Source organism: Colwellia sp. MEBiC06753, assembly GCF_053470325.1.
Genome location: NZ_JBQMTM010000012.1, coordinates 1 through 115343, shown reverse-complemented (window position 1 = coordinate 115343; position 115343 = coordinate 1). Strand labels below are relative to the sequence as shown.

87 protein-coding genes, 2 tRNA genes and 3 pseudogenes are annotated in these 115343 nt (G+C 40.7%); 64 read left to right on the top strand and 28 right to left on the bottom strand.

Annotated elements, in window-relative coordinates; translation table 11 throughout:
* Positions 1–46: 46 nt before the first annotated feature.
* The 4 genes from ACOB82_RS10920 to ACOB82_RS10905 all read left to right on the top strand — a co-directional run bounded on the left by ACOB82_RS10920 (position 47) and on the right by ACOB82_RS10905 (position 2648).
* Positions 47–223 (top strand): lipopolysaccharide assembly protein LapA domain-containing protein, encoded by a 177-nt coding sequence (locus tag ACOB82_RS10920; RefSeq protein ID WP_448213019.1) that lies wholly within the window; start codon positions 47–49, stop codon positions 221–223.
* 7 nt (positions 224–230) lie between these two features.
* Complete coding sequence (gene lapB, locus ACOB82_RS10915; protein ID WP_448213018.1) at positions 231–1400, top strand: lipopolysaccharide assembly protein LapB; 1170 nt, start codon at positions 231–233, stop codon at positions 1398–1400.
* Positions 1401–1524: 124 nt separating this feature from the next.
* The gene (gene pyrF / locus ACOB82_RS10910; protein ID WP_448213017.1) at positions 1525–2220 is read left to right on the top strand and encodes an orotidine-5'-phosphate decarboxylase; all 696 of its coding nucleotides are present in this window, start codon (positions 1525–1527) and stop codon (positions 2218–2220) included.
* A gap of 101 nt (positions 2221–2321) precedes the next feature.
* Positions 2322–2648 (top strand): ComEA family DNA-binding protein, encoded by a 327-nt coding sequence (locus ACOB82_RS10905; protein WP_448213016.1) that lies wholly within the window; start codon positions 2322–2324, stop codon positions 2646–2648.
* Between the two features lie 102 nt (positions 2649–2750).
* Here the strand turns inward: ACOB82_RS10905 and rne are convergent, their stop codons facing one another.
* Positions 2751–5885, bottom strand: a complete 3135-nt coding sequence (rne, locus tag ACOB82_RS10900; RefSeq protein ID WP_448213015.1) for a ribonuclease E — start codon at positions 5883–5885, stop codon at positions 2751–2753.
* A 572-nt stretch (positions 5886–6457) separates the two neighbouring features.
* Between rne and rluC the strand changes: the two genes are divergently transcribed.
* Positions 6458–7432, top strand: a complete 975-nt coding sequence (rluC, locus tag ACOB82_RS10895; protein WP_448213014.1) for a 23S rRNA pseudouridine(955/2504/2580) synthase RluC — start codon at positions 6458–6460, stop codon at positions 7430–7432.
* Positions 7425–8087 carry an HAD-IA family hydrolase gene (locus ACOB82_RS10890; RefSeq protein ID WP_448213013.1) on the top strand — a complete coding sequence of 221 codons (663 nt, stop codon included), beginning with the start codon at positions 7425–7427 and terminating at the stop codon, positions 8085–8087. Before rluC ends, ACOB82_RS10890 begins: the two co-directional genes overlap by 8 nt.
* A 26-nt stretch (positions 8088–8113) precedes the next feature.
* Here ACOB82_RS10890 and ACOB82_RS10885 read toward each other — a convergent pair whose 3' ends face one another.
* Entirely contained in the window at positions 8114–8707 is a 594-nt protein-coding gene (locus tag ACOB82_RS10885) for a Maf family protein (RefSeq protein WP_448213012.1), read from the bottom strand.
* 121 nt (positions 8708–8828) lie between these two features.
* Between ACOB82_RS10885 and yceD the strand changes: the two genes are divergently transcribed.
* The 35 genes and pseudogenes from yceD (at position 8829) to pyrD (ending at position 51802) form a co-directional block, all read left to right on the top strand.
* Positions 8829–9341 carry a 23S rRNA accumulation protein YceD gene (gene yceD, locus ACOB82_RS10880; RefSeq protein WP_448213011.1) on the top strand — a complete coding sequence of 171 codons (513 nt, stop codon included), beginning with the start codon at positions 8829–8831 and terminating at the stop codon, positions 9339–9341.
* A 38-nt stretch (positions 9342–9379) separates the two neighbouring features.
* Entirely contained in the window at positions 9380–9550 is a 171-nt protein-coding gene (rpmF, locus tag ACOB82_RS10875; protein ID WP_169074728.1) for a 50S ribosomal protein L32, read from the top strand.
* Between the two features lie 54 nt (positions 9551–9604).
* Positions 9605–10603: a phosphate acyltransferase PlsX gene (gene plsX, locus ACOB82_RS10870; protein WP_448213041.1), complete on the top strand. Its 999-nt coding sequence runs from the start codon at positions 9605–9607 to the stop codon at positions 10601–10603.
* Positions 10604–10610: 7 nt separating this feature from the next.
* On the top strand, positions 10611–11570 hold the full coding sequence (locus tag ACOB82_RS10865; RefSeq protein WP_448213010.1) for a beta-ketoacyl-ACP synthase III: 960 nt from the start codon (positions 10611–10613) through the stop codon (positions 11568–11570).
* 43 nt (positions 11571–11613) lie between these two features.
* Positions 11614–12549 carry an ACP S-malonyltransferase gene (fabD, locus tag ACOB82_RS10860; protein WP_448213009.1) on the top strand — a complete coding sequence of 312 codons (936 nt, stop codon included), beginning with the start codon at positions 11614–11616 and terminating at the stop codon, positions 12547–12549.
* Positions 12550–12609: 60 nt separating this feature from the next.
* Entirely contained in the window at positions 12610–13344 is a 735-nt protein-coding gene (gene fabG / locus ACOB82_RS10855) for a 3-oxoacyl-ACP reductase FabG (protein WP_448213008.1), read from the top strand.
* 166 nt (positions 13345–13510) lie between these two features.
* A complete protein-coding gene (gene acpP / locus ACOB82_RS10850) occupies positions 13511–13744 on the top strand; it encodes an acyl carrier protein (RefSeq protein WP_448213007.1) in 234 nt (77 codons plus the stop codon).
* Between the two features lie 133 nt (positions 13745–13877).
* Positions 13878–15110 carry a beta-ketoacyl-ACP synthase II gene (gene fabF, locus ACOB82_RS10845; RefSeq protein WP_448213006.1) on the top strand — a complete coding sequence of 411 codons (1233 nt, stop codon included), beginning with the start codon at positions 13878–13880 and terminating at the stop codon, positions 15108–15110.
* A gap of 146 nt (positions 15111–15256) precedes the next feature.
* Complete coding sequence (pabC, locus tag ACOB82_RS10840; RefSeq protein ID WP_448213005.1) at positions 15257–16087, top strand: aminodeoxychorismate lyase; 831 nt, start codon at positions 15257–15259, stop codon at positions 16085–16087.
* Positions 16084–17094: an endolytic transglycosylase MltG gene (gene mltG, locus ACOB82_RS10835; RefSeq protein WP_448213004.1), complete on the top strand. Its 1011-nt coding sequence runs from the start codon at positions 16084–16086 to the stop codon at positions 17092–17094. Before pabC ends, mltG begins: the two co-directional genes overlap by 4 nt.
* Positions 17094–17729 (top strand): dTMP kinase, encoded by a 636-nt coding sequence (gene tmk / locus ACOB82_RS10830; RefSeq protein WP_448213003.1) that lies wholly within the window; start codon positions 17094–17096, stop codon positions 17727–17729. Before mltG ends, tmk begins: the two co-directional genes overlap by 1 nt.
* Before the next feature lie 21 nt (positions 17730–17750).
* Positions 17751–18755, top strand: coding sequence for an AAA family ATPase (locus tag ACOB82_RS10825; RefSeq protein WP_448213002.1), 1005 nt, complete (start codon positions 17751–17753; stop codon positions 18753–18755).
* Entirely contained in the window at positions 18748–19074 is a 327-nt protein-coding gene (locus tag ACOB82_RS10820; RefSeq protein WP_448213001.1) for a PilZ domain-containing protein, read from the top strand. Before ACOB82_RS10825 ends, ACOB82_RS10820 begins: the two co-directional genes overlap by 8 nt.
* Positions 19075–19131: 57 nt before the next feature.
* A complete protein-coding gene (locus ACOB82_RS10815; RefSeq protein ID WP_448213000.1) occupies positions 19132–19899 on the top strand; it encodes a TatD family hydrolase in 768 nt (255 codons plus the stop codon).
* 359 nt (positions 19900–20258) lie between these two features.
* Entirely contained in the window at positions 20259–21488 is a 1230-nt protein-coding gene (locus ACOB82_RS10810; protein WP_448212999.1) for a nucleoside recognition domain-containing protein, read from the top strand.
* Between the two features lie 171 nt (positions 21489–21659).
* A pseudogene (locus tag ACOB82_RS10805) lies at positions 21660–21872 on the top strand (GntR family transcriptional regulator); the annotation flags it as partial.
* Between the two features lie 12 nt (positions 21873–21884).
* Positions 21885–22289: pseudogene (locus ACOB82_RS10800) on the top strand (GntR family transcriptional regulator); the annotation flags it as partial.
* A 78-nt stretch (positions 22290–22367) separates the two neighbouring features.
* Positions 22368–23276 carry a methylisocitrate lyase gene (prpB, locus tag ACOB82_RS10795; protein WP_448212998.1) on the top strand — a complete coding sequence of 303 codons (909 nt, stop codon included), beginning with the start codon at positions 22368–22370 and terminating at the stop codon, positions 23274–23276.
* 209 nt (positions 23277–23485) lie between these two features.
* The gene (gene prpC / locus ACOB82_RS10790; RefSeq protein ID WP_448212997.1) at positions 23486–24610 is read left to right on the top strand and encodes a bifunctional 2-methylcitrate synthase/citrate synthase; all 1125 of its coding nucleotides are present in this window, start codon (positions 23486–23488) and stop codon (positions 24608–24610) included.
* Between the two features lie 159 nt (positions 24611–24769).
* Positions 24770–27373 (top strand): Fe/S-dependent 2-methylisocitrate dehydratase AcnD, encoded by a 2604-nt coding sequence (gene acnD / locus ACOB82_RS10785; RefSeq protein ID WP_448212996.1) that lies wholly within the window; start codon positions 24770–24772, stop codon positions 27371–27373.
* A 353-nt stretch (positions 27374–27726) separates the two neighbouring features.
* Positions 27727–28905, top strand: coding sequence for a 2-methylaconitate cis-trans isomerase PrpF (gene prpF / locus ACOB82_RS10780; protein WP_448212995.1), 1179 nt, complete (start codon positions 27727–27729; stop codon positions 28903–28905).
* Positions 28906–29183: 278 nt separating this feature from the next.
* Positions 29184–29951 carry an SIMPL domain-containing protein gene (locus ACOB82_RS10775; protein ID WP_448212994.1) on the top strand — a complete coding sequence of 256 codons (768 nt, stop codon included), beginning with the start codon at positions 29184–29186 and terminating at the stop codon, positions 29949–29951.
* A gap of 172 nt (positions 29952–30123) precedes the next feature.
* Positions 30124–30585 carry a GAF domain-containing protein gene (locus ACOB82_RS10770; RefSeq protein WP_448213040.1) on the top strand — a complete coding sequence of 154 codons (462 nt, stop codon included), beginning with the start codon at positions 30124–30126 and terminating at the stop codon, positions 30583–30585.
* On the top strand, positions 30585–30863 hold the full coding sequence (locus ACOB82_RS10765; RefSeq protein WP_448212993.1) for a hypothetical protein: 279 nt from the start codon (positions 30585–30587) through the stop codon (positions 30861–30863). The genes ACOB82_RS10770 and ACOB82_RS10765 overlap by 1 nt, the downstream gene beginning before the upstream one ends.
* A gap of 23 nt (positions 30864–30886) precedes the next feature.
* Entirely contained in the window at positions 30887–31531 is a 645-nt protein-coding gene (gene proQ / locus ACOB82_RS10760) for an RNA chaperone ProQ (RefSeq protein WP_448212992.1), read from the top strand.
* Between the two features lie 14 nt (positions 31532–31545).
* Positions 31546–33573, top strand: a complete 2028-nt coding sequence (gene prc, locus ACOB82_RS10755) for a carboxy terminal-processing peptidase (RefSeq protein WP_448212991.1) — start codon at positions 31546–31548, stop codon at positions 33571–33573.
* A 277-nt stretch (positions 33574–33850) separates the two neighbouring features.
* Complete coding sequence (nhaC, locus tag ACOB82_RS10750) at positions 33851–35341, top strand: Na+/H+ antiporter NhaC (RefSeq protein ID WP_448212990.1); 1491 nt, start codon at positions 33851–33853, stop codon at positions 35339–35341.
* Positions 35342–35446: 105 nt separating this feature from the next.
* A complete protein-coding gene (gene pepN, locus ACOB82_RS10745) occupies positions 35447–38035 on the top strand; it encodes an aminopeptidase N (protein WP_448212989.1) in 2589 nt (862 codons plus the stop codon).
* Between the two features lie 58 nt (positions 38036–38093).
* Positions 38094–38306 carry a DUF2835 domain-containing protein gene (locus ACOB82_RS10740; protein WP_448212988.1) on the top strand — a complete coding sequence of 71 codons (213 nt, stop codon included), beginning with the start codon at positions 38094–38096 and terminating at the stop codon, positions 38304–38306.
* Between the two features lie 321 nt (positions 38307–38627).
* A complete protein-coding gene (locus ACOB82_RS10735; protein WP_448212987.1) occupies positions 38628–40679 on the top strand; it encodes a DUF1302 domain-containing protein in 2052 nt (683 codons plus the stop codon).
* An 11-nt stretch (positions 40680–40690) separates the two neighbouring features.
* Positions 40691–42055, top strand: coding sequence for a DUF1329 domain-containing protein (locus ACOB82_RS10730; protein ID WP_448212986.1), 1365 nt, complete (start codon positions 40691–40693; stop codon positions 42053–42055).
* Positions 42056–42140: 85 nt separating this feature from the next.
* Entirely contained in the window at positions 42141–43151 is a 1011-nt protein-coding gene (locus tag ACOB82_RS10725) for a WD40/YVTN/BNR-like repeat-containing protein (RefSeq protein ID WP_448212985.1), read from the top strand.
* A 4-nt stretch (positions 43152–43155) separates the two neighbouring features.
* Positions 43156–45492: an efflux RND transporter permease subunit gene (locus ACOB82_RS10720; protein WP_448212984.1), complete on the top strand. Its 2337-nt coding sequence runs from the start codon at positions 43156–43158 to the stop codon at positions 45490–45492.
* A 375-nt stretch (positions 45493–45867) separates the two neighbouring features.
* Positions 45868–50706 (top strand): NAD-glutamate dehydrogenase, encoded by a 4839-nt coding sequence (locus ACOB82_RS10715; RefSeq protein ID WP_448212983.1) that lies wholly within the window; start codon positions 45868–45870, stop codon positions 50704–50706.
* Positions 50707–50791: 85 nt separating this feature from the next.
* Positions 50792–51802: a quinone-dependent dihydroorotate dehydrogenase gene (gene pyrD, locus ACOB82_RS10710; RefSeq protein ID WP_448212982.1), complete on the top strand. Its 1011-nt coding sequence runs from the start codon at positions 50792–50794 to the stop codon at positions 51800–51802.
* 223 nt (positions 51803–52025) lie between these two features.
* On the opposite strand, the gene ACOB82_RS10705 is transcribed toward pyrD, so the two are convergent.
* Positions 52026–52634, bottom strand: coding sequence for a MarC family protein (locus ACOB82_RS10705; RefSeq protein ID WP_448212981.1), 609 nt, complete (start codon positions 52632–52634; stop codon positions 52026–52028).
* An 85-nt stretch (positions 52635–52719) separates the two neighbouring features.
* On the opposite strand from ACOB82_RS10705, the gene ACOB82_RS10700 reads away from it, so the two are divergent.
* A complete protein-coding gene (locus tag ACOB82_RS10700) occupies positions 52720–52938 on the top strand; it encodes a hypothetical protein (protein WP_448212980.1) in 219 nt (72 codons plus the stop codon).
* A 590-nt stretch (positions 52939–53528) separates the two neighbouring features.
* A pseudogene (locus ACOB82_RS10695) lies at positions 53529–54499 on the top strand (integron integrase).
* A 204-nt stretch (positions 54500–54703) separates the two neighbouring features.
* On the opposite strand, the gene ACOB82_RS10690 reads toward ACOB82_RS10695, so the two are convergent.
* The 5 genes from ACOB82_RS10690 to ACOB82_RS10670 form a co-directional block, all read right to left on the bottom strand.
* The gene (locus tag ACOB82_RS10690) at positions 54704–55477 is read right to left on the bottom strand and encodes a hypothetical protein (RefSeq protein WP_448212979.1); all 774 of its coding nucleotides are present in this window, start codon (positions 55475–55477) and stop codon (positions 54704–54706) included.
* Positions 55478–55662: 185 nt separating this feature from the next.
* Positions 55663–57327: an asparagine synthase B gene (gene asnB, locus ACOB82_RS10685; protein WP_448212978.1), complete on the bottom strand. Its 1665-nt coding sequence runs from the start codon at positions 57325–57327 to the stop codon at positions 55663–55665.
* A 246-nt stretch (positions 57328–57573) separates the two neighbouring features.
* Positions 57574–59043, bottom strand: coding sequence for an alanine/glycine:cation symporter family protein (locus ACOB82_RS10680; RefSeq protein WP_448212977.1), 1470 nt, complete (start codon positions 59041–59043; stop codon positions 57574–57576).
* Between the two features lie 378 nt (positions 59044–59421).
* A tRNA-Asn gene (locus ACOB82_RS10675) sits at positions 59422–59498 on the bottom strand.
* A gap of 235 nt (positions 59499–59733) precedes the next feature.
* Positions 59734–59810, bottom strand: a tRNA-Asn gene (locus ACOB82_RS10670).
* Positions 59811–60425: 615 nt separating this feature from the next.
* On the opposite strand from ACOB82_RS10670, the gene ACOB82_RS10665 reads away from it, so the two are divergent.
* Both ACOB82_RS10665 and uvrB read left to right on the top strand, forming a co-directional pair.
* The gene (locus ACOB82_RS10665; protein WP_448212976.1) at positions 60426–61802 is read left to right on the top strand and encodes an MATE family efflux transporter; all 1377 of its coding nucleotides are present in this window, start codon (positions 60426–60428) and stop codon (positions 61800–61802) included.
* Positions 61799–63799, top strand: a complete 2001-nt coding sequence (uvrB, locus tag ACOB82_RS10660; RefSeq protein ID WP_448212975.1) for an excinuclease ABC subunit UvrB — start codon at positions 61799–61801, stop codon at positions 63797–63799. The genes ACOB82_RS10665 and uvrB overlap by 4 nt, the downstream gene beginning before the upstream one ends.
* Here the strand turns inward: uvrB and ACOB82_RS10655 are convergent, their stop codons facing one another.
* A complete protein-coding gene (locus ACOB82_RS10655) occupies positions 63800–64012 on the bottom strand; it encodes a hypothetical protein (RefSeq protein ID WP_448212974.1) in 213 nt (70 codons plus the stop codon).
* Positions 64013–64272: 260 nt separating this feature from the next.
* On the opposite strand from ACOB82_RS10655, the gene ACOB82_RS10650 reads away from it, so the two are divergent.
* The 5 genes from ACOB82_RS10650 to ACOB82_RS10630 all read left to right on the top strand — a co-directional run bounded on the left by ACOB82_RS10650 (position 64273) and on the right by ACOB82_RS10630 (position 69430).
* Positions 64273–64869 (top strand): GTP cyclohydrolase II, encoded by a 597-nt coding sequence (locus ACOB82_RS10650; protein WP_448212973.1) that lies wholly within the window; start codon positions 64273–64275, stop codon positions 64867–64869.
* A 42-nt stretch (positions 64870–64911) separates the two neighbouring features.
* On the top strand, positions 64912–66717 hold the full coding sequence (locus ACOB82_RS10645; protein WP_448212972.1) for an ABCB family ABC transporter ATP-binding protein/permease: 1806 nt from the start codon (positions 64912–64914) through the stop codon (positions 66715–66717).
* A 39-nt stretch (positions 66718–66756) separates the two neighbouring features.
* The gene (locus ACOB82_RS10640) at positions 66757–67302 is read left to right on the top strand and encodes a DUF1415 domain-containing protein (RefSeq protein WP_448212971.1); all 546 of its coding nucleotides are present in this window, start codon (positions 66757–66759) and stop codon (positions 67300–67302) included.
* Positions 67303–67757: 455 nt separating this feature from the next.
* Positions 67758–68549 (top strand): hypothetical protein, encoded by a 792-nt coding sequence (locus tag ACOB82_RS10635; RefSeq protein ID WP_448212970.1) that lies wholly within the window; start codon positions 67758–67760, stop codon positions 68547–68549.
* Positions 68550–68662: 113 nt separating this feature from the next.
* A complete protein-coding gene (locus ACOB82_RS10630) occupies positions 68663–69430 on the top strand; it encodes a glucosaminidase domain-containing protein (protein ID WP_448212969.1) in 768 nt (255 codons plus the stop codon).
* Positions 69431–69642: 212 nt separating this feature from the next.
* Here ACOB82_RS10630 and ACOB82_RS10625 read toward each other — a convergent pair whose 3' ends face one another.
* Together ACOB82_RS10625 and ACOB82_RS10620 are read right to left on the bottom strand one after the other, a co-directional pair.
* Entirely contained in the window at positions 69643–72333 is a 2691-nt protein-coding gene (locus tag ACOB82_RS10625; RefSeq protein WP_448212968.1) for a TonB-dependent receptor, read from the bottom strand.
* 77 nt (positions 72334–72410) lie between these two features.
* The gene (locus ACOB82_RS10620; protein WP_448212967.1) at positions 72411–73865 is read right to left on the bottom strand and encodes a glycoside hydrolase family 28 protein; all 1455 of its coding nucleotides are present in this window, start codon (positions 73863–73865) and stop codon (positions 72411–72413) included.
* A 544-nt stretch (positions 73866–74409) separates the two neighbouring features.
* On the opposite strand from ACOB82_RS10620, the gene ACOB82_RS10615 reads away from it, so the two are divergent.
* On the top strand, positions 74410–77382 hold the full coding sequence (locus tag ACOB82_RS10615) for a TonB-dependent receptor (protein ID WP_448212966.1): 2973 nt from the start codon (positions 74410–74412) through the stop codon (positions 77380–77382).
* Positions 77383–77480: 98 nt separating this feature from the next.
* Positions 77481–82808 (top strand): pectate lyase family protein, encoded by a 5328-nt coding sequence (locus ACOB82_RS10610; protein ID WP_448212965.1) that lies wholly within the window; start codon positions 77481–77483, stop codon positions 82806–82808.
* Positions 82809–82974: 166 nt separating this feature from the next.
* On the opposite strand, the gene ACOB82_RS10605 is transcribed toward ACOB82_RS10610, so the two are convergent.
* The gene (locus ACOB82_RS10605) at positions 82975–84354 is read right to left on the bottom strand and encodes an APC family permease (protein ID WP_448212964.1); all 1380 of its coding nucleotides are present in this window, start codon (positions 84352–84354) and stop codon (positions 82975–82977) included.
* Between the two features lie 377 nt (positions 84355–84731).
* Between ACOB82_RS10605 and ACOB82_RS10600 the strand changes: the two genes are divergently transcribed.
* Both ACOB82_RS10600 and ACOB82_RS10595 read left to right on the top strand, forming a co-directional pair.
* Positions 84732–85187 (top strand): YybH family protein, encoded by a 456-nt coding sequence (locus tag ACOB82_RS10600; protein ID WP_448212963.1) that lies wholly within the window; start codon positions 84732–84734, stop codon positions 85185–85187.
* Between the two features lie 405 nt (positions 85188–85592).
* Entirely contained in the window at positions 85593–86363 is a 771-nt protein-coding gene (locus ACOB82_RS10595) for a DUF6090 family protein (protein WP_448212962.1), read from the top strand.
* Between the two features lie 78 nt (positions 86364–86441).
* On the opposite strand, the gene ACOB82_RS10590 is transcribed toward ACOB82_RS10595, so the two are convergent.
* From ACOB82_RS10590 to ACOB82_RS10570, 5 genes are all read right to left on the bottom strand, one after another.
* Positions 86442–86756: a hypothetical protein gene (locus ACOB82_RS10590; protein ID WP_448212961.1), complete on the bottom strand. Its 315-nt coding sequence runs from the start codon at positions 86754–86756 to the stop codon at positions 86442–86444.
* 137 nt (positions 86757–86893) lie between these two features.
* Positions 86894–87331 (bottom strand): hypothetical protein, encoded by a 438-nt coding sequence (locus ACOB82_RS10585; protein WP_448212960.1) that lies wholly within the window; start codon positions 87329–87331, stop codon positions 86894–86896.
* A 438-nt stretch (positions 87332–87769) separates the two neighbouring features.
* The gene (locus ACOB82_RS10580) at positions 87770–88438 is read right to left on the bottom strand and encodes a hypothetical protein (RefSeq protein WP_448212959.1); all 669 of its coding nucleotides are present in this window, start codon (positions 88436–88438) and stop codon (positions 87770–87772) included.
* Between the two features lie 29 nt (positions 88439–88467).
* Positions 88468–89040 (bottom strand): hypothetical protein, encoded by a 573-nt coding sequence (locus ACOB82_RS10575; protein ID WP_448212958.1) that lies wholly within the window; start codon positions 89038–89040, stop codon positions 88468–88470.
* Positions 89041–89273: 233 nt separating this feature from the next.
* A complete protein-coding gene (locus ACOB82_RS10570; protein WP_448212957.1) occupies positions 89274–90653 on the bottom strand; it encodes a pectate lyase family protein in 1380 nt (459 codons plus the stop codon).
* A 221-nt stretch (positions 90654–90874) separates the two neighbouring features.
* Here ACOB82_RS10570 and ACOB82_RS10565 point away from each other — a divergent pair, with 221 nt between their 5' ends.
* Genes ACOB82_RS10565 through ACOB82_RS10555 form a run of 3 tightly spaced genes read left to right on the top strand, consistent with a single transcriptional unit; the run spans position 90875 to position 96381 of the window.
* Positions 90875–92338, top strand: coding sequence for a glycosyl hydrolase family 28 protein (locus tag ACOB82_RS10565; RefSeq protein ID WP_448212956.1), 1464 nt, complete (start codon positions 90875–90877; stop codon positions 92336–92338).
* Positions 92339–92385: 47 nt separating this feature from the next.
* On the top strand, positions 92386–93831 hold the full coding sequence (uxaC, locus tag ACOB82_RS10560; protein ID WP_448212955.1) for a glucuronate isomerase: 1446 nt from the start codon (positions 92386–92388) through the stop codon (positions 93829–93831).
* A gap of 21 nt (positions 93832–93852) precedes the next feature.
* Positions 93853–96381, top strand: coding sequence for a glycoside hydrolase family 88 protein (locus ACOB82_RS10555; protein ID WP_448212954.1), 2529 nt, complete (start codon positions 93853–93855; stop codon positions 96379–96381).
* Between the two features lie 94 nt (positions 96382–96475).
* Here ACOB82_RS10555 and ACOB82_RS10550 read toward each other — a convergent pair whose 3' ends face one another.
* The 9 genes from ACOB82_RS10550 to ACOB82_RS10510 form a co-directional block, all read right to left on the bottom strand.
* Complete coding sequence (locus ACOB82_RS10550) at positions 96476–97108, bottom strand: RpiB/LacA/LacB family sugar-phosphate isomerase (RefSeq protein ID WP_448212953.1); 633 nt, start codon at positions 97106–97108, stop codon at positions 96476–96478.
* Between the two features lie 215 nt (positions 97109–97323).
* The gene (locus ACOB82_RS10545; protein WP_448212952.1) at positions 97324–98319 is read right to left on the bottom strand and encodes a family 43 glycosylhydrolase; all 996 of its coding nucleotides are present in this window, start codon (positions 98317–98319) and stop codon (positions 97324–97326) included.
* A gap of 52 nt (positions 98320–98371) precedes the next feature.
* Positions 98372–99148: a rhamnogalacturonan acetylesterase gene (locus ACOB82_RS10540; protein ID WP_448212951.1), complete on the bottom strand. Its 777-nt coding sequence runs from the start codon at positions 99146–99148 to the stop codon at positions 98372–98374.
* 137 nt (positions 99149–99285) lie between these two features.
* The gene (locus ACOB82_RS10535) at positions 99286–100317 is read right to left on the bottom strand and encodes a LacI family DNA-binding transcriptional regulator (protein WP_448212950.1); all 1032 of its coding nucleotides are present in this window, start codon (positions 100315–100317) and stop codon (positions 99286–99288) included.
* A 57-nt stretch (positions 100318–100374) separates the two neighbouring features.
* Entirely contained in the window at positions 100375–101673 is a 1299-nt protein-coding gene (locus ACOB82_RS10530; RefSeq protein WP_448212949.1) for a TRAP transporter large permease, read from the bottom strand.
* The gene (locus ACOB82_RS10525; RefSeq protein WP_448212948.1) at positions 101673–102179 is read right to left on the bottom strand and encodes a TRAP transporter small permease; all 507 of its coding nucleotides are present in this window, start codon (positions 102177–102179) and stop codon (positions 101673–101675) included. The genes ACOB82_RS10530 and ACOB82_RS10525 overlap by 1 nt, the downstream gene beginning before the upstream one ends.
* A 9-nt stretch (positions 102180–102188) precedes the next feature.
* Positions 102189–103157, bottom strand: a complete 969-nt coding sequence (locus tag ACOB82_RS10520; RefSeq protein ID WP_448212947.1) for a TRAP transporter substrate-binding protein — start codon at positions 103155–103157, stop codon at positions 102189–102191.
* Between the two features lie 75 nt (positions 103158–103232).
* On the bottom strand, positions 103233–104078 hold the full coding sequence (kduI, locus tag ACOB82_RS10515) for a 5-dehydro-4-deoxy-D-glucuronate isomerase (RefSeq protein WP_448212946.1): 846 nt from the start codon (positions 104076–104078) through the stop codon (positions 103233–103235).
* A 25-nt stretch (positions 104079–104103) separates the two neighbouring features.
* A complete protein-coding gene (locus tag ACOB82_RS10510) occupies positions 104104–104862 on the bottom strand; it encodes an SDR family oxidoreductase (RefSeq protein ID WP_448213039.1) in 759 nt (252 codons plus the stop codon).
* A 283-nt stretch (positions 104863–105145) separates the two neighbouring features.
* Between ACOB82_RS10510 and ACOB82_RS10505 the strand changes: the two genes are divergently transcribed.
* Genes ACOB82_RS10505 through eda form a run of 5 tightly spaced genes read left to right on the top strand, consistent with a single transcriptional unit; the run spans position 105146 to position 110781 of the window.
* On the top strand, positions 105146–106606 hold the full coding sequence (locus ACOB82_RS10505; protein ID WP_448212945.1) for a tagaturonate reductase: 1461 nt from the start codon (positions 105146–105148) through the stop codon (positions 106604–106606).
* On the top strand, positions 106606–108096 hold the full coding sequence (locus tag ACOB82_RS10500) for a UxaA family hydrolase (protein ID WP_448212944.1): 1491 nt from the start codon (positions 106606–106608) through the stop codon (positions 108094–108096). The genes ACOB82_RS10505 and ACOB82_RS10500 overlap by 1 nt, the downstream gene beginning before the upstream one ends.
* The gene (locus tag ACOB82_RS10495; protein ID WP_448212943.1) at positions 108096–109076 is read left to right on the top strand and encodes a sugar kinase; all 981 of its coding nucleotides are present in this window, start codon (positions 108096–108098) and stop codon (positions 109074–109076) included. Before ACOB82_RS10500 ends, ACOB82_RS10495 begins: the two co-directional genes overlap by 1 nt.
* Before the next feature lie 5 nt (positions 109077–109081).
* Entirely contained in the window at positions 109082–110143 is a 1062-nt protein-coding gene (locus ACOB82_RS10490) for a pectinesterase family protein (protein ID WP_448212942.1), read from the top strand.
* Positions 110144–110166: 23 nt separating this feature from the next.
* The gene (gene eda, locus ACOB82_RS10485; RefSeq protein ID WP_448212941.1) at positions 110167–110781 is read left to right on the top strand and encodes a bifunctional 4-hydroxy-2-oxoglutarate aldolase/2-dehydro-3-deoxy-phosphogluconate aldolase; all 615 of its coding nucleotides are present in this window, start codon (positions 110167–110169) and stop codon (positions 110779–110781) included.
* Positions 110782–110987: 206 nt separating this feature from the next.
* Here eda and ACOB82_RS10480 read toward each other — a convergent pair whose 3' ends face one another.
* Positions 110988–111752 carry a substrate-binding periplasmic protein gene (locus tag ACOB82_RS10480; RefSeq protein ID WP_448212940.1) on the bottom strand — a complete coding sequence of 255 codons (765 nt, stop codon included), beginning with the start codon at positions 111750–111752 and terminating at the stop codon, positions 110988–110990.
* A gap of 424 nt (positions 111753–112176) precedes the next feature.
* Here ACOB82_RS10480 and ACOB82_RS10475 point away from each other — a divergent pair, with 424 nt between their 5' ends.
* Positions 112177–112605, top strand: a complete 429-nt coding sequence (locus ACOB82_RS10475) for a hypothetical protein (protein WP_448212939.1) — start codon at positions 112177–112179, stop codon at positions 112603–112605.
* A 100-nt stretch (positions 112606–112705) separates the two neighbouring features.
* Here the strand turns inward: ACOB82_RS10475 and ACOB82_RS10470 are convergent, their stop codons facing one another.
* Complete coding sequence (locus ACOB82_RS10470) at positions 112706–113821, bottom strand: acyltransferase family protein (protein ID WP_448212938.1); 1116 nt, start codon at positions 113819–113821, stop codon at positions 112706–112708.
* Positions 113822–114016: 195 nt separating this feature from the next.
* Here ACOB82_RS10470 and fbaA point away from each other — a divergent pair, with 195 nt between their 5' ends.
* Positions 114017–115099 (top strand): class II fructose-bisphosphate aldolase, encoded by a 1083-nt coding sequence (fbaA, locus tag ACOB82_RS10465; RefSeq protein ID WP_448212937.1) that lies wholly within the window; start codon positions 114017–114019, stop codon positions 115097–115099.
* The last annotated feature ends 244 nt before the right edge of the window (positions 115100–115343 follow it).

Here is a 115343-nt window from a genome sequence, read left to right as displayed (position 1 = left end):
ATATTTTCTATTTTTTGTCATGTTGATTTTGTTATTGGTAGCCTTTGTGTTTGGTAGTCAAAATGAACAAATGATCACACTTAACTATTTAATTGCTAAAAAAGATCTACCGGTTGCCACTGCCGTTAGCATATTTACTATGCTGGGCTTTGTCATTGGTATTCTATTTATGTTGGTCATAAGGTTACTTAAACCGTTAAAGCGTAAAAGTGACAAAGGTTAAATAACCCATGTTAGAGCTGTTGTTTCTATTATTGCCGGTAGCGATGGGATATGGCTGGTTTATGGGGCGTAATAGCATAAAGCAAAAGCGCCAATCAGCGGCACAAGATTTATCGATTAAATATTCTACAGGCTTAAATTACCTGTTGTCGAATCAACAAGATAAAGCGATCGATTATCTACTCGAAGCCTTAAAAGTTGAAGACGACACCGTAGAAGCACACTTTGCCATGGCAAATTTGTTTCGCAAGCGTGGTGAACTCGATAGAGCGTTAAAAGTACATGAACACTTAGTACGCCACGGTAACCTGCCAACGAAAGCACAACAACAAGCCGTATTTGAGTTAGCTAAAGATTTTCTTACTGCAGGGCTTTATGATCGTGCAGAACATATGTTCCATAAGTTATTAAAATCTAAAGTATATCAGCAAAAATCACTTACTTATTTAATGCAAATATACCAATCGACCAAGGATTGGCAGCAAGGTATTGCGTTAAGAAAAGTTATTGTAAAATTAAATGACAAACAACTATTACATAGTTTAGCGAATTTTTATTGTGAAAAAGCCTTGATTGCTCAGCAGCAAGGAAAATTTATTGATGTCGTAGAACTATTAGATCAAGCGCTAGTATGCGACCCGAAATCATGTCGAGCGAATTGGCATTTAGCTGGCATTTATGAAGAACATGAACAATACGAGCAAGCTGCAAAATGCTATCAAGCAATTTACAAGCAAGACAAAGAGTTTTTCCCTGATGTGATTGAACAAATGCATCAATGTTACAAAAAACTTGGTGAAGAAGCTGAGTTCTACCGCTTCATTAAACAAGTGTATGATGAAACTGGCAGCACCAGCACATTAATCAAGTATTTAGAATTTATGACGGAAAAGTATGGTGAACAAAAAGCCGTTGAGTTTTTATTAGCAGGGTTAAAGCGTCGTCCAACCATTAAAGGCTTTAAGCACTTCGTTAAGTTGCAGTTATCAGATACCTTACCTGATAATCAAAAAATTAGTTTAGATGCAATAAAAGAGCTCATTACAGCCTATATCGATATGCGCCCTAGATATAGTTGTCGTACTTGTGGTTTTAATAGTAGTACCCATTACTGGTCTTGTCCGTCTTGCCATGATTGGGAACAACTTAAGCCTGTAAGAGGGCTTGAAGGAGAGTAGCAAATACTTGCTAAACTCAATAATTAGTTTCAAAAAGCGGTATTGATAAATTTACTTGGTAATAAAGTCGAATTTTTCATTGAGCAAGGTAAAATAGCCGACAAATTTTTTTAAAAGGTTTTCTATGAACAATTCAAAAGTGGTTGTTGCGTTAGATTTTGATAATCAGACAGAAGCATTAACATTTGTTGATAAAATTGATCCAAATGAATGTCGCCTTAAAATAGGCAAAGAAATGTTCACCTATTTTGGCCCAGGTTTTGTTCGCGAATTAGTGAACAAAGGGTTTGATGTATTTCTTGATTTAAAATTTCATGATATTCCAAATACTGTGGCTAAAGCAGTAACTGCAGCGGCAGAACTTGGTGTTTGGATGGTTAATGTTCATGCTTCTGGTGGCACCAAAATGATGGAAAAAGCTAAAGAAGCTTTGATCCCATTTGGTGATAAAGCGCCATTACTGATAGGGGTTACTGTTTTAACCAGCATGGGTGAAGAAGACTTAGCAGGAATAGGTATTAATAAAAAGCCAGCTGAACATGTCAATAGTTTGGCAACGTTAGCACAAAATGCAGGTTTAGACGGCGTAGTGTGCTCGGCTTGGGAAGCTGAATCTTTAAAAGATACTTTTGGCGATGACTTTCTATTAGTAACGCCAGGCATTCGCCCAGCAGGAGCAACCAGTGACGATCAAAAACGAATTATGACCCCTGAGCAAGCGGTTGCAGCAGGTGTTGATTATTTAGTGATTGGTCGACCAATTACTCAATCTGAAGACCCACACCTAACTTTACAACAGATCAATCACTCGATTAGCTAACTCTGCATTTTTGACAAGTTAGAAAAAACCGACTAATTATTAAAGCAGTCATAGTATATGACTGCTTTTTTTATGGAATGTAAATTTAAAAGGACTGAAAAATGAAACTAACCACACTTGCCATGTCTGGCGTATTAGCTATTGCGTCACTTTCTACCTCAACATCAGTAGTACTCGCTAAAGATATCGCGGATAAAATCGTTGATATTGCGCCTCAAACCTCTATGCAAATAGATTCCCCGATTAATATTAATCAAGCCAGTGTTGAACAGCTGGTTAGATTAAAAGGGATTGGTTTAAAAAAAGCGCAAGCTATTGTTGAGTTCAGAGAAGCAAATGGTGCATTTAATAGTGTTGATGATTTAACTAATGTTAAGGGAATTGGTGAAAAAATAGTGATTGAAAACAGGGAAATGTTATCGATCTAATATTGACTAACTTAAGCCAAATCAACGCTATAAAAAAGCCAGTGAAATTCACTGGCTTTTTTAATATTTTTTTAGCTATGTTTGACTTAGCATTGCTATGCCCTAAAGTTCAGGCTTAAATGGCCCTGATTGGCTGGCATTACTTGCAGCTGTTCGCAACGCTTGCTTCTCAGATTTAGCGTGCGATGTGCGAGCTTCTGGTGCCATAAAATCCGTAGGAATTGCGCCATTGGCATTAAATGCTTTCGGCTTAGTCATAGGTGCACTAGCGTTGCCTTTATGAATGGCAGGTGCAACTTTCACTTTAGCCTTTTTAGTGCTGACAGCTTTTGGTGCATTAGCTACTTCGATGCTAGGCTCTACTATTGAACCTTCCGTAGTTTCTGAAGTTACTACTTGAGGCTCTTCAGCTTTCTTATCACTAACTACAGCGCTTCCATTTAGAGCTGATTTTGCTACGTCTGCAACTTCTCCCGCAGGACTTTTTACATCAGGACTTTCTGCATCATTATTTTCTGAATCTGTATTTTCTACAGTCAAGCTTTCTTCAACTTTCGCTGCTTCAACATTTTCTGTAACTTCAGTTGTATTATCTACTTGCTTAGTTACTTCATTAGCAGTTGCTGTTTCAACATTCGCTTTCGCCTCTGCTGCTGCTTGAGGTTGCTCTTGCTCAATATCAGCTGCAATAGGCTCAGCTTTAGTCTGAACTCCGGTCTGAGCTTTAGGTGATTCTTGATTACTATCAACAGTAGCATCTTCAGTGCTGACTTTGCTTTCAGCCTCTGTAGCTTCAGCATTACCTGCAGCCACTTGAGCGATTGCTGCATCTTGTTGAGCCTGGTTTACTACAGTGTCTGATTCAGTAGTCTCAGGGTAGCGAGCTTCAATCGGATCTTCAGTAATTTCACTTTGGCTGTTAGCTACAACCGTTTCTGCAACAGTTTGTTCATTTGACTCATCTGACTCTGCAGAGCGTCGACGGCGTTGACCGTGAGATCTTAAATGTCTAGGTGAACGTCTACTTCTTGAGCGTTCAGATTTAGGCGCTTCGCCGTCACTAGATTCATTTGCCTCTTGAACTGCATCCTCAGAAGTCGTTTGAGGAGCTTGTTCAGCTACTTTATCTTCATCTTTTACTGCTTTACTCCGAACTGGTTTAGCAGGCGCTTTAGTTACCGCTTCAGATGCCGCTTCAATTGTTGCTTCAGTCGAAACCTCTTGGTTCGTTACTGCATTCTCATCAGTTAATCGAACTTTTTTACGGTTATTACGGCGTTGACGACGCTCAGCTACTTTTTCTTCTTTAGGCTTAGCTGGTTTTTCTTGCTCTTGCTTACGAGGCTTTTTCGCTTTTTGTTGTGGTTTAGCGTCTTTATCGTCCTTGACTACTTTAGTTTCATCTTTGGGGTTATTACGATTGTTGCGGCGCAGATTGTTGTTACGTGGTTTGCGATTTCGGTTTTGCTCTCGACGTTGATTTGGCTTTTTAGCCTGCGTTGCAGGTGCTTCATCTTCCGAACTAAATAATTTACCTAACCACGAAAACAATGAGGCAATAATGCCTTTCTCTGATGGGGTTTCACTTTTCTTAGCTACCTTAGCCGCTTTGGCTGGTGCTTGGCTTGGAGTACGCTTTGGAGCAGTCATACCTTGAATAAGCGGTTCGTCTTTTTTTACCACATCTTTATTGAATTTTGGCATTACCGCTTCTTCAACATCAGCAGGCTTAACTTTTACGTCATAGCTTGCTTCGTCAACGGTTTCATCTTGACGAACTCTTAACACTTCATAGTGTGGTGTATGCATATTAGCATTAGGAATAATTAATACTTTTACACTATGGTGTTTCTCGATATGCATGACTGAGCGACGTTTTTCATTAAGTAAATACGTCGCTACAGGCACAGGAACTTGCGCTTGAACATGGGCGGTATTTTCTTTAATCGCTTCTTCTTCCATTAAACGTAAAATTGATAACGCTAATGACTCAATACCACGAATTTGACCTGTACCATTACAGCGAGGGCAAACATTTTGACTAGTTTCGCCAATTGACGGACGTAAACGCTGACGAGACATTTCCATTAGGCCAAAGCGAGAAATACGGCCTAGCTGAATACGGGCACGATCTTGCTGAACGGCTTCACGTAAGCGATTTTCCACTTCGCGTTGATGGCGTACTGGCGTCATATCGATAAAGTCGATAACCACTAAACCACCGGCATCACGTAAACGTAGTTGACGTGCGATCTCTTCTGCTGCTTCTAGATTCGTATTAAATGCCGTTTCTTCGATATCGCCGCCTTTCGTAGCGCGGGCAGAGTTGATATCAATAGAGATCATCGCTTCGGTAGGGTCAATTACAATCGAACCACCAGAAGGTAAGCGCACCTCACGTTGGAACGCCGATTCAATTTGCGTTTCAATTTGGTAATGGGTGAATAAAGGAACGTCGTTGTTATACAACTTAACTTTGCTAGCAAAATCAGGTCTTACTAACTCGATATGCTGTTTAACGTTTTCATAAACTTTAGGACGATCAACAATAACTTCACCAATATCGCGGCGTAAATAATCACGAATTGCGCGTAAAATTAGGTTACTTTCTTGATGTATTAAGAATGGCGCAGGGCGGCTAGCAGCGGCTTCTTCAATCGCTTTCCAGTGATGAAGTAATACATTTAAATCCCACGCTAATTCTTCATAGTCTTTACCAACACCAGCAGTACGTACAATTAGGCCCATACCTTTTGGCAAGTTTAACTTGCTTAACGCAGCTTTTAATTCGGTACGCTCATCACCTTCGATACGACGAGAAATGCCGCCTGCACGCGGGTTGTTTGGCATAAGTACTAAGTAGCTACCAGCAAGGCTGATAAAAGTAGTTAACGCTGCACCTTTTTGGCCACGCTCTTCTTTATCAACTTGTACTATTACTTCTTGGCCTTCAGTTAACACATCTTTAATGTTAGGGCGGCCTTGGAATTTATAGCCTTCAGGGAAGTATTCTCTGGCGATTTCCTTCATTGGCAAGAAGCCATGACGCTCGGCACCATAGTCGACAAATGCCGCTTCTAATGAAGGTTCAATACGGGTAATTTTGGCTTTGTAGATATTTGCCTTTTTTTGCTCATGGCCAGGGCTTTCGATATCTAGATCATAAAGGCGTTGCCCATCGACCAAGGCTACACGCAATTCTTCTGATTGTGTAGCGTTGATTAACATACGTTTCATAGTTTTTGTGACTCTATAATATTAAAGCCACAGCACACTATTTGCTTAGAACACAAAGCAATCTGTCGCAATGTAAACAGCAGTTTGTCAGCCTCACGGATGTCATTCTTACTAGGCCATATTACCTAGCAAGCTGTTAATCTTTCTGATTGTCGTATCACGAGATACTTATTATCTCGTTTTATTAATTCTTTATGTGCTCAGCTAGCGCGCTGTGCTTAAATTATCTGGCAGTTTTATATTGCTTTTATCGCTTCAATGTTCATTTATTGAAAAAACTGCCAGCTTTATTTGTAAATTGCACTTTATTCGCTGGACAAAATGTTTATGTATATAAGTGGCAGGGTACTCGCGCCAATGTTTACAACGGGCCTGTCAGTTAATGTGTCTATTTATGCACAATAAAGTAGCCTCATTTTGCCTCTTACCATCTCAGTAAGTGCATCCATTTTTGTTATAAACAACTAGGGTTGGATATAACCGAGCTATTATCCCACTATATTGTTGCTTAACGCAATCAATTAGCTGTTTATTTTAGCTAAAAATAAAAATATTTATGGTAGACTGCGCGCATGAACCAAGATACTAAACCAGAAAACAAGCCTAAAGTCCGTTTTTATACGGTAGAGGCCGATGATAGCGGTCAGCGCATCGATAATTATTTACTTAAAACTCTTAAAGGCGTGCCGAAAAGTATGATTTATCGGCTGTTGCGTAAGGGCGAAATTCGTGTAAATAAAAAACGCATTAAACCAGAATATAAAATTCAAGATGGTGATGAAATTCGAGTAGCGCCTATTCGTATTTCTGAAAAGCCTAATACGGTGTCAACCCAGCTAAATATTGTCGCAAACCTTGAGTCTCAAATTTTATATGAAGATGAAGTACTGTTGGTAATCAATAAACCAGCGGGCATGGCTGTGCACGGTGGTAGTGGATTAACTTTTGGTGTAATTGAAGCGCTAAGGGCGCTTAGGCCACAAACAAAAATGCTGGAGTTAGTGCATCGTTTAGATAGAGATACATCTGGCTGTTTAGTGGTTGCTAAAAAGCGCTCAGCGCTGCGCAACTTACATGAACAATTACGCCATAAAAATGTGCAAAAATACTATCATGCGTTAGTCAAAGGCCGTTGGTCTCCAAAGCTGACTAAAGTCACTGAAGCATTAAAGAAGAACGACCTTAAATCCGGTGAGCGTGTAGTTATTGTTGATAATATCAATGGTAAAGAGTCAGAAACGCGCTATAAAGTGATTCAGCATTATGATGGTTGTACATTAGTACGCGCTTTTCCAGTGACAGGACGTACGCACCAAATTCGCGTGCATTGTCAAACTAAAGGCCATCCGATTGCCTGTGACCCCAAATATGGTAATGAGGAGTTTGATCGCAGTATGAACGACAAAGGCCTTAAACGTTTATTTTTACATGCTGCCAGTATCGAGTTTACTCATCCGCGAACTGAAAAACGCCTTAAAGTTGAAGCGCCGTTAGATCAAGCATTAGCTAATGCGTTAAAGCAGTTGACTGTGTCAAAACATGGATAACTACAAACTTTATATTTTTGATTGGGATGGTACCTTGATGGACTCTATTGGCCGCATCGTATCATCACTTCAATTTGCTGCGGTTGAAATAGGTTTAGCTCCGCCAACAGAGCAGGCGGCTAAAAGTATTATTGGCTTAAGTTTATCAGTTGCTATAGAGCAGCTTTATCCAACGCTTTCCGAACAGCAACAACTGGCCTTCATTGCTGCCTATAAACAACAGTTTCTATTTGATAACAAAGTTCCCGCACCTTTGTTTAGCCATAGTGTAGAAATGCTGGCCCAGCTAAAACAGCAAAATAAATTATTGGCGGTGGCAACGGGCAAAGCCCGAGCTGGATTAAATGCCATGTTAGCGCAAACTAATACTGGGGCTTTATTTGATATGACGATTTGCGCCGATGAGTCCGCATCTAAACCAAACCCTGAGATGCTTGAAACATTAATGCTATCGTTATCGGTAAACAGCCACGAAGCAATAATGATTGGCGATTCAATACATGACTTGTCTATGGCAAATAATGCTGGAATTGATGCCATTGGCGTGACCATGGGCGCGGACGATAAACAGCGCTTACTCGCCTATCAGCCCAAAGCTATCGCTGAATCAATGTTGCACTTAAAACAGCTAGTAACTGGTGATTTCCCTGCTTAATAAGTATTAGTAGTTAAGAATTTCTGCTATTGGCTTTGCGCACTAAGTACATCTAAGCCAAAAGCTGATAACAAATTAGCAAGCTGAATAAGCGGTAAACCAATTAAGCTATTTGGATCATCACCATCAAGCTTTTCAAACAAGCAAATCCCTAAGCCTTCACATTTAAAGCTGCCAGCACAGTTAAGCGGCATTTCAGCAGTAACATATTGCTCAATTGCTTTGTCAGTTAACGGCTTAAAATGCACAGAAAATGGTTCAACAATGGTTTGGTGAGTATTGTTGGTTGAGTCAAACACACAAAGCCCTGTTAGAAAGTCCACTTGCTGGCCGCTGAATGCTTTAAGCTGTTTGACTGCATTTTCTACCGTATGCGGCTTACCCAATATTTTACCTTGATGTACAGCAACTTGATCTGAACCGATAACCAAAGTATTAGGCGTGCTTCTGGCAACATAATGAGCTTTTTCAAAGGCTAATCGTTTAACTAACTCAGGTGCTGATTCATTTGCTAACGGTGTTTCGTCAATATCTGGTTTAGCACAATCAAAAGCTAGGTTGAATTTTTCTAATAGTGATTTTCGGTATGGAGAAGTAGAGGCTAGGACTAATTTTTTCATGGTTCATGTTCAATGTCGTTCATTAATTGCTACTTTATATTGTAATGAATCTAGATTTTTAAACAAAAAAGGTTAAATTTCTTTTGACACATGCGGGCATCAGCATTATTATGCGCGCCTTATGCAGAACCTTAAGCTTCCAATAACCATAGATCCTTATAAAAGTGCTCAACGTAGACTTGAGTGCCAAGGTATCTTTAAGTTGTCGGAAATGAGTCGATTGCTTGAGGCGTGCGAAAGTACTGCTGAGCATATCGAAGTAAGTTTTCAGTTTGATGTGGATGAACTGCGTTTGGTAGTAATATCAGGCAAGGGGTCGGCATCAGTAGGATTAATCTGCCAACGCTGTAATCAAGTGTTTGAGCATGAACTGGAAATTAATTTTCAGTTTAGTCCGGTAAAAAGCGCTGAAGGTGCTGCAGATTTGCCGTCATATTATGACGCAATCGAATTAGATGAAAATGGTGAAGTTAACTTGCGAGAGTTAGTGGAAGACGAGTTGTTACTTGCTATTCCATTAATTCCTAGGCATGAACTTAATGACTGTGATGCTGATGCTGACAGTACATGGGGTGAATTGCCAGAAGAGCTTGATAAGCCAAATCCATTTGACGTATTGAAACAACTCAAGTAGTTATATTTTAGTTAGCAACCGATTTTAGGAGTTAGGCTATGGCAGTTCAAAAGAGCAAAAAGTCTCGTGCAAGACGTGGCATGCGCCGTTCACACGACGCTTTAACAGCAGAAAATTTATCAGTAGATCCAGTATCTGGTGAAACTCACCGTCGTCACCACGTAACGGCTGACGGTTTTTACAAAGGTGTTAAAGTAATCGCTAAATAGTCAACAGACTAGCGATAAACAACTTTGAATAGTCTAACCATAGCGTTAGATGTTATGGGGGGCGATAAAGGCCCCCTTATAACGATCCCCTCAGCAATAATGGCGGTAAATAATTTACCCTCGTTAACGCTGCTCTTGTGTGGTGATAAAACTTCCATAGAAGAGCACCTCAAACGACACCAAGCGTTAAATCATCCAAATTTAATAATCCATCATACAAGCCAAGTCGTTACTATGTGCGAAAAGCCATCAGTGGCTATGCGTGTAAAGAAAGACTCCTCATTGAGAAAAGCAATAGACCTTGTTGAACAAGGAATTGCAGACGCCTGTGTGAGTGCAGGTAATACAGGGGCTTTATTTGCAACTGCGCACTTTGTATTAAAAACCATACCTGGCGTAGAACGACCTGCATTAATTTCATCATTACCAACTCGCACCAAAGGCAAGCATGTCTATATGCTTGATTTAGGAGCCAATGTTTTTTCAGATTCAAATATTCTGTATCAATTTGGCCTTATGGGGGCGGTAATGGCCGAACAAGTCGAAGGTATTACTAGACCTAAAGTCGCATTACTTAATATGGGTGAAGAAGATATAAAAGGCTCAGATCATATTAAACTTGCAGCGGCAAAACTTGCTGAAAATGTAGATATTAATTATGTCGGGTTTGTAGAAGGCAATGATATTTTTAGCAATAAAGCCGATGTTATAGTATGTGATGGTTTTGTTGGCAATGTAGCGCTAAAAACTTGTGAAGGTGTTGCCAAATTAGTCTTTGAAAAAGTAAAAGAAGTCTTCGAAAAAAATGTAATTGCTCGATTACTTGGTCGTTTTTTAGCCCCAACGTTAAAAAAATTGCTGAAATCGCTGAACCCCGACCAGTACAACGGTGCAAGTTTGATAGGATTGCGGGGCATTGTGGTTAAGAGCCACGGCAACGCTAATGCAAAAGCATTTTACACCGCGATTTTAGAAGCGGTAAATGAAGTTGAAAGACAGGTTCCACAAAAAATAAAAGATAAATTGGAACAGGGTTTATTACAAAGGCCATAAATCATATATGTATTCAAAAATTGTAGGTACCGGTAGTTACTTTCCTGAGCAAGTAAGATCTAACGCTGATTTAGAAAAATTAGTAGATACCACAGATCAATGGATCACGGAGCGCACAGGGATTTCAGAACGTAGAATTTCATCAGAAGATGAGAATGTTGGCTTTATGGCGGCAGAAGCTGCGAAAAAAGCAATTGAAATGGCAGGTATTGATAAATCAGATATTGATATGATTATCGTAGGTACCACCAGCTCGCATGCCGATTTACCAAGTGCAGCTTGCTTTGTGCAAAAGCATTTGGATATGCCTCATATTCCTGCATTTGATATTGCTGCGGCATGTTCTGGTTTTATCTATGGACTTAGTGTCGCCGATCAATACATCAAATCAGGCATGACGAAACGCATCTTACTAATTGGTGCCGATGTATTGTCACACCTGTGTGAGCCTAATGATCGCAGCACTATTATTCTATTTGGCGATGGTGCAGGTGCGGTAATTTTAGAAGCGAGTGAAGAGTCTGGTGTTTTATCAACACATATTCATGCTGATGGTAATTATGGTGCGCTATTAGGGGCTGATTCACCAAAGCGTGGTGACAAGCTTACTGAAGAAAAAGCTTATATATATATGAAAGGCAATGAAGTGTTTAAGTTTGCGGTCTCTAAATTAAGTGAGATTGTTGAAGAAACATTAGAAGCGAATAACATGGAAAAGTCAGATATTGACTGGTTAGTGCCACATCAAGCCAACCTACGCATTATTAAGGCGACAGCTAAAAAATTAAATATGTCTATGGAACAAGTGGTTGTTACCTTAGACAAACATGGCAATACCTCTGCTGCCACTATTCCCACAGCCTTAGATGAAGCCATCCGCGATGGCCGTATTCAGCGAGGTCAAACCTTATTATTAGAAGCCTTTGGTAGTGGTTTTACCTGGGGCTCTGCGTTGATCAAGTACTAAACTTACAACGTTCTTTTATTGATAACTATTTTAGGTTAACAAAATGCAGAAAAATCTATCATTTGTTTTTCCAGGTCAGGGCTCACAAACCGTTGGTATGTTGAGCGATTTTGCTGACAATCAAATTGTACAACAGACATTTCAAGAAGCATCAGATGCTCTTGGCTATGATGTTTGGGCATTAGTAGCATCAGGCCCAGCTGAAAAACTTAATGCCACTAACTTTACTCAACCAGCATTATTAACGGCAAGTGTTGCATTATGGCGACTATTGCAAAGTGAAATACAAAGCCAGCCAGCATTTTTAGCTGGTCATAGTCTAGGCGAATATTCAGCACTCGTTTGTGCTGGCGTATTATCATTAGCCGACGCGGTAGTTTTGGTTGAAAAGCGTGGTGAAGCAATGCAAAAAGCAGTGCCGGAAGGCGTTGGCGCTATGGTTGCGGTTATTGGCCTTGCAGATGATGCTATTGTTAATGCTTGTAATGAAGCGGCACAAGAACAAGTGGTATCAGCCGTAAACTTTAACTCACCGGGTCAAGTGGTGATCGCAGGTAATGCTGAAGCGGTAGAGCGTGCAGGTAACTTATGTAAAGAAGCTGGTGCAAAACGCGTATTACCATTGCCAGTCAGCGTACCATCGCACTGTGCGTTAATGAAGCCAGCAGCTGATGAGTTAGCTGCGGAAATGGAAAGTATCACCTTTAATGCGCCGGTTATTCCAGTAGTGAATAATGTTGATGTTGCCATTGAAACAGAAGTAGATGCAATAAAATCAGCATTAATTCGCCAACTTTACAGCCCAGTTCGTTGGACTGAAACCGTCGAGTTTTTAGCAAAGCAACAAATAGAAAATTTACTGGAAGTCGGGCCGGGAAAAGTTTTACAAGGCTTAGTTAAGCGCATTGATAAATCATTAAATTGTATTGCAGTTAATGATGTCGCTAGCTTAACTAGTGCCAAAGAATTATTAAGCTAACTTATTAAAATAAATTACTAAACTAGTAGGGCGAATTCGCCATTTATAACAGGAATTAATATGTTTTCATTAGCAGGTAAGGTCGCCTTAGTCACTGGCGCTAGCCGTGGTATTGGTAAAGCAATTGCCAGCCAACTAAAAGAAATGGGCGCAACCGTGATTGGTACGGCAACCTCAGAGCATGGTGCAGAAAAAATTAGTGAATATTTAGGTGCAGGTAATGGCTTAGTACTTAATGTTACCGATAATGATTCAATCGCTAAAATGTTTGAAGATATTAAAGCAAATCATGGCGGCGTTGATATTTTGGTTAATAATGCTGGCATAACACGCGATAATTTGATCATGCGCATGAAAGATGATGAGTGGAACGATATTATAGAGACCAACTTATCGTCAGTGTATAAAATCAGTAAAGCGGTATTACGCCCAATGATGAAAAAGCGCGATGGTCGTATTATTAATATTGGCTCAGTGGTTGGTACTATGGGCAATGCTGGTCAAGTAAACTACGCAACGGCGAAAGCGGGTTTGTTAGGGTTTACCAAGTCATTAGCAAGAGAAGTCGCATCACGTGGCATTACAGTAAATACTATTGCTCCAGGCTTTATTGACACAGATATGACCCAAACCTTAACTGATGAGCAAAAAGAAGGTATTTTTTCACAAGTACCTGCTAATCGCTTAGGTAAACCAGAAGAAATTGCCAGTGCTGTAGCGTTTTTAGCGTCAGATGCCGCTGCCTACATTACAGGTGAAACATTGCATGTCAATGGCGGCATGTACATGATTTAAAATCTTATCTTCGGGGTTGAATCCGTCGATAAAATTGGTATAAATATAGCCTCGCCAACAGGTTAGACCAGCATAAAAAGTAAAACGAGATGCTTGCATGGTTATCTATTGGCGAATACACTACACGCAATTTGCAAAATTGCATCTTTTTAGTAAAGGAAAAAACATGAGTACTATCGAAGAACGCGTAAAGAAAATCACAGTTGAACAATTAGGTGTGAGCGAAGAAGAAGTAACCAATGAAGCATCATTCGTTGATGATTTAGGTGCTGACTCTTTAGATACTGTTGAATTAGTTATGGCGTTAGAAGAAGAGTTTGATACAGAGATTCCTGATGAGGAAGCTGAAAAGATCACTACTGTTCAAGCTGCTATCGATTACGTAACTGCTAACCAGTAATAGTTTTTAGTCCGGTGATGACCATTATCACCGGACTGCTTTCAATAAATTACATCTCGTTATGACCAATATCGGCTTATAACGAACTATAATTACCTATCTATTTTCAACTCTATCGGAGGCAACTCATCCTATGCGACGTGTTGTAGTAACCGGTCTTGGTATGTTAAGCCCACTGGGCAATTCTCCTGAAGCAACTTTTGACGCTTTATTAGCTGGCAAAAGTGGCATTGGCATGATTGAGCATTTTGATACATCTGACTACCCAACCAAATTTGCTGGGCTAGTTAAAGACTTTAATGCTGAAGACTATATGCCGAAAAAAGAAGCCAAGAAAATGGACTTGTTTATTCAGTACGGTGTAGCCGCTGGTATTCAAGCAATTAAAGATTCAGGTATTGAAATTACCGACACTAACGCGAGTCGCGTTGGTGTAGCTGTCGGCTCTGGCATTGGTGGTTTAGGTTTAATTGAAGAAAACCATGAAAAGCTACTAAATTCAGGTCCGCGCAAGTTATCACCATTTTTTGTGCCTTCAACCATTATCAATATGATCTCTGGTCACCTATCGATTATGTATGGCTTGAAAGGTCCGAATATTTCTATCGTTACCGCATGTACGAGTGGTGTACACAATATTGGTCATGCTGCTCGTATGATTGCATACGGCGATGCTGATGCCATGGTGGCGGGCGGTGCTGAAAAAGCATCGACTACATTAGGTATGGGCGGCTTTGGCGCAGCACGCGCGTTATCAACGCGTAATGACGATCCGCAAAAAGCATCGCGCCCTTGGGATAAAGATCGTGATGGTTTTGTCTTAGGTGATGGTGCTGGCGTGATTGTGCTTGAAGAGTATGAACATGCAAAAGCCCGTGGTGCCAAAATTTATGCTGAACTAGTTGGTTTTGGCATGAGTGGCGATGCTTATCACATGACGTCACCGCCAGCCGATGGTGAGGGTGCAGCAGCTGCTATGACTAATGCAATTAATGATGCGAAAGCTGATATTAGTAAAATTGGTTATATTAACGCCCACGGTACCTCGACGCCGGCAGGGGATATTGCAGAAACTAACGCTGTGAAGTCAGTATTTGGTGAACATGCTAAACAAGTCTTAGTGGGTTCAACCAAATCTATGACTGGTCATTTATTAGGTGCCGCGGGTGCTGTTGAAGCGATCTTTACTATTCAAGCCCTTGCTAATGGTAAAGTACCACCAACGATTAATTTAGATAACCCTGATGAAGGTTGTGATTTAGATTATATTCGAGACGGTGCACGTGATGTCGATTTAGAGTATGCGCTTTGTAACTCGTTTGGATTTGGTGGCACTAACGGTTCATTATTGTTTAAGAAAGTTTAAGTTGTTTTAGGCTTAATGCTAAAGAGCCAAGCTTCAATTAACTTAAAAATCTGACTGTTTAATCACCAGTTATAAGCGAACATTTAAATTTCGCTTGATATCAATAAATTAAGCCTGAATACTTAACTGTATTCAGGCTTTTTTATATGTATTTATATATAACCATGTCAATTCTTCATAGTGAAATTTATTTAGCTGACGATAAGTTTCTTCCATTAACTGAAAGATCTGTTGCCTACGGTGATGGATTATTTACCACGGCGAAAATTTGCCAAGGTCAGGTGGTTAATTTATCGAGCCATATGGCGCGTTTGCAATCAGGCGCTAGCTTTCTTGGTATTGACGTCGATTTTACAGGTTTGGCTGAGCACTTAGCTCATATCGCGAGTGAATATAAATTAGCTGTTATAAAAGTTGTGGTGACTGCTGGAGAAGGGGGGCGTGGTTATTCTCGCATCAATTCCTTTGCACAAAAAATTCTGATCTCCGTACATCCATATCCCGAGCATTACTTAGCGTGGCAAGATAAAGGAATTAAATTAGGGCTGGCGACAACTCAACTTGGGGTTAACCCACAGTTAGCTGGTATTAAACACCTTAATCGTTTAGAACAAGTGATGGTTAGGCGAGAGTTAGATCAGAAAGCAGAAGATGATCTGCTGGTTTGTAATTATCTTAATGAAGTGGTTGAAACTACCGCAGGTAATGTATTTTGGCTGTCAAAAGGAGACAACTCTTGGTATACACCGGATTTAGCCAAATCTGGCGTTGATGGTCTTGTTCGACAGCAAATATTGTCGAGAATGGTAGGCCAGTGCAATGCTAAGCAAGTTGTGGTAACACCTGAGGCTTTAAAGTCGGTAACAAGTATGTTTATTTGTAATTCGGTCATGGGAATTGTACCAGTAAGGCAATATTTGGATTTTGCCCTTGATATCGCGCCAGTACACGCACTTAAGCAAGAGTTTAGTTTATGAATAAAATCGTATTTATTCGCTGGCTAACTATCGTTAGTGTGGTTTTATTAGTAACAGCCGTTTTACTCATTCGATACGGGCATAAACAATTAAATACGCCACTTAATATCACCAATGCACAATTAATTACTGTGAACTCGGGAAGTTCGCTCTATCGCTTTAGTAAGCAACTGCAACAACAAGGCTGGATAAACAATCGCTTTTGGCTGCGCGCCTATGCCAGAATTTACCCCGAAAAAGTTGCCTTAAAGGTTGGTACTTATCAAGCCGTCGTTGGTGACACACCATTAAGCCTACTTAATAAAATTCAAACAGGTGTTGAGTACCATGAATCGTTAACTTTTGTTGAAGGTAGTACCTTAAAAGACTGGTTAGGACAATTGTCGACTCAACCGCATATTATCAAAACACCAATAACGGATAATATAGAAGCACTTGCCCAGCATTTGGGAATTAGTCAGTCAAACCCTGAAGGCTGGTTCTTTCCTGATACTTATGCCTATACATTAGGCACTAAAGACATTGATATTCTTAAACGCGCGCACAATAAAATGCAGCAAGTATTAACAAGTTTGTGGGAAAAGCGTCAAGTGGGGCTGCCTTATGAAACGCCTTATCAGGCGCTGATCATGGCATCTATTATTGAAAAAGAAACTGGTATAGTTGCCGAGCAACCAACAATTGCTTCGGTGTTTGTTAATCGCCTCGCAAAAAATATGCGCCTTCAAACCGATCCCACGGTGATTTACGGTTTAGGCGATAAATATCAAGGCAATATTACTCGGGCACATTTAAAAGAGAAAACTGCGTATAATACCTATCGGATAAATGGCTTTCCGCCAACACCTATTGCGATGCCTGGTATTAGCGCTATAGAAGCGGCGCTTCAGCCAGATGATACCGATCTTTATTATTTTGTCAGTAAAGGTGATGGTAGCCATTATTTTTCAGCATCGCTGGCTGAGCACAATAAAGCCGTAAAAAAATATCAATTAGGACAGCAGTAATGAATTTAGGTAAGTTTATTGTTATTGAAGGAATGGAAGGCGCAGGAAAGTCATCAGCAATCAATGTAGTTGTTGAGCTATTAAAAAAACACCAAATTGAATTCGTTCAAACGCGAGAGCCTGGTGGCACGCCGTTAGCCGAGCAATTACGCGATATTGTTAAATCGGCGAAATATGACGAAAAACTGACCGAAGAAACTGAGTTAATGTTAATGTACGCTAGCCGCTCGCAACTATTGGTGAATGTCATCAAACCTGCGCTTAACGATGGAAAGTGGGTGATTGGCGATCGCCATGACTTATCTTCACAAGCTTATCAAGGCGGTGGTCGTAATATTAGTGATTCAGTGATGAAAACCATGGCAGATATTACCTTAAAAGGTTTTAAACCCGATTTAACACTTTATCTAGATATAGCGCCAACTGTTGGGCTAGCAAGGGCAAAAGCTCGTGGCGAGTTAGACAGAATTGAGCTTGAACAGATGGATTTCTTTGAGCGAGTACGCAATAAATATGTTAGTTTAGCGGCACAAGATAAAACCATTGTCACTATTGATGCAAGCCAGTCAATGGCAAAAGTGCATCAAGATATCATTGCGGTTGTTCAACAGTTTATTGAGAAACATGAGTCTTAGATCGTGAGTAGTGCTGTGCCAGTGAATAAGTCAGTAAATAGTTCTGCAAATAAGTCAGCAAATAGTCTTGGAAACTGGCTGTTATCCCATCAACAGCAGTTATCAAGACAAATAGCCGATCAGCGCCTACCTCATGCCATTTTATTTAATGGTACCAAAGGTAAGGGCAAGGCCAGCATCGCAAATTGGCTATGTCAGCTATTACAATGTCTTGAGCCTCGCTTGCAAGCTGAAAATTATTATCAGGCCTGCGGACAATGTAAGCACTGTCAATTATTACGCAGCCAAACGTTTCCTGATGTCATCACTATCGATAATTCAGAGTCGACAATCAGTGTTGATAGCATACGTGGTATATCACGCTTTTTGGAAACCACACCACAAATTGCCCGTCGTAAAGTGGTGTTGCTAAATAATATTGAGCGAATGACAGTGGCAGCAGCTAATGCACTGTTAAAAACGCTAGAAGAGCCAAGTGTTGGTAACATTTTAATATTAACCACTGAAAATATTGATTTGCTATTGCCAACCATTATTAGTCGTTGTCAATTCATTGATATTCGAGCAACACTGGCATCACAATTTCGGCAAGACAATACTGCAGAGCCTTACGCTAACTACAGTTATATGCCAGAGTTTGAAGACTCGGCATTAAAAAATGAATTCCTACAGTTTCTTGATAGTTTTACCCAGCTTTGTTTAGCAGGGCAGCAAAATACCCAGCCCTTTAGCCATTTTGAGCAGAAATTAATGGCAAATGATCGCTCAATATTATGGTTAGAGCGTATTATTAGCACGCTTATGCGGGCTAAAAGTGGTTGGTCATTGCCACAAAGCGAGGGAAACTTTTGGCAAGTGGCAGAAAATGCTATAGAAATGCATACGCTCGTAGCGCTTTATCAGTTAGTATTAAGCTTTAATCAGCAGGTAAGTGAACTTGCTCAGGCAAATGCAGCTATGTTAAAACAGCAACTTGCCATTAATTTTTTAAATCAAGTGACTGACTACGAGAGGTGCCATGGATAGTCTTTATTTAGAATTTGTCTCTGAGCGAGATTTATATCAATCATATATGCCGTTTTTGAAAAAAGGTGGCTTGTTTGTTCGCACTCCAGAGTTCTTTGAATTAGGCACCGAAATTGAGCTAGAAGTGTTATTACCTGACTCGTTGGAAAAATCAACGGTTAAGGGCGTTGTTTGCTGGTTAACCCCTGTTGGCGCACAAAATGGTACCCCTCCTGGGGTAGGCGTTAGCTTTATTGAAGATCCAGAAAATGTGCGCGCACAAATAGAAAAAATGATCGCTCGCCATTTAAATTCCTCTGAGCCTACGCTCACCATGTAAGTTTGTATTATTAGTTTTTAATTAATTTAAAGAATAAGTTTTTGAAATAGGTTTTTAGTGTTTATAGATTCCCACTGTCATTTAGATCGTTTAGATCTATCCGAGTTTGATAATAGTATTGCCAATGTTGTTAATGCCGCAAAAGCAGCAAACGTCAGTAAGATGCTTTGCGTTAGTGTCACCTTGGAAGAATTTCCATCAATGGTTGAGAAAACCAGCCACTTTGAGAATGTTTACCTTTCGTGTGGTGTTCACCCACTTAATCAAGAACATGTAACAGCCATTGACCAATTAGCTGAATTGTCAAAACACGAGCGTGTGATTGCTGTTGGGGAAACAGGGCTGGATTATTTCTACGCGCCTGAAACTAAAGCGCTGCAGCAAGATGCCTTTGTTAAACATATTCAAGTGGCGCGAGAAGTTAATAAGCCACTGATTATTCATACTCGCGATGCGCGAAAAGATACTATCGACAGCCTAATTGCTGAAAAAGCAGAGCAGGTAGGGGGTATACTACATTGCTTTACTGAAAGCTGGGAAATGGCAAAACAAGCGATTGATTTAGGTTTTTATATTTCATTTTCCGGTATTGTTACCTTTAAAAACGCTCATGAACTGCGCGAGGTCGCCAAGAAAGTACCAGCCGATCGCTTTTTAATTGAAACCGACTCGCCTTATTTAGCGCCAGTTCCGCACCGCGGTAAACAAAATCAACCGGCCTATGTTGTCGAAGTTGCCAAACATCTTGCCAGCATTCGCGGCACATCAGTCGAGCAAATTGCCGAGCAATCAAGCAATAACTTTAATCGTTTATTTAATTTTTAATTGGTGAGATTAAGGATAAAAAAGAACCCGAAACAATCGAGAGCTTCGGGTTCCAGGGGAATGGCTCAAAGGAGTTGAGCCTTGCGCTAATTAACTAATATCAAACGCGAGCAGTGGTTAAATATTGAGCTAATGTAATAATTGTAGTGCAATATTCCAGCTTTGCTAGAAAAAACAAATTAATTTTTAACTTATTGTTATTGTTATTAAAAAAAATATATTTTCGTTGACTTAATAACAGGGTGTACCTAGGTTTTGCACTGCTTACCCATAGCTTAATCACATGTTGTCTATAGCTAGGCGTGGCGGCTAATTTATGCCATGATGGTTCCCATAAAAATAATCAAAAGATAATAGTTTTGTTAAATCGTATTTGGATCAGTTTCTTTTTTATCGCGTTATTCTCCTCTCTATACCAATGGCTATTTTTAGCTGATGGCGATATTTTTTCTCGACTAATTAACAGTATTTTTGACATGTCAAAAGTGACGGTTGACATTGCTATTGGCTTAATTGGCATATTAAGTTTTTGGCTTGGCATGATGAAAGTTGCCGAAAAGGCTGGGGTTATCGATAAAATTGCCCACTGGATTTCGCCGCTGTTTCAGCGTTTAATGCCGCAAGTGCCTAAAGGTCATCCCGCTATGGGATCAATGACTATGAATTTAAGTGCTAATTTTCTCGGGCTTGATAACGCCGCCACGCCACTTGGCTTAAAGGCAATGCAGGACTTGCAAAGCTTAAATCCGAAAAAAGATACCGCCAGCGACGCACAAATTTTATTCTTGGTGCTCAATACCAGTTCAGTCACCTTATTTCCAATTGCTGTGTTCGTTTATCGCGCCCAGCAAGGGGCTGTAAACCCAACTGATGTATTCATTCCTATTTTATTGGCAACCTTTGCTTCAAGTTTTGCCGGGCTATTAGCGGTTGCCTATAAGCAAAAAATTCAGTTGGCGCAGAAAGTGGTGTTGATGTACTTCAGTGTCGGCATTGCTTTGCTGTCAGGTTTAATTATTTACTTTGCCCAGTTAAGTGCTGAAGCATTGTCTCAGCAATCCTCACTTTTAGGTAATTCGCTAATTTTCTTTACCCTCATAATTTTTATAGCCGTGGCTATGTGGCGCAAGGTAAATGTTTACGACGCATTTATTGCTGGGGCTAAAGAAGGCTTTGAAACCAGTATTAAACTTATTCCTTATTTACTGGCAATGTTAGTGGCGATAGGAATTTTAAGAGCCAGCGGCACCTTAGGGATGATTGTCGACATTTTCCGTGTTTGCTTCCAATTCTTGGGGGTTAATACTGCGTTTGTAGATGCGTTACCAACGGCACTAATGAAGCCGTTAAGTGGTTCAGGTTCGCGCGCTATGATGATTGAAACCATGAATACTTATGGTGCCGATTCATTCGTCGGTCGGTTATCGTCGATTTTTCAAGGCTCTACCGAAACGACGTTTTACGTGCTGGCAGTGTATTTTGGTTCGGTGGGCATACGCCATACTCGTCATGCGGTATCTTGCGGCTTGATTGCTGATTTTGCCGGTATTTTTGCTTCTATTTGTGTTTGCTATTGGTTTTTTGGTTAAGACTTATCTTTAGGCTTAAATAACGCTTTAACTTTGGAAAAAACAATCCCTCGTATATCAAGCACTTGATAATTCAAACCGAAATTGTCGACAATTTTTTCTATTCTTACTTGAAATAGATATTTAAGTGGTTATACTTGCTGCACAGTTTTTTAATTGTCGACAATTTTTATGCTTGTCAATCCAACTCAACAACAGCCAATTACCACGGCAGACAAAATATTTGTTCAAATGCAAACCGCTATTGTTGAAGGCGAAATTAAAGCTGGCAGTAAAATTAGTGAGCCAGAGCTTGCCAAAAAATTTCAAATCAGCCGTTCTACACTACGTGATGCCCTCAATCGACTAGAAAAGTGCAATTTAATTGAGCGTAAAGCCAATGTTGGTTGCCGTGTAGTGGAATGCACCATTGAAGGCTTGTTAGATATTTATGTTATTCGTGAAGCGCTAGAAGGTATGGCGTGTCGACAAGCTGCTCAGAATATGACTGAAGAAGAAATTGCTCAAATACAGGCAATTTTATCGCAGCACGCAAAAGATAAAGATTTACAAAACGGTGTCGCCTATTACCAAGAAGAAGGTGATTTAGACTTTCATTACACCGTCATTCTTGGCAGCCATAATAAAGAGCTGATTAATATTTTATGTGGTCAGCTATATCACCTAGTGCGCATGTATCGTTGCCAATTCGGCATGAATAGCCCAAGAGCCAGCCGCGCATTTGACGAACATTCCCGTATTTTAGAAGCCATTGCTGATCGTGATGGTGAATTAGCAGAAATTCTCATGAGACGTCATATCGCGGCGTCTCGTAAAAATATTGAACTTAAAATTGCTCAAAAAAATCAAGAGCAACCAACAACATAAGAGGACGTTTATATGTCTGGACACTTATCTACTGAAGAAAGGTTATCACCTGGTGCTAAGTTTCGACTAGCACTTCAAAACAACAAGCCACTACAAGTTGTCGGCACAATCAATGCCTATTGCGCAATGATGGCCGAGCAAATTGGTCATCAAGCGATTTATTTATCAGGTGGCGGCGTAGCAAACGCTTCTTACGGTTTACCGGATTTAGGCATGACCTCATTAAATGATGTAATTGCTGATGTTCAACGTATTACCTCTGCTTCTAGCTTACCGTTGTTAGTGGATATTGATACTGGTTGGGGCGGCGCATTTAACATTGCCAAAACCATTCGTGATATGGAAAAAGCAGGTGCAGCAGCAGTACATATTGAAGATCAAGTGGCGCAAAAACGTTGTGGTCATCGCCCAAATAAAGAAATCGTGTCTACTGAAGAAATGGTTGATCGTATTAAGGCTGCCGTTGATGCCCGTACCGATAAAGACTTCTTTATTATGGCGCGTACCGATGCTTTTGCACAAGAAGGTTTAGAAGCGGCACTTGAACGTGCTAAAGCATATGTTGCAGCTGGCGCTGACGGTATTTTCGCTGAAGCGGTAAAAACAGAAGAGCATTACCGTGCATTCTCTGAAGCGTTAGATGTACCAATTTTGGCGAACATTACTGAGTTTGGTCAAACTGAACTTTGGAATAAAGAGCAATTAGGTGAGTGGGGCTGCGCCATGGTGCTTTACCCATTATCAGCGTTCCGTGCCATGAACAAAGCTGCTGAGTCGGTGTACCAAACGTTATTACGTGATGGCGACCAAAAAGCAGAAATCGATAACATGCAAACGCGTATGGAATTATACGATTACCTTGGTTATCACGATTACGAGCAAAAACTTGATAGCCTGTTCGCTGAAGGCAAAAACAAATAATTCGTTGCAAAATTATGCTATTTGGCTGGCTAACGTTGTCGAACATGCTCACTTATCTTTATAAGTTGCGCGTGTTCTCCTAGCTATCAAGCCAACTAGCTGCAATTTTTCTAACGAATGGCATCTGGCGAATGACAAATGATTAATCATTCAAGATAAACGATAAAACTAGAACAATTACTAGCGTAAAAAATTTGAGGAATTTAAAAATGGTAGATAAAAAATTAGGTGGTGCAGGGCTTCGCGGTCAAAGTGCAGGTGAAACGAAATTATGTACAGTTGGTAAATCAGGTAGTGGTTTAACATACTGTGGTTATGATGTGTCAGACTTAGCGGACAACGCGACGTTTGAAGAAGTGGCGTACCTTTTATTTAATGGTGAATTACCAAACCAAGCACAATTAGATGCTTACAAAACTGAATTAAACGGTATGCGCGATTTACCACAAGCGCTTAAAGAAGTTTTACAACGTATTCCTGCTGATGCTCATCCAATGGACGTTATGCGTACCGGTGCGTCATTCTTAGGTAATTTAGAACCAGAAGTTGATTTTTCTGAGCAAAATAAAGCGGCGAACCGCCTATTAGCTGCTTTCCCAGCGATCATGACTTACTGGTATCGTTTTACACATGAGAACGTTGAAATTGATTGTGTCACTGATGAAGATACGATCGGTGGTCACTTCTTAAAATTATTAACTGGTAAAACACCGTCTGAATTACATCGCCGCGTAATTGATGTGTCATTAATTCTATATGCAGAGCACGAGTTTAACGCGTCAACCTTTACTGCCCGTGTTTGTGCATCAACGCTTTCTGATATGTTCTCATGTATTACTGGCGCAATTGGTTCATTACGTGGTCCATTGCATGGCGGCGCGAATGAAGCTGCAATGGACATGATCCAAAAGTTCACGTCACCAGAAGATGCGAAAGTGCAAATGGCTGGCATGTTAGAGCGTAAAGAAAAAATTATGGGCTTTGGTCATGCTGTTTACCGCACGTCAGATCCGCGTAACGTGATTATCAAAAAATGGTCTGAAAAATTAGCGCATGAATTTGGTGATACTTCACTTTACGATATTTCTGTCGCGTGTGAAGAATACATGTGGGATACCAAAAAGTTATTCTGTAATGCTGACTTCTTCCATGCGTCGGCGTATCACTTTATGGGCATTCCAACTAAGTTATTCACGCCAATTTTCGTGTGTTCACGTTTAACAGGTTGGGCTGCGCATGTAATGGAACAACGTGCGAATAACCGTATTATTCGTCCAAGTGCTGATTATATTGGTGTTGAGCCTCGTAAAGTACAGCCAATTGCACAACGATAATCGCTGATGACTTTTGTTCGTGAAATGTTAGTAGCGCAACAAAGTGAACATCACTTGCTGATGTAAAATAAGTGCAATTTAATGCAAAGCGCTTTGCTGAAAGGGTAAAGCGCTTTTTGACCAATTAACGAATACTAATCAACGAACGTGGATTAAGTTATGAACTACGATTACCGCAAACCGCTACCTGGCGCTAATATCGACTTTTTCGATACTCGCGAAGCGATTGAAAAAATCCAGCCTGGTGCTTATCAAAAATTACCTTATACTTCGCGCGTATTAGCTGAGCAATTAGTACGTAAATGCGATCCTGAAACGTTAACCGATTCATTAAAACAAATTATTGAAGGCAAACAAGAGCTGGATTTTCCTTGGTATCCAGCACGTGTTGTTTGTCATGATATTTTAGGCCAAACCGCGTTAGTTGACCTTGCTGGTCTTCGTGATGCTATTGCCGAACAAGGTGGCGACCCAGCAAAAGTTAACCCTGTCGTGCCAACCCAGCTGATTGTAGATCACTCGTTAGCGGTAGAAGCAGCAGGTTTTGATCCCGATGCATTTGAAAAAAACCGCGCGATTGAAGATCGCCGTAATGAAGACCGATTCCACTTTATCGAGTGGACAAAAACGGCCTTTAAAAATGTTGATGTTATCCCTGCGGGTAACGGCATTATGCACCAAATCAACTTAGAGAAAATGTCACCAGTGATTCAGGCGCGTGACGGCGTTGCGTTCCCTGATACTTGTGTTGGTACCGATTCACACACACCACATGTTGATGCACTTGGCGTTATCGCTATTGGTGTTGGTGGCCTAGAAGCTGAAACTGTAATGTTAGGTCGTCCATCAATGATGCGCTTACCTGATATTGTCGGGGTAAAACTTACCGGCAAACGTCAACCGGGCATTACTGCTACCGATATCGTGTTAGCAATCACTGAATTTCTACGTAATGAAAAAGTGGTTGGTGCGTATTTAGAGTTCTTCGGTGAAGGTGCTAGCAGCTTATCTATTGGTGATAGAGCCACAATTTCTAATATGACACCGGAATATGGCGCGTCAGCCGGTATGTTCTATATTGACGAACAAACCATTGATTACTTAAAAATTACCGGTCGTGAACCTGAGCAAGTAGCATTAGTTGAAACTTATGCTAAACATACTGGTCTTTGGGCTGATGATTTAGCAAATGCCGAATATGCTCGCGTGTTAGAGTTTGATTTATCAACGGTTGGTCGCAATATGGCGGGTCCATCAAATCCACACCGTCGTTTAGCAACCGCTGATTTAGCCGCCAAAGAAATTGCGAAAGATTTAGATAGCTGTAAAGCACAAGAAGCTAATGGCCAAATGCCAGATGGTGCGGTAATAATTGCCGCGATTACTTCATGTACCAATACTTCTAACCCTCGCAACGTAGTAGCAGCAGGTTTATTAGCTAAACGTGCTAATGAGCTTGGCCTTATTCGTAAGCCTTGGGTGAAGTCTTCATTTGCCCCTGGTTCAAAAGTAGCAAAATTATACCTTGAAGAAGCGGGGCTATTACCAGAGCTTGAAAAACTTGGCTTTGGTATCGTCGCTTATGCTTGTACTACATGTAACGGTATGTCGGGTGCGCTTGACCCTGTCATTCAACAAGAAGTCATTGATCGTGACTTGTACGCAACGGCGGTACTTTCAGGTAACCGTAACTTTGATGGTCGTATTCATCCATATGCCAAACAAGCATTTTTAGCGTCGCCGCCATTAGTTGTGGCTTATGCCATTGCTGGTACGGTACGTTTTGATATTGAACAAGACGTACTAGGTCAAGATCAAAATGGCAACGATATTACCCTTAAAGATATCTGGCCATCAGATGAAGAAATCGATGCCATTGTTGCAGCGTGTGTTAAACCAGAGCAGTTTAAGAAAATCTACACACCGATGTTTGATTTAGGCGCATTTGAACCAGCTGAAAGCCCATTATATAACTGGCGCGAAATGAGTACTTATATTCGTCGTCCGCCATATTGGGAAGGGGCATTAGCAGGTGAACGTACTATGAAAGGTATGCGCCCACTAGCGGTATTAGGCGATAACATCACTACCGATCATTTGTCACCATCAAATGCCATTATGCTTGATAGTGCCGCCGGTGCTTATTTACATAAAATGGGCTTACCCGAAGAAGATTTCAATTCATACGCAACACACCGTGGTGATCACTTAACCGCGCAGCGCGCAACATTTGCTAACCCGAAATTGTTTAACGAAATGTGCCGTGATGATAACGGCGAAGTCAAACAAGGATCACTAGCGCGTATCGAACCTGAAGGCGTTGAAAGCCGGATGTGGGAAGCGATTGAAACCTACATGGAACGTAAGCAGCCACTAATTATTATTGCTGGCGCTGACTATGGTCAAGGCTCTAGTCGTGACTGGGCAGCAAAAGGTGTACGTTTAGCTGGCGTAGAAACTATTGTTGCTGAAGGTTTTGAGCGTATTCACCGTACGAACTTAATTGGTATGGGCGTATTGCCATTACAATTTATCAATGGTGACACTCGTCATACCTATAATATTGACGGTACTGAAACTTATGATGTCGTTGGCGAAACCTCTCCAGGTGGCGCGATGAAAGTTGTGATGACGCGTCGTAATGGTGAAGTGGTAGAAATTCCAGTGAAGTGTCGTTTAGATACCGCTGAAGAAGTTGTCGTTCACGCCGCAGGCGGGGTACTACAAAAGTTTGCCCAAGACTTCTTACAGTCTAACGCCTAAGTGGTTAATTGAGCTGTGTGCGTTGTTAGAAGTGCTCACGTATAGTTATACACTGCGCGCTTCTTCCTAGCCCAAAACTCAATTTCCTCACTAATGCGTGACACTTTTTAGAGTCAATGTTTGAACGGCTATTTTAGCTTTAGAAAAGTGCCAAAATTTCTCGTTAAAACATCAACTCAACAGAAGAAAAATATTGTAAAAGGGCGACTTAAGTTGCCTTTTATTTTAAACAATTTAGAAGATCGCAATATAAATAGCGTTTGGGCAAGGCGATTAAAAGGAACATAGACTTCTATGTGACGTTAATCAACACAGCACAAACGAAATTTATGAAGCGAATTAGGGAAGAAATTATGACATTTCCTGCACAAGTAAAAATTCCTGCCACTTATATGCGCGGCGGCACTTCGAAAGGGGTATTTTTCAACTTAACTGATTTACCCCTGCGTTGTCAGGTACCGGGTGAAGCGCGTGATAATATGTTGCTTCGCGTTATTGGCTCACCAGATCCATATGGCAAACAAACCGATGGTATGGGCGGCGCTACTTCAAGTACCAGCAAAACCGTGATTTTAGCAAAAAGTGAACAAGCTGATCACGACGTTGATTATTTATTTGGTCAAGTGGCGATTGATAAAGCCTTTGTTGATTGGTCTGGTAACTGTGGCAATTTAACCGCAGCTGTGGGGTCATTTGCGATTAACTCAGGCTTGGTTGACCCATCGCGTATTCCAGAAAATGGCGTATGTACAGTACGTATTTGGCAGAAAAATATCGAGAAAACCATTATTGCTCAAGTGCCAATGACTAATGGCCAAGTGCAAGAAACCGGTGATTTTGAACTTGATGGTGTCACTTTCCCTGCCGCAGAAGTGCCGGTAGAGTTTATTGCGCCAGTTGATCCTTCTGAAGCTATGTTCCCAACCGGAAATATTGTAGATGAATTAGAAGTGCCGGAAATCGGTACGTTTAAAGCGACCATGATTAATGCGGGTATTCCAACGATATTTTTAAATGCAAAAGATATCGGTTATAGCGGTACTGAGCTGCAAGATGCGATTAACAATGACGAGCAAGCATTAGCACGTTTTGAAACTATTCGCGCTTATGGCGCAGTTAAAATGGGGTTAATTAGTGATGTTAGCGAAGCTGCGGCGCGTCAGCATACACCTAAAATTGCTTTTGTTGCGCCAGCTGCGCCATACAATGCCGCTAGCGGTAAAGCGATTAGCGATACTGATATCGACTTAAATGTTCGCGCCTTATCTATGGGTAAATTACACCATGCGATGATGGGTACAGCAGCTGTGGCTATTGGCACAGCAGCAGCTATTCCAAATACCTTAGTGAACTTAGCTGCTGGCGGCGGCGAGCGAGAGTCAGTGGTTTTTGGTCATCCATCAGGTACATTAAAAGTTGGTGCTGAGGCCAGTGAAAATAATGGCGTATGGACAGTGAACAAAGCCATTATGAGTCGCAGTGCTCGCGTATTAATGGAAGGTTGGGTAAGAATTCCTGGTGATAGCTTTTAATAGCCCCTTAATTGCAGTTAATGGCAGATGGGAATTCTAGCCTTATAGCTTGAAATACAATGGTAAGCAAAAGAGCAGTTATAGTTATTAGGTTAGCGTCATTGCTTTTTTATTGCCTAGACATTGCGATTACTCGTTACAAATTTGTCATAAAGCACCTCATGTCTGCGTGTTATGATCTAACCTATATTTACAACAGCGTGTGAAACGTTAAGTTTAGGTTCAGCCTTGGTTTGTTAATTCTGCTACCAGCTTAAAAAGTCATTTAAAGGAAGCGTATGTTTAAACAGTTAGTTATCGCAAGTGTTACCACTGCATTAGTGTATGTCAGCGCTACTGCCAACGCCGAAGGCATTCGAGTTATGGGCAAAGCAACGATTAACCAAACGCCGGATCAGTTCAAGTTATCGGTAACCGTATCTGAACGACATAAGGTCGCGCAAAAAGCAAAAATTACCGTTGATGCTAAAACTAAACAGGTGATTCAAGTAGCCAATAAGTTAGGGTTAAATGAGCAGCAAATAAAATCATTGCAAATGACAATATCGCCTATTTACCAACAAAAGCGGGTGAATGTCGGCCATGCTTATTTACCTGCTAACGCTAATAAGCAGTCTTCTGTAGTTAAGCTGCCTATTGCTGAGCAAGAAGACGATGAATATACCGTTGAGTTTGAAGTGCGTCGAGTGATTGACTTACAGTTAAATGCTATTGCTGATTACGATCAGTTATTAGATCAGCTGACCAAAATAGGTGTTAGCCGTATTTCTCCAGTGCAATCAAGTATTTCAAACGCCGAACAGCTTTATAATCAGGCGTTGACCCAAGCTATTGCTAATGCCAAAAATAAAGCAGAACTTTTGGCGAAAAACTTAGGCGTAAGTTTAGGTAAGGTGTTGTCACTAGAAGAACATGGTTATCAAGCGCCAGCGCGTATGATGATGGCTGCCGAAGCCGATGGTTCATCTGCAAAACTTGCCAGCTATGCTGGTTTAGAAAGTATTTCGGCACAAGTAACGGTAACATTTTCTGTTGCAGGCGAATAAATTCGTTCAAATCCGGCAATAATGCTTTAATTTATCGAGCTATCAAGGTATCTTTAGCGCTTTTGTACTATGGCGTAATTAATGGTCTAAATTAATGACTTAATTAATGACTAAGTTAAAGTGCTGTAGTAAAAGACTGTAAATTAAGGCGTAACGTTCAGTTATGAGTTCTATGGATAAAATCGAGTTTTATCGTGAGTTGAATGCACAAGCAAGTGCAATTATTGCCGATGAAACGGATTTAATCGCCAATATGGCAAATGTTAGTGCGCTACTTTTTGACGCTTTAGACTATGTTAATTGGGCAGGTTTTTATCGCTTAATTGATAACGAATTGGTCTTAGGGCCATTTCAAGGCAAAGTTGCTTGTATCCGAATTCCAGTAGGTAAGGGCGTTTGTGGTACTGCTGTGGCTGAAGATGCGACACAACTGGTGGCAGATGTTCATCAATTTAGTGGTCATATCGCTTGTGATGCCGCCAGTAATTCAGAAATTGTCATTCCGGTTAGACATGCTGGAAAAGTCATTGCCGTGCTAGATATTGATAGCGTTAATTTTGATCGGTTTGATCAAGATGACCAAGCTGGTTTAGAGCAATTAGTGAGCAATTTAGAAGCGCAAATTACAGTATAATGAAAGAGTTTATTGTTATTCATGACTACCTTGTTTCAGAAGCCGTTGTTGGCGACTGGGATGGCGAGGAAGAGTTGGTGGCAGAGCGCATTAATGAAATCTACCACGCAATTTATGATATGGCAGAGGACGATATCGACCCTGCAGAATTAAGTAAATTACTTGATTTAGTATGGGATACCTGGATAGGGCAAGAAGAACTTCCAGATATCGATATCGATGATATTTATGACTGGTGTCGACATGTATTGTCAAATCGAGACCAGTATATTCAATAGTAAACAGATAAATAAGTTGTATTATGGAAACTAAACGAACTAGCAGTAAAGAAATTATTGCCTACTTAGCAGAAAAATTTCCGGCGTGTTTTAGCGTAGAAGGTCCGGTAAAACCGTTAAAAATTGGAATTTTTCAAGAACTAGCTGAGCAGTTAAGTGAAGACGAAACTGTTAGTAAAACTCGCTTACGTCAAGCACTGCGTCATTACACTAGCTCATGGCGTTACTTAAAGTCGATTAAAGCTGGCAGCTTCCGTGTTGATCTTACTGGTAGCAATGCCGAAGAGATTGATGAAACCCAAGCTGAGCATGCGTTAAAGACGTTAAAAGAGAGCCAAGATAAATTTGCTAACAAAAAACAGCAAGACAATGGCGAGAAAAAGACGTATAAAAATACTAAGAAAGCTGAACACAAACCTGCTCGTGATAAGTCAAAAGATCAGAAGTTCAAATCAGTTAAGTCGCAACCGAAAAAAGCAGCTAAGCCAGCTGTGCCATTAAAGCCAGTTGAGTCAGCTACGGTAAAAGTTAATCAACAAGTAAAAGTGAAGCTAGGCCAAGCGCCAATGAACGCTACGATTACTGAGATTGCCGGCGACGATATTAGTGTTCAACTTGATTCAGGAATGGTGATTAAAACTCACATTCAAAATATTTTCTCAGAATAATTGAGGTAACAGGCATGCTAAAATTACGTCGTATCGCACTCGCCATATCTATTGCAGTTTCTACTACGGCCTTTGCCGGTAAAGTTGTTGATTCCGACCCCTTACCGACTTTGACGCCAGAAACTCAACATGCAACGGCAAGTAAGCGGATTACGGCGCAATTTACTCGTGCCCATTACAAGCAAGTTAAAGTTGATGACGCACTTTCTAGTGAAATATTTGATCGTTATATCAAGCAGCTCGATTACGCTAAAAATGTTTTTTTAGCCTCTGATATTCAAGGCTTTGAACAATATCGCGATGATTTTGATCAAGTCGTGGTGCGCGGTAAGTTAGACGTTGCTTATGACATGTATAACCTTAACTTGCAGCGTCGACTTGAACGCTATCAATATGCACTTACGTTATTAGATAAGCCGTTTGATTTTACTGCTGACGAAGAATATGTTTTTGATCGTGAAGAGGCAGAATTTCCGAAAACGTCTGCTGAACTCGATGAATTATGGCGTCAAAAAGTTAAATATGATGCGCTGAATTTAACCCTTACCGGCAAAGAGTGGGACAAAGTTCAGGAAATTTTAACTAAGCGTTATAAATATGCAATTAAACGCTTAAAACAAAGTGAAAGTGAAGATGTTTTCCAATTAGTGATGAACAGCTTTGCTCGCGTTGTTGAGCCTCACACTTCTTACCTTTCTCCTCGAAATGCTGAACGTTTCCAAATGGAAATGAACTTGTCACTAGAAGGTATTGGTGCAGTATTGCGTGCAGAAGAAGACTATACCGTTATTCAAAGCGTGGTTAACGGCGGTCCAGCTGATAAATCTAAGCAAATTAAACCGAAAGATCGCATTGTCGGCGTCGCTCAAGATAAAGAAGACTTTGTTGATGTTATTGGTTGGCGCTTAGATGATGTTGTCGACTTAATTAAAGGTCCTAAAGGCAGCAATGTACGCTTGCAAGTGTTGCCTGCTGATTCAGATGATGATTCGAGCATCAAAGTAGTTTCGATTGTTCGCGATAAAATCAAACTTGAAGATCGCGCGGCAAAATCAGAAGTTTATTATGAAAATGAGCTGGAAAAAACCGGCAAAAAGCTTGGCGTAATCACTATTCCAAGTTTCTATAATAACTTATCGCGAGATGTTAAAGCCGAGCTTGATAAACTTAAAGCTGAGCAAGTTGAAGGCGTTATTGTTGATTTACGTGGTAATGGCGGAGGTTCGTTAACCGAAGCAACATTGTTAACCGGCCTATTTATTGATAAAGGCCCAGTAGTACAAGTTCGTGATGGTGCTAATCGCGTTCAAGTTAATGCAGATCGGGACGGCTATACCTATTACGATGGTCCACTAACGGTAATGGTTGATCGCTACAGTGCATCGGCCAGTGAAATTTTCTCAGCTGCAATTCAAGATTATGGCCGAGGTGTTATTGTTGGTGAACATACCTTTGGTAAAGGCACGGTCCAGCAACATCGAGGGCTTGGCCGAGTTTATGATTTATACGAAAAGCCGTTAGGTAGTATTCAATTTACTATTGCTAAGTTCTACCGTATTAACGGTGGTTCAACTCAGCATCGAGGTGTAATGCCAGATATCACATTCCCTTCGGCTATTGACCCTGAAGATTGGGGTGAAAGCAAAGAAGAAAATGCGCTACCTTGGGATCAAATTGCTAAAGCAAGATATAACAAGCTTGATGATTTATCAGCAGATTTAACGTATTTAAACTCATTACATCAAGAGCGTATTAAAGATAATGATGAATTTAATTATTTGCTAAGTGATATTGAAGAATACAAAGCGGAAAAAGATAAAAAGTCTATTTCTCTGAACTTGGCTGAACGTAAAAAACAACGTGAAGAGCGCAAAGTGAAGCAGTTGGCTCGAGCCAATGAGCGCTTGACTATGCTAGGTAGAAAAACAATTGAAGATATTGAAGATTTTCCAGAAGATCTTGAAGACCTTGATCCGTTCTTAGATGAAACGGCAAAAATCACCTTTGATTTAGTGGCACTAGGCAAAGTGGCAAAAAAATAAAAGTGACCCAACAATAATTAAATAGCGTTAAAAAAGCCGCCAGATAGGCGGCTTTTTTATATTGAATATTTGGTCATCCATTACCAGCATTATGGGCTTTTTATACATAATTAACGAATAGTTATTTAGCAATGCTATAAGTGAGTAACTAGTTCTAGTATAATTACTTTAAAAAATGTCTTGCAGTCGTTAGCTACTCTAGGCATGTTATTGAGCCGCTCACTACTATCCCACGACTTTTGAGCGAACAATAAAAATTTTAGGAAATACAAAGATAATGACAAAACAGCAAGATTCGCAGCCTAGAATCCCAAGTATGTTAGATGCGCTTATTCCAATTGTCGCATTAATCACCATGTTATCGACGGCAGTTATTTATTTCGGTGATAACTCTTCTTACGGCCCTAACCAAATCGCGTTATTGATTGCCATGGGCATCGCCATTTTAATTGGCATTAAAAACGGTTTTAGCTGGGCATCTATAGAGAAAGCCATTGTTAACGGTATTTCTATATCTTTAGGAGCCGTACTTATTTTACTGGCAGTAGGCTCACTTATTGGTACTTGGTTATTATCGGGTACTGTGCCAACTTTAGTGTACTTTGGCTTACAGATAATCGACCCAAGTTGGTTTTATGCTGCCGCCTGCCTAGTATGCGGTATCGTTGCAATGAGTATTGGTAGCTCATGGACAACCGCGGCTACGGTCGGTGTTGCTTTTATTGGCATTGCCAGTGGTTTTGAAATGTCGACTGCAGTAACTGCTGGTGCGGTAATTTCAGGTGCTTATTTTGGCGATAAACTCTCGCCGCTTTCTGAAACGACTAACTTAGCGCCCGCTGTCGCTGGTACTGAATTATTTGCTCATATACGTAATATGTTATGGACTACAATTCCTTCTATATCGATTGCGCTAATTCTATTTTTAATTATTGGTTTTAATCATAGCGTTGAAGCGAAAGAGGGCGTTAATAGTATCGATACGCTTATCTCTACTTTAGAAACTACTTACAATATATCAGCCTTAAATTTAATCCCGTTGTTAGTATTATTAACCTTGGCATACAAGAAAATGCCTGCTTTTCCTGCCGTGGCCATAGGTGCGATTATTGGTGCTATTTGGGCGGTAGTTTTTCAGCAGGAATTAATTGCAACAATGGCACAAGAAGGCGTGCAAGGTTTTAAAGCGACCATTATGGTGGTGTGGACAGCGTTTTTTGATGGCGTTGTGGTTAATACCGGCAATAGTGAAATTGATGAATTGCTAAGCCGAGGTGGTATGTCCAGCATGCTGAATACCATCTGGTTAGTTATCACAGCACTAAGCTTCGGTGCGGTGTTAGAGCATCTTGGTATGCTGAAAAAGTTTGTTGACGCTATATTATCAGCAGCGAAATCAGTTGGTAGTTTGATTGCCAGTACGGTAGCAACCTGTATTGGCACAAACTTGATCACTGCCGATCAGTATATGTCGATTGTTATGCCGGGGCGCATGTATAAAGAAGAGTATGAGCGACGTGGTTTACACCCAACCATGTTAAGTCGCACACTTGAAGACTCGGGAACCATTACATCACCACTTATTCCTTGGAATACTTGTGGTGCCTTTATGATGGGGGCGTTGGCACTAACGTCTTACGAGTATATCTTCTATTGCTTCTTTAATTTGATAAACCCAATTTTAGCCATCACCTATGGTTATATTGGATTTAAAATAAAAAAACTAAACCCTAGCCAAGAATCTATTCAAGAGCCTAGTCAAGCGTAAGTTGGCTAGGTAATTATTCAAAGCCTGCTAATTGCAGGCTTTTTTGATACATTTATAAGAGCTACACGCTCCAAGTTCAATGCTTCATCCTGTTGGGAATTTTTTATGTCAGAGTTTACCGCAAAATATTTAGCTGATTACTTACCGCCTGATTTTTCTATTGCTACCGTCGATCTAACATTCGAGTTAGTCGACAACGCTACGTTAGTGACTAGCCAGTTAACCGTGAAAAAAGTACAACCTTTACAAAAGCACCTTACATTAAATGGTGAGCATTTAACGTTGAAAAGTGTTGCTATTGATGGTCAAACATTAACCGAGTCAGATTTTGAGGTAACAGATACCGCTTTAACCATACTTAATGTTGCGGATGAATTTGAATTAACCATAGTCACTGAAATAGATCCCGCCAATAACACCGCGCTTGAAGGTTTATATAAATCAGGTGCCGCTTATTGCACACAATGTGAAGCGGAAGGTTTTAGACGTATCACGTATTATCTAGACAGACCGGATGTGATGGCGGTATTTACTACCAAAGTCATTGCACCCAAAGCTGACTTTCCTTATTTGCTAGCCAATGGTAATCCAATTGACCGTGGTGAACTAAGCGATGGTCGCCACTTTGTTACTTGGCATGATCCGTTTCCAAAGCCTTGTTATTTATTTGCGCTGGTCGCCGGTGATTTTGACTTGCTGCAAGATACCTTTATCACACAATCTGGTCGTGAGGTGGCGTTGGAAATTTTTGTCGACAAAGGTAACAAAGCAAAAGCTGAACATGCCATGACTTCCCTTAAGCATTCGATGAAATGGGATGAACAAGTGTTTGGCTTAGAATACGATCTTGATATTTACATGATTGTTGCAGTTGATTTTTTCAATATGGGAGCAATGGAAAATAAAGGCCTAAATGTTTTTAACAGTAAATATGTTTTAGCTGATAACCAAAGTGCTACCGATACTGACTTCTTTAATATTGAGGCAGTAATTGCGCATGAGTACTTCCATAACTGGACGGGTAACCGGGTTACTTGTCGCGATTGGTTCCAGCTAAGCTTGAAAGAAGGTTTAACGGTTTTTCGTGATCAACAATTTAGCGCCGATATGCATTCAGCTGCGGTAACTCGTATTCAAAATGTTAAAGTATTGCGGGCTCAGCAGTTTGCAGAAGATGCAGGCCCTATGTCTCACCCAATCCGTCCTGAAAAAGTGGTGGAAATGAATAACTTCTACACCTTAACGGTGTATGAAAAGGGCGCTGAAGTTATTCGCATGCTACACACCTTATTAGGTGAAGCTGGCTTTAGAAAAGGAATGGACTTATATTTTAAGCGCTTTGATGGTCAGGCGGTTACCTGCGATGATTTTGTTAATGCGATGGCCGATGCCAATCACAAAGACTTAACCTTATTTAAAAATTGGTATTCACAATCTGGTACGCCAGAGTTAAGCGTTTCACAGTCGTTTGATGCAGCAACGCAACAATTAACGCTAACGGTTAAACAATTTATCGCACCAAGCAAAGTGCAACCTGAAAAGTTGCCATTACATATTCCAATTAAAATTGAATTGATTGAGCAAGTCTCAGGTAATGTACAGTCACACTTACTCGAATTAACTAAAGCGTCAGATACTTGGATTTTTGATGCCGCATCACAGCCGGTTGTTGCTTTCTTAGGTGATTTTTCAGCACCAGTTAACGTTAAGTTCTCACAGACCGATGAAGAACTTTTAGCCGTCGTCAAATTTAGCCAAAATAGTTTCTGTGTTTGGGATGCAGCGCAACAGCTAATGTCTGATGAAATCATCAAATTAATGGCGAATAGCCATGCGACAATCGGTAATGCAGCGCCAAGTTCATTATTTGGCGAGCTAATACAAAGCATTATTACCTCAGCGCATGATGCTGCATTTAAGGCGTTAATGTTAACCTTACCTTCATTTGATGAAATGGTTTCGCGATTATCAGATGTTAATCCACAACAGTTAACTTCGGCGTTAACAGCACTTAAGCGCTATATTGCACAAACCAATGAAACACAACTGCTAGCACTTTATCAAGCGCATATTGAATTATCGACGTTAACACCCGCACAGCAAGTGGCAGCAAAGTCATTGGCTAATTGCTGTTTAAGCTACCTAACTTTATTGCCTCAGCATGAAGCATTAATGTTAACCCGTTATCAGCAGGCTGAAGATATGACAACGCGTTTAGGCGCAGTGCAAGCGGCGATTAAAAACGCCCCGATAGCGTTGGTCGATAAGCTGTTGGCTGATTTTGAACAGCGGTGGCAAAATGACACTTTAGTGATGGATAAGTGGTTTAGCCTAAACGCTAGTATTTGTGATGCTAGTATTTTTGAGCGTTTATCTCAGCTAATGGCTCGTAGTGACTTCTCATTAAATAACCCGAATCGAGCGCGTTCGCTTATCGGGGCATTTGCTATGCAAAACCCACAATATTTTCATGAAGCAAGTGGCAAAGGTTATGCCTTTTTAGCTGAGCAAGTGGTTGCCATGGATAAACTTAACCCACAGGTGGCTTCAAGATTAATTACGCCATTAATTCAGTTTTCATCGTTTGATCAGTACCACCAAGGTTTAATCAAAAATGCATTGGCAGAGATTGCTAAGCAGGAAAACCTCTCAAAAGATGTAAGTGAAAAGCTTGCTGCGGCATTAGCTGAGTAAATTTGAACTGTAGAAAGTAATTAAGTAGTTAAGTAATTAAGCTATTTAAATAAGAATTATGAAATATTACTTTACCATATCAATGTCCGTGGATGAGTTTATGCCTTATTACCGCGGACATGCATCGACTATTATTACCGTTGCCCATAATGGTCAACGTATTCAATTTCCCGCCATGCATCTGAGAAAATTTTTAACTGCTCAGGGAATTAGCGGGCAATTTTGCTTAGAAACTGAAAATAATAAATTTATTTCAATTACTCAGTTATAGGCTTTAGAGCATATGCTTTAAACGCTGGTCAGACCATAAGTGATAAAATGTATTATTAACTGGTTTGACCTGCAATGCCTTAAATTAACTTACTAACGATGTTTTCATCCGTTTTATCTTGTGTTTAAAACGGTCGTTTAAAACAATGTTTGAAGTGGTGGTTGTTATTGTACGAAAGGCATTAAAATTAAGTGGCTACAGTGTTATTATTAGCGCTTGCCACTTTAATTAAATGATGCAATTATTGTTTAATCCACATAGTGGGATCAAAAAAATATAAGAAGTAGAAAATACTTTGTTTCAGGACTGGGGAGAGATTGAATGAAACATAGCCCTCGCGTAACGTTTTTTAAAAAGCCGTTAGCGCTCGGTATTAGTGCCGCGTTAATGGCAATGAGTGTACCAACAGCATCCGCTGCAAAATTCCAATTAGGCAATTTTGACATCAGCTTTGATTCTACCTTTTCATTAGGTACTAGTATTCGTGTTGAAGATAGAAACTGGCAAGACAATGTTGGTAAATCCAATAACCTTAATAATGGTTTTGATTTCAGCAGTTATCACCCGGCATTTAACCCACAGCCAACAGGTGCTGAACTTTGGGATGGCCAAGGTCGATATTCAAATAATGGTGACAACGGCAATTTAAACTTCGATGCTGGCGATGCCTTCTCTACCATTTTTAAAGGCACACACGAATTAGATATTCGTAATGACAATATGGGTGTCTTTATCCGAGGCATGTATTTCTACGACTTTGAAATGTCAGATAATGATCGTGCATGGACTAACCCAACCTCGGGTGTAGTTAATGATCCATGTCGTGATTCAACCGCAAAAGATCAAGTATGTAGCGATATTCGCTTATTAGATGCGTTCTTCTATGGTGATTTTGATATTGGCGAAATGCCATTTTCACTGCGTATCGGTCAGCAAGTAATTAGCTGGGGTGAAAGTACATTAATTTCTCACGGTGTTAGTGAATTAAACCCAGTTGATATTGCTCGTTTAAGAGCGCCAGGGGCTGAACTTAAGGAAGCCTTTATCCCATTCGGTGCAGTTTGGGCGTCATTAGGTGTGACAGAGAATTTTAATATTGAGATGTTCTATCAATATGATTGGGAAGAAACCATTTTACCTGCACCAGGTAGCTACTTCTCAACTAATGATTTTGCTGGTGACGGCGGTCATTACAACAACATCCAATTAGGCTTTTCAAGTAATCCAGATATGGACTTAGACTTTTTATTGTCTGGTCTAAACGGTATTGGCAATATGTTACGCTCTGGCGATCCGGCAATGATTGCGGCAGCATCTGCTGGTTACTTAGCGTATGGAACAAAGTTAACATTAAAAGCTTCTGGTGGTGATGCAACGGTAGAGCCGGATGATGGTGGTCAATACGGTTTACGTTTATCTTGGTATTTACCCGAGCTTAATGATACTGAATTAAGTTTCTATCACATGAACTACCATAGTCGTCGTCCACTATTTTCAGGGGTAACAGCTAACTTTACTACTGAAGCTATTGGTCAAGACTTGGCATACATTTCACAAAATGAAATGAACATAGACAACTATGCTCAGTTGAACGCATTTTCTAAGGTATTGTTAAAGTACCCTGAAGATATCAAGCTTTATGCATTGAGCTTTAATACCACAGTTGGTACTACGGCTGTTGCTGGTGAAATGAGCTACCGTCAAGATGAGCCATTACAAATTGATGATGTTGAATTGTTATTTGCTGCAATGCCGCAACAGTTAGCTAATGCCGGTATTCGTCCTGATCTTGATGGTATTTCACAAATGCCAGTATTTGGTCCTGGCGTAGAAGCAGATGGTTTTATTTTATCGGATACAGTGCAGGCGCAAGTAACACTTACTCATTTATTTGGTCCTAACTTCGGTGCCAGCCAAGTAACAGGTTTATTTGAAATTGGCGGTATCAATATCAATGATATGCCAAACAAAAGCGACTTGCGTTTAAATGGTCCAGGTACTGCACGTAATGGCGGTATTGAAGGTAAGGAAGGTTTAGAGTTAGCTATTCAAGATGGTGTAGAAACTAACCCATTCCCAACCGAATTTGCTTGGGGCTACCGTGCACTAGCAAAACTTGATTACAACAACGTATTTGCTGGTATTAACGTGTCACCACGTATTGTATTTTCACATGATGTTAAAGGGATCACGCCAGATCCACTTTTCTTGTTTGTTGAAGATCGCAAATCAATTGCATTTGGTATCGATTTTGATTACCAAAGCCGTTGGTCAGCGAACTTTGGCTACAACGCATTCTTTGGTGGTGTAGGCACGACTAACCAAATGGAAGATCGTGACTTCATTTCTTTTAGCATCAAGTATTCAATTTAAGAGGCAGAATAATGAAAAAAATCGCATTATTATCGATGGCAGTATCAATAGCATTAAGCTCTACTGCCACTTTAGCCAAGGTTTCTCCAGAAGAAGCGGCAAAATTAACCAAAGAACTAACACCTATGGGCGCGGTTCGCGGTGCTAACGCTGACGGTTCAATTCCTGAGTGGACAGGTGGTATTACCCAAGCACCAGCAGGTTATAAAGTAGGTGATCATCATCCAGATCCATACCCACAAGATAAAGTGCAATACACTGTTACTGCGCAAAATCTTGCGGACTACAAAGAGTTTTTAACTCCTGGGCAAATTAAGTTATTTGAAACTTACCCAGAGACATTCAAAATGAATGTTTACCAAACGCGTCGTAGCGCTTCTTATCCAGAGCATGTCTATCAAGCATCGCTTGATAATGCGACTCGCGCTGAATTAATTGAAGGCGGTAATGGTATTACTCAAGCGGCGGTCGGCACGCCTTTCCCACAACCTAAAACTGGTTTAGAAGCTATTTGGAACCATATTTTACGTTACCGTGGTGAAGCATTAACTCGCCAAGGTGGTCAAGTAGCCCCTACAGCAAGTGGTGATTACACTTATATCGGTTTTGATGAGCAATTAATTTTGCCATACGATGTTAAAGGCGCTAATCCTGAGCAGCTACAAGAAACTAATATCTTGTTTAAGTTTAAGCAAAAGGTATCTGAGCCTGCGCGTATCGCTGGTACTGCGTTATTAGTTCATGAAACCATGGACCAAATTAAAACACCGCGCCAAGCGTGGACGTATAACACTGGTCAACGCCGTGTACGTCGTGCACCAAACGTAGCTTATGATGCACCAGGTACAGCATCTGATGGCTTACGTACTACTGATGATTTCGATATGTATAATGGTGCGCCTGATCGTTATAACTGGACACTTAAAGGTAAGCAGGAATTATTAATTCCATACAATGATTACCGCTTACATAGCGATAGCGTAAAATATTCAGATATCGTTCGCCCTGGCCATATTAACCCTGATCTAGTGCGTTACGAAAAACACCGTGTATGGGTAGTTGAAGCTAACTTAAAATCAGATACTCGCCATATTTATAAAAAGCGTGTGTTCTTTATTGATGAAGATAGCTGGCAAATTGCGGTAACTGATATTTACGATAATCGTGATGAACTGTACCGTGTCGGTGTGGCTCATGGTTTAAATTACTATGAAGTGCCTACACAATGGTCTACGCTTGAAGTATTCCATGATTTACAAGCACGTCGTTATATAGCCATTGGTTTAGATAACGAAGCAAATATGTACGATTTTAGTGCTGAGTTGGATGATAAAGAGTTTACGCCAGCGGCATTACGTAGAGAAGGTCGTCGTTAATAAATAAAGACGGCGACAAGCGGCTGGCTTATACGTCAGCCGTTTTTGTTTAATAAGAGATATAAAATTTAAGTGTGGTTTATTAATGAAGTGTGTAATTGCTGCAATTGTTAGTTGTGTGTTAGTTGCTCAGGCCAATGCTGTTTCACAGCCATTGCCTGCGTTAGAGGCACCACTGGCGAGCAAATCGCTGCTGTTAGATATTGATAATATCGAACAAGCTTTTCTAGTGGCTGTCGGGGAAAGAGGTCATATTTTAAAGTCATTCGATGGCGAAAGTTGGGAGCAACTTCCGGTACCAGTTCAATCAACACTAACTGCTGTGACTTTTGTTGATGCATTACATGGCTGGGCTGTTGGTCACGATGCGGTAATATTAGCAACAACTGACGGTGGTAAGTCTTGGCAAATTCAACAATATTTACCTGCAAAAGAAAAGCCATTACTTGATGTTGTATTTAGAGATAAAACTCATGGTGTTGCCATTGGTGCTTACGGTATGTTTTATCGCACAACTGATGGCGGTGTTACTTGGAATGAAGAATTCCATAGTGAATTTTTGCATGAAGAAGATGTCGATTACTTAAATGAATTAAAATTAGAAGATGAAGAAGCATACTTAGACGAGCGCGCCAGCATTTTGCCGCACTTTAACCGCATGGTAATGGATGGTAGAACTTCGTATTTAGTGGGCGAAGTTGGCTTAATTGCTAAAAGTAATGATTTTGGTCGAAGCTGGCAGCAGTTTGATAGTATTTATGAAGGATCATTTTTCGATATTACCCGTACCCATGAAGGAAATTTATTAACCGCAGGGCTTAGAGGTAACGTTTTTAGAAGCCTTAAAAATGGTACGCCATGGCAGCATATCGAAACAAATTCTACGTCCTTGATTAACGATATAGTGTTAACCGGAGATGACCGCGTGTTATTACTAGGCAACAACGGTACTTTGCTTATCAGTGATAATGATGGTCAAAAATTTAGCGCGCGCCCTCAACCTGATGGTAAAGCCTTAGTAGCAGGTACTTGGTATCGAGATAGATTAGTCGCTGTTTCAGAAGATGGCGTAAAAACAATAACAATCCCGAAGTAGTTTTATGAGCATTAATTCCCTAACCAATAGAATTGAAATAGGTATTTTCCGACATCGAATATTCGTCTTAGCGTTGTTTGCTATTACGACATTGGTACTTTTGTATCAAGCCACTAATTTGCGGTTAGATGCGGCGTTTACCAAAAACATCCCGTTAAATCACCAGTACATGCAAACTTATTTGAAACACCAGAAAGACTTTGGTGGTGCCAATAATATTTTGATTTCAGTGTGTGATGCTGAAGGTGATATTTTTAATGAAACATTTTTTAATGCGTTAAAAGGTGTACACGACCAGCTGTTTTTTATCCCTGGCGTTGATCGCATTCAAGTGAAGTCCTTGTATTCGCCTAGCACGCGCTTTGTTGAAGTTGTCGAAGATGGTTTTGCCGGTGGCCCTGTAATTCCTGCCAACTTTCAACCAACTCCTGAAGGCTTAGCAATTGTAAAGGCTAATATCGAAAAAGCCGGTATTGTTGGTCGAATCGTTGCTGATGATTACAGTTGTGCGATGGTGACATCGTCATTAATGGATATCGACCCTAATACCGGTGAAAAACTTGATACCTTAGTTATCGCACAGCAACTGGAAGAAGAAGTGCGTGCCAAATATGAAAGTGATCAAATCTCTGTTCATATTATCGGTTTTGCTAAAATGGTTGGCGATGTAGCCAATGGTGCCAAAAGTGTGGTTACCTTCTTTGCCATTGCTATCGCGATTACCGCGGTTATGGTGTTTTTCTTCTGTCGCTCGATTAGCTTAACTCTGTTACCAATAGCGTGTTCGTTGATTGCGGTTATCTGGCAAATGGGGATGTTATCAAGCTTAGGCTTTGGTATTGATCCAATGTCGATTCTGGTACCGTTTTTAGTCTTCGCTATAGGCGTAAGTCATGGCGTGCAAATGATTAACTCAGTCGTTAAACAAGTGCGTACTGGTATTAGCTGTAAAGCGGGTGCTCAAAATAGTTTCAGAGCCTTATTAGTGCCAGGCGGTGTAGCGTTACTGTCAGATACCATCGGCTTTATCACTTTATTATCAATTGATATTGGCATTATCAGAGAGTTGGCAATTACCGCGTCAATTGGTGTGGCAATTATTATTTTAACCAACCTAGTTTTATTACCGGTGCTGATTTCTTATATGAATATAAAAGCTACGCCGGCACCGAAACACAAACAGGGTGGTTTGCATAAATCGACGATGTGGCATGTGATGGCGTCATTAGCCACGCGTGGCCCAGCAACGGTTATCCTTTTATTAACTGCAGGTCTTTACCTTTTTGGTTTATATCATGCGCAAAATATGAAAATAGGTGAACTTCATGCAGGGGCACCAGCGCTGCACGAAGATTCGCGCTATAACCAAGATACGTTCCTCATTACTGATCGTTATGCAATCAGTGTTGATTACATGTCAGTGATTGTTGAAACACAAGCCGATGCCTGTACTTCATATGACAATCTAGACATTATTGATCGATTCCAATGGCAAATGGAAAACGTTAAAGGGGTTCAGTCAGCGGTTAGCCTAGCGTCAATTGCTAAAATCGTGAATGCTGGTTACAACGAGGGGAACCCTAAATGGCGTGTACTTTCGCGCAATCAGCAAACCCTAGTGCAATCTATTGCGCGTGTACCTACGACTAGTGGCTTGTTAAACCGAGATTGTAGTGTCATGCCGGTGATCTTGTTCTTGGAAGATCATAAAGCTGAAACGATTAACCGAGTGGTAGACAAGGTCAAAGCGGTTTCCACTGAGCTTGGTACTGATGATATACAATTCAAACTAGCTTCTGGTCCAGTAGGGGTAATGGCGGCGACTAATGAAGCGGTAGAAGCTGCACAATTACCTATGATGCTTTATGTTTATGGCGCGGTAATTTTACTGTGTTTAATCAGCTTTAAGAGCATTCGCGCTACTGTCGTAGTCGTTGTGCCGCTTTATATTGTATCAACGCTTGCACAAGGGTTAATGACTGCGTTAGACATCGGTTTAACGGTGTCAACATTACCGGTTATCGCACTAGGTGTTGGTATAGGTGTTGATTACGGTATTTATATCTTATCAACCATGAGTGGGCGACTAAACGCGGGTGATAGTGTACAACAAGCCTACTTTGCTGCATTGCAAGAGCGTGGCAGCGCGGTACTGTTAACTGGTATCACATTAGCTATAGGTGTATCTACTTGGTTCTTCTCTGCATTGAAATTCCAAGTAGACATGGGCATATTACTGACCTTTATGTTCTTAGTGAATATGTTGGCAGCAATTATTGTGCTTCCTGCATTAGCAGCATTTTTATGGCCAAAACCAAAAAATATTGAACAAACTTCATAATTTTTAAATTGCATAAATAACCACGAAAATGGCCGAAAGGCCATTTTCTATTTAAGCAGTTTGAATAAACAATTAACTCCTTTCCAAAACTCTATTTTACGGGCTTTGTCAGTGGTCTAATTACCAAAAAAACGCTCGCAATACCTTAAATTTCTTAATAAAATTACGCCACATGGTCTATTCTGATGTAAATAGACTTAATTAAGCGCAAATTGTTTAAAAATTCGTAATTTTGTTTTTGACCGCTGCTAAAAGAAAAATAATAAAAAACACTCATGTCAGACAAACAACACGAAAGTTTGAATAGCGCAATAAAGTATTAATGCACGACATTACAACAAATATTCAACGCGTTTTATCCATAAGGAAAGCGACATGGCGTTCGTAGACGGTTTACCCTCAGTTTTATTAAAAAACGTTGCTCAATTTATTCAACAAAAAGTTCCAGCAGAAACTGCTCCATTAGTTGAGCAATTTGCTCAATTGCTTTACGGCAATATTTCTAATGTAGATTTAGCTCATCGTAACGACAGCGATATGTACGGTGCAACAATGAGTTTATGGAACTCATTAAATGGTCACAAAGATGATGCTCCTGTGATCAAAGTATTTAACCCTGAAGTGTCTAAGCATGGTTGGAAATCCAGTCACACCATTATTGAAGTGATTGTTCAAGATATGCCATTTTTGGTTGACTCATTGCGTATTGCCTTAAACCGTGAAGGTTTAACACCACACTTGATGATTAACTGTCCAATGCAAGTGACTCGCGATAAGAGTAATCAAATTACTGGTTTGGCCGCATCAAGCGCGAGTAAGCTTAAAAATGCCAAAACTGAAACAGTATTTTTTATCGAAATTGATCGACTAGACGATAGTAAAGTCTTAGCTGAAATTAAAGCGGAATTACATTCAGTTTTTAGTGATATTGCACTGACGGTTACAGACTGGCAACCAATGCTTAAAAAGCTTAAAAGCCTAATTGATGATATTAAAAAGTCGAATGTTCCTTGTTCAGATGCGGAAAAGAAAGACTCATTAGAGTTTTTAGAGTGGATTGCCAATAATAACTTTACGTTAATGGGCTATCGTTCTTATGATTTAATTACCTTAAAAGGTGACTCTGCGCTAGCGGCGAATGTCGACTCAAGCTTAGGCTTAATGAAAAACTCAAAAGGTACTGATAAGCGCCTTATCTCTTCGTTAAGTGAAGCTGCGCGTAAAATTGCCTTAGGTGATAATTTACTGATTTTAACCAAAACCAATTCACGCTCGCGGGTTCACCGTCCAGCACACCTTGACTATATTGGTATCAAACGCTTTGACAACAAAGGCAATGTTATCGGTGAAGAGCGTTTTGTTGGTTTGTTTGGCTCTGCTTACTACACCAATAGTGCATTAGACTTGCCACTTGTTCGCTCAAAAGTTGCTGGTGTCTGCGAATCTTCAGGCTTTGCCGCTGGCTCACATGCCTATAAAACCCTGATCAATATTCTTGAAACTTATCCGCGTGATGAAATTTTGCAGTCGAGCGTTTCTGAATTATTGCAAAATGTTAAAGGCATTTTGCAAATGCAGGAGCGTGACTTCACTGGCTTATTTGTTCGTCGCGATGCATTTAGTCGTTTCTATTCTTGCATGGTTTATGTACCACGCGAGCGCTATAACACTAAACTGAGAATTGAAACTCAGAAGTTACTGCAAGAAGCATTTGGTAGTAAGGAAGAAGTTGAATTTACTACGTATTTTTCTGAGTCGGTTCAAGCAAGAACCCACTACATTGTTCGAGTTGACAACACTAAAGCAGACATTAACGTGAAAGAAATTGAAAAGAATTTAAATGAGGCTGCACGCAGCTGGGACGACAAATTATCAGCCGCGTTAAGATCTCATAAAGGTGAGTCGAAAGGTAAAGCATTAAGCCGTAAATACTTGCATTTCCCACAATCCTATAAAGATGAAGTGTTACCTGGAACGGCAATTGTTGATATTGAAAAACTAGAGTCAATTGACGAACAATGCCCATTGGCGATGTTGTTTTATCAGCCACAGGAAGAAAAAGCTGGTAGTCGCTTTGTTAAGTTAAAGTTATTCCACAAAGGTGAACCATTACACTTATCTGATGTGTTACCAATGTTAGAAAACTTTGGCCTTCGTGTTATCGGTGAAAGCCCATACGCCATTCGTACCTCTGAAAGTGAAACTTGTTGGATTTTAGACTTTTCAATGTTGCTAACGGGTGATCGTGAATTCAACCTTGAAGAAGTTCAACTATTGTTCCAAGACGCTTTCGCTAAAGTATGGGCTGGGCATTTAGAAGATGATGGTTTTAATCGATTAATTTTAGGTGCAGGTCTTGGCGGCCGTGAAGTTTCTATTTTACGTGCTTTTGCTAAATATGAGCGTCAAATTGGTGGTACGTTTAGCCAAAGCTATATCGAAGATACATTTGCCCGTTATCCAAACTTAGCTGAGCATTTAATTAACTTATTTAATACTCGCTTTAATCCAGATGCTAAACGCACTGAAAAAATCATTGGCAAAATTGAAGAAGATATTGAACAGTCGTTAGATAAAGTAGCGAACTTAGATGATGATCGAATTATTCGCCGCTTTGTCGAAATGATCAGTGCCACGATTCGTACGAACTATTTCCAAAAATCAGAAACAGGTGATGAAAAATCATATATCTCGTTCAAGATTTTACCGGAAAATATTTCAGAAGTGCCACTACCACTGCCAAAATTTGAAATATTCGTATATTCACCACAAGTAGAAGGTGTACACCTTCGTGGTGGTAAAGTCGCACGTGGTGGTTTACGTTGGTCAGATCGCCGCGAAGACTTTAGAACGGAAGTTTTAGGCTTAGTAAAAGCACAACAAGTGAAAAACACCGTGATTGTGCCAGTAGGCGCTAAAGGTGGCTTTGTCTGTAAACAATTACCAAATGGTGATCGCAACGCTATTTTTGAAGCAGGTAAAGAGTGTTACCGCACCTTTATTCGTGGCTTATTAGACATTACCGACAATATTGTTCAAGGTGAAATTATTCCGCCATTAAGTGTTGTTCGTCACGATGAAGATGACCCTTATTTAGTAGTTGCAGCCGATAAAGGTACAGCGACATTCTCAGATATCGCCAATGCCATTTCAGAAGAATACAACTTCTGGATGGGAGATGCTTTCGCCTCAGGTGGTAGCGTAGGTTACGATCACAAAGGCATGGGAATTACTGCAAAAGGTGCTTGGGAGTCAGTTAAACGTCATTTCCGTGAAATGGATATTGATTGCCAAACTACAGATTTTACCGTTGTTGGTATTGGTGATATGGCCGGTGACGTATTTGGTAATGGTATGTTGTTATCGAAACATATTCGCTTACAGGCTGCTTTTAACCATATGCACATCTTTATTGATCCAAATCCAGATGCCGCTTCAACTTATAAAGAACGTGAGCGATTATTTAACTTACCTGGCTGTAGTTGGGAAGATTACAATAAAGACTTAATTTCAGAAGGTGGCGGCATTTTCAACCGTTCAGCTAAATCAATTAAGTTAACGCCACAAATAAAGAAAATGCTTGGCACGCAAAAGCAAACATTAGCGCCTAATGAGTTGATTAAAGCATTGTTGCAAATGAAAGTTGATTTACTATGGAACGGCGGTATCGGTACTTACGTTAAAGGCAGCAAAGAAACTCATGGTGAAGTAGGTGACCGCGCTAACGACTCATTGCGTATTGACGGTAAAGAGTTGCGTGCGAAAGTTGTTGGTGAAGGCGGTAACTTAGGTTTAACTCAACTAGGGCGTATAGAATATGCCGCTAGTGGCGGTCGCATCAATGCTGACTCGGTAGATAACGTTGGTGGTGTTGATTGCTCTGATAATGAAGTAAACATCAAAATTTTACTTAACGTGTTAGTGCAAAATGGTGATTTAACCGTTAAGCAACGTAACAAGTTACTTTATGATATGACTGATGATGTTGCACAAATCGTCTTAGATGACTGTTACGATCAAACGCATTCATTATCAATTACTGCAATGCGCGGTGCGACGCAATTAAAAGAGCAAACTCGCTTTATTCACGAGCTAGAGCGCTCTGGTAAACTTGATCGAGCGTTAGAATTTATTCCAAATGACGATGAAATTGCTGAACGTTTAGCACGTAATAAAGGCTTAACTCGTCCTGAACTTTCAGTATTACTTGCTTACAGCAAAATGGTACTGAAAGAAGATTTAGTTTGCGAAGAAATCACTAATAATCCGTACCACAACCGGTTATTAATCAATGCGTTCCCGAAACTGTTACAAGAAAAGTACGCGTCGCAAATGCAAGACCATCCGCTACGTGCTGAAATTATTGCCACTAAACTTGCTAACAAACTAGGCAATGATATGGGCTTTAATTTTGTTAACCGTATGCGTGAAGAAACTGGTGCTAATGTTGCTGAAATTGCTAACTGTTACACTATGGCCAGCGAAGTGTTTGAAATGGGTAAAGTGTGGGATTCAATTGCCGCATTAGATAACAAAATTCAAACCTCAGTACAAACCGAGATGTTGTTCCAACTGCGCCGAAATGTTCGTCGTGCAACGCGCTGGTTCTTAAGACATCGCGATAAAGGCATGGATATTCAACAAACGATCGACTTCTATCGTCCTACGTTCGAAACCATGGCGAAAAACTTAAGTAAGTTTATGGCTGCGGATGAAGTAGAGCAGTTACAGCATGTTGAAGCTGGTTTAGTCAATGCGTCAGTGCCAAAAGAAATTGCCACGCGTATTTCACAATTAAGCACGTTGTTCTCGGTAATGGATATTGCGGAAATTGCTGATAACGACGGCCGTTCGATTGAGTTAGTTGCAGAGCTATACTTTAAACTAGGCGATCGCTTAAATCTGCATTGGTTCTTAGATCAAATTACCAAGCAGCCAGTAGCGAATCATTGGCAAGCGCTAGCACGTGCTTCATTTAGAGAAGAGTTAGACTGGCAGCAACGTGCTATAACTATGGTGGCATTAAAATCTGATACCGCTAGCAAAGATACTGATGCCTTATTAGCGTCTTGGTTCGAAGAAATAGCTCAACCATTAGGTCGCTGGCAGCATATCTTAGCTGACTTTAGAACATCGCAAACACATGAGTTTGCTCAGTTCTCAGTAGCGTTACGTGAACTAATGTTATTAAGTGTGCATAGCTCAGTACACTAAACATTAATCACTTAGATGAGTTCCAGCTTGCTGGAACTCTTTTTATTTTAACTTGGCCAACAGGCCGCAGAGATAAGAGACAATTATGCTTTATTCGGCAATTCGCAAGGTGCTGTTTTCATTTGATCCCGAGGTTATCCATAACTTAACCATTAAAGGATTTCATCATACTGGTAATTCGCCATTAAAAGCATTGTATCGTCAAAAAGTGCAGAACAAGCCTGTTGAAGTGATGGGGATTAACTTTCCTAACCCTGTTGGGCTTGCTGCTGGTTTGGATAAAAACGGCGAATGTATTCAGGCATTTTCCGCACTAGGTTTTGGTTTTGTTGAGGTCGGTACGGTAACACCTCGTCCACAGCCGGGTAATCCTAAACCACGTATTTTTCGTCTTGTTGAAGCAAACGGTATTATTAACCGCATGGGCTTTAATAATAAAGGCGTTGATTACCTAGTAGATCAAGTGCGTAAAGCAAACTTTAATGGCGTACTTGGTATCAATATTGGTAAGAATAAAGATACACCGGAAGAAAATGCTAAAGATGACTATATTGCTTGTATGCGTAAAGTGTACGAATACGCAAGTTATATAACGGTCAATATATCATCGCCTAATACCCCTGGTTTACGCTCATTACAATATGGCGATGCATTAAATGAGCTATTAAGTGCGTTAAAAGCCGAGCAAAAAGCGCTTAGTGAACAGCACGGTAAATATATTCCTATTGCCGTGAAAATTGCGCCAGATCTAACCGAAGAAGAAGTTAACGGTATTGCGGAGTGCTTAGTGAATAATAATATTGATGGCGTTATTGCCACCAATACCACGTTAGCACGCGATAAAGTTGCCCATTTACCGCATGGCGATGAGCAGGGCGGTTTAAGCGGTGCGCCAGTAAAAGACCAAAGTACTACAGTAATTAAACAACTAGCCAAAGCATTAGATGGCAAGTTACCAATTATTGGCGTTGGCGGTATCTTAAGCGCTGAAGATGCTAAAGAAAAGCTGGATGCGGGCGCATCACTTGTGCAGCTTTATACTGGTTTTATTTACCAAGGACCGGACTTAATAAAAGAGATTGTTAACGCACTTTAAGTAGTTGCTTAATAAAAATCTAATCAAAGAGAACGCCAGCAATTGCTGGCGTTTTTTTTATGCATTTTTACTAATCTAAAGGTAAGTGAATAAACTTTAAGGCGGATTGTAGGATTAAAATAATCTGACAGTCGGATTGGTGCCAAACTAGGATATTGGTAACGCCCGCATAACCGGACGACATGGAGCGCCAGCGGAATGGCGTTCCGCGTTTATGCGTTTGTTATGACCCTACCCATTTTCCGATACCGAGAGCTTCCATAATAAATTCAACTGACAAAGCAGCCAGTATCATACCCATTATTCTTGTTAAGAGTGAGGCTCCTCCATTCCCTATAATTCTGATAATTCCACCCGAAAAGAGAAGCAATATCAGAGTAATTATTAAGACAGCTAGCATTGCAGCTGATGTGACGATCTGTTCTTGGATTGTATAAATATTATTATCGGTTATTAAGATAACTGCCAAAATTGCTCCTGGCGATGCCGTGGCAGGAATCGCGAGTGGAAACACTGATATATCATGAAGTGGTTCTCCACTCTCCTCTTGAGTACCACTAGAAAAAACCATCTGCAACCCAAATAGGAATAGAATTACCCCTCCAGCAACTTGAAAAGAAATAAGGCTAATCCCCATTGCTCCAAGAAGCAATTGACCAACGACAATTGCACCAACCAAAATTAGCACTGCATAAATAATAGTTTTGTATGCAGTTTTTCTGCGTTCTTTAGCTGAGAGCTTGGCAGTTAAGCCAGCAAAGAGCGCCATTGTTCCAATGGGATCTACGGTAGCCCAAATAATTAAAAGATCATGTATTACTTTGTCTATCACTGTATTTTATTCTCTAGTCATAACCTAAAGTTAACTGGTTGCGTACCAGCATTAAATTATAGACTAGTATTTAAGGAGACACGATATGCCAGAAGAGAACAAAGAAGCAAACGTTAGCAATCCAGTTGAACAGGCTGTTATGTGGTGCTTTATGCCGATAAAGATTATTATGTTTATTGTGTTGCTGTTGCTATTGCCGTTTTATGCTGGTATTGATTATGGTACTAGCCCGAACGAAGAAAAGAGATACACGCAATTTTTAATAAGAGGCTTTAAAGGTTTGGTTAGGTTTTTAACCACATAACGCTTAAAATAACGAGCTAAGGCCAGTTTGCTACAGTGCCGAAGGCAAAGCAAGCTGGACGTGTCTCGTTGATTATCTTGTTAAAAACTACTCTCTTACTTCTCGGTTGTGCCGCTACGGCAATCCTAGAAAAGAGATTTAAAGAACCTGCCCCTGTTGTTCCGAGCATGAAAAGGGATGTGCTTCACTTGAAGTCGTCTGCTTGGTCTCTGTTGAAATCCCGCTGATTTAACGAGCCAAAGCCGCGCTTCAAGCATGTCACAAAAAGTTATCGCTTTCCAATGACATTTAGGACTACGTTCCTTCGCTTTTATCCAAACTTAGTCTAGCACCTTACCCATAATGTGCTAGCGAGGATTTTTAACAATTTAATATCGACCCAATGGGTCGTTTTTCTACCATTAGTTGGGTCGTTTATCTGATTGAACCAGTTTTAACATACATCTTAACCCATTGCTAAATAATTAAATTTAGAAAAATCACCTTTTGACAAAAAGTAGAAAACGACCCATTTACTCGTTTTCTTGACTATGGGGGCAAAGTAGTTGAGCTGTATGTATATACAGTCGTTGCTTTTCAATGGAATGATTATGAGAACACGCTCACCATTTTTAAACTCAATCATAGACTATATGCTAACTAAACAATATTCTTTACGGTCGGTTGACACTTACCTGAAATGGATTGCTGGGTTTATTAATTATCACGACAAACGGCACCCCTCATCTATGGGGGATAACGAGGTCGAAAAATATTTAGACTATTTGGTTTTGAAGAAAAATGTATCACCTAAAACCCAAGCGACGGCTTTAAATGCACTGGCATTTTTATATAAACACATCATAAAACAAGAGTTATCGCTCGACTTAGTATTTGTACGTAGTAAAAAACAGCAAAAACTTCCCATTGTTATGACACCCGATGAAGTTAAATTGTTAATGTCATTTTTAGATAAACGCTATTACTTAATCGCTGGCTTAATGTACGGTAGCGGTTTACGTGTAATGGAGGCTGTCCAGTTACGTGTTCAAGATATTGATTTCGATTATAAAGTATTCGTGTATGGAATGGTAAAGGTAATAAAAACCGCATAGTAACTTTAGCTACGGAGTTAATTCCTTTATTGAGAAGTCAGATTATGCAGGCAAATGATTATTTGCAGCTTGATATAAAGAACGAACAATACTCGGGAGTTTGGATGCCGAACGCTCTTGCTCGCAAATATCCTTCAGCTAATAAATCTCTGGCGTGGCAATATTTGTTTCCGTCTTATAAGTTAAGTGCAGATCCTGAAACAGGCGAAATTAGACGGCATCACTTTTATCCCACAGGGGTGCGCAAAGCAATTAAAAAGGCTGCGTTAAAAGCACAACTGACTAAACCAATTACGCCTCACACACTAAGACATTCTTTTGCAACTCATCTACTGCAATCGGGTGCCGATATTCGAACCGTGCAAAGTCAGCTAGGGCATTCAGATGTTAAAACCACGCAAATATATACGCATGTTTTACAGCAAGGCGCAAACGGTGTCGTTAGCCCATTGAGTAAGCTACTCTAATGAAGCAATTTTCAGTTATTGGTACTTGCTCATTAATACGTAATCAATAAGCATGAAGTTATAATATTGTTTGTGTTACTGAATGTATGCCATTGGCAAACAAAGAATTCAATGTGAATGCTCGTAGAACGCTCTTAACTGTCCCCTAAGTAAAAAATAAAACTATTCATCAAAACCTCAGGAACAGATAATTGCAACAACCATTTAAGGCTGATTAGTCTGTGGTTTAGCCATTTGCTGTTCGCCACGTTCAATCAGTATTTTTACCGAAGTATCTAAATCTGCCACCATGGTTGCTAATTCAATTTGTTTGCGGTCACGGCTTGAAGATTTATTTTCTAAATTCACTAACTTGCTGTTTAACTCGTTAAGCGAGGTTTGAATGTTCTTAGCTTGTGCCAGTTGTTCAGTTAATGCATCTAAACTAAACGATAACGTGGTGTTTTTCTCATTTAGATCGCGAATGTCTTTATCATTACCAGCAACTTCTGTTCCCAGTGTTTTTAGGTTGTTTTCTGCTTTAATTGTACTTGAGCGCAGCTCTTTTATTTCAGACTGGTTTCTGCGCCATGCCGAAGCCCAGAGTTTATCCATTTCATCCCATAGCTTATCGGTTTTTTCAATTAAGCCTTCAAGTTTAGCGCGCATGGCAACGGTAGACTCACCCATTTCTTCATCGGTGGCTGATAATTGTTTTTCAAGATCAACAATACGCTCTTCAGCGGCATGTAGCGCTTGAGTACTTTTTAAATCTTGTTGGTAAAACCAATAACCACCACCAGCAAATGCAGCATAAAGCACTAAGCTATTGAGAATGGCGAGTGTTGATGATTTTTTTGGGGTATCTGGCGTGCGAGTGCTACTGGTAGCCTCAACTTTAGCTGAAGCTTTAGATGGGCTTTTAGTACTGCGATAAGCCTCTACTTCATCAAGATCTGGCTTAATACTTGGAATATTGTCATCAATTGGATTGGTCAACGCGGTATATCCTAACTTTTGCCTAATAGTGGCGTATAAATGGGGCGATTAATGCAAGTTACTTTAAAATAAAATTACAGAAAAATTAACCGCTAACTTAAAATTTTTGCAACTAACTGTTTGCAAGCTGCTGCACCGTATAATAAAAAAGGCGCTAATGCGCCTTTTCTACAATAAAATTGCCATTAATAACTGTCGTTATGTACGGCTTGTACCGCACGACCAGAAGGATCTGCCATTTTGCTAAAAGCTTCGTCCCATGCTAATGCTTGCGGTGTACTACAAGCAACTGACTTACCACCCGGTACACATTGCGCAGCGCTTTCTAGCGGGAAGTGCTCTTCAAAAATGCTGCGGTAGAAATAAGCTTCTTTTGTATCTGGTGTGTTAACTGGGAACTTAAATTTGGCCGTTTCCAGTTGTTGATCGCTTACTTGCGACTCAACATAAGTTTTTAAACCGTCAATCCAAGAATAACCTACGCCATCAGAAAACTGTTCTTTCTGGCGCCATAGAATTTCTTCCGGTAAATAGCCTTTAAATGCGCTTCGTAATACGCCTTTTTCGATTTTCCCGTTACCACACATTTTATCTTCAGGGTTAATGCGCATGGCGACGTCTAAAAAGTTTTTATCTAAAAACGGTACGCGAGCTTCAATGCCCCAAGCCGACATCGACTTGTTAGCGCGCAAGCAGTCAAACATGTGTAACTTATCAAGCTTTCTAATTAACTCTTCGTGGAATTCCTGAGCGTTTGGCGCTTTGTGGAAATATAAATAACCACCAAAAATTTCATCAGCCCCTTCACCCGATAACACCATTTTGATGCCCATTGCTTTAATTTTTCGCGCCATTAAATACATAGGGGTAGAAGCACGAATAGTGGTTACATCGTAAGTTTCTAAGTGATAAATCACTTCTTTTAACGCGTCAATACCTTCTTGTTCAGTAAAGACCACACTATGGTGAATAGTGCCAATAGCATCAGCCACTTTTTGCGCTGCGGCTAAATCTGGCGAGCCTTGCAAGCCGCAAGCAAATGAATGTACTTTTGGCCACCAAGCTTCTGATAAATCATTTTCCTCAATACGGCGCGAGGCATATTTTTGGGTGATCGCTGACACTAACGAGGAGTCTAAGCCACCTGATAACAGCACGCCGTATGGTACGTCAGTCATTAAATGACTTTTTACTGAATCTTCAAGGGCTGCGCGTAATTTATCAATACTGGTGGTGTTATCTTTAATGGCATCAAATTGTTGCCAGTTACGTTTGTAGTATTTGCGTAATTCACCGGTTTTGCTGTCAAGCACATGGCCTGGAGGAAATTCTTCTACGGTTTTACACACAGGCATCAATGCCTTCATTTCTGAGGCAACATAGAAGTTACCGTCTGCATCTCGGCCAGTGTAAAGTGGAATAATACCGATATGATCGCGAGCAATAATATAGCGATCTTCACTTTCGTCATATAAACAAAAGGCGAACATGCCTTGTAGTTTATCAATAAAGTCTGCACCGAACTCTTGATAAAGTGGCAGGATAACTTCGCAATCAGAGCCTGTTTGGAACTGGTAATCAACGTTTAAGTTAGCAGCCAGTGTTTTATGGTTATAAATTTCGCCATTTACTGCAAGAATATGTTTTTTATCATGGCTGTAAAGTGGCTGAGCACCGTTCTCTGTACCAACAATGGCTAAGCGCTCATGCACTAAAATTGCGTTGTCGTTAAAGTAAATGCCTGACCAATCAGGACCGCGGTGACGTAAAAGACGAGAACATTCTAATGCGATAGGGCGTAATGCCTCTGCACCAGTTTTTATATCAAGAATACCAAAGATCGAACACATTGAAGCGCTACTCCTTTTTCCAAATTGTAAGATTTAGCCCTGTTAACAGGCTTTAATTGTTCGCCTAACATCCTTCATAGCCGGCGAACTAAGCTATGTCGGGTTAAGGTTGAAATTACACAAACGGTGGGCCGTCTGTTGCCAATACGCTGTTGTTGATAGTGTTTCAAAAACAAAGCGCGCTTTTAAAATGCGTTGTTTTTATTTAAATTGCAATAGCTTATTTAAATTATTTGTATAAAAACTCTAACTTTGACTGGTCGTGTCGCTATTTCCCGTTGAAGTAGCACTATTTTGAGTTGGCCAGATATTGTTAGATAACTTTCCTTGATAGCTAAGTTGGTCGCTATATAGTGTCATATCTGCATTAGCAGTTCGTTTTTTCATATAGTCAACATACAAGGCTTTAATGGTTGGGGTAAGCTGAACAATGGCAAAAATATTAACTAACGTCATTAAGCCCAGCGCCATATCGGCCATAGCCCACACTTGAGTAAGCGAAGCATTTGCTCCCCAAAATACCATGGCAAGATAGCTAAAGGTGTAAAGACTGCGGCCAGTTTTATTATCAAGGTGGAATAAATGCAGGTTACTTTCAGCATAAGCGTAATTAGCAACTACTGAGGTAAAAGCAAATAACGAAATGGCAGCGGCAACAAAATAAACACCACCTTCACCAATATGAGTGGTCATGGCATCTTGAGTTAGGCGAATACCTTCCATATTGCCAGACATAGGCACATCGGCCAGTAAAATTATAAATGCCGTACAGGTACACAGCACCATAGTATCGATAAACACGCCTAACATTTGCACAAAGCCTTGAGCAACGGGGTGGTTTGGATTAGGCGACGCACTGGCCGAGGCATGAGGCACTGAGCCGGCACCCGCTTCATTGGAATAAAGCCCACGTTGAATACCATTTTTTATTGCAGCGCCTAATGCGCCCGCGCCAGCTTCTTGTAAACCAAATGCCGAGGCAAAAATGTCGCCTAATACGGCTGGAACGAGTTCAAAGTTATATACAGTGATAAGTAGGGCGCACAGCACATAGCTAATGCCCATAAATGGCACTACTTTTTCGGCAAAATGAGCGATGCCACGAAAGCCGCCAGCAACAATAACGCCAGCGAGCAGGGTGATAATAAGTCCGGAGTATACTTGCGGAATATCTAACGCATGGTTAAGCGCATCGGTAATAGTATTAGCTTGCATAGCGCTAAAGCTGAAGCCATACCCAAGAAATAAACAGATAGCAAAGGCAATTGCCAGCCAACGTTTTGATAAACCTTTTTGAATATAATAAGCAGGGCCGCCACGATATTCGCCGTGATCGTCTTTAACTTTATAAAGTTGTCCTAAAACGCTTTCAGCAAAACCTGTGGCCATACCTAAAAACGCAATCACCCACATCCAAAATACTGCGCCAGCGCCACCTAACGAAATAGCAACAGAAACACCAGCAAGGTTGCCGGTGCCAACGCGTGCAGATAAACCGGTACATAACGCTTGAAATGAACTGATGCCAGCTTTGTCTTCATTGGTGCTGTTTTTCATCACCGAAAACATATGGCGAAAATGATTAAATTGAACAAATTTAAGGTGATAGCTAAACCAAAGCCCGGCAAATACTAAAATATAAATGAGTACTTGGCCTTCGCCCCATAATACCTTGTTAACATTGCCAACTATTAACTCAACTATTTGATCAATCATGTCATTTTGAAATTATTGTTTTTTATCTACCTTAAAGATATTGAAGCAATGTGCAAATTTTTTCTGTTATTTATCTGTTTTTTAAATGGAAAGGGGCACTGATTACTCCAAACAATAAAGCAGGCGTTTGTTTGGGTAACTAAATGGTGCGAAATTAGTCGTAGTGAGACAAACCAAAGGGGGGGGTTTAGGCTAAACGTTTAAAAGCAAAAAAGGCCGCAAAAAGCGACCTTTCTTTAGTTGGTTTCATTGAGCTGATTTAAGCAGTTGGCACATGTCAGATTGAATAAGTACAGTCCACCGCGTTAATCAATTTTATGCTCAATTGACTAAACGCCTAAAAGCAAAAAAGGCCGCAAAAAGCGACCTTTCTTTAAGTGGCTCCCCTGGTCTGATTTGAACAGACGACACATGGATTAACAGTCCACCGCTCTAACCAACTGAGCTACAGGGGAATAATCTCGTTTGTTTTTACAAGCAGTACATGGATTAACAGTACCCTCAACCTCATAGCTCTAACCAACTGAGCTACAGGGGAATAAACTGGTTTGTTTTACAAGATATACATGATTAACAGTATTCTCAACCTCATAGCTCAAACTAACAGAGCAATAAGGAATAAACTTTTACTTTTGAGCTATTCGCTCTGATAACCGTTAGAAATAATATTTTCAACCATTATCATAAATTTGGCTCCCCTGGTCTGATTTGAACAGACGACACATGGATTAACAGTCCACCGCTCTAACCAACTGAGCTACAGGGGAATAGTGTTTATTCCGTTAACAAGTGCGTCACTCGTTAACGGGGCGGAATATTAAAGCCCGATTATGATAGTGTCAACACAAAAATGACAAAAATTTTAATATTTAATTCGTTTGCTTGCTTTGTAAACGAATTGGTGTGAATTCACCCACTTTTAATTGTTTATTTAAGTTTTCACTTAAAAACTTGAGCCAAATTTAAGTTATCCACGTAAGTTGTGGATAACTGTGTGGGCGAAAGTGTAATAAATCGTATTGTTATCGATTTTACTGGGGGTGTAGCCTGATGGTTAAAAAATAGCTCAAATCGATAAAGTGCAATAAAAACAGTTGGTTAATTGTTTTTGTGGTGAAAAACGCAACATCAAGCGTATTAAATGAACAATCAGTTGTTTTAAGTAGTTTTCTTGGTGATTACTTGCCAGATTAGTCTAACAAAAATTATTTTGTTGCTAATTTAACCATAGCTAAGCGGCATAGCTAAAATGAGATTACATTAATTCTTACATTGTTGTTGAAACTTATTGTTCGGAAATCGCATATAGCGATAGCCGCACTAAAAACTATCTTTTACAATAGTTGTATTAAAACGCTAACAATAAATTTGCTGTCCAATACATGACCACAATTGCACATAAGCGCGAAACTGACTTACTTAAAGATCCTGTCGGGCTAACTTTGAAAAATATGACGATTCCGATGATTTACGGCATGATTTTATTAATGACGTTTAATTTGGTGGATACGTTTTTCGTCGGTTTGTTGGGAACACAACCACTGGCAGCGGTTAGTTTTACCTTTCCTATTACCTTTACCGTGATAAGCCTGACCATTGGTTTGGGGATTGGCACTTCTGCGGTCATCGCTCGTTACTTAGGGGCGAAAGATAAAGCAACCGCTAAAGATAGCGCGACTTCGGCAATGTATTTGTCTGCGGTAATCGTTTCACTTATTTCAGCATTAGGTTTTATTTTTACTGACGAAATATTTCTTTTGCTTGGCGCCAATAAAAGCCTGCTACCACTTATTCACGACTATATTGATATTTGGTATTTGGGCAGTATTTGCTTAATCGGCCCTATGATAGGAAATGCAATATTGCGCGCCTCAGGAGATACCAAAACGCCGAGTATTATTATGGGCAGCGCGGGGCTTATAAACGCTGTGCTTGATCCTGCCTTTATTTTTGGTTTTGGTCCAATACCGGCGATGGGAGTTAAAGGCGCGGCTTATGCGACCTTTGTTTCTTGGATATTCGGTCTAGCGTTTGTCTTACACGTGTTAATTAAAAAGCGCCAATTAATTCATGGCCACATAATTCCTTGGCAGACATTTATTAAAGCGTGTCGTGGCATTTTGCACATTGGTTTACCTGCTGCTGGGGCTAATATGTTAACGCCCATGGCAGCGGCCATTATGACCGCAATTATTGCTAGCTATGGTGAGTCGGCAGTAGCGGCATTTGGTGTTGGCTCACGAATTGAATCGATAGCTAGCTTAGTGGTACTTGCATTATCGATGACGTTACCACCATTTATTAGCCAAAATTTTGGTGCAGGTAAAATGGAGCGGGTTGAGCAGGCCTACCAATCGGCAGTTAAATTTGTATTAATCTGGCAAGTGTTGATTTATGCCGTGTTAATTGTGTGCTCATCATTTATCGCCAATGCGTTTGCTAAAGAGCAGGCAGTAGCTGATTTAATAAAATTATTTATCTATACCTTACCGCTTGGCTACGGTTTGCAAGGGATTATTATTCTAACTAATTCTTCATTTAATGCGCTGCATAAACCTTTGGTAGCGTTAACTTTATCGGTTGTTCGATTATTTATTTGCTATGTGCCATTGGCGTATTTAGGAAGTTATTTCTTTGGTATTGAAGGCTTTTTTGTCGGTGCCTTGTTAGGTAACGTTGTCATGGCATTTATTTCTTATTATTCATTTACCCGCCAGTTTAACCAACATCAAATTGATGGAGAGGCTCAATCGACATGAAGTCAATGCAGTTAGTTTCCGATTATACGCCTAGCGGCGATCAACCTACCGCGATAAAGCAATTATTAGAAGGCATTGAAGCCGGCTTAGCCCATCAAACCTTATTAGGGGTTACAGGTTCAGGTAAAACATTTACCGTTGCTAATGTCATTGCCAAGCTTAATCGTCCTACCATGATGCTAGCGCCAAATAAAACGTTGGCGGCACAGCTTTATGGCGAAATGAAAGAGTTCTTTCCGAACAATGCCGTGGAATATTTTGTTTCGTATTACGACTATTATCAGCCAGAAGCGTATGTGCCAACCACTGATACCTTTATTGAAAAAGATGCCTCGATAAACGATCATATTGAGCAAATGCGGTTATCGGCCACCAAAGCGTTACTAGAGCGACGAGATGTAATTATTGTTGCCTCTGTTTCTGCTATTTATGGTCTAGGTGATCCTGACTCTTACTTGCAAATGATGTTGCATTTGCGCCAAGGCGATATTATTAATCAGCGTGATATTTTGCGCCGTTTAGCCGAGTTGCAATACACTCGCAACGACGTGGCATTTCAGCGGGCAACCTATCGGGTGCGTGGTGATGTGATTGATATCTTTCCTGCTGAATCAGACCGATTAGCACTTAGGGTTGAGCTATTTGATGAAGAAGTGGAAAAAATCAGTGAATTTGACCCATTAACTGGTAGTGTTGAGCGCACGTTGGCACGAGTCACTGTCTACCCTAAAACACATTACGCAACGCCACGTGAGAAAATTTTAGCGGCGGTTGAGTCAATTAAAATTGAACTCAAAGACCGAGCTAAGCAATTAAAAGATAATAATAAATTAATTGAAGAGCAACGCATTGTACAGCGCACTCAATTTGATATTGAGATGATGACTGAGCTTGGTTATTGCTCAGGAATCGAAAACTATTCCCGTTATTTATCGGGTCGTGGCGAAGGTGAAGCGCCACCAACCTTATTTGATTATTTGCCTGATGACGGTCTGTTAATCATTGATGAGTCGCATGTTACTGTGCCGCAAATTGGCGCTATGTATAAAGGCGATCGCTCGCGTAAAGAAAACTTGGTGGAATATGGTTTTCGACTGCCTTCAGCACTAGATAACCGGCCAATGAAATTCGAAGAGTTTGAAGCGTTAGCGCCGCAAACCATTTATGTTTCGGCAACGCCAAGTAATTATGAAATGGAAAAATCTTCAGGTGAAGTGGCAGAGCAGGTGGTTCGACCGACAGGCTTACTTGATCCAGAAATTTTTGTTCGCCCCGTTGATACACAAGTTGATGACTTATTATCGGAAATTAATAAGCGCATTCCGATTGGTGAGCGAGTATTAGCCACGACCTTAACCAAACGTATGGCTGAAGATCTGACCGATTACTTACACGAGCACAATATTAAAACACGTTACCTGCATTCAGATGTTGATACGGTAGAGCGTGTTGAGATTATTCGAGACTTTCGTTTAGGCAAGTTTGATGTCTTAGTGGGAATTAACTTATTACGTGAAGGCTTGGATATGCCAGAAGTGTCTTTAGTGGCCATTTTGGATGCAGATAAAGAAGGCTTTTTGCGCTCTGAACGCTCATTGATTCAAACTATTGGTCGTGCGGCACGTAATGTTAATGGTAAAGCAATTTTATATGCCGATCGTATTACCGGCTCAATGCGTCGAGCGATGGATGAAACAGAGCGTCGACGAGCAAAACAAGATGAATATAACCAAGAGCACAATATCACGCCAAAAGGTGTGGTAAGAAAGATCACCGATGTGATGGATATTGGCAGTACGCCAGAAGAGCAATTAATCGCGAACAAAGTGGCAGAGCGTAAAGGGCCTGCACACGTTATGTCGTTTGAAGAAATTGAACAGAAAGTTAAGCAGCTTGAGGCAAATATGATTGAATTTGCCAAGAATTTGGAATTCGAACAAGCCGCTTCGGTTAGAGATGAAATTGCAAAGTTAAGAGAATTACAGCTTAGTCGTTAGCTATTTAAGATCAGGCATTGAGTATCTGCAGATAATATCGGCAACGGCGTCACTGTTACAGTGAGTTAAGCTACTGATTTCCTCAATAATTCGGTCTTGAACATCAACAGGGAACAGCATGAGTTGTTCCAAGTAAAGGTGCGCTTGTGTCTCTTTATTGCAATTAATCATATTGGCTAAATGCATGGCGTGGTTTTTCCATATAGCGCTCATAAATACATCCTCATATCGAATAGTACCTTTATAAAGTGTAGTCTATAGCGCTCAAGGCATTATATTCATTGGTTATGTAAAAAAAACGCCGCTAGTTTACTAGTTATAATAATCAGTTAAAGACCAGCTAAAAATAAGTTAAAGAATTGAAAATTGATACGATAAAGGTTCGCCATTTTACCTGACAAGGGGTAAAATTCGCGGATCAAATATTGTTGATACGTTTCTCAACGATAAAGTAAAAGAGATTTAACAGTTATATGTCACAAATTAGAGCAAGGGTGAAGTTAAAGGTTGGCCCACATAGCGATATTGACGCAGAAATTGTCAGTTTTACCTGTTTTGATAAAGACAACGAGCATGTTGCTATTGTTTTCAAACAAGCCGATTTAACCCAGAAAGTACCGTTAGTAAGAGTACATTCAGAATGTTTAACTGGTGATGTTTTTCATTCATCGCGTTGTGATTGTGGTGAGCAATTAGATGAAAGTATTGCCATGATGGCTGAGCAAGGTGGTGTGATTCTGTATATGCGTCAAGAAGGACGCGGTATAGGCCTTTACAACAAAATTGATGCTTATGTTTTGCAAAGCCAAGGGCTTAACACCTACCAAGCCAATAAACACCTAGGGTTTGACGACGATCAACGTAGCTTTGAACATGCAATAGCCATGTTAAATGCATTAAATATTTCTGAGCTTAAGTTACTGACTAATAATCCTAAAAAAGCTAAAGCGCTAGCTGAAAAAGTAAAAGTGGCAGAAGTAGTTAATACCAGTGTTCATATCAAGCCAGATAACGCCAGTTATTTAGCCGCTAAAAAGCAGCACGGTAAACATGATATTGATATCGATTAGTCACTGGCTAATTACCAATAATACCTAATAAAGAACCAAACGATGCGCCGCAGCAATTACCCCGAAACTGACGTTGCCGAAATAAATTGGCGAGTACTCAAATCACTGTGGCCTTATCTACTTGAATTTAAGCTGCGCATTGCTATAGCGATTGGCTGTTTAATTTTAACCAAAATCGCCAGTGTTTATTTGCCGTTTATTTTAAAAGACTTAGTCGACTTGCTCGATGAAAACGGTAAAAACAGCATTTATTTAGTGCCCATTGGTTTAGTTGCTGCATACGGTGCGGTGAGATTCTCGATTGTAATTTTTGCTGAAATTCGCGATACCTTATTTGGGCGAGTAACTGAACGTGCTATTCGCCGTATTGGTTTGAAGGTCTTTAACCATCTGCATCAGCTTGAGCTAGATTTTCACCTTAACCGCCAAACGGGTGGTATTTCTCGAGATATTGATAGAGGCACGTCGGGCATCAGTTTTATGATGCGATTCATGGTGTTTAATATCGTTCCTACGTTATTTGAAATTGTGCTAGTCGTTGCGATTCTAGGGATTAATTACGGGGTAAGTTTCTCGCTGGCAGTGATCATTTCAGTGGTGTGTTACATCGCTTATTCGGTTAAAGCCACGGAGTGGCGCACTGGCTATATTCGCGAGGCCAATAAAGCTGACTCTTCCAGTAACACTCGGGCAATCGACAGTTTGCTTAACTATGAAACGGTTAAATACTTCACCAACGAATCTTATGAAGCGAATGCTTATGATCAGCAATTAGCAACATGGGAGCAGGCGAAAATTAAAAACCGTTTATCGTTATTTGCCTTAAACGGCGGTCAGGCGTTAATTATCGCATTGTCGATGACAGTAATGCTAGCAATGGCGGCCTATCAAGTCACATACCAGCAAATGACGCTTGGAGATTTTGTTCTAGTTAATGCGTTTATGATGCAACTGTTTATGCCGCTTAACTTTTTAGGCTTTGTCTACCGTGAGATTAAAGGGTCAATGGCTAATATTGAACAAATGTTTACTTTGCTCGGTAAAAAGCCGGCGATTGTCGATATTGACGAAGCGCCAGAGCTAAAAGTGACAGAAGGCGTGGTACGGTTTGAAAATGTTACCTTTAGCTATGACGGTAAACGTCAGGTCATTAATGGCTTAACGTTTGATATTAAAGCAGGTCAAAAACTGGCGGTAGTTGGTGATAGCGGCTCAGGTAAATCTACTTTAGTTAAATTACTATTTCGGTTTTATGATGTTAGCGCGGGTAGAATTTATATTGATAATCAAGATATTACCCAAGTTAGTCAACACAGTTTACGGCGACATATTGGCATTGTCCCGCAAGATACTGTGTTATTTAACGATACCTTGTTTGCTAACGTTCAATATGGCAATCCACAAGCAAATGATGAACAAGTCCGAGAAGCGATTAAACTTGCTCATTTAGATACATTTATAAGCCAATTACCAGAGGGCGTAAAGGCCATGGTTGGCGAGCGGGGCTTGAAATTATCTGGTGGTGAGAAGCAACGGGTAGCCATTGCTCGCACTATTTTAAAAGCCCCCGAAATTTTGGTGTTTGATGAAGCAACCTCAAGCTTAGACAGTCACTCTGAGCAAGCAATTTTAAAGGCGATAAAACAAGTTAGCCGCAATAAAACCAGCTTAGTAATTGCTCATCGTTTATCGACTGTTGTCGATGCCGATCATATTTTAGTCATGAAAAATGGTCAGATAGTTGAGCAGGGCAGTCATCAAACATTGCTAAACAATCAAGGCGTTTATTTTGGTATGTGGTCGTTACAGCAATCACAAACTGCTGAGTCAGCAAGTGAGCAACCTTAAGTTAAAAAATATCAGCGCAACACATAGTGAGAACTTGAAATGCAACAACACCCAGCGATAGCAAAAACTAAAGCCTGGTTAGAAGAAATTGTCATCGGCTTAAATTTCTGCCCATTTGCCAAAAAAGAATTTGTTAATAACACCATTCGTTATCATGACAGTAAGGCTGGCTTATTACCTGTTGCTCTAGAGGAGTTTGCCGATGAATGTCAGTATTTATTAGCCAATCCTGATGTTGAAACAACGTTAATCATTTATACCACAGGTTTTCGCCAGTTCGACAAGTACCTTGATTTAGTGGACTATGCTAATGACTTGTTGATAGATATGGGTTTAGAGGGCGAGATTCAGGTGGCAAGTTTTCACCCTGAATATGTCTTCGATGGTGAACGTGATGATGAACCGAGTAACTACACCAATCGCTCGCCACTTCCAATGTTGCACTTGATCCGTGAAGCGAGTATGGAAAAAGTACTCGCCTTATATCCACATCCTGAGCAAATTCCAGACAACAATATTGCTTTAGCTCAAGATAAAGGCACTGCATTTTTTAAGCAGTTTTTAGCGCGTTTAAACAAAATGTAAGGTTTATAGCGTTTACATTTTGCGCATTACAATTTGTCACAATAGGTTTTCAAAGCCACACAGTATTTAACCGACAGTTCTCTACCATGCAATGCACTTAAGATGAAAGGAGTATGGTATGAGCACAATATATTGCGGTCACCGCATCTACTTTAATAGTTTTGACGAGCTTTGGATGTTCTATCGAAACCGCTTAACAGAAGCGAAACAAATAATGGCTAGCTAAATCACTGTTTAGAAATAACCGTAAAATATTCATTCATTAACAAACTTTCATTGTTACACTTATGTGCCAGCAATGGCTTACACTTCTTTGTTTTTCAAAATTAATCGAAGTGATTTTAAACAGTATTCTTTTACGCTATCAGTTACAATAGCCGGCAAATTAGTCCTTAAGTTAGTCTTTACGACATCGATTGAATCAGCATCAGTCGCTTTAATAACAAGGTGTGTTAGTGGAAAAAGATAAAATAGTACATGTGGGCGGTGATATAGAAAAAGCATTGGCCGGCCAATATAAAATCGACTCTATGCAAGTGTTAAAAGAGGCATGGAAGTATACGGTAAATACTCGTTGGACGATTAATTTAGCGCTAATGTTTGTCATGATTTTGGGGGCAATAGTTTCAATTGTTGTCAGTCAGTCATTAGGTGGTATCGAACATGTTTTTGAAGATCCTAAAGCCAGCTTTATCCTTAATTTAGTGGTGACTGTCGCTATTTGGCCATTTCTTGCAGGTGTCGAAATGATGGGCGTGCTACATGCCGTCGGGTTAAAAACCCAGCCTAAATTAGTGTTTGCCTTTTTAAAACGCGGTAGCTGGGTGGCAATTTGTGCCGTGCTAACGTCACTATTAATTAGCTTAGGATTACAGTTATTAGTGATCCCCGGCATATTTTTAGCGGTTGCATTATCGTTAACTATTCCATTGATTGTAGAAAAGCGTCTAACGCCAATTAAAGCCATCGTTTTATCGATTAAGGCATTACGCTTTCAGTGGTTTAATATTTTTAAAGTATACTTAATGTTAGTTGGAGTGCTGTTATTGGCGGCATTACCATTAGCATTTGTTGGTCAAAACAGCGCCATGGTCTTGGTTGCAAGTGTGCTTTTTGTCGTGGTGATGTCGTATTTAGCACCACTTTATTACAATGTAAAAGGTGTGTTATACCGAGAAATTTTTGGCATGAAATTGCATGCTGTTACCGCCGATAGTTCAGTTGTAGACGATACATTTATCGCCTAAATTAGCAAACCCAAATGGATGTGGGAGTATAGAAGTTGAAAGAGAGTATGTTGAAAAAAAATGTCATATTGATAGTAGCGTTATTGTTTTTGGGTATGTTAATCAGGCCTTTTATGATCAAACCCTACTATATTGGTGAGCAAGAGCCGACAGATGAAGTTGTAGCTAAACCAAAGGAAAAGCCGCTACATAATGTCGACTTGCCAGACTTTGACCAAATTCTTGATGTTGAACAGAAAAAGCGCGCATTTTTTTCATTTATTCGCCCCTCAGTTGAAAAGCAAAATAGTGCCATTCTAGCCGAGCGTAAGTTTATTTTGTCGCTATTAGCGGATGTTAACGATGGCTTAACCGTATCTGCTGAACAACAGGCAAAGCTTGCCAAGCTGGTGAAAAAATACCGAGTAAGCGATAAGAAAACATTAAACGAGCAGCTAGTTGAGTTGGAAGTGAAAGTAGATAAAATTCCAGCGCCTTTAGTGTTAGTGCAAGCAGCTAATGAGTCGGCATGGGGCACATCACGTTTTGCTCGTATAGGTTTGAACTTTTTTGGTATATGGTGCTACCGACCTGGGTGCGGTATGGTGCCACGTTCACGCGATGAAGCAGCCGATCACGAAGTACAAGCATTCCAAAGTGTTGATGATGCGGTCACTCGCTATTTACACAATATCAACACCAATGCCGCTTATGGCGTATTTCGCACCATTCGCAAGCAGTTACGCGATCAAGAGCAACCTTTAGTACCGGAAGTGCTTGCAACTGGGTTATTGCCTTATTCGGAGCGCGGCTCTGACTATGTAGTGGAAATCTCAGATATGTTAAGGCATAACAAACGTTTTTTTGAACAAGCCAATAATCAAGCGATTTCGTCACCCTAATTGCGATTTCGTCACCCTCATTGATAGTTGGCCGCAATTCGCCAAGGTGTGCATCACGGACTTTAAGCACGATATTTAGCAACTAACATTAAATATGCATTGCTTAATATCGTGTAAATACTTCCATACGCCCAATAAAAAAGCCTATTAGCAAGCTAATAGGCTTTGGCGTGTTTAAGCAACGTAGTGAGGGAGATTCCTACATTGCCATACTACATGTTGTAGCGAACACCAAGGAAGTATTGAGTGCCAGTGTGGTTATATTCACGCATCAGGTTTAGGTTACCGTCGCCAGTGGTGAATAAACGCTCGTACTCATCAGTGACATTAATAATTTCTAGGGTAAACGTTAAGTTTTCGCTGAAATTATAAAATGCCGAGATATCAACGTGAGTAGGGCCCGTTGTGCCATGTTCAGCGTTACCATTACTACCGGTAAAGTCGGTAATATAATCATCACGCTTGTTGGCTGAAACGCGAGCACCGTAGTTATCTTTTTCATAGTACAAGGTAAAGTTGTACGAATTTTCAGATAAGCCAGTGATATCAGCAGATGAATTTACTTTCGTGTAGTTTGCAACTACCCCTAGGCCATCAAATGGCGCTGGTAAAAAGCTCATAGGTTGCTGATAGATTAACTCTAAACCACTAATTTGGTTGTTATCCTTGTTAACACTGGTGAAGTGCTCGTATGGAACGTTACGCGGATCTAAGGCAATTTGTGGATCGTATTGTGGATCTGCATCAATAAACGGATAGTAGGCCGGGTCTACTAAACGCTCTTCAGAGTCACTGGCAATCCAGTCATCAATATCTTTGTAATAAACATTAGCCGCCAATAACGACTCTTCATTGAAGTACCACTCTAAAGCAACATCGACATTGTCAGAGACAAATGGCTTAAGGAATGGGTTACCCGTACTTACCGTACCATTGATGTAAGAAAAGCTTGGGTTACCAGGATTTAGTGAACTTAAGCTTGGGCGAGTAATGGTTTGTGACATACCTAAACGCACTACGACTTCATCTGTGGCATTTAACGCTAAGTTAATTGCTGGTAAGAAGTTTTTGTAGTCGTTTTCAATGGTTACCTTATCTTCATCAATTAAACCTGTTGAGGTTGTTGTTGTTTCAACATAACGCATACCAAAGTTTGAGTTAAGCGTCATACCAGCAATTTCATGGCTAGTACTTAACTCTAAATAAAGTGCATCGGTTTCTTCTTCAACTTTCCAGGTTTGGGCTGAACGCGGTGTCCACTCAGAAGGTAATAAACCTGATTTGATTGCACCAAAGTCAGCAACAATAAATGATGATAACGGGCCATCAAAGCCATTGCCAAAGCCATCAACTGGCATCATTTCACTGTAACCAACAGCAGAGTCTTGATCAGGGAAGCCATTAATTTGCTCTTCGCTATAGGCTACTTTTCTGTCGTTATAGGCGTAACCGGCTTTAACGGTTAATTCATCGCCTTCATATATGAAATCAATTTTTGCCGTATCGTTTTCTCTATCAACATCCGTTGCACGCAAACGACCGTCTGATAGGTTGTACATACCGGCATCATTGACATCATAACCATAGCTAACATCAGGAGCGTTTGAATTATCGCTAAAATCAAAGCTAAAGGTATGGGCAGTATTATTGGTCATGTTGTAGCGGTATTGCTCTGAACGAGCGTCAGATTCTGCCGTACCAAACATCGCATTAACCATAAAGCGGTCGGTAATGTTGTAGGTACCAGATAATACATATTGGCTAAAATCTGTTGATGAAATTTGCTGGCGACTTTCAATACGCGATTTAACACCATCATAAGTACCAGCCAAAACTTGCTGACCATTAGGGTGTACAGTAATCGCGGTAGGAGTAATTTCATCAAAGGTACTACGGAACATTTCAAAGAAATTGTACATAGTACGTTTGTTATCTAAGGTTGAAAGTAGGGCATCGAACGTAATAACTAAGTCATCACTTGGTGCATATTGAATGGACGCAGTATAGCCATCACGATCTTGTTCATTGCCAAAGTAATCTGGACGTGGCAAGCGCGGTGTCCATAAACAGTTGATCGGGTCAACAGCAACGCCGTCATCTTCACAAGCACCAACACTTGGCGTACCTGTTACTACGGTATTTGATGTGTCAGCAAATAAACCGCCGCCATCTTTTACTGGTGTCGTCCAACGTACAGTACCAAAACCTTCTTGACGAACAGTACGCTCTGAACTGGCCGCTGAAAATAATACGCCAATGGTGTCGTCAGCAAACGTATTGCTGATCATAAACGCAAGGCGCGGATCAACTTCTTCAGTGATATCGTTGTAACCACCTTGTGCTGAAGCTGAAATGTGGAAGCCGCGATTATCAAACGGTTTAGCCGAATATAAATCAACGGTACCAGCAATACCGCCTTCTTCCATTGACGCGGTTGGTGATTTTTGAATATCAACGCGGTTAAATAATTCAGAAGCGAATACGTTAAAGTCAAATGAGCGACCACCGTTTACACCGCCGCCTGAATCGGTACCATCAGTACTTGCAGGAATTTCCATGCCATTGAGTGTGGTACGAGTAAAAGCAGGGCCTAAACCACGTAAGGTAATTTGACGACCTTCACCACCTTCACGAGAAATGGCAACACCTGGTACCCGCTGAATCGACTCAGCAATGTTTAAATCAGGGAACTTACCAATATCTTCTGCGGCAATTGACTCTTTTGAGTTAACTGCTGTGCGTTTTTCTAATAATGACTTTGTCAGTGAACTTCTAAAGCCTTTAACTTCTATTACTTCAACTTCATCGTTTGCGCCGTCTGCTGGGCTTTGTTGTGCCATGACATGGCCACCCGACAAGGACATTGCAACTATTATTGCCAACTTACTTTTTTTGTAATTCATGTTATTACTCCCGTATAGCTTGTTATTATGTTTGGGGTACTACTTTTTCCTCACACTTGGTATTTTTACATCAATATTTACATTGAATTCTGTGCCTTTGTTGCCTGCCAGTTCATCTTGCCATCTAGCTGCTGTTGGTTAATCACTGTATTTTTAAAGTGAAGGTTAATGGCGTTTTGAATATCAAATTGCTGTTTGGCTTGGTTAATGGTGACATTGTTAAAACTGACGTTTGATAATGGAAACTGATCAGGTGCGCGAATAAAAAAGGCGGTGTTAACGTTGTCGGCAGTGATGTTGCTGAAATGGATATTTCGATACAAAGTCTCAAAATTTCCGCCATGTTCACTTGGGTAATTTAATTGAAACCAAAATAAGGTATCAAATTCACCAACCTGAGCTTGGTCGATAAAAATATTTTCAACCACGCCACCTCGGTCAAGATTAGATTTAAAACGAAATGCTGCGCTGCCTTTGGTAAAGGTATTATCAACGAAATAAACGTTGCTGATGCCGGCTGCCATTTCACTGCCTAAGCCAATGCCGTCTTCGCCACCCATTAAATTATGACTAACAACGATATGCTTACTTGGGCGAGCAATTTCGCGTCCATCAAGATCTCGTCCAGATTTAATCACTACCGAGTCATCGCCCGTAGAAAACTTATTATTTTCAACAACGACATAAGTACTAGATTCAACATCAATTCCATCGTTATTGGCAAAGTGACTATCTACAGTCAAATTCCGAATAGTTGCATGATCGGTATAAACAATATGGTTTACCCAAAACGGTGCATTTAGTGCGGTGTAATCTGCTAACAGCACTCGTTTAGCACCAAAAATTTGAATAAGGCCAGGGCGCAAATAAGTGCCTTCTTCATATATTCGCTGGGTTACTGGCACACCGTTAAATCCTTGGCGGCGTAGTTTGGCTATATCAGCTTGCTGTTTTTGGTGCCAGTGGTGAAATTCACTATTGGCATTACCATCAATTATACCTGTACCGGTAATGGCGATGTCTTCAACATCGTGCGCATAAATAAGCGGCGAATAGTTATAAACTTCCGTACCTTCCCAGCGTTGCTTAACTGCTGGCAAATAGTCACTAGCCTTTGCTGAGAACGTTATGTGTGCGCCTTCGCTAATATGAAGGTCAATTTTGCTTTTAAGGTGAATAGGACCTTTAACCTGCCAATTGCCCGCTGGGATCACAACTTTGCCGCCGCCAGCTTTGGTTGCAGCATCAATTGTTAGTTTGATTGCAGGTAATAAATTGGAAGTGTGATTAGTACTATCGCCGTAGTCCAAGACATTAAATACATTATTGGGAATGTTAGGGCGCTGGATATGGGCTAAAATGCGCTGCATTTCATTATTTACAGCACTACTATCAGCTGCCGCATTTGATTGTTCAAATTGCGCAGCACTGGTTGACATTTCATTGGCATTAACCACCACGCTGCTTGTTGCTAGCAGTAGTGCGAACAAACGTATGCCTTGGTTTGCTAATGAAAAACGATGTACTTTCATTATTGTTATATTCCCTTCATCTGTTTACGTATGTTTGGTCATTCAGTGCTAAGCAATTTACAACTGAACTATATAAGTACAGGAATAAGTACTTGGCTATACAAATACTTAGCCATACCAAAAACTGTTACGTAGACAATGCCTGTTGTTATTCCGGTTAAACGCTTTATATAACCAATATTTTTTTAGCGTTTTATATTTTATTTTTATTTTTTTGCCACCGGTAGCACAATTTAATTTATACAATAATGCCACCGGTGGCAATAGTGTAAGTGAATTTTTTTTGTTTATTTTTTATTAACAAGCTTTAACCCTTTGAATTATTGGGCTTAGCGTTAAATTTAGTGTGCTTATAGATGAAATTTTTTTTGTCTTAATGTTGACATTGTCTGATTAGTGTCCAATTATTGCCACCGGTGGCAATTTTTTTCAGATAAGTTGTTTAGATAACTTGATACCTGAATTTTAAAACGTAAATAGATAACATTGCCGCTAAAAAATAATAACTATGATAGAAAGTTACGGGGTAGAGGGGAGACGACTCATGGCTAGATCGTTCCAATATAGCGTACTGTTTTCTTCTGTGTTGCTAGCATTGTCAGCTAATGCCGCACAGTCTGAACAAGTGCCGGAACCAGTTGAGAAAGCAAATAAAGAACAGGCAGAAAAAACAACTAAAAAGTCAGACGAACAAGATCAAGTCGAGATTATAGAAGTAAAAGGTGTCAAGCAGGCTGATTTAAAAGCGCGTGAGCTTGAACGACTTAAAAGTGGTTTTAGTTCAGTGATTGCTACCGATGATTTAGGTAACTTTGTTGATCAAAACGTAGCTGAGTCGTTACGACGTTTACCTGGTGTTACCCTGCAGCGTACTGAAGGGGAAGGAAAATTTGTAACCGTTCGTGGTTTAGGTCCGGGCTTTGTGTCGGTCAATATGAATGGTAGTGAACTCTCTGGTGCTGGCGATGATCGTAAAGTTGGCTTAGACGCACTTCCGGCAGACTTATTAGGTAGTATTGAAGTACTTAAAACCCTAACACCAGATCAGAACTTAAACTCAATTGGCGGTACGGTAAACGTTAACGCGATATCGGCTTTTGATCGTGGAAAAAATACGCTTAAATTTAAAGCACAAGACGCATATAACGATAGGCGTAAAAAGCATTCCCCTAAATTTAGCCTAGACGGCACTCATTACTTTTTAGATGAAACGCTCGGTATAGGTTTTGCCGCTTCAACCGAAGATAGAAAAACCTTAGTCGATGAAGATAGACACCACAGTAGCGGCGAAATGCAGTTTTATCAGGCTGATATTGGTTTTGCCTCTGATGAAGCCATTGCTGCTGGTCCACAAATATTAGGCCCTCGTCAGTTAGAAGTGCGCCGCGAGTTAGCAGACAGAAGTCGAGATGCTGCCGCTATCAATATTGAATATAAACCCAGCGTTAATGATTACTTCTACTTTAAAGGGAATTACACCAAATTCACCGATGATGATGTCGCACTTAGAGAGTATTTCGACTTTCAAGATGCCGGTGGCGTAGGTAGCGGTGAAATAGCCTATGTTAACCCACAAACCCAAGAATTTATTCTTACCGATATTGATGTTTTCCATCAGTACTTTATTCAGGAAAGTGAAACTGAAAAGAAAACTTTTAGTGTAGGTGGTAAAAATACCTTTGCTAAAACTTGGACCCTTGAATATGAATATGCCAAGTCTAAATCCGAAGATGAATCGATCGGCGATCGACGTGTTCAGTTTAGAGAGCGCGACTTAATAGTTTATGGTCGTGGTGGCCGTGATCACATTGACGCACGGGTAATGACCCCTGAGGAAGCCGCTTCAGTAGCAGGCCTAACCTATGATCCCAACGATAGTATTTTCGGTACTTCAGGCAGTGGTGATGCAGCAAACTTAAGTAACTGGGCATTTGATAACTTATTCTTGGAAGATGGTTATCGCGTCGATGATCTACAGAACTATAGCTTTGATCTGCAAAAAGATATTAACAATGACTGGCTGCACTTTATTAAAGTGGGGGCTTCATTTTCAGAGCGGACTCACACCCGAGACAAAGATCGCGCCAGTTACGACCCTGATCCAAGTGATTGTGGCGGTGATCAAGCCTGTCTAGATGTCGTTTCATCAAACCATGCCGATTATGCTAGCAGTATTCCATCTGGTAGTCGTTTTAGTTATCCATTTGTTAATCGAGATGATATAGAGCATATCGCCGCCGCGTCGAGCATTACGCGTGAGTCAGCGACTATGGGCGAGTTATCAATTGATAGTACCAAAGAAGATTACAAACTAAATGAAGACACCAAAGCGGTTTACATCATGGCGCAGGCGCCATTAGGTGAAGATATTACCTTAATTGGTGGGGTGCGTTGGGTTGAAACTAAATTTTCCTCTACCGGCTTTTTATCGCTAGAAAATGATGATTTTGAATTTAATGGTGCTGGCGCAGGTCGCTTAGATATTGCAGTGCCATTGCCAGAATCGTCAATTAAATACAGCGAATACTTCCCAAGTTTGCATCTACGATACGAACCAACAGAAGATATTTTAGTGCGTGGTGCTATTTGGACGAGCTTTACTCGTCCATCGTTTAAACAAGCGCGTGGTTTCGCTAAATTTGATAGTGATATTGAGCTTTGCCCACCAGACTCAGATAGCTGTGATGATGCTCAAGGTGGTGCGTCAGTTCGTCAGCTTCAAGACTACCTTCTTGGCCCTAATAACTTGCTTGAAGTGGGGAACCCGAACTTATTGGCAATGACATCAACAAACTATGATGCGTCAATTGGCTGGTATCCAAGTGAAGACTTGTTTATGGAAGCGGCAATTTTCTATAAAGATATTGATAACTTTATTGTTGATGTTGCTGGTATTCAAATGTCGCTTGAAGATTTACCACTTAGTTTGCCGGTATCTCAAGTTACCGAATTTGTTATTCCGCATGACTTAGTACTGAACAATGTCAATATCACCATTAATGGTCAAAAGGCTACGGTTAAAGGGATTGAGCTAAGTTACAACCAATATTTTAACTCTGGTTTGTTTGTTCAAAGTAACCTAACGCTATTAGACAGTGAAGCTAAGCTCAATTCATCTATTCGTGCTGACAAAGTACCGTTACCTGATCAGGCAGATACCACGTTTAACTTAGCGTTTGGCTGGGAAAATAAAACCATGTCATTTCGTCTGATCGGTAATTATCGCTCTGATATTTTAGAAGAAGTTGGCTCATGTCCCGAGGGGATCAGTGCAACTAATTTAGCTGCTTGTAAAACCTGGGCAGACAGATATCAAGACGAGATAAAGACACTTGATTTCAAAGCGAAATATAAAGTGAACGATCAATTGTCGCTGTACTTTGACGCGATTAATTTAACTGGCGATGAAGATTTACGTTATTTCAAAGGTGCTGATATCAGCGGTGGAAACGTGCTTTATCAAAAAGAAACTTACGGCAAAACCTACCAGTTAGGTATGACTTACAAGTTTTATTAATCGACATTATTAGTAATTACCTAGGATTGCCCGATCAACATCAAATAGAACCAAAGTATCGGGCAAGTTACGGATAAAGATTCTCCCAGGGGGCGAGCATGAAATTTAAATATCATCTTATTACCACGGCGTTACTGACCGTTCTCGCAGGTTGTGGCGAAGAAAGCACGGTTAATGTGAAAGAGCCACCACCGAAGGCATCAACCGGTGTTTTTGTTGATAGTCCAGTGTCAGGGCTAAGTTACCGCTCAGAATCAGTAGCGCAGGGCACCACTAATGATAGTGGTGAATATAGCTACTTTAGAGGCGATCAAATCACATTCTATATTGGTGATTTGGAGTTTCCACCAGTACCAGCATCAAGCATATTAACGCCGCTTGATTTATTTAAAGCCGATACACCGTTTAATACTTCAGTGGTTAATACGCTGCGATTACTACAAGCATTAGATACCGATGGCGATGCCAGCAATGGTATTAGCATTAGTGCTGATGCTGCAGCTGCAGCGCAAATGGTGTTAGCAGAAGGTGAAACCGCAGCTGATTTTTTTAATCGACCTGCGAACGATTTTGCTGCAGAAGTTGAAACCTGGTTAACGGCTGCTGGTTCGCCAACAGGCAAACTGGCTGATTTTGACCAAGCGGTAGCGCATTTCGTTAACTTTTTAGCCAGCGAATACGGCACATTATTTCCAAATACCTTTGATGTAACCCAGTTTAACGGCACCATTTATAATCCTGCACTTGCTGGTAAGGAAGCGGTTGTTGAGTCAATTAACTTTGCACCCGCAGATGAAACCGGTGTTTCAGGTAGCTTTACTCGCAGCCAAGGTGAAGTAACAGTTGAAGGTAGTTATGAATTTCTATTTGGTCGCCGAGTACTGGCATTAACCGTTGGTGAAGAAACTTCTTATATCATCTCGCGCTCTTACAATACGGTGAATCAAGTTTATAGCTTGTGTGAAAGTGATAGCAGTGCAGGGCTTGCTTCAATCGTTGCCGCTTGTGACGCAGATGAAGATGCGAAAACCAATCTACTAACATTTACTGAAGCACAAACAGAAGAAGAAACGCAAAAGCTACTTGAAAAAGCTAATGAGCAAGCGTTTGCGCTAAAAGAAGAGTTTGATACTGATATTGATACCTTCTTTAATTCATCATACAAACGCCTAACCGATGATCCAAACAGTGGCGCAATGTACCTTAAAACCGGTGGTTCACCGGCCATTGACCCTACGCTTGGCCAATTAACGTTAGCTGGGGCTCGTTTTAGTATTGGTAATGCCGCAGACGATCCTGCGCGTGAAACCACCAGTAATGATAGCTACAGTACAGGTGTGTTTAATATCAGCCAAGGTTTTACCATCAGCTTTGACGTAATAGACCACAACAGCTCTGGCTCGTTCAACATGTATGTTGATAACAATACGACGGGGCAAGGTAATTCTGTACACGGCGATGCCTCCAAGTTTTATGGTATGTCCATTAGCAATGAAACCATGCCAATTGGTCAGCGTTTTAGTTACACCTATATTCCTGGACAAGACGTGGTTACAGGAGAAGATTTAACTTCACCTGATGCCCGTGGCGTACTAAATACTGATATTACCAATTCATTCTTCCAGTTGAGAACAGACTCTTCTGCCAGCATTATTATTGATAATTTAACCATAGAAACGGTGGCAGAAGCGGTTGACCCAGGCGATGTTTTTATTCCGCCAGAGCCAATTGAATTTACCGCATCGGTTGATTTTACTCAGGCAAGAGATGACACCTTGTTTACTGCAGCGTTCTTAGCGGTTTCAGGCAGCGCTGGCGAAGCCGATGACATTGCCATGTTAACCAAAACTGGTGGCAGCGTAACGCTTGTTGACGGTGGTATTCAATTAGATGGTGGTCGCTTTACTTTAGGTAACTATTTACCGGGTACAGAAACTAGAGCAAGTGATGATGGTGCAACTGGCGTACTCGATTTAAGTAAGCCCTATCAAATTGTCTTAGATGTGATCAGCGTTAGTGATGAAGAAGGTGATAACACCTTTGAAGTTTACGTTGATAACAATACCACATCTTCAGCTAATTCAATGCATGGTGGTGATTCGCGTATTTACAAAGAGAACATCTTAAATATTACGCCGGGCGAGCTAATCATTCCAGGAAGCGTGGGTACGGATAAGTCGTTCTTACAATTTAGAACCAGCAGTAATGGTGTTGTCGTTTTTAACAACGTACGGATTGAGTACATTGTTGAGCAAGCACCAACCAAAGTAGCGCTGCCTTATACCATTGACTTTACCAGCACAACATCTGAACAGTTATTTACCGCAGAATTTGAAGCGGTAGACGGTAATACGGGTGTTACTGGTGTTGACACGCCAATGTATAAGAAAACTGGAGGTTCAGTCGAGGTTACGGCACTTGGTGTTACCCTAGATAGCGGTCGCTTTACCTTAGGTAATACTACGCCAGATACTGATACATCAGGCGATGATACCAGCACTAGCGGTGTCTTTGATTTAACTCGCCCATACAAGATTAAGCTAGATATTACTTACCTAGAAGATACTGAAGGTGTTGGTGTTAATAAATTCCAAGTCTATGTCGACAACAACACCAGTAGTAGTAGCAAGTCTATTCACGGTGGCTACTCAAGAATTCTTAGTGAATACATCTCTGACTTAAGCTTAGGCGAGCTAGTGATTGACGGTTTTATTGCCAGCAGTACGTCGTTTATTCAGTTCCGCACTGAAAGCGGCGGCATTGTTGAGTTTAATAATTTAACCATTGAATACGATGATCCAAATGTTTTCTTTGAAGAAAGCTTTACCAATACCGGCGCTGATTTCTATAGCGCAGATTACCGAGCTTTGCCAAGCGACGCTACCATCGCTATGTATGCTAAAACTGGTGGCACGGTTGAAGTGACCGAAACCGGCAGCTTAGTGATTGATAGCGCACGTTTTAGTATTGGTAACACCACGCCTGAAACTGATAGCTCTGGCGATGATACCGCCACTACCGGTGCCTTTGATTTCTCAAAACCTTATAAAATTGTCATGGATATTATTCGTGCCGAAGAGCCAGATGCTGGCGATCAAGGTAATAATTTCCAAATTTATATGGATAACAACACCAGTAGCAGCAGTAAGTCTATTCACGGTGGTGATTCTAAGTTCTATCAAATTGCCATTGCTGATTTAGCGTTAGGCGAGTTGGAAGTCGTTGTTGAAGCGGGTGATGACTTTATCGGTACGGCAACATCATTTATTCAACTACGTACAGAAAGTGGTGGTGTGGTTGAAATTGATAACCTGCGCTTTGAGTATTTAAATACCAACGAAGTGTTATCTGAAAACTTTGATACAACGATAGAAGAGTTATTCAGCCCAGCGTATTCGGCAAATTCAAGTGATGAATCTGTTGCTATGTACAATATTACTGGCGGTAGTAGTGGCTTAACCATTACTGATGGTCAATTAACTATTGATAGCGCACGCTTTTCTATTGGTAACTCAACCCCTGATGTTGATACCTCGGGTGACGATGTCACTACCTCTGGTGCATTAGATTTATCTAAGCCTTATAAAATTGTGATGGATATTGTTTATTTGGAAGATACCGAAGGTAACAACAACTTCCAAATCTATGTTGATAACAATACCAGCAGTAGCAGCAAATCCATTCATGGTGGCGATTCAAAATTCTATCAAGTGGCCATTGTTGATATGACATTAGGCACGCTGGAAGTTGAAGGTATGGTGGCAACCGAAACATCATTCCTACAACTGCGCACGGAAAGTGGTGGCATTGTTGGCATTGATAATTTCCGCATTGAATATATTGAAGAAGAGAGTAGCGAGGGTGGCGACAGCAGTGGTGACTTAGTTGAAACCAGTGCCGATGCAGGTTTTGCCGGTTACAGCTTTGATATTACCGGCGGCGCTGGCGGCACTAGTGTCACCGTTGATAATGGCGCCGACTTAATTGCTGCGCTTGAACAGGCGGCAGATTCATCAACACCCATTACCATCTATGTTGATGGCATCATTACTGACGCCAACAGTGGCGGCAGTGGCCAATCAATTGAAATTAAAGATATGGACAATGTCTCGATTATTGGTGTTGCTGATCGCGGTGAGCTAGACGGCATAGGCATTCATATTCGCCGAGCCAATAACATTATTGTTCAGAACTTAAAAATTCATCATGTCCTAACGGGCGGCAAGGATGCCATTTCCATTGAAGGTGACGATGATGGTTCAACCACCAGCAATATTTGGATTGATCACAACGAACTGTACAGCAGTTTAAGTGTTGATAAAGACTATTATGACGGTTTAATTGATTCAAAGAGTGACGCGAAAAATATCACCATTTCGTATAACTACTTACATGATCACTGGAAAGCCTCATTACATGGTAGCAGCGACAGTGATGGTGATGTCTCAACCGAGCGCAATATCACCTTCCACCATAATTGGTTTGAAAATATCGAATCGCGCTTGCCGCTATTCCGCTTTGGTAAAGGCCACTTGTACAATAACTACTTTAACAATATCAACTCTACTGCAATTAACTCGCGTATGGGGGCTGAATTGTTGGTTGAAAATAATGCCTTTGAAAACACCCAAAACCCAATTGTTTCCTTTTATTCAGAGGCAACAGGCTACTGGAATGCTAGCGGCAACATTTTTGGTGACGGGGTAACGTGGACAACGCCAGATACCGGCGATGCATCTTACAACGTTGAAGGGGCGGCAACGAGCAGTTATGTGGTGCCATACCCTTATAATTTAGATGCTGCCAGCGAAGTTAAAACTAAGGTGATGGCCAATGCCGGAGTAGGGGTTATTGATCAGTCAGGCGTAACTATTCCACCACTAGCAGAGCAAGAAGAATCAGCAGTACAAAGCATGAGCTTGCCATACACCGAAGATTTTTCGGCAACTGACAGCGATGATTTCTTTAGTGCCAGTTATGCTGCAATTTCAGGTGTTGCCTCTGCGCCAATGAATAATAAAACAGGCGGTACGGTTTTGGTTGACTCTGGACAACTGACCTTAGACAGCAGCCGATTCACCATAGGTGATGCTATGCCATCGCAAGCGACCAGTTCGGGTGATAGTCAGGCAAATGGTGCACTTGATTTAAGTAAACCTTATAAGCTAATTATCACCATCGCTTCAGTGGCCGATAGTGAAGGCAATAATAACTTTCAGGTTTATGTCGATAACAATACCACCAGCAGCGGCAACTCCATTCACGGTAGCAGCTCGAAGTTTTATGCCGAGCAAATTACTAGCTTAAGTGCAGGCGAGCTTGAAATAACTGGTTTTGTTGCAACGGCAAATTCATTTTTGCAGCTTCGCACCGAAAGTGGTGGCACTGTGGTTATTGACAACCTGCGTATTGAATACACCGAATAGCGATATTTAATGACGATATTTAAAAACAATACTTAGTAACCGAATAACAAAAATAACAACTAACCCTTGCACACTTTGAATTTGGTTGTGGCTTGGCTTTGGCTGTAACTCGGCTCCCTTTTTAGGGAGCTTTTTTTATTAAGCTTTTTTATTAAGCTGAGGTTTATTAGGCATTTTCGGTTGCCATTGCTTTACTGGCTGCTTTACTGGTCGTTTTAAAGTGCATAAACAAAGGCACACCGGCTAGCAGCAAAATTACGCCATATAAAATAACTTCCATACCTGCACCTAAGATCATGCACACGGAAAAGACCAAGGCGCCTATGGCGCGCAACATAGATAATATCGATAATGGCTTAGGTGCATTGCTCGCCTCATTTTCTTTACCTTTGTCGTTATATTGATTTGGTTGCGTTCCTTTTCGCTTAAGCTGCAAAAGTAAATCGGCAATGGCACTAACGGCATACGGCAAAATGGCAGTGAGAGTTGAGAGCACAATCAATATTTCATATGCGCTGACTAAGCGGCTGCTGGTATTAAGTAATAACACACCAGTAATTAACACCACCGCAATTAACAGAGACTTCCAGGCAACGCCGTGGCGATTTTTATCGGTAAACACTGAAGGGAATATACCATCGCTGGCCATACTTTGCGGTAAAACAACTGTGCCCAGTAAACAGCCATTGGCCGAGCCAATAATTGAGATCATTATGCCTACCGATACCAGTACGCCACCTATTGGCCCGAACACAATTTCAGCGGCATCAGCAAAAGGTGAGGGCGAAGCACTTAAGGTGTCTATTGGTAGCAACTTCCAAAGGCCAATGGTGGCAAATAAATAAACAAAGGCTACCGATAACAAGCCATAGAATAGGGCTCTGGGAATCGTCTTTTTCGGGTTAATGGTTTCTTTGGCCGGAATTGTAGCGACCTCTATGCCTAAAAACGCCCACATGGTAATAAGAATAACTTTGGCAATTGACTGCCAAAAATTATCGCTGACCTCAACAGACAGCATATTATCTAAGCTTTGTTCGCCAACTAAAAAGCCTAAGCTTGGAATAAGCAGCAGCGGAATTAACTTTAAAGCGGTGGTCAGTAACTGGGTGATACCCACGCCGCGAATACCGAAAAAGAAAATGGTGGCCAATGTCCAAACCATTAACAGCGATGTCGCTGTGCGGGCAATGCCACTATGTTCAATTGCCGGAAATAGGGTTGAAGCATAACCAGCAAAGGCAACGGATGTCGCGGCAATCGACACCCAAAACGAAATCCACAGTCCCCAACCAATCATAAAACCGGCTAAGGGCCCAATCGCTTCATAACAATAAGCATAAGGCCCGCCTTCTTTATCGATTTGCGCAGATAAAGAGCCTAATGTTAAGGCAATTAGTAAGGTACCCAAGGCGGTAAGTACCCAACCAAGTAAACTAATAGCGCCAAAAGAAGCTAGTACGCTGGGCAGTAAAAATATGCCGCTGCCAATCATAGTGCCAACAACCAATGCCCACGAGCGCCAAAAACCAAGTGACTTTTCCATGAATCCTCCAAGGGATTGGAGTTCAAGGAAAAACATAAGAAACCCAATCTAGACTAAAAGGTGCACCGCTTTTCTGCATACTCTTGCTGCAAACCTAAGCAGCAAGAGTATGCACTAAACAACAACACGCACCATTTCATACTAGTCAACGTATTGAGTTTACTCAATTTGGGCACCAAGCATTTTTCTAGCATATAACAATTAAACTTGAATTAATCATTGAGTTAGTGATGCTTTATTGCGTAACCATTGATATACCCTATAGTTAGTGAGGCAATATTCACTATTTACTATATTGCTTAAATACCACTTTGAAGTTTGTTGTCTTGAAGGAATATGTCGTTAGAGCACTTCTAACTGATAAACATGGAAAACTTATGAAAAAATTAATATTAATAACATTGTGCCTATTAGGTACGTCAGCCTCGGCCGCAAACTGGGATGCTAAGCAAAAAGAAGTATGGGACGTGATCACCTCTTCCTATGAAGCAATAGAGAAAAAAGATATCACTTGGACCGACAAATGGGTAACTTCTGATGCGGTGGTTTGGGGCAATTCCACACCATTGCCAAGAACGCGAAAGAGCATTAAAAGCTGGGAAAAGGTGATGAATGATGACGGTAGTAAAAACCTGATTTCAGACTACTCGCCAGCAGCAATCGTGGTACATAACGACACCGCCGTTGCCCATTACTACTATTCAAATGCCACTGAAAACAAAGAAGGCAAGCGTAAAGTAGAACATGGCCGCTGTACCGATATTCTGGTAAAAGACGGCAAATCATGGAAATTTCTGTCGTGGCATTGCGCCAGTGAGCCTTCAAAGAATTAGCAATAAGTGAATGCTTAAGCGAATAGTACATTAGCGGTATTCGCCAAGTTCAATACTTAATTGCTATTTACCGAACGTAAGATTACAGAGGGTAAGATTACAGAGGGTAAGCGTACAGAGCGTAAGAAAGGTCGACCGGTTTCGGCCTTTTTACATTGCGCTCATATGAACAGCCCTGATTTTCGCTATGCGCCACCATCACGTATATATCGCTAAAAATCTTATGCCTAAACCTGACACCTAAACTTTTAGCCTTAACTTTTAGCCTTAACTTTTAGCCTTAACTTTTAACCTTAACTTTTAACCTTAGCTTTTAACCTTAACTTCGTACGTAAACGTTTAGCTTAAAATTGAAACACCTTAACTATTGCTCTACTCTGGAACAAAACAAAAGGGAATAACCACATGCTGCTACGACGGGTGATAGATAACTTGCAAAAACAAAATTGGTTAGCGGTAATTTTAGATTTTCTGATTGTCGTGGTCGGTATATTTGTTGGTTTGCAAGTGTCAAATTGGAATGAAGCACGTAAAAGCAATGAGCAATCAATTATCATGACAGAGCGGCTTAGAGATGACTTAAAAGCCGAGGCGTGGAACTACCAATACCTTATTGAATATTATGGTGATGTAAAAAATAATATCGAACGAGTTATCAGTGACTTAGAAAATGAACACCCGCTAAGTGATGAACAATTTTTAATTGCTGCCTACCGCGCAACCCAATACCAAATAGACTACCGAATAAGCGCGACCTTTGATGAACTGCAATCTAATGGCGAGCTTAAGCTGATTAAAGATCAAGCGTTATTAAAAACCGCGATACATTTTTATAACTTTGAATTATTTAAAACATTAAGAGCTAATGGCCAGAATGCCCCATATCGGCAATTTTTCAGAAAACTGGTGCCAATTCGTTTGCAAGATGAACTGTTAAACGTGTGTGGCGATAAACTAGCAGAAACCCTCGATTACAACGTCATCATTAACTCGCTGGATTACCCTTGTGAATTAACCGCATCAACCGAGTCAATCGCTGAGGTAGTCAAATTACTGAAAGAAAATGAACAAACGCTAGGGCTGTTAAGGCTTCGTTACTCACAGTTAGCGTCTAATCTTGCCAGTTTAACTAGTTATTACCCAGAGATCAGAAATGGCCTTAAAGCATTGCGTTAACAGGCTTGTTATGAGGCTTTTAAAACCTTTGCTACTTTGAGTAAAACTTTAAAAGCCCTTTTTTAAACTTCTTAAAATTTAGCTAGTTAAGTCTACAGCCTCTTTTAAGGATATACCTTTTTTAAGCCATTTAGACGTCTGAAGTGGGCTAAAGCCAGCTCGATGCCAACTGACTATAACTTGTGGGGACTTAATACCGTATTGAACCCATTGACCAATATCACTTGGGGTGAAACCATTGCTGCGAAGTTGCTTGGCATCAAATGGCGTAACACCAATACCTGACCAAGCTTGACGCTCTTGATAGGGAATACCATCCCATGGACTTGTGCTAGCACAACCTGTTGTAAGAATTGTACCGACAACAACTGCGGTGGCTAATAGTTTTTTCATCATACTCTCCTTTTGATGAATGGTTATCGAATTAAATATATACCCAAATAATGGGCCGAAAATAGTTGGTATAAATAAACGACTATGGAGTAAAACCAACTGCATTTACTCCTAATTTATTTTCTTATTATATGGCGTTAACTTTTCCATATCGGAGTTATTTTTAACTGAGAAAGAACCTCATCAATAAAAGCTCGGCTATACGAATCAACATAAAAGCACATCAATTTATCGCATAATATGTATGTAAAATTATCTTTTCCATGCTCTTTGGTGTGAGTGAAAAAGTGCTTATAACTAGCGATTGTTTCAAACCTATGGTCAATAAGTTCTATTCCCCAGATATTTTCATTTGTTGCTTTTTTAAGAAAATTATTCGCAGAAAACTCTCCATCTGTTAAAGAAGAGAATGTTAGGTGATGTTGAGTACCTTTGCAGTTGATAGTTATTATTGATGGATTTTCTACATGTAAGGAACAACTTTTAGGAAGACTTAAGTTCTTGGAAAACACAAGAAGGTCAACACCAGCAAAACAGGTGGTGCTTAAAAATGCCAAGCATAGAAAAATTCTCATAACTTTCCTTGTTATATAACGACTTATTCGAGATTCCCTCGTTTTTACTCATTGTACTAAATTAAGACAAAGATTAAATAACAAATAGATGATAGGAGAGAATAATAGTTTTAGTACCTTATAATTTTTGTTCTTTACGTGGTAAGTTTTGTTAGGATTTTACTCGTGAAACATATCAACATAATTAAGCCAAAAAAGCAGCCAAGATAAATAGAAATATAGTAACAAATATTAAAAATGTAGTGAATGGGCCAATTTCATTCCATCTTCTTTTATATCTGCTACCACAATTTGGGCATGCGTCTGCAGATTTACTTACTTGATGACCACAATCTTTACATCTTTTCAACCTGCTCATTATTCACCTACCCTAATGTATTTTTTAGTAGAAACTTATGTCAGTATTAACTATGTATAACACTTTAATCTGTCGGTGCGTTAACTGTCGGCTAAATTTGATTTGTTGGTATTGCTTTGGCTTAACAACGTGATACCCAGCCAGATAAACCAAATAATTTGAGTGACACCAAAAATTTCGGTGAGGGTATCATCAGGGTATATTGTTGCAATACCAGCAACGCCGACTATTAAGCCTAGGTAATTCAGGCCGCGCGAGAATTCTTTCGCCTTTAAAGCAGCTAAACTAATTAACAGCACCCAAAGCCCGCCAACCAGCTCGTTGCCGCCGCCAAGACTTTCGATTATTACTGAAATTATTTTCCATAGTTCAAAAGCTTGCTCGGCAGACGATTCCATTAAATTGATTGCATGTGAAAGGCCAATATTTGCCAGCATGCCACTGGCAATAACTAAAACTACCCAAACAACGCCAAACACAGTGCCGACTTTTACTAGTGGACTGTCTGTTAATTTTAGTTTTTCATATAAGCCAACAACAAGAACCGCCAGCAAAATGCCAAACACCGCATACATCAGCAAATAAATCATTGAAAATGCCAGTTGATTTTCTGCTAAATAGGTCATTTTTTCAGATGCGCTGCCGTCAGTGGGATATGCCCAAAACGCGCCAAAATAGACAAAGGCAACAAGGTAAATTAACGCTTCAACAATAGCGGAAATGCCGGCAACTTTTTGTAGATTATTCATTAAGGTTATTCCGTCCTTTGAGTAACTTATTAGGAATTGTATTCTTTACTGTATGATGCCTTTACAAACTTTAAGTATAACAATTGGTTGTCATTCAAATGTTTCTGAATATCTTCGTAAGTGATATTCGATAAATGCCCCAGATGCTCTATAACTTTAGGGTGTTTCCAATTCATATTGTTTGAACTAATAATAGAATATACCACTTGTAATCGATCGTATTGCCAAGTGATCATTTCACATGCATTAACACAATCTTGAAAGTTTTCTATGTTGAACATTTGGGCTTTTACAACGAGTGATTTGATCTTATGAACAGGTGACGCACATGGTCTCAAGTAATCCATCATGCGACTAGCCGATTCTTGTCCTTTGTTTTGAATAAACCTCACTGTTTCGGGGTAATCTAACTCTTTGTCTAATTCAGGATCATTTTGGTAGCTTTCAATGCTAATGTGTATATATTGGAGGTGTTGAGAAGGTACACTAACCAATTGAATGAAGTCATGAATAGAATCGGTTAACTCATCTAGTAACGACGTGATTTTTTGAGATTTATGTTGCTTTTTCCATGAAGTTAAAGCTAGGTATGCGATTACCAAAGTAGCAATACCTGTCGTGCTTTGTATTATACCGACCCAATTCCATTCTAGAATTTCACACAAAAATTTAATGATACTGTCCTTTATCGATAGATGTATAACAGCTTATTAGTGTGAATTCCCGATAACTCCAATTTTTATTTGAATTAAAACCGAAAAACACCACTAACTTTATTGATTAATTTTAGTAAGTTAGCAGTGTTTGTTACTAAAGACAACGAAGGTTTATTTTATCAATGTAGGGGCTGACGCTTATCAGTAAACTCTTTAGCATAATCATCCCAACTGGTTATTTGCTCAAGTTCATGGTTAATAATGCCTTGCTTGGCTGTTTGAGTTTTGCCTTGGCGAATTTGTTGGTAAACCTTAGCATCAATACTGTCAATTTTCGGTAATGTCGCGCCAGCATTTTGTTGTATCGCTAAGTAATCAGATAGCTGCTCGGCACTTTGCCATAGTGGTTCGCTACTTTGCATAAGCGGCGCTTTCGCAAATAATGTTGCAAACTTATCCGCAGTATTTTTATTTTTGTCGCTGTCTCGAACCACTACCGCGGCTAGGTTATTGTTATTCCACTGTGGCTGACCAAAATAGACATTGCCGATTATATAGGCTTGATTTTGGCTAAGTTTATCGGAATGCCATAAATCTAAAATACGTTTGGCTTTGCTGTTGGGCCCCGGCAAATAATAATTATTAATTAAATGAAAGCGACCATTTTCACTGCCGTAAACATTATTGCTACCCCAGTTGTAAATCAGGTTATTGTTAAGCTCTATGAATTCATCTTGTTGCGGGTAGGGCGTGCCAAGGCGATGTCCATTAATCCGCGGCGTGCGACTGGCATGATTGGCAATAATATTATTGATAAAAGACGCGTTTTTACCGCCCCAAATACCGCCATAGCCATGTTTACCTTTGGGGTGAATGGAATCATTTAAACTATTGGCAATCAGTGAGTTTTGCAGGGTAAAGTTTTCATTGCCATACATGCTGGCGGTTTCATCCACCGACCAACTCATTGAGCAGTGATCAATAATGACATCTTTGCTGTAGCGCACGGTGAGTGCGTCTTCATCATAACCAAAAGTGCCCAAACGAAACCGTAAATAGCGAATAATTACTTGATTAGCGTGAACTTTTACTGGCGCACCCGCGATAACAATGCCGTTTGGCGAGCTTTGTCCGTTTACGGTCAGGTAACCATTATCGATATTAAGCGGCTTAGACAGTTTGATAATGCCTGATACAGCAAAATCAATCATTCGAGGGTGTTTTTGCTTGATGCCGTAGCGCAAGCTGCCGGGCTTGTTGTCATCGTCTAACCGAGTAACGGTATAACGCGCGCCACCTGTGCCGCCTTGGGTGTATTTACCAAAACCTAAAGCACCGTCAAATGCCAGTGATGGCTTATCAGCATGGGCAAATGTTGTCGTTAAAAGTAGCAATGCCGCCAGCACTTTGCACAAGGCAGTTGTTTGTTTGATTAACCGCTTTGCTTTGTCCACTGCTTCGCCCATTGCTTTGTTCGTTACTTTGACCATTGCTTCGTCCATTGCTTTGTCGTTAGTTGTTAATTTGGCAGATAACATGGCAATAATTACTTGGCTCAAAATCAGATAGCTTCATTACAGATACCTTCATTGTTTGACAAAAGTTGACAAATATCATGACTTGATGATAAATCTCATTGCCACCGGTGGCAATGATTGTTTTTACCAGTTAGAATGTGGTTAAGCTTAGCAGTTATTCCGCGGTTAAATGTGCATTTATTCGCTAATAAAACGATTAATAACAACGATTAATAAAACGATTAATATAAATAAGGCGATTCATGAGTTTCGATAGAAGAAGTGTTTTAAAAGGTCTTTTGGCCACAGCAACAGTGTCAAGTTTACCCGGGTCAATGCTGACATCATTTAATGTGCTTGCTGCGCCAATGGCATCGCCAACTGCAGATGATTGGCTGCAAGCAGACAGCATTCGCCGAAATACGGTTGTTCCTGTGTTTTTAAAGCAGTCATTTAACCTCATTGATTTTCACCAAAAAGCCCATGGCAATGATTTTAGCCAAGCGTTTAAAGCGGCAATAAAGGCGTGCCATAGCGCTGGTGGCGGTAAAGTTATAGTGCCGGCAGGTGAGTACCCTACCGGACCAATTCATTTATTATCTAATGTTAATTTGCACCTTGAACTAGGCGCGGTAGTTAAATTTATCCCCGAGCCAGAGCGTTACTTGCCAGCAGTACTAACCCGTTGGGAAGGTATGGAGTTAATGGGCTATTCGCCATTAATTTACGCTTATGGTCAGGAAAATATTGCCATTACCGGCCAGGGTATTCTTGATGGTGGCGCCAATGATGAGTTGTGGTGGCCGTGGAAAGGGCCGCGCAAAGATGCCCATTGGAAAATTATTCCAGAACAAGATCAAAAGCCTGCGCGCCAGCAATTAATGAAAGATGTTGAAGCCGGCGTGCCGGTTGAACAGCGCGTGTATGCTGATGGCGCGTTTTTGCGTCCGCCGTTTATTCAGCCATACAACTGTAAAAATATTTTAATTGAAGGGGTAACAATTACCCATTCACCGTTCTGGCTGGTTAATCCGGTTCTTTGTCAAAACGTTACGGTCACTGGCGTTACCTTTAGTAGCCATGGCCCGAATAATGATGGTTGCGATCCTGAGTCGTGTGACCATGTAGTGATTGAAAATTGTACCTTTGATACCGGCGATGATTGCATTGCCATTAAATCTGGCCGTAATGCTGATGGCCGCCGCTTAGCAACCCCTTGCCAAAATTTAGTGATTGCTAATTGTCAGATGAAAGACGGCCATGGCGGTGTGGTTATCGGCAGTGAAATTTCGGGCGGGGTTAATAACCTGTTTGTTGAAAATTGCCAAATGGACAGCCCAGAGCTTGATCGCGCTATTCGCATTAAAACCAACTCGGTGCGCGGTGGTTTGATTGAACATTTACGCTATCGAAATATCAGTGTCGGTAAAGTCAAAACTGCCGTGGTAATTAACTTTTATTATGAAGAAGGCGATGCCGGTAAGTTCGACCCAACTGTGCGCGATATTGTCATTGAAAACATGGTGTGCAAACAGGTGCTGACCAGACCATTCAATATTCAGGGCTTTGAACGCCAACCGATAAATGACTTGAAACTCATCGATTGCCATTTTATCAACCCTGCGAAAAAAGCGTCGATTGTTCGCAATATTAATAATTTTACCTTGGAAAAAGTCAGTATTGCTGGCAAGCGCGTTACCGCTAAGCAACTTATTAGCGCCAGCTAAGCTATTTCCAATATTTTTAATTCATTTTATCCAAAGGGGATAACCACATGAGCCAAGTAATACAGAAGTTGGACATGCACCCAGACCGACTTTTTTCTAGCGATAGCAGTGTCATTGCCGTTGCTAGAGAGTTGTACAACGAAATTAAAGATCTGCCAATTGTCAGTCCACATGGTCATACCGATCCAAAATGGTTTGATTTAAACCAGAATTTTGAAAATGCCGCAGACTTACTTATTAAGCCGGATCATTACGTATTTCGCATGCTGTATAGCCAAGGCATTAAGCTAGAAGATTTAGGTATTCCACAACATGGCTTAAAAGGCGATTTAGCCAGTTCGCGTGCGGTTGACCCAGAAGGCATCTGGAAAATTTTTGCCGAAAATTATTATCTATTTGCTGGCACGCCATCGGGCTATTGGTTGGACTCAACCTTTGCTAATGTCTTTGGCTTTACCGACAAGCTGTGCGCTGAAAATGCCATGGATTATTACCGAGAAATTAATCGTCAGTTAGCGACGCCTGAGTTTAAACCACGCGCGTTAATGGATAGATTTAATATCGAGAAAATTGCCACTACTGAAGGGGCACTTGATGCGTTAACGCATCATCGCAACACCGCCAATACTGAAATGGCATCGCGTGTTGCCAGTAACTTTAGACCGGACGATATTGTTGATGCCAGCCGTGAAGATTTTCAGCAAAACATTGAACAGTTAGCCGAGCTTACGGGTGAAAATACTGGCACTTGGCAAGGTTATTTAAATGCTATTCGCAATCGTCGTGAATACTTTATTGATGTTGGCCGCATAACTGCCACCGATCATGGTCACCCAACGGCGTTTACTGCAGATTTATCAAAAGCCGAATGTGAAGCGCTTTATCAAAAATGCATTACCGGCAAAGCTTCAGAGCAAGAGCAGGAGTTATTCCGTGGGCAAATGCTGACTGAACTTGCTGGTATGAGTATTGATGATGGTTTAGTGATGCAAATTCATCCGGGCGCGCATCGAAATCATAATCAGCAGTTATTTGATGTATATGGTTGTGATAAAGGTGCCGATATTCCCAGCCCAACCGAATATGTGAACGCGCTTAAATCACTTTTAGGCAAATATGGCAATGATCCGCGATTAAATATTATTTTATTTACCTTAGATGAAACTAGCTATAGCCGTGAATTAGCACCGCTGGCAGGGCATTACCCTAGCTTAAAATTAGGCCCAGCGTGGTGGTTCCATGACAGCCCGGCAGGCATGCTACGTTTTCGCCAGCAAGTAACTGAAACCGCAGGCTTTTATAACACCGTTGGTTTTAATGATGATACGCGGGCGTTTTTATCAATACCGGCGCGTCATGATGTTGCCCGTCGGGTTGATTGTCGCTATCTGGCAGAGTTGGTGACAAATCATCAAATCTCGTTGAGCGATGCTCATCAAATTGCTTATCAACTGACCTATGGCTTAGTTAAAAAAGCCTATAAATTTAGTTAAGCGCAGGTTTAGGAGCTGATAATGAAAACAAGAATATGGCCACTATTACCCATTGCTGCACTGGTTAGCTTAATGGGGTGTGAGCAGCAACAGTCTGTGTCTGTAACCTCGGCAGTTAACTCATCTACGCAAACACCTACTCAGGCAACTGCCCCTGAGTTGGTGGCAAATATTGCATTGCAAAACCCCTCTCAATTCGACCGACCAGAGCAATCATATTACATTAGCTACTATGATTTAGGTCTACCGACAGGCCAAGCGCATCAATTAATGGTAAACGCTGACGGTAAAGCGCTTGCCAGTGAAAGCATTGACAGCGATTTTGACGGAAGCGCAGATGGCTTATTGGTGATGACCCCGCTATTAGCTGGCCAAACGCTAGCGTTAGCTATTAGCAAAGGTCAGCCTTTAGCGCAGGCAAATAAACGTACCCAAGCTGAATTGTCAATTAAACAAGGCGGTCAGTGGCAAGCCCATAGCAAATATCCTGATACTGAGTTTCAAGAATATGTTGGCGGTGAATTTGTTAATGTCGAACAAGTCACGCCTGAGCCACAATATACCGACCACTCAAATTGGATCCGTTACGAAGGGCCGGGCATAGAATCAGATAAAGTCGGTTATCGCATTTATTTAGATCATCGCAATGGTTTTGATATTTTTGGCAAACTCGTCCCTGAGCCTGTTCTGCAACAAGTGGGGTTAGACGGTTATGAGTCTTACCATCATTTACAAGACTGGGGCATGGATATTCTTAAAGTTGGCAGTTCATTAGGCGCTGGTGGCTTTGGCCTGTGGCACAACGATGCGCTAGAGCTAATAACGAAAGTAGGGCAACACACCGCAACCATTATTGAAAATGGCGCGTTGCAATCAAGTTTTCGCATTGATTATCAAAACTGGCAATCAAGTGTTGGCACTCAAGATATGTCGGCGACGTTTGCTATGCGCGCTGGTAGCCATTTAGTGGATGTAAATGTCAATTTAACTCAGCCAATTGAGACCATGGCTGCTGGTGTGGTCAAACATAAGGGTACTGAGCTCATTACTGGCAACTTAGATACTAATGGTCGTGCCTATAGCTATATAGCCAGTTGGGGCGATCAGTCACTTGATGGCAGTAAGCTGGGTATGGCGGTATTTTTTCAGAAATCTGCAGTGAAAGAAATTACTGAAGATGAGCATAACTACATTGCGGTGTTGAAGCCTTACGGCAATCCAAGCATTGATAACTCACAAGCTCAGCAAGTGCACTACTATTTTGCTGCGCTTTGGCAACCAGAAAGCGGTATTGCGACTAAAGCTGCTTTTACTCAATATCTGGAACAAACCGCAGAAATGTTGACGATAGCGCCACGTAGCAGAGTAACGACCAGTGTTACCGAACAAGCGATTGCGCAAAAATCCACACTACCATTATCTTGGAGCAAACAACTGGCTGATAGTGAATTAGCACGTAAAGGTTTTACTTATCATTATGATGGCTGGGATGTTCATCGCAAACGCTTACCTAAATTTGAGTACGATATTGTTGGTTTATATCCGTATGCGTTAAATGAGTTAGCAAGCGCTTTAGCAGACGATAAGTACAGCCAAGCGTTAACTCAAATTACCGGCAGTTTTATTAATGACGATGGCACAATAAAGCGTTATAAACAGTCAAACTTTAATATTGATGCAGTGGCTCCAGGACGCGCAGTGCTTGCCCTTTATAAACAAACGGGCGAGGAAAAATATCAAAAAGCCGCGGCAATATTGCGTGAACAACTTGTCCATCACCCTAAAACCAAAGAAGGGGCGTTTTGGCATAAGAAAAAATATGATCACCAACTTTGGCTAGACGGTGTTTATATGGGCATGCCATTTTTAGCCGAATATGCCTTGATGTTTGAACAGGGCGATACGCAAAAACATAGCCTTGAAGAAGTAGTTAATGAATTTGTGCTGACGCGCAAATACTTACGAGATGCTAAAACTGGCCTTTACTATCATGGTTGGGACGAAGCAAAACAACAAGCTTGGGCGGATAAGCAAACAGGGTTATCTGCGGAGTTTTGGGGGCGTGGTTTAGGTTGGTTAGCGATGGCTGTGGTTGATGTACTAGAGATTATTCCAGCGTCTGAAACCACACTTAGACAACCTTTGCTTGATATTACCGCCGAACTTGCCGTAGCACTGGCAAATACTCAAGATAGCACCGGTACTTGGTGGCAAATATTGGATAAACCAAACGCTATTGGCAATTATCGCGAATCTTCGGCTACGGCGATGTTTGTTTATTTTTACGCCAAAGCGATTAGCAATGGCTATATTAGTAACGACTATCTTGAGGTGGCTAACAATGGTTATCAAGGATTAATTAATGAATTTGTGCTCGTTCATGATAATGGTGAAATTAGCATGACGAATCAATGCTATGTTGCTGGGCTTGGCTTTGGCCGTGATGGTAGTTACAACTATTATATGAGAGAGCCGGTGTGGCAAAATGATGCCAAAGGCACTGGGCCATTTATTCTAGCGGGCATTGCCATGGCGCAGTTATCTAATTGATTTAACTGGGTGATTTAACAAGCCAAATATAACAGAAAGCAAAAAGCTCCTATTTAGGAGCTTTTTTGTTTATTCGCTACTAATTCACCGGTTATTAAATAAAGCGTTTTACAAATTCAGCTAGTTCAGGTGCTTGGCAATGAGCAAAGAAACATTCTTGAAAACGGGCACCACCTACCGCTTGTTGAATAAGCTCGCTATCAATACTTTCTAGGGCTGATAAATAATCTTTCGCAATATCGGCTTTTAACTGGTTTAAAATACCAGCATTGGTCACTTGTGAGTCTTTGCGCTCAGGTGGGTAACCTTGGCCTTTAACGCCAGTAAAGGCTTTTTCAAAAATATAACGAATATTTAGCTCAGCGCCCCAACCAAAACCTTTGGCATAAGGTAGGGCTAGCGCATTGCCGTTATTAATTTGGGCAAAAAGGTAAGCATCTGACGGGTCAATACAATAACCACAGACAACGCCAGGAAAAGCATTTGACGCCATTAACGCGCCTTGTCCGGTGCCACAACCCGTTACCACGAAATCTACCGCTTTTGAATTAAGCAGCAAGCTGGCAATTATACCTAAGTGGATATAGGTTAAACGATGGTCATTATCACCATCCATACCAACGTTAAACACTTGATGATTTTGTTCGTCGGCAACCGCTTGTAATTGCGCTAAAACAATTGGGTTTTTTGCCGCTTGGCTAAATTCATTCATTAAGGCAATTTTCATTTTGGCTCCTGTTTAATCATTTGTTAATCATCGGTAGCAAAATAATTGCTACCGGTGGCAATGGCGGTATCATAAGGTATTTCGATAAATATTGCGAATAGAATTGTTCGGTTTTATTGAGCAATTGCTGACGATTTTTAAAGGGAAAAAGCCACATGCATTGCACATGTAGCTTATCAATTGCTAGCCCCTTTACTTATTGCCAGCCCAGTCACTTATTCTGACAGGTCGCTTTTTAGATTGCTTTTATGTGGGCTTTGAGCGGTGTTGCTGATACCACTTTTTGTTCGCGATACAGGCTTAATAGTACCATCGTCATTAAAGTACAGGTATTCAGCGGCAACGTGGCGCTGGCGTTTATCGCAAGTTGAATCTTCTGCTTTTATCCAACGATGATAAAATATAAACCATTGTCCTTGGTATTTAACGATAGAGTGGTGATTATTGCTTTGGTGTTCTTGTTCCATAATCACACCTTTATATTGCCAAGGGCCAGTTGGCGAGGTTGCCATATAATAAGTTAATATTCGGTTATTTTCTGGCATGGTGAAATAGTAGTACTTGCCGCGTTTAAATACCCAAGGGCCTTCCATTTTGGGCTCATAACCGCCCATGTCCATTTTGATAAAATCGCCGTCAATTGCGCGCATATCATCGGCCATCTTTGCCACATAATAATCATGCCCCTTGCCATGAAAATACAAATAAGCCTGATCGTTATCATCGATAAACATGCTAGGATCATTGGCATATGGCGTTGTCCATAACGGCTTATCAATCATATCTTTAAAGGGGCCATTTGGTGAGTCACTTTCGGCAATGCCAATGCCCATCCATTTAGTCGATTTCTCAGGATTTACTCTATCTTTGACACCGGTACCAGCCGGAAATACTAGGTAATATTTGCCATTTTTATAGGCAGCATCTGGCGCCCAAGCATAATTATCTGCCCAGCTTAAATTATTTAAACTAAAAATTACCCCATGATTGGTCCAGTTTGTTAAATCACTTGAGGAAAATGCCATCCAGTCTTGCATATGAAAATCACGCTGACATTCTTGGTCATGGCTGGTGTATAGGTATAGTTTGCCATCGGGCCAGACATGGGCTGATGGATCGGCGGTGCGCAAGCCTTTACCTAGCATTAGTGGATTTGCTAGTACATTGAGGCAGATTGTACTTAGCGCTAGCGCAGTGATAAAAAGCTTCATGAATTTATTCAAACTAGTGTTCATTTGGCTATATGTCCTTGTAGTTGCTGTGCTAGTAGCTAAGTTTTAGGTGTTTAGGATCAGGCGTGCGAATAAATTGTAAAATAGGGTGGTTAATTGCTTTTAATTCATTGAGTACCAGCTGCGCCACTTCTCGTGCACCTAGCTGATTAAAGTGGGTATTATCGCGCACGCCATAAGGGTAGTTTGGATGAGTATCTGGCTTGATATGCATAAAGCGTAGTTGTGATAAATTATCACCCTGTGCTTGAAAATAAGCGCGGCTGATTTCATCCATATCAAAAAATGTGACTTGAGTTCGCTTAGCCACTTTTCTTGCTAATGGCGAATAGACGTGGGTTTGTTTAATTTGGCCTTGTTCATCAAAATAGCGGCGGGTTACTGGCGACATTAAAATAACACTAGCGCCTAATTGCTGCGCTTGTTTGATCATTTGACTTAAATTAGCCTGATATTGCTCTGGCGTGGTGTAACGATCCTTTTTTTGCGCTGACTCATCATTATGGCCAAATTGGATAATCACGAAATCGCCTTGTTTAGCGTTATCTAACACTTGTTTCCATAAACCTTCACTAATAAACGTTTTGGTACTGCGGCCATTTTTAGCTAGATTGACCACATTGAGCTTATCTGAAAAGAACGTGGCAAAAGGCACGCCCCAGCCGGTTTCTGGGTAATCTTTGGGATCTTTAATCGCCATAGTTGAATCACCCGCCATAAATAACGTCTGCTGGGCATGAACTTTGGTCGTAACAAAAATAGTGAATAGCAAAGCGCCAAGCGCTAGCAATGGAAAGCGGGTTAACATCTGATACAGTCCTTCTTTTTATGTGCTTTTTTAACGTTGTTATTTGCGTTGTTATATTTTTAAACAATTTACACACGCCAAAGCAAAACTGTGTTGAGTCAATCCTAGCCCGTTACTTTATGAGTTTTAGTGGCTTGTTAGCTGGGTTTTACCGCCGTAGTTGACTCGCGTACCACCAAATATGGGGTGACTTCGCGCGCTAATTCTTGTGGCTTGTGCTCTGAGTTAAATGATTCAATTAGTTTCGTGGTGGCTAGTGCGGCAATTTCTTCTACCGGTCGTTTTATCGTGGTTAGTGACGGAATAATTCGTGAGGCGAAAATATTGTCATCAAAGCCAACTAAAGAAACTTCGTCAGGTATTTTTATGCCTAGATCACTGGCAACTCGAATGACGCCTGCCGCCATTTCATCGTTATTCGCAAAAATAGCGGTGGGTAATGGCGTGGTGCTTAACAGTTGTTTTGCACAATCAATGCCACTGTCGTAACTGTTTTTACCTTCAATAATTCGTTGTTCGCTAATTGTTACGCCGCGCTGGTTAAGGCTGGTAAGCAAACCCTGTAAACGTTCGCGCGATGAACAAAACTGCTGTGGGCCAGAAATTATCGCAATATCTTGATGACCTAATTGACATAAGAGCTCTGCAATTTCTTCCATCGCTTTTCTATCGTTTGAGATAACGATATTGCTAGGATCATCAAGGTCTGCCGACGCTATGCGAACATAAGGAAAGTTTTTATCTCGCAGTGCCTTAGCCAGCTCTTTGCTTTCTGATACTGGCGGCAAAATTAGCACGCCATCTACTTGTGAACGGCTGATAAACGTTAAGCAGTCAGCTATAAAATCATTTTTATTCCACTGGCAAGGGTGAACGACTAGCTCAAACCCTAGGCTAGTACATATATCGAGGGCACCACGTTGCACTTGATCAATATAAAGTGCATCCGGATTGTCATAAATTAAACCGAGTAGGTAAGAGCGCTTTGATGCTAGACCGCGAGCTTGTTTATCAGGCTGATAGTTAAGCTCTTGAATAACCGCATTAATTTTATCTCGCGTCGCTTCACCCACAGCTCCAGAGCCATTTAATACCCGTGATACCGTGCGCTTAGATACGCCGGCAATACGAGCAACATCATTAATGGTTGATTTTAATTTGGGTTCCATAGCTACCTTCTCGGTTTCTTATTAACAGGATTTTAACGAGCGAATTCTAGCACTAGACTACATAAGTTCAAACCATCTAGGTAACGCCTCACTGATGGCGGGAACATAAGTGACCAACATCAACACTAAGAACATCACCAAATATAATGGCACCATAGGCTTAATAATTTTATGGATAGATGTTTTTGCTACCGCACAACTTACAAATAACACACTGCCAACGGGTGGTGAAACTAAGCCAATGGATAAGTTAAGCACCATCATAATACCGAACTGAATAGGTGACATACCTAATTCTGTTGCCACAGGTAAAAATATTGGCGTAAAGATCAGCACCGCAGGAGTCATATCAATAAATGCCCCGACAGCGATCAAAATAAGGTTAATTAACAATAAAATAATGATTGGATTATCACTTAGCGTTAAAAATAGATCGCTAATGGTTTGCGGAATATGGGCATAAGATAGTAGCCAAGACATGGCCGAAGATGCGCCAATGATCAGCATAACAATGGCTGTTGTTTCACTCGCTTTTAATAGTATTTGCGGTAAATCCTTCACTTTTATTTCGCGGTAAACGCCAACCGCCAGTGCCAGTGCATAAAGCACGGCAATAGCGCCTGCTTCAGTTGCGGTAAATATGCCGCCGATAATGCCGCCTATCACAATAAAAATCAGCAATAAACTGGGTAGCGCACCAACGACCTTTTTAATCGCGATGGCTAATGGCAGTCTTGCCGCAACTGGGTAATTATTCTTAACGGCATAAACCATACACACCGCCATTAACGCTAAGCCAACTAAAATACCAGGCAGGTAGCCGGCAATAAATAGGGCCGCGATTGACACACCACCACTGGCAATGGCGTAAATAATTAAAATATTAGAGGGTGGAATTAACATGCCTGTAGTGGCAGCTGACGCGGTAACAGCGGCAGAGAAGTTCTCATCGTAGCCGTGTTTTTTCATTTCCGGCACCATAAAACTACCAATGGCAGAGGTTGCTGCAACAGCAGAGCCGGAAATCGCGCCAAACAGCATGCAAGACATGACATTGACCAAAGCTAAACCACCGGGCAGGGCGCCAATTAGTGCCATTGCACATTCAATTAAGCGTTTAGCAATGCCACCTTGCCCCATGATCAGGCCAGAAAGAATAAAAAATGGAATAGCGAGCAAAGCAAAGCTGTCGATGCCGCCAGCAATTTGTTGAGCGATGGTGGTTGATGCCGGCGTAAAATCGACATGCACTAACATCGAAAATAACGTGGCTAAGGCAATACAAATAGAAATTGGTACATTTATAAACAGTAGGATGAAAAAAACGACCAGTAAAATTACTGCGGTAATATCCATTACAGCTCTCCCTCGTTGGTCGCTTGCTGTTCGAAGTTTTTAAGTGGCTGACGAGCAATTGTTATTAGGTTTTCTAAGGCATACAAAGTAATTAGCACCCCAGAAAGCGGGATCACGCTATAGACCAAACCCATTTGCCAGCCTAACGCCGGTGATATTTGTTTAAGCTCAAGCGTAAGGCTAACCAGTGAAATACCGCCATAAGTCATAATACTTAACGAAAACAAAATTACCGTCAGCTCAATGATAATTAAGGTCAGGCGTTTAGGAGCCGCAGCCATTTTACTGACCACTAAATCTAAGCCTAAATGTGCTTTAGTGCGATAAGCATATGCGGCACCGAGCACGCCAATCCAAATCAGTAAAAATCGCGCTAACTCTTCGGTAACAGAGCTAGGAGCAGCCAATACAAAACGTGAAAATACCTGCCAGCTTACTGCGACAACGATGGTGGTCATTAGCACCATCAACAGTTTTTCTAAGAAGTGATTGAGATACGACATCATAAGATAAACCTACATTTGTTTTATTTTAGTTATTTGCTCGCCTACTGGCGTATTAGCAAATGAGGCATGAAATGCTTGTACTTTTTGTTGAAATGCCGCTTTATCTGGATAAATCACTTCAACGCCCTCTGCTTGCACTTTGGCTAGCGCATCATCTGAGGCTTTTTGCCACAGCGATTTTTGGAACTCTACTGAATCTGCCATTGCTTGTGAAAGCCATTGCTGCTGTTGCTGAGTTAATGATTCCCACACCGGCAAGCTGGCTAAAATAATGTCAGGGACAAAGGTGTGTTCATCTAAACTGTAATAGCGGGCAATTTCATAGTGGCGTGATAAATAATAACTGGGTGGGTTATTTTCTGCGCCGTCAACCACACCTTGTTGCAGTGCAGCGTATAATTCGCCCCAAGCAATTGGTGTTGCAGCGCCGCCAAGGGCATTCACCGTTGCTACCGATGTTGGGCTATTCAGTACGCGAATTTTTTTACCGGTCAAATCATCAGGAATTCGAATAGGACCGTTGACGGTATAAAAACTACGGCTACCCGCGTCGTAATAGCCCATACCCTTTAGGCGGGCAACTTTCGCTTTTCCCAGTAAAGATTGACCAATGTTGCTATTAAGTACTTTCCAAAAATGTTCACGATCGCGAATTAAGTAGGGCAGACTAAACACTTTAATTTCTGGAACAAAGCCTTCTAATGAACTGGCGGAAACTTTGGTCATTGCTAAACTGCCGATTTGCAATAATTCGACGAGCTCTCGCTCTGAGCCTAATTGACCACCAGGATAGATCACTAGCTCCATAGTGTTATTGGAATAAAAGGCCAAGCGCTCAGCCATATGCTCCATCGCGATATGGACAACATGGCGAGTATCTAGGGTATGAGCCAGCGTCAATCTGGTTTTATTATTATCTTCGCTACATGCAGATAGCGTTAGCAGTAATGCGATTAAAATTAAGCGCAGGGCAATCATAATACTTACCTGTTGTTATTTTATAGTTTTTAGCTTTAGTTATTGTTGTTGCTAAATTTTATTTTTGCTTAGCGATTATTTCAGTTCGTTAGCTGCGTATTTATCCATATCGTCATAATCTAAATTTTCACCAGCCATGCCCCAAATAAAACTATAATTTTGAGTACCGCAACCTGAATGAATTGACCAAGGTGGCGAAATCACTGCTTGTTTATCTTGCACCCAAATATGACGGGTTTGGCTAGGCTCCCCCATAAAATGACATACAGCTTGTGATTCTGGTACTTCAAAATAAAAGTACACTTCGTTGCGTCTATCATGTTGATGCGCCGGCATGGTATTCCAGACACTGCCGGGTTTTAAACAAGTAATGCCCATTTGCAATTGACATGTTTGCACAACGGTATTGATCAAGGTTTGATTAATATCGCGATGGTTCGCAGTTTCTAAGCTGCCCATGTGCAGAACGTTAGCATCGGCAACCGGAATTTTTTTACTTGGGTAGGCATGATGTGCTGGTGCCGAGTTCAAATAGAAATAAGCTGGCGCATTAAAATTCTTACTTTCGAAACTAACACTTTTAGTGCCTCGACCTAAATACAGCGTATCTTTATAGGTCATTTCATATCGGGTGCCATCGGCAATAACGACGCCATCGCCGCCTACATTAATAATGCCGAGTTCACGATTAAATAAAAAATAGTCAGCTTTAAGTGAATCTATGATGTCGAGGGGTAACGCTTTCGTCACTGGCACGGCGCCGCCCACCATAAAGCGCTCATAATGAGTGTAAACCCAGCTGACTTTATCGGTTTGCATGATGTTATCGGCCAGAAATGCTTGGCGCAGCTGATCAGTATCCATGCCTTTAACTTCATTTGGGCCTATGGCGTAACGGTTTTCAAATACGGTTTCAGTCATCGTCATATCCTTTATTTATTAGCCACTATCTTGCTAACCAGCCGCCATCAACAGCTAAGATGTGACCATTAACATAATCACTGGCAGTTGATGATAAAAATATTGCAGCGCCTACTAAGTCTTCTGGATTTCCCCAACGGGCAGCAGGAATACGACTTTCAATTTCTTTATTACGCACCGGATCATCTTGTAAAGCTTGCGTATTGTCAGTACGGAAATAGCCAGGGGCAATGGCATTGACTTGCAAATTTTTTGCGCCCCATTCGTTAGCAAGTGCTTTGGTTAAGCCGGCTACTGCGTGTTTACTAGCTGTATAGGCCGGAACGGTAATACCACCGGTATATGACAGCATAGAGGCGATATTGATAATTTTGCCACGACCTTTTTCAAACATCGCCGGAGCTAATTTTTGTGCTAATAAAAAGCTAGCGTCAAGGTTGACTTGAATCACTTTTTGCCATTGATCATAAGGGTAATCAACGGCAGGACTTCTAAAAATGGTGCCACCAACGTTGACTAAAATATCAATACAGCTATGTGCTGCTAGTGCCTGTTCGGCTAGGGCAATAACCGATGATTGCTCACTTAAGTCTGCTGCTATTTGCTCGGCTTTACCACCAGCAGTCGTGATTAATTCAATGGTTTGATCACAAACATTTGCTCGGCTACTGCTGCAAATCACTGCAGCACCTGCGCTAGCTAAACCTTGCGCTATTTTTTGACCTAATCCACGGCTGGCACCCGTTACCAAGGCTACTTTGCCGGACAGATCAAATAATTCCATCGTGTTATTAATGCTACCGGTAATATTCATAGTGACCTCGATTTATCTCTTTAATTCACAGGGTTTAACTTAATGCGGTGAATTAAAAAAGGAAAATTTAAATTATTAAACGCTTATGGTTTTGTATTTTTTGCTACCGGTAGCAAAATGTCAAATAAAAAATTGCCACCGGTGGCAAAATGCAGTAATTTAAATAGTGAAATTATTTGGCAGGCCAATTTAAGGCTTTTGAAAATAACGCTTCTAGCGCTTATTTTTTGTTTTTGTCACAGTGGGATAAACCATGAAACAATTAAATCGACAACAATTTTCAACGCAACGTTACCCAAATAAAATAATTCAGTTTGGTGAAGGAAATTTTTTACGGGCATTTATTGATTGGCAAATCGATCATTTAAATAAAGATAATCAGTTAGATGCTGGTGTAGTAGTGATTCGCCCGATTGATTATGACACTTTGCCATTGCTTAACGAACAAGACGGCTTATACACCACCATTATTCGTGGCATTGACGAGCAGGGTAATGCCGTTGAACACACGCGAATAATTGACTGCGTTAATGAAGAGATCCCCGTTTATCGTCAATTTAATCAGTTTATGGCATTAGCTGAAGATGAAAAGATTGAAGTCATTTTTTCTAACACCACCGAAGCGGGTATTGAATATATCGACAGCGACAAACTTGATGATGCTCCGGCAAAAGCGTTTCCGGCGAAGTTAACTCAGTGGCTATTTAAACGTTATCAACACTTTAGTGGTAGCAGTGATGCTGGTTTAATGATTATTCCGTGTGAATTAATCGACTATAACGGTGAGAAGTTAAAAGAAATTGTCCTGCAGTATTGCCAATTATGGCAGCTTGAACAAGGCTTTGTAGATTGGCTGGAATCGGCGAATCATTTTTGCTCGACACTTGTTGATCGCATAGTTACTGGCTTCCCGCGTGATGAGCATCAGGCGTTACAAGAAAAGCTCGGCTATCAAGATAACTTTATGGTGACTGCCGAATATTTTCATTTGTTTGTTATTCAAGGGCCTGCTCAGTTAAAAGAGGTACTGCACCTAGAAGGCAGCGATCTTAATATTTTAGTCGTTGATGATATTTACCCGTACAAACAGCGCAAAGTCGCTATTTTAAATGGTGCGCATACGGCCATGGTGCCGCTGGCATATTTAGCCGGCATCGATGCGGTAGGTGAAGCAATGGCGGATCCGCTGTTCGGCGAATATGTGCAGAAATTGATTTTTAATGAAATTATTCCAACCTTAGACTTACCTAAAGACGAGTTAGAAGGTTTTGCTAATGATGTCATTAAGCGTTTTCAAAACCCTTATATTCATCATTTGCTGATTTCTATTGCCCTTAATAGTATGACCAAATTTCATACCCGCATTCTGCCGCAATTAACGCAATTTGTAGAAGATCAAGGAAAAGTGCCGACGCTAATGGCAAGCGCCATTGCTGGGCAAATTTTGTTTTATCGCGGTAAACGAGGTGATGATGACATTGCGTTATCGGACAACGAACAATGGTTAGCTTTGTATAAAAAATTATGGCAACAGTATGACCAACAGCTAATTTCGTTAGACGATTTAGTTGCTCAAATCTTGGCTGCTGATTGGCATTGGCAACAAGATTTAAATCAAATTAATGGTTTGCATCAGCAAGTTAGCGAAACGTTACAAGGCTTTATTAGCGACGGTGTTCGCCCAGTGCTGACCAAAATAATTGAGGCTCAATAATGAAAAAAGCAATTCGTTTACATGCATCTGATAATGTCGCTATTGCTTTGGCACCATTAGCTAAAGGTGAAATTCTTGATATTGATGGCATTGAATTAACAGTGCTAGCAGATGTTGAGAAAGGTCATAAAGTAGCGCTTACTGATATTAGCGAAGGCATTGATGTGATTAAATATGGCGCGCCTATCGGCCATGCAACTCAAGCTATTGTTAAAGGCCAATGGGTGCATACTGACCAAGTAAAAACCAACTTAAGCGATGAACTTAGTTATCGTTATCAGCCCGTTTCACTTGAAGATAACGCCACCACTGATAACTCGCCAGAAGTACAAATTTATCGCCGAGAAAATGGCAATGTTGCGATTCGAAATGAGCTTTGGGTTATCCCAACCGTAGGCTGTGTTAACGGCATGGCAGCACATATGGTTAAAGAGTTTTTAATGGCAAATCCTGAGCTTGAGATTGATGGTGTCCATGTTTTCCCGCACCAATTTGGTTGTTCACAACTTGGTGACGACTTAGAAACAACGCGGGTATTACTGCAAAATATGGCGAAACACCCTAATGCTGGTGGTGTGCTTGTGGTTGGTCTTGGCTGTGAAAATAACCAAGTCAGTGTCTTTATGGACGGCGTGCAAGATGTTAGCCCTGATCGCATTAAATACCTTATTACTCAACAAGTGGAAGATGAAGTTGAAGCTGGTGTTGAAATGCTAGAGCAGCTTTACCATGTCATGCGTCAAGATAAACGCGTACCAGGCAGATTGTCTGAAATTCGCTTCGGCCTTGAGTGTGGCGGTAGCGATGGCTTATCCGGCATTACTGCTAATCCACTATTGGGTGAATTTTCCGATTACTTAATTGCCCGAGGTGGCACTACTGTGCTGACTGAAGTGCCGGAAATGTTCGGTGCTGAAACCTTATTAATGGCGCGCTGTAAAGACGAAAACACATTCCATAATTTAGTTGATATGGTCAATGGCTTTAAACGCTATTACAAAGATCATAATCAGCCAATTTATGAAAACCCGTCGCCGGGTAATAAGCGTGGTGGTATTACTACCCTTGAAGATAAGTCATTAGGTTGCACGCAAAAAGCAGGGCGCAGTCAGGTTCAAGCAGTACTTAACTACGGCGAAATAATCAGCGAGTCAGGTTTACATTTACTCAATGCGCCGGGTAATGATGCCATTGCCACCAGTGCGCTTGCTGCTTGTGGTTGTCATATGGTGTTATTTACTACTGGTCGCGGTACGCCATACGGTGGTTTTGTTCCTACCTTAAAAATTGCTACCAATTCAGAGCTCGCCAATAAGAAAAAGCACTGGATTGACTTTGATGCAGGCAAGCTAATTGACGATACCAGCATGGATGATTTGCTGAATGAGTTCATTCAACTGTTAGCGGCAGCTTGTAGTGGTCAGCAAGTGAAAAATGAACTCAATGCTATTCGAGAAGTCGCCATTTGGAAAAAAGGAGTAACCCTTTAATGGCAGAGCAGGGCATTGCGATTATTGGCGAGTGCATGGTAGAAATTTCGGGACAACCGTTTGCTATTATGCGCCAAAGTTTTGGTGGTGATTCCATCAATACCGCGATTTACCTTCGTCAATTGCTTAGCGCCAAATGTAGCGGCGAACAGGAAAGCGGCGAACAAGTTGCTGCACAGAAAAACTCTCCGGCGCAAGTCAGTTACATTACGGTAATGGGCGAAGACTCGTTAAGTCAGGCCATAATTGATAAATGGCAAGACTATAACCTTGACACCCAATTTGTGCTGACCAACCCAAATAAAAACGTTGGTTTGTACTTAATTCAAACTGACGAGCATGGCGAGCGTGATTTTCATTATTGGCGTAATGATTCTGCTGCCAAATATTTAATGCAGCACTCGGGTATTGAGCAAGTATTGTCAGCCATTGGTCACTATCAAGCCTGTTATTTATCTGGTATTAGCATCGCGATACTACCGGATGAAGATAAAACTTTATTAATTAACGCTCTTAAAAAGCTCAAGGCGCAAGGAGTTAAAATTGTTTTTGATAGCAATTACCGTCCTCGTTTGTGGCAGTCAGTTGAGCAGACTAAAAGTTGTTATCGTGAAATGTATCAACTAGCTGATTTACTCTTGTTGACTTTTGACGATGAACAAGCGGTTTGGGGAGATCAATCCGTAGCTGATTGCGCAATGCGCCTAAGTGAATTTACCCCACCAGAGTTAGTGATTAAAGATGGTGCTAATGGCTGTTTTTATATTGCTGGCGAGATTAATCAGCATATCACCACTTCTAAAGTTAATGAGATTAAAGATACCACGGCTGCTGGTGACTCATTTAATGCCGGATTTTTAGCTGGCTGGTTAAAACAGCTATCGCCTGAAATATGTGGTCGTTGGGGCAATCAGCTTGCTGGTCAAGTCATTCAACAGCAAGGCGCGATAGTGCCGATAAATCTTGAGCTGATTGAGTAATCGTTATGATAAGAATGATAAAACCTATTACCGCCGCTTTTTTAGTGTTAATACCACTGTTTTTGCCAATTCAACAGGCTAGTGCTGAGCAATTAAACTCCGCCATTTTAAAAGTCGGTAAAAATCAACGTTATCAAACGATACAAGCGGCAATAGATGCTAGTAGTCGCTTCAATCAAGCGATTATTTTGGTTGAGGCGGGGACCTACCCAGAAAAGTTATTTATTACCCGTAACAATTTAGCCATTGTTGGACAGTCGGCGGAAAATACCATAGTGCGCAGCAGTATTTTACGCAGCACTTGGCGAGGAAGTCATCCTAACGATTGGGGCGCAGCTGTGGTTAATATTAATGCGCGAGATATCAGCCTGATCAATTTAACCGTAATCAATGATTATGGGCGAAACCATAATACCGATGAACATCAGTTTGCGGTACGAGGTTTTGAGCAAAGTGATCGCATTATTACCCACAATTGCAAACTTATTGCCGATGGTGCAGATACCTTAAGTTTATGGAATAAACATGGTCGTTATTATCATTCACATTGCTACGTTGAAGGTTATGTCGATATGGTTTGTCCGCGCGGTAGTGCGCTTATTGAAGACTCAATTTTTTTTAATAAAAAGCAATCGGCAACGCTGTGGCATGACGGCGAACTAAATGCCGATTATAAATTTGTGGTAAATCGCAGTAGTTTTGATGGCATCGACGGCTTTTGGTTAGGTAGACATCACTATGATGCTCAATTCTATTTACTCAATTCTCGTTTTAGTGAGCGCATGGCTGATAAACCGATCTTTCGTAAACGTTACCCACAAACGCCAGAACGCGAACGGGCAAACTTATATGGCAGCCGTTACTTTTTCCAAGGTAATGAATTTCCAAATAACCTAACTTGGCTTAATGATAATTTTAGGCTTAATGATGCGTTAGCTAGCGAGCAGTCATCGTTAGCATCTTGGGTGTTTGACGGCCAATGGCAGCCAAGTGAAACATTAAAAAACTTGCAGCAACAGTTGGACGCAGCCGGTTTATATCAAACCATACAACCTTTTAATTATTAATATTTTTCAGTGGAAACCTGTAAATGAACTCGTTTAAACAACTTATGGGGCAACAACGTTTGTTGCCAATTATTCAAGCTGATTCGGTTGATGATGGCATCGCTATTGCCAAAGCGATGAAAGACGGCGGCATTGAATTAGTCGAAGTAGTGCTGCGCACAGACGCTTCACTTGATGCGTTAGTTGCAATCAAGCAAGCTTTCCCAGAAATGAAAGTTGGAGCGGGTACAGTGACCAGTAAAGCAATATTAGATCGAGTACTGGAAGCTGGTGCTGATTTTATTGTGACACCCGCTATTTCAGCAAAATTAATTGCTGAACTTTCTCAGGTGAATGTGCCTGTACTTCCAGGTGTCTCTAATACTGGCGATATTTTATTAGCCATTGAACATGGTTTTAGTGAATTAAAGTTATTTCCAGCTAGCTTATCCGGTGGTCACCAATTTATTAAAGCAGTTGCATCAGTTTTTCCAAATGTTTGCTTTTGCCCAACAGGCGGCATTAACCAAGAAAATAAAACAGAATACTTAGCATTGGCTAACTGCTTTGCCGTAGGCGGCACTTGGATGGTAAAACCAGAGTGGGTAAATGCTCAAGACTGGCAGAAAATATCGCAAGCTTGTCGAGACGCGAGTTAGCGATATTATTAAAGATAAATTTATAAAGACTAAAGACTAAAGACTAAAGACTAAAGACTAATGACTAAAACGCCTGACTAATTGTCGGGCGTTTTGCTAAGCGCATTGTATCAATATAAAAGGCATCAATTTAAAAGCATCGATTCAAACCTGTTTCGAATAACAGTATGTGCTCATCGATTGCCAGATAAGATTACTAGATAAGTTTACTTATGAGCTATCGCTTGGTAATCAATGCCATCCAATTGGTACTTATTATTTAACGCTTGCAATTCACCGTTTACGATAAGCTTATGTAAGACTTGATTAAAAGTATTTTTAAACTCTGCTGATTGTTTACCTATGGCAAAAGCAAAATAGCCTAAGTTAACGATAATCGGAGGCTCTAATGGCGCAACTTTATCTTTTATTGCAAGTTGTTTAATCGTGTTAAAAGCAGCTCTAGGGTGAGTTGCACACAAGTCGATTCTATCTTTAATTAACATTTTAAAGCAGGCTTCAACATTGTGGGCTTTAGTGATATCTAACTGCGTATTATTGTTAAGCAACGGGCCATAGCTCCAGCCGCGGATCACACCAATGCGTTTACCGGTTAATTGTGAAGCTTGTCCTTGCCAAACAACGTTAGCACCTAACTTTTTGTAGAATACTATTGTGTCTTGATAAAACGGATCTTGACTGTACAGCATGTACTTTTCACGATCCGCTGATTTATAAGGGCCAATGAACATATCTGCTTGACCACTTTCCATCATTTTTAATGCCCGAGCGAGCGGGTAAATTTTTATCTCAAGTTCAATGTTAAGTTGGTTGGCAATTTTGTTGATTAACTCTATGCCTAGTCCTGCAAATTCACCATTTTCAGTTTGTTCAGCAATAAAAGGAAAGTGACTGGCAATCACTTCTAGGCTTTTTGCCTGTATGGCATTAATGCTGAAAAGGAAAACGATTAATATTAGAAGGTACTTCATTTAACGGCTGTGATTTCTCATGTAAATATCGATAAATAAAAGCTGAAAAAAATTTTCACTTGTTAAACCGATTGTTTACTAAACATTAACATTACTATTTGGTTAATCAATAGCCTAATAACCGATATTTGATTTAAATTCAGTTTTTTAGCGCTTTGAGCCTTAATCACAATAATTTTGCTTTGCTGTATAACTTTTAAAATCTGATTTTTATTTTGAATATTAATAAATGCTTGGCTTGGTAACTGATTGATAGTGTTATTTATGTATTTAATTCGGGTTATAGGTCGTAAACAAAAAAATACGAAAATACACTTTGTGTTGTGTGTTTTTTGAACGCTTCTAGCTTTACATCATGGTTTTCATTCGTATAATGCCGCCGGTTTTTATAAGTCTATCTACAGATTTTCATATCGAGGTTGTCATGAAAAAGTTCGCTTGTGTTTTACCTTTAGTTTTAGCTGCTACAGCATCAAACGCTGCATCTTCAAATATTCAATTTGTTGCCCACAATGCATCACTAGAAACTAATTTATGTATTTTTGCTGCTCAAAATGGTTATGACGCGGCAATAGCTGAAGCTAAAAAATTGGGTAAAAATACATATGCTGCTGCAAACATGCAATGTAACGGCGAGAGCATAAAATCTTTTGCTCAATCATTTGAAATGATCCCAGTTGTGCAAGCAACACCAAAAGAAGTTGTTGTTATTGCAGGCAACCAGTCAGAAGAAAGCCAACTATGCCTTAAAGCGGTAAAAGAAGGTCTAGAAACTATTGGTCACAAAGCTTCTTCATTAACGTGCAACGGTCAACCAGTTGCTAGCTTTGTTAAAGCTGTTGCTAAATCTTAATTTAAGTAAAAGTTAAGCGTACTTTCTAAAAGAAAAGTTCAGCTAAAAGAAAAGCCAGAGTTTAATACTCTGGCTTTTTTGTCTTTGAGCGTTTTATTATTTATGCGCCAATTAAGTAGCGCGTATATTTGCCACAGAGCTTTTTAATGAGCTTGCTAATAACTAATGTGCCGAACAGGCCACAACCTAAAAACAAAGTACCTAAAATAATAACGAGCCATGGGTTATTAGTTAACAGCTGCTGTTCTTTCAAAATACCAACCAAATACAGCAATAATGCAGGGTGAATAAAGTAAATAGCGAATGAGTAATTACCTATGCTATCTACCCATTGCGGTATTTTATGCTCCAGCAAATAAACGCCATCAAGCAATAACAAGGCTAACGCTAATTTTTGTAGATAAAAGCCAGACTCTAATAGAGAAACCTCACCAAGCACTTTTATCTCTATTTGGTAGAGAAAAATCAAAAACGCGCTGGTTATGATAAAGATGACAAACAGCAAACTGCGGTAGCGTCTGATATGTGCCAATGATTGATGAAGGTTTCCGCCTATTAACATGCCTAATGTATAAGGGCCTAAAAAATAAACCACTGTGCTCCAACTAAACATTGGCCATACGCGCGAACAAACCAGTGGTGCTAGTAAAATTAATGCTATCAATATCGAGCGTCGACTAATGAGTAAAGACAGTAATGGTGTTGCTATGAAAATAATCAGTAACACTGGAATGTACCACAGGTGAAAGCCAGCCAGCCCTTGAGGAATATTATTAAGGGTTGCTGATAAATAGCCCGCAAAGTTGTTCGGTGTAATGTCATAAAAGCCTACAAACATCAGTTTCCACTGTATTAAGCCGTAAACGAAACTAATAACAATATAGGGCGACAATACATATTTCATTTTATTGATAAAAAAGCGTTGCCAACCTTTTTGTTCAAGTACCAATGAAAACAATAAGCCTGATATTAAGGCAAAAATAATTGTACCATCGTGAAATAGGGTTTCAGTAAATGCCGATAATAGCTTTAACTGTGGATCAAGGCTAAAGTCAGGACTATAAAAGAAGATCGGTAATGACCAGCTATGAGCAGCAACAATTAAGGTAATAGCTAAAGCGCGGTATAAGTGCAAAGGTCGATGAAATTGGTTGCTAGCAACAGTGGAGTTGGCTGGCTTTTTGACTGGCGTGTCTGAGACTGAGGAGTCTAACATGGTGATCACGGGCTAGCGGTTCTTGTCATTACTATAGTGAAATTTTAGGTAAACCGTTAACTCTAGTCACAATCTACGCATTAATACCTTAAATAAAAACCAATAAAAAATCATAACTTTTTGCCATGTTACGCCCCGTAGCTAACTATATGTAGTACAATAAATTTATTGTTAATTTGATAAGTGAGTCGAACTGTGAACCAACCTTTATCTCAATTAGTTGAAGCCGGTGTCGCGACAGGGAAAGATGTTACAACCTTGTTGGATTATGCACGAAAGCATGGCTTCGCCTATCCTGCTGTTAACGTAGTTGGCAGCCATTCTATTAATGCTGCATTGGCGGCGGCAAAGTCGGTAAATTCACCGATTATCATTCAACTGTCACATGGCGGTGCTTCGTTTTTCTTAGGAAAAGACGCTGGTCTTTCCGGCAATGATGCTGCTGTTGCTGGCGGAGTTGCGGCTGCTCATTATGTGCATCAAGTGGCTAAAATTTATGGTGTGCCAGTTATATTACATACTGACCATGCTGCCAGAAAGTTATTGCCTTGGATTGATGGTTTACTTGCCGCAAGTAAAGCTCAGTATTCACAAACAGGTAAACCGCTATTTAGCTCGCATATGATTGATTTATCTGAAGAATCATTAGAAGAAAATATCTCGACCTGTGCCGAGTATCTAGCGCAGATGGCTGCGCTAGATATGACGTTGGAAATTGAATTAGGCTGTACTGGCGGCGAGGAAGATGGGGTGGATAACAGCCATTTAGATAGCTCGTCACTTTATACCCAACCGGAAGATGTTGCTTATGCTTATGAAAAGCTGAGTGCTGTCAGTCCAAACTTCACCATTGCAGCATCCTTTGGCAATGTCCATGGCGTATATAAGCCTGGCAATGTCAAACTTACGCCGAAAATTTTACGCGATTCGCAAACGTATGTTGCAGAGAAGTTTGCTTTAGCTGCAAATCCACTTAACTTTGTGTTTCATGGCGGCTCTGGATCTTCACCAGAAGAAATTACCGAATCTATTGGCTACGGCGTAATTAAAATGAATATTGATACTGATACCCAATGGGCGACATGGCAGGGCGTAAAAGACTATTACCAAGAAAACCAAGGTTACTTGCAAGGCCAAATTGGTAATCCTGACGGTGACGATAAGCCTAACAAAAAATATTACGACCCGCGCGTATGGTTGCGTCATGCCGAACAATCTATGACTAAACGTTTAGAGCAGTGTTTTAGTGAACTTAACTGCTTAAATCGTTTTGCTTAATTACAGCTAATTTGTGTGTATAAAAAAAGCCGGTCATTGACCTAATACCGATCAGTTAGGCATTTATTTACAGATCAATTGAACGATCTTCTGAGTATGTAAAAATCCGATAAACAATGTTTATCGGATTTTTTATGCTCGTTTCTCAAGCCCTAGATGTCATTAATCATTGGAAGCCTAACCAAGTTGAAACACTTGCTGATTTATTGCCTTTACCGTTAATCGAAGAAGCATACTCGCTAAC

Excerpts from the sequence above, each read along its gene's own strand:
- yceD (WP_448213011.1), top strand. The coding sequence starts at position 8,829 with ATGCAGAACCTTAAGCTTCCAATAACCATAGATCCTTATAAAAGTGCT.
- lapB (WP_448213018.1), top strand. The coding sequence starts at position 231 with ATGTTAGAGCTGTTGTTTCTATTATTGCCGGTAGCGATGGGATATGGC.
- tmk (WP_448213003.1), top strand. The coding sequence starts at position 17,094 with ATGAATTTAGGTAAGTTTATTGTTATTGAAGGAATGGAAGGCGCAGGA.
- ACOB82_RS10530 (WP_448212949.1), bottom strand. The coding sequence starts at position 101,673 with ATGGATATTACCGCAGTAATTTTACTGGTCGTTTTTTTCATCCTACTG.
- ACOB82_RS10655 (WP_448212974.1), bottom strand. The coding sequence starts at position 64,012 with ATGAGCGCTATATGGAAAAACCACGCCATGCATTTAGCCAATATGATT.
- prc (WP_448212991.1), top strand. The coding sequence starts at position 31,546 with ATGCTAAAATTACGTCGTATCGCACTCGCCATATCTATTGCAGTTTCT.
- ACOB82_RS10865 (WP_448213010.1), top strand. The coding sequence starts at position 10,611 with ATGTATTCAAAAATTGTAGGTACCGGTAGTTACTTTCCTGAGCAAGTA.
- uxaC (WP_448212955.1), top strand. The coding sequence starts at position 92,386 with ATGAGCCAAGTAATACAGAAGTTGGACATGCACCCAGACCGACTTTTT.
- ACOB82_RS10725 (WP_448212985.1), top strand. The coding sequence starts at position 42,141 with ATGAAGTGTGTAATTGCTGCAATTGTTAGTTGTGTGTTAGTTGCTCAG.
- ACOB82_RS10890 (WP_448213013.1), top strand. The coding sequence starts at position 7,425 with ATGGATAACTACAAACTTTATATTTTTGATTGGGATGGTACCTTGATG.
- ACOB82_RS10595 (WP_448212962.1), top strand. The coding sequence starts at position 85,593 with ATGCTGCTACGACGGGTGATAGATAACTTGCAAAAACAAAATTGGTTA.
- ACOB82_RS10590 (WP_448212961.1), bottom strand. The coding sequence starts at position 86,756 with ATGAAAAAACTATTAGCCACCGCAGTTGTTGTCGGTACAATTCTTACA.
- ACOB82_RS10490 (WP_448212942.1), top strand. The coding sequence starts at position 109,082 with ATGATAAGAATGATAAAACCTATTACCGCCGCTTTTTTAGTGTTAATA.
- ACOB82_RS10520 (WP_448212947.1), bottom strand. The coding sequence starts at position 103,157 with ATGATTGCCCTGCGCTTAATTTTAATCGCATTACTGCTAACGCTATCT.
- ACOB82_RS10730 (WP_448212986.1), top strand. The coding sequence starts at position 40,691 with ATGAAAAAAATCGCATTATTATCGATGGCAGTATCAATAGCATTAAGC.
- fabD (WP_448213009.1), top strand. The coding sequence starts at position 11,614 with ATGCAGAAAAATCTATCATTTGTTTTTCCAGGTCAGGGCTCACAAACC.
- ACOB82_RS10605 (WP_448212964.1), bottom strand. The coding sequence starts at position 84,354 with ATGGAAAAGTCACTTGGTTTTTGGCGCTCGTGGGCATTGGTTGTTGGC.
- ACOB82_RS10600 (WP_448212963.1), top strand. The coding sequence starts at position 84,732 with ATGAAAAAATTAATATTAATAACATTGTGCCTATTAGGTACGTCAGCC.
- ACOB82_RS10525 (WP_448212948.1), bottom strand. The coding sequence starts at position 102,179 with ATGATGTCGTATCTCAATCACTTCTTAGAAAAACTGTTGATGGTGCTA.
- ACOB82_RS10650 (WP_448212973.1), top strand. The coding sequence starts at position 64,273 with ATGTCACAAATTAGAGCAAGGGTGAAGTTAAAGGTTGGCCCACATAGC.
- ACOB82_RS10765 (WP_448212993.1), top strand. The coding sequence starts at position 30,585 with ATGAAAGAGTTTATTGTTATTCATGACTACCTTGTTTCAGAAGCCGTT.
- ACOB82_RS10620 (WP_448212967.1), bottom strand. The coding sequence starts at position 73,865 with ATGAAAGTACATCGTTTTTCATTAGCAAACCAAGGCATACGTTTGTTC.
- ACOB82_RS10510 (WP_448213039.1), bottom strand. The coding sequence starts at position 104,862 with ATGGAATTATTTGATCTGTCCGGCAAAGTAGCCTTGGTAACGGGTGCC.
- ACOB82_RS10555 (WP_448212954.1), top strand. The coding sequence starts at position 93,853 with ATGAAAACAAGAATATGGCCACTATTACCCATTGCTGCACTGGTTAGC.
- ACOB82_RS10645 (WP_448212972.1), top strand. The coding sequence starts at position 64,912 with ATGCGCCGCAGCAATTACCCCGAAACTGACGTTGCCGAAATAAATTGG.
- ACOB82_RS10720 (WP_448212984.1), top strand. The coding sequence starts at position 43,156 with ATGAGCATTAATTCCCTAACCAATAGAATTGAAATAGGTATTTTCCGA.
- ACOB82_RS10610 (WP_448212965.1), top strand. The coding sequence starts at position 77,481 with ATGAAATTTAAATATCATCTTATTACCACGGCGTTACTGACCGTTCTC.
- ACOB82_RS10500 (WP_448212944.1), top strand. The coding sequence starts at position 106,606 with ATGAAAAAAGCAATTCGTTTACATGCATCTGATAATGTCGCTATTGCT.
- ACOB82_RS10580 (WP_448212959.1), bottom strand. The coding sequence starts at position 88,438 with ATGAATAATCTACAAAAAGTTGCCGGCATTTCCGCTATTGTTGAAGCG.
- fabF (WP_448213006.1), top strand. The coding sequence starts at position 13,878 with ATGCGACGTGTTGTAGTAACCGGTCTTGGTATGTTAAGCCCACTGGGC.
- kduI (WP_448212946.1), bottom strand. The coding sequence starts at position 104,078 with ATGACTGAAACCGTATTTGAAAACCGTTACGCCATAGGCCCAAATGAA.
- plsX (WP_448213041.1), top strand. The coding sequence starts at position 9,605 with ATGGGGGGCGATAAAGGCCCCCTTATAACGATCCCCTCAGCAATAATG.
- ACOB82_RS10495 (WP_448212943.1), top strand. The coding sequence starts at position 108,096 with ATGGCAGAGCAGGGCATTGCGATTATTGGCGAGTGCATGGTAGAAATT.
- ACOB82_RS10700 (WP_448212980.1), top strand. The coding sequence starts at position 52,720 with ATGCCAGAAGAGAACAAAGAAGCAAACGTTAGCAATCCAGTTGAACAG.
- rpmF (WP_169074728.1), top strand. The coding sequence starts at position 9,380 with ATGGCAGTTCAAAAGAGCAAAAAGTCTCGTGCAAGACGTGGCATGCGC.
- acpP (WP_448213007.1), top strand. The coding sequence starts at position 13,511 with ATGAGTACTATCGAAGAACGCGTAAAGAAAATCACAGTTGAACAATTA.
- uvrB (WP_448212975.1), top strand. The coding sequence starts at position 61,799 with ATGAAGTCAATGCAGTTAGTTTCCGATTATACGCCTAGCGGCGATCAA.
- ACOB82_RS10505 (WP_448212945.1), top strand. The coding sequence starts at position 105,146 with ATGAAACAATTAAATCGACAACAATTTTCAACGCAACGTTACCCAAAT.
- ACOB82_RS10715 (WP_448212983.1), top strand. The coding sequence starts at position 45,868 with ATGGCGTTCGTAGACGGTTTACCCTCAGTTTTATTAAAAAACGTTGCT.
- prpF (WP_448212995.1), top strand. The coding sequence starts at position 27,727 with ATGACATTTCCTGCACAAGTAAAAATTCCTGCCACTTATATGCGCGGC.
- asnB (WP_448212978.1), bottom strand. The coding sequence starts at position 57,327 with ATGTGTTCGATCTTTGGTATTCTTGATATAAAAACTGGTGCAGAGGCA.
- nhaC (WP_448212990.1), top strand. The coding sequence starts at position 33,851 with ATGACAAAACAGCAAGATTCGCAGCCTAGAATCCCAAGTATGTTAGAT.
- ACOB82_RS10625 (WP_448212968.1), bottom strand. The coding sequence starts at position 72,333 with ATGAATTACAAAAAAAGTAAGTTGGCAATAATAGTTGCAATGTCCTTG.
- ACOB82_RS10585 (WP_448212960.1), bottom strand. The coding sequence starts at position 87,331 with ATGAGAATTTTTCTATGCTTGGCATTTTTAAGCACCACCTGTTTTGCT.
- prpC (WP_448212997.1), top strand. The coding sequence starts at position 23,486 with ATGGTAGATAAAAAATTAGGTGGTGCAGGGCTTCGCGGTCAAAGTGCA.
- ACOB82_RS10665 (WP_448212976.1), top strand. The coding sequence starts at position 60,426 with ATGACCACAATTGCACATAAGCGCGAAACTGACTTACTTAAAGATCCT.
- ACOB82_RS10540 (WP_448212951.1), bottom strand. The coding sequence starts at position 99,148 with ATGTTAACCCGCTTTCCATTGCTAGCGCTTGGCGCTTTGCTATTCACT.
- acnD (WP_448212996.1), top strand. The coding sequence starts at position 24,770 with ATGAACTACGATTACCGCAAACCGCTACCTGGCGCTAATATCGACTTT.
- fabG (WP_448213008.1), top strand. The coding sequence starts at position 12,610 with ATGTTTTCATTAGCAGGTAAGGTCGCCTTAGTCACTGGCGCTAGCCGT.
- ACOB82_RS10470 (WP_448212938.1), bottom strand. The coding sequence starts at position 113,821 with ATGTTAGACTCCTCAGTCTCAGACACGCCAGTCAAAAAGCCAGCCAAC.
- rluC (WP_448213014.1), top strand. The coding sequence starts at position 6,458 with ATGAACCAAGATACTAAACCAGAAAACAAGCCTAAAGTCCGTTTTTAT.
- ACOB82_RS10630 (WP_448212969.1), top strand. The coding sequence starts at position 68,663 with ATGATCAAACCCTACTATATTGGTGAGCAAGAGCCGACAGATGAAGTT.
- rne (WP_448213015.1), bottom strand. The coding sequence starts at position 5,885 with ATGAAACGTATGTTAATCAACGCTACACAATCAGAAGAATTGCGTGTA.
- ACOB82_RS10545 (WP_448212952.1), bottom strand. The coding sequence starts at position 98,319 with ATGAAGCTTTTTATCACTGCGCTAGCGCTAAGTACAATCTGCCTCAAT.
- prpB (WP_448212998.1), top strand. The coding sequence starts at position 22,368 with ATGTCTGGACACTTATCTACTGAAGAAAGGTTATCACCTGGTGCTAAG.
- ACOB82_RS10775 (WP_448212994.1), top strand. The coding sequence starts at position 29,184 with ATGTTTAAACAGTTAGTTATCGCAAGTGTTACCACTGCATTAGTGTAT.
- ACOB82_RS10770 (WP_448213040.1), top strand. The coding sequence starts at position 30,124 with ATGGATAAAATCGAGTTTTATCGTGAGTTGAATGCACAAGCAAGTGCA.
- pyrD (WP_448212982.1), top strand. The coding sequence starts at position 50,792 with ATGCTTTATTCGGCAATTCGCAAGGTGCTGTTTTCATTTGATCCCGAG.
- ACOB82_RS10475 (WP_448212939.1), top strand. The coding sequence starts at position 112,177 with ATGAAAAAGTTCGCTTGTGTTTTACCTTTAGTTTTAGCTGCTACAGCA.
- ACOB82_RS10820 (WP_448213001.1), top strand. The coding sequence starts at position 18,748 with ATGGATAGTCTTTATTTAGAATTTGTCTCTGAGCGAGATTTATATCAA.
- ACOB82_RS10640 (WP_448212971.1), top strand. The coding sequence starts at position 66,757 with ATGCAACAACACCCAGCGATAGCAAAAACTAAAGCCTGGTTAGAAGAA.
- ACOB82_RS10740 (WP_448212988.1), top strand. The coding sequence starts at position 38,094 with ATGAAATATTACTTTACCATATCAATGTCCGTGGATGAGTTTATGCCT.
- ACOB82_RS10885 (WP_448213012.1), bottom strand. The coding sequence starts at position 8,707 with ATGAAAAAATTAGTCCTAGCCTCTACTTCTCCATACCGAAAATCACTA.
- proQ (WP_448212992.1), top strand. The coding sequence starts at position 30,887 with ATGGAAACTAAACGAACTAGCAGTAAAGAAATTATTGCCTACTTAGCA.
- pabC (WP_448213005.1), top strand. The coding sequence starts at position 15,257 with ATGTATTTATATATAACCATGTCAATTCTTCATAGTGAAATTTATTTA.
- pyrF (WP_448213017.1), top strand. The coding sequence starts at position 1,525 with ATGAACAATTCAAAAGTGGTTGTTGCGTTAGATTTTGATAATCAGACA.
- ACOB82_RS10550 (WP_448212953.1), bottom strand. The coding sequence starts at position 97,108 with ATGAAAATTGCCTTAATGAATGAATTTAGCCAAGCGGCAAAAAACCCA.
- ACOB82_RS10680 (WP_448212977.1), bottom strand. The coding sequence starts at position 59,043 with ATGATTGATCAAATAGTTGAGTTAATAGTTGGCAATGTTAACAAGGTA.
- ACOB82_RS10565 (WP_448212956.1), top strand. The coding sequence starts at position 90,875 with ATGAGTTTCGATAGAAGAAGTGTTTTAAAAGGTCTTTTGGCCACAGCA.
- ACOB82_RS10615 (WP_448212966.1), top strand. The coding sequence starts at position 74,410 with ATGGCTAGATCGTTCCAATATAGCGTACTGTTTTCTTCTGTGTTGCTA.
- eda (WP_448212941.1), top strand. The coding sequence starts at position 110,167 with ATGAACTCGTTTAAACAACTTATGGGGCAACAACGTTTGTTGCCAATT.
- mltG (WP_448213004.1), top strand. The coding sequence starts at position 16,084 with ATGAATAAAATCGTATTTATTCGCTGGCTAACTATCGTTAGTGTGGTT.
- ACOB82_RS10735 (WP_448212987.1), top strand. The coding sequence starts at position 38,628 with ATGAAACATAGCCCTCGCGTAACGTTTTTTAAAAAGCCGTTAGCGCTC.
- ACOB82_RS10535 (WP_448212950.1), bottom strand. The coding sequence starts at position 100,317 with ATGGAACCCAAATTAAAATCAACCATTAATGATGTTGCTCGTATTGCC.
- ACOB82_RS10905 (WP_448213016.1), top strand. The coding sequence starts at position 2,322 with ATGAAACTAACCACACTTGCCATGTCTGGCGTATTAGCTATTGCGTCA.
- ACOB82_RS10480 (WP_448212940.1), bottom strand. The coding sequence starts at position 111,752 with ATGAAGTACCTTCTAATATTAATCGTTTTCCTTTTCAGCATTAATGCC.
- pepN (WP_448212989.1), top strand. The coding sequence starts at position 35,447 with ATGTCAGAGTTTACCGCAAAATATTTAGCTGATTACTTACCGCCTGAT.